This window comes from Xanthomonas sp. NCPPB 1067, assembly GCF_020783795.1.
GTDB lineage: Bacteria > Pseudomonadota > Gammaproteobacteria > Xanthomonadales > Xanthomonadaceae > Xanthomonas > Xanthomonas melonis.
Map to the genome: position 1 here is coordinate 1 of NZ_JAJGQG010000023.1, position 81,018 is coordinate 81,018.

At 66.2% G+C, this 81,018-nt stretch carries 57 protein-coding genes; 44 read left to right on the top strand and 13 right to left on the bottom strand.

Annotated features, from left to right (window positions below):
* From LL962_RS15690 to fliP, 6 genes are all read left to right on the top strand, one after another.
* On the top strand, positions 1–712 hold a 712-nt coding region (locus LL962_RS15690), incomplete at its 5' end, for a flagellar hook-length control protein FliK (RefSeq protein WP_228317567.1).
* A 166-nt stretch (positions 713–878) separates the two neighbouring features.
* Entirely contained in the window at positions 879–1,421 is a 543-nt protein-coding gene (locus LL962_RS15695) for a flagellar basal body-associated FliL family protein (protein WP_208621487.1), read from the top strand.
* Between the two features lie 10 nt (positions 1,422–1,431).
* Positions 1,432–2,445, top strand: coding sequence for a flagellar motor switch protein FliM (fliM, locus tag LL962_RS15700; RefSeq protein ID WP_104588622.1), 1,014 nt, complete (start codon positions 1,432–1,434; stop codon positions 2,443–2,445).
* The gene (gene fliN, locus LL962_RS15705; protein ID WP_228317568.1) at positions 2,442–2,780 is read left to right on the top strand and encodes a flagellar motor switch protein FliN; all 339 of its coding nucleotides are present in this window, start codon (positions 2,442–2,444) and stop codon (positions 2,778–2,780) included. The genes fliM and fliN overlap by 4 nt, the downstream gene beginning before the upstream one ends.
* Positions 2,777–3,184 carry a flagellar biosynthetic protein FliO gene (gene fliO / locus LL962_RS15710; protein ID WP_104588620.1) on the top strand — a complete coding sequence of 136 codons (408 nt, stop codon included), beginning with the start codon at positions 2,777–2,779 and terminating at the stop codon, positions 3,182–3,184. Before fliN ends, fliO begins: the two co-directional genes overlap by 4 nt.
* Before the next feature lies 1 nt (position 3,185).
* A complete protein-coding gene (fliP, locus tag LL962_RS15715) occupies positions 3,186–4,043 on the top strand; it encodes a flagellar type III secretion system pore protein FliP (protein WP_104588619.1) in 858 nt (285 codons plus the stop codon).
* A gap of 307 nt (positions 4,044–4,350) precedes the next feature.
* Here the strand turns inward: fliP and LL962_RS15720 are convergent, their stop codons facing one another.
* Positions 4,351–4,791 (bottom strand): hypothetical protein, encoded by a 441-nt coding sequence (locus LL962_RS15720; RefSeq protein ID WP_228317569.1) that lies wholly within the window; start codon positions 4,789–4,791, stop codon positions 4,351–4,353.
* Between the two features lie 74 nt (positions 4,792–4,865).
* Here LL962_RS15720 and LL962_RS15725 point away from each other — a divergent pair, with 74 nt between their 5' ends.
* From LL962_RS15725 to LL962_RS15785, 13 genes are all read left to right on the top strand, one after another.
* Entirely contained in the window at positions 4,866–5,135 is a 270-nt protein-coding gene (locus tag LL962_RS15725; protein ID WP_005917968.1) for a flagellar biosynthetic protein FliQ, read from the top strand.
* A gap of 13 nt (positions 5,136–5,148) precedes the next feature.
* Positions 5,149–5,940 carry a flagellar biosynthetic protein FliR gene (fliR, locus tag LL962_RS15730; protein ID WP_228317570.1) on the top strand — a complete coding sequence of 264 codons (792 nt, stop codon included), beginning with the start codon at positions 5,149–5,151 and terminating at the stop codon, positions 5,938–5,940.
* 92 nt (positions 5,941–6,032) lie between these two features.
* Positions 6,033–8,996 carry a diguanylate cyclase gene (locus tag LL962_RS15735; protein ID WP_255626362.1) on the top strand — a complete coding sequence of 988 codons (2,964 nt, stop codon included), beginning with the start codon at positions 6,033–6,035 and terminating at the stop codon, positions 8,994–8,996.
* 334 nt (positions 8,997–9,330) lie between these two features.
* Positions 9,331–12,252, top strand: a complete 2,922-nt coding sequence (locus LL962_RS15740; protein ID WP_228317571.1) for a diguanylate cyclase domain-containing protein — start codon at positions 9,331–9,333, stop codon at positions 12,250–12,252.
* A gap of 97 nt (positions 12,253–12,349) precedes the next feature.
* Complete coding sequence (locus tag LL962_RS15745; protein WP_228317572.1) at positions 12,350–14,437, top strand: putative bifunctional diguanylate cyclase/phosphodiesterase; 2,088 nt, start codon at positions 12,350–12,352, stop codon at positions 14,435–14,437.
* Between the two features lie 170 nt (positions 14,438–14,607).
* Complete coding sequence (gene flhB / locus LL962_RS15750) at positions 14,608–15,738, top strand: flagellar biosynthesis protein FlhB (protein ID WP_228317573.1); 1,131 nt, start codon at positions 14,608–14,610, stop codon at positions 15,736–15,738.
* 17 nt (positions 15,739–15,755) lie between these two features.
* Positions 15,756–17,828, top strand: coding sequence for a flagellar biosynthesis protein FlhA (gene flhA, locus LL962_RS15755; protein WP_228317599.1), 2,073 nt, complete (start codon positions 15,756–15,758; stop codon positions 17,826–17,828).
* A 729-nt stretch (positions 17,829–18,557) separates the two neighbouring features.
* Positions 18,558–20,216: a flagellar biosynthesis protein FlhF gene (gene flhF / locus LL962_RS15760; protein WP_228317574.1), complete on the top strand. Its 1,659-nt coding sequence runs from the start codon at positions 18,558–18,560 to the stop codon at positions 20,214–20,216.
* Positions 20,203–21,087, top strand: coding sequence for a MinD/ParA family protein (locus LL962_RS15765; protein WP_005918202.1), 885 nt, complete (start codon positions 20,203–20,205; stop codon positions 21,085–21,087). Before flhF ends, LL962_RS15765 begins: the two co-directional genes overlap by 14 nt.
* Complete coding sequence (locus LL962_RS15770; RefSeq protein ID WP_104588611.1) at positions 21,084–21,851, top strand: RNA polymerase sigma factor FliA; 768 nt, start codon at positions 21,084–21,086, stop codon at positions 21,849–21,851. Before LL962_RS15765 ends, LL962_RS15770 begins: the two co-directional genes overlap by 4 nt.
* A 24-nt stretch (positions 21,852–21,875) precedes the next feature.
* A complete protein-coding gene (cheY, locus tag LL962_RS15775; RefSeq protein ID WP_014507662.1) occupies positions 21,876–22,268 on the top strand; it encodes a chemotaxis response regulator CheY in 393 nt (130 codons plus the stop codon).
* On the top strand, positions 22,268–22,894 hold the full coding sequence (locus LL962_RS15780) for a protein phosphatase CheZ (RefSeq protein WP_104588610.1): 627 nt from the start codon (positions 22,268–22,270) through the stop codon (positions 22,892–22,894). Before cheY ends, LL962_RS15780 begins: the two co-directional genes overlap by 1 nt.
* A 2-nt stretch (positions 22,895–22,896) precedes the next feature.
* Positions 22,897–24,546: a chemotaxis protein CheA gene (locus LL962_RS15785; RefSeq protein WP_228317575.1), complete on the top strand. Its 1,650-nt coding sequence runs from the start codon at positions 22,897–22,899 to the stop codon at positions 24,544–24,546.
* Between the two features lie 263 nt (positions 24,547–24,809).
* Here LL962_RS15785 and LL962_RS15790 read toward each other — a convergent pair whose 3' ends face one another.
* From LL962_RS15790 to LL962_RS15820, 7 genes are all read right to left on the bottom strand, one after another.
* The gene (locus tag LL962_RS15790; RefSeq protein ID WP_228317576.1) at positions 24,810–26,288 is read right to left on the bottom strand and encodes an XVIPCD domain-containing protein; all 1,479 of its coding nucleotides are present in this window, start codon (positions 26,286–26,288) and stop codon (positions 24,810–24,812) included.
* A 15-nt stretch (positions 26,289–26,303) separates the two neighbouring features.
* Positions 26,304–26,921 carry a hypothetical protein gene (locus LL962_RS15795; protein ID WP_228317577.1) on the bottom strand — a complete coding sequence of 206 codons (618 nt, stop codon included), beginning with the start codon at positions 26,919–26,921 and terminating at the stop codon, positions 26,304–26,306.
* A gap of 86 nt (positions 26,922–27,007) precedes the next feature.
* Complete coding sequence (locus tag LL962_RS15800; RefSeq protein WP_228317578.1) at positions 27,008–27,424, bottom strand: SymE family type I addiction module toxin; 417 nt, start codon at positions 27,422–27,424, stop codon at positions 27,008–27,010.
* A gap of 655 nt (positions 27,425–28,079) precedes the next feature.
* Positions 28,080–28,508: a hypothetical protein gene (locus LL962_RS15805; RefSeq protein ID WP_218559963.1), complete on the bottom strand. Its 429-nt coding sequence runs from the start codon at positions 28,506–28,508 to the stop codon at positions 28,080–28,082.
* The gene (locus LL962_RS15810) at positions 28,505–29,260 is read right to left on the bottom strand and encodes a hypothetical protein (RefSeq protein ID WP_228317579.1); all 756 of its coding nucleotides are present in this window, start codon (positions 29,258–29,260) and stop codon (positions 28,505–28,507) included. The genes LL962_RS15805 and LL962_RS15810 overlap by 4 nt, the downstream gene beginning before the upstream one ends.
* Entirely contained in the window at positions 29,260–30,264 is a 1,005-nt protein-coding gene (locus tag LL962_RS15815; RefSeq protein WP_228317580.1) for a transglutaminase family protein, read from the bottom strand. The genes LL962_RS15810 and LL962_RS15815 overlap by 1 nt, the downstream gene beginning before the upstream one ends.
* A gap of 326 nt (positions 30,265–30,590) precedes the next feature.
* Entirely contained in the window at positions 30,591–33,743 is a 3,153-nt protein-coding gene (locus LL962_RS15820; protein ID WP_228317600.1) for a TonB-dependent receptor, read from the bottom strand.
* Positions 33,744–34,608: 865 nt separating this feature from the next.
* On the opposite strand from LL962_RS15820, the gene LL962_RS15825 reads away from it, so the two are divergent.
* The 23 genes from LL962_RS15825 to LL962_RS15940 all read left to right on the top strand — a co-directional run bounded on the left by LL962_RS15825 (position 34,609) and on the right by LL962_RS15940 (position 70,885).
* Positions 34,609–35,349: a flagellar motor protein gene (locus LL962_RS15825; RefSeq protein ID WP_104588603.1), complete on the top strand. Its 741-nt coding sequence runs from the start codon at positions 34,609–34,611 to the stop codon at positions 35,347–35,349.
* Between the two features lie 8 nt (positions 35,350–35,357).
* Positions 35,358–36,332: a flagellar motor protein MotD gene (motD, locus tag LL962_RS15830; protein ID WP_104588602.1), complete on the top strand. Its 975-nt coding sequence runs from the start codon at positions 35,358–35,360 to the stop codon at positions 36,330–36,332.
* Position 36,333: 1 nt separating this feature from the next.
* Positions 36,334–37,116, top strand: a complete 783-nt coding sequence (locus LL962_RS15835; RefSeq protein WP_228317581.1) for a ParA family protein — start codon at positions 36,334–36,336, stop codon at positions 37,114–37,116.
* The gene (locus tag LL962_RS15840) at positions 37,113–38,351 is read left to right on the top strand and encodes a chemotaxis protein CheW (RefSeq protein WP_228317582.1); all 1,239 of its coding nucleotides are present in this window, start codon (positions 37,113–37,115) and stop codon (positions 38,349–38,351) included. Before LL962_RS15835 ends, LL962_RS15840 begins: the two co-directional genes overlap by 4 nt.
* Before the next feature lie 240 nt (positions 38,352–38,591).
* Complete coding sequence (locus LL962_RS15845) at positions 38,592–38,900, top strand: STAS domain-containing protein (protein ID WP_104588599.1); 309 nt, start codon at positions 38,592–38,594, stop codon at positions 38,898–38,900.
* Positions 38,897–39,262, top strand: a complete 366-nt coding sequence (locus tag LL962_RS15850; RefSeq protein WP_002806565.1) for a response regulator — start codon at positions 38,897–38,899, stop codon at positions 39,260–39,262. The genes LL962_RS15845 and LL962_RS15850 overlap by 4 nt, the downstream gene beginning before the upstream one ends.
* 33 nt (positions 39,263–39,295) lie before the next feature.
* On the top strand, positions 39,296–41,308 hold the full coding sequence (locus LL962_RS15855; protein WP_104588598.1) for a chemotaxis protein CheA: 2,013 nt from the start codon (positions 39,296–39,298) through the stop codon (positions 41,306–41,308).
* Positions 41,309–41,549: 241 nt separating this feature from the next.
* Complete coding sequence (locus tag LL962_RS15865) at positions 41,550–43,826, top strand: methyl-accepting chemotaxis protein (RefSeq protein ID WP_304956916.1); 2,277 nt, start codon at positions 41,550–41,552, stop codon at positions 43,824–43,826.
* A gap of 367 nt (positions 43,827–44,193) precedes the next feature.
* The gene (locus tag LL962_RS15870) at positions 44,194–44,727 is read left to right on the top strand and encodes a hypothetical protein (RefSeq protein WP_228317583.1); all 534 of its coding nucleotides are present in this window, start codon (positions 44,194–44,196) and stop codon (positions 44,725–44,727) included.
* A gap of 183 nt (positions 44,728–44,910) precedes the next feature.
* The gene (locus tag LL962_RS15875; RefSeq protein ID WP_228317584.1) at positions 44,911–47,094 is read left to right on the top strand and encodes a methyl-accepting chemotaxis protein; all 2,184 of its coding nucleotides are present in this window, start codon (positions 44,911–44,913) and stop codon (positions 47,092–47,094) included.
* 367 nt (positions 47,095–47,461) lie between these two features.
* The gene (locus LL962_RS15880; protein WP_228317585.1) at positions 47,462–49,711 is read left to right on the top strand and encodes a methyl-accepting chemotaxis protein; all 2,250 of its coding nucleotides are present in this window, start codon (positions 47,462–47,464) and stop codon (positions 49,709–49,711) included.
* A gap of 354 nt (positions 49,712–50,065) precedes the next feature.
* Positions 50,066–52,315: a methyl-accepting chemotaxis protein gene (locus LL962_RS15885; RefSeq protein ID WP_228317586.1), complete on the top strand. Its 2,250-nt coding sequence runs from the start codon at positions 50,066–50,068 to the stop codon at positions 52,313–52,315.
* Between the two features lie 107 nt (positions 52,316–52,422).
* The gene (locus LL962_RS15890) at positions 52,423–54,891 is read left to right on the top strand and encodes a methyl-accepting chemotaxis protein (protein ID WP_104588593.1); all 2,469 of its coding nucleotides are present in this window, start codon (positions 52,423–52,425) and stop codon (positions 54,889–54,891) included.
* Positions 54,892–55,521: 630 nt separating this feature from the next.
* Complete coding sequence (locus LL962_RS15895) at positions 55,522–57,747, top strand: methyl-accepting chemotaxis protein (protein ID WP_228317587.1); 2,226 nt, start codon at positions 55,522–55,524, stop codon at positions 57,745–57,747.
* A 558-nt stretch (positions 57,748–58,305) separates the two neighbouring features.
* A complete protein-coding gene (locus LL962_RS15900; protein WP_228317588.1) occupies positions 58,306–60,978 on the top strand; it encodes a methyl-accepting chemotaxis protein in 2,673 nt (890 codons plus the stop codon).
* A 291-nt stretch (positions 60,979–61,269) separates the two neighbouring features.
* Positions 61,270–62,061, top strand: a complete 792-nt coding sequence (locus tag LL962_RS15905; RefSeq protein ID WP_228317589.1) for a flagellar brake protein — start codon at positions 61,270–61,272, stop codon at positions 62,059–62,061.
* A 122-nt stretch (positions 62,062–62,183) separates the two neighbouring features.
* The gene (locus tag LL962_RS15910; protein WP_104588589.1) at positions 62,184–62,666 is read left to right on the top strand and encodes a chemotaxis protein CheW; all 483 of its coding nucleotides are present in this window, start codon (positions 62,184–62,186) and stop codon (positions 62,664–62,666) included.
* A 299-nt stretch (positions 62,667–62,965) separates the two neighbouring features.
* Complete coding sequence (locus tag LL962_RS15915) at positions 62,966–63,349, top strand: hypothetical protein (RefSeq protein ID WP_228317590.1); 384 nt, start codon at positions 62,966–62,968, stop codon at positions 63,347–63,349.
* Between the two features lie 82 nt (positions 63,350–63,431).
* Positions 63,432–65,810 (top strand): methyl-accepting chemotaxis protein, encoded by a 2,379-nt coding sequence (locus LL962_RS15920; protein WP_228317591.1) that lies wholly within the window; start codon positions 63,432–63,434, stop codon positions 65,808–65,810.
* A gap of 211 nt (positions 65,811–66,021) precedes the next feature.
* Positions 66,022–66,888, top strand: coding sequence for a CheR family methyltransferase (locus LL962_RS15925; RefSeq protein WP_228317592.1), 867 nt, complete (start codon positions 66,022–66,024; stop codon positions 66,886–66,888).
* Complete coding sequence (gene cheD, locus LL962_RS15930) at positions 66,885–67,481, top strand: chemoreceptor glutamine deamidase CheD (RefSeq protein ID WP_104588586.1); 597 nt, start codon at positions 66,885–66,887, stop codon at positions 67,479–67,481. The genes LL962_RS15925 and cheD overlap by 4 nt, the downstream gene beginning before the upstream one ends.
* On the top strand, positions 67,478–68,554 hold the full coding sequence (locus LL962_RS15935) for a protein-glutamate methylesterase/protein-glutamine glutaminase (RefSeq protein ID WP_104588585.1): 1,077 nt from the start codon (positions 67,478–67,480) through the stop codon (positions 68,552–68,554). Before cheD ends, LL962_RS15935 begins: the two co-directional genes overlap by 4 nt.
* Positions 68,555–68,560: 6 nt before the next feature.
* Positions 68,561–70,885, top strand: a complete 2,325-nt coding sequence (locus tag LL962_RS15940) for a sensor domain-containing protein (RefSeq protein WP_441004878.1) — start codon at positions 68,561–68,563, stop codon at positions 70,883–70,885.
* Between the two features lie 241 nt (positions 70,886–71,126).
* On the opposite strand, the gene LL962_RS15945 is transcribed toward LL962_RS15940, so the two are convergent.
* The 4 genes from LL962_RS15945 to LL962_RS15960 form a co-directional block, all read right to left on the bottom strand.
* The gene (locus LL962_RS15945; RefSeq protein WP_228317593.1) at positions 71,127–71,972 is read right to left on the bottom strand and encodes an alpha/beta fold hydrolase; all 846 of its coding nucleotides are present in this window, start codon (positions 71,970–71,972) and stop codon (positions 71,127–71,129) included.
* A gap of 194 nt (positions 71,973–72,166) precedes the next feature.
* Positions 72,167–74,770: a bifunctional aconitate hydratase 2/2-methylisocitrate dehydratase gene (gene acnB, locus LL962_RS15950; RefSeq protein WP_228317594.1), complete on the bottom strand. Its 2,604-nt coding sequence runs from the start codon at positions 74,768–74,770 to the stop codon at positions 72,167–72,169.
* 65 nt (positions 74,771–74,835) lie between these two features.
* Positions 74,836–75,246, bottom strand: a complete 411-nt coding sequence (locus LL962_RS15955; protein ID WP_104588582.1) for a type II toxin-antitoxin system VapC family toxin — start codon at positions 75,244–75,246, stop codon at positions 74,836–74,838.
* Positions 75,243–75,491 carry an AbrB/MazE/SpoVT family DNA-binding domain-containing protein gene (locus LL962_RS15960; RefSeq protein WP_005930012.1) on the bottom strand — a complete coding sequence of 83 codons (249 nt, stop codon included), beginning with the start codon at positions 75,489–75,491 and terminating at the stop codon, positions 75,243–75,245. Before LL962_RS15960 ends, LL962_RS15955 begins: the two co-directional genes overlap by 4 nt.
* Positions 75,492–75,638: 147 nt before the next feature.
* Between LL962_RS15960 and acnA the strand changes: the two genes are divergently transcribed.
* Positions 75,639–78,407, top strand: a complete 2,769-nt coding sequence (gene acnA / locus LL962_RS15965) for an aconitate hydratase AcnA (RefSeq protein ID WP_228317595.1) — start codon at positions 75,639–75,641, stop codon at positions 78,405–78,407.
* Positions 78,408–78,617: 210 nt separating this feature from the next.
* Here the strand turns inward: acnA and LL962_RS15970 are convergent, their stop codons facing one another.
* On the bottom strand, positions 78,618–79,064 hold the full coding sequence (locus LL962_RS15970) for a nuclear transport factor 2 family protein (RefSeq protein WP_228317596.1): 447 nt from the start codon (positions 79,062–79,064) through the stop codon (positions 78,618–78,620).
* Positions 79,065–79,161: 97 nt separating this feature from the next.
* On the opposite strand from LL962_RS15970, the gene LL962_RS15975 reads away from it, so the two are divergent.
* A complete protein-coding gene (locus tag LL962_RS15975; protein WP_228317597.1) occupies positions 79,162–80,844 on the top strand; it encodes a long-chain fatty acid--CoA ligase in 1,683 nt (560 codons plus the stop codon).
* Positions 80,845–81,018: the final 174 nt, after the last annotated feature.

The window sequence follows — 81,018 nt, forward strand, 5'->3', positions numbered from 1 at the left end:
GCCGACCGACGCGGCTGCTGCGCCCGCTACCGCAGCCGTCACCACCACCGCCCTGCCCTCACTGGGTGCACTGGCGCCGGCGGCGGCCACGACGGCCAAGCCCACCTCCAGCACCGCCGTCAGCGGCGATGCGCAGACCGTCGCGCTGATGAGCATGGCCGCCAAGGCCCTGGCGCCGGCCGACGACGACGGCGCCAGCCCGGCAGGCCCGGATGCCCCGGCCTTCGTGCTGCCCACCGCCGCCGCACCCACGCCGACCCGCGTGCAGGACCCGGCACCGATCTTCAGCGCCTCGCCCACCCCGACCCCGGAGATGGGCAGCGACACCTTCGACGACGCCATCGGCGCCCGCCTGAGCTGGCTGGCCGACCAGAAGATCGGCCACGCCCACATCAAGCTGAGCCCGAGCGAGATGGGCCCGGTCGAGGTACGCCTGCACCTGGAAGGCGACAAGGTCAACGCCAGCTTCACCGCCACCAATGCCGACACCCGCCAGGCGCTGGAACAGAGCCTGCCACGGCTGCGCGACATGCTCGGGCAGAACGGCTTCCAGCTCGGCCAGGCCGATGTGAGCCAGCAACAGCAGGGCCAGTCCGGCAACCGCAATGGCGGCGGCAGCGAGGGCAACGGGCTCACCCTGGACGACAGCCCGGCCGTCGGAATTCCGTCGGTGGTGTTACGCCAGCGTGGATTGCTGGACGCCTACGCCTGATCCAACGCCCCGCAGTCGCCCGCGGCGCCGCTGTTGCGCCCGCCTGCCGGACCATCGCGGCTGATCCCTTTCCCCTGCAGCGCAAGGCTTGCGGGGGTGTTTCACGTCATGGCACGCCCGTGCCAGGAATCCGACGCAGTTTTGGCACGGGCATTGCATCCAATGGGTGAGCATTCCCCTGGAGCAGACCGTGGCAGCCGCAAAGAAACCCGAGAAGACCGAAGAGAAGGACGAGAAGAAGAAGGGTGGCAAGAAGCCCATCCTGCTGATCGCCATCGGTGTGGTCGTACTGGCGGCCGCCGGCGGTGGCGCCTGGTTCTTCCTTGGCCACAAGGGCGACGAAAAAGGCGGCAAGCACGACGCCCCCAAGGTTGCCGAAGTGCCAAAGCCGGCACAGTACTTCCCGATGGACCCGGCAATTGTGGTCAACTTGGCCGATCCCGGCGACGGCCCGCAGTATCTTCAGGTCGAAGTGCAGCTGGTCACCCGCGACCCGGAAGAACTCAAACTCATCACCGAGAACGCCCCCGCCATCCGTGCGCACCTGCTGATGCTGCTGTCGCAGGTCAAGGCCACCGACGTGGCCGACCTGGCCGGCAAGCAGAAGCTGCAGAAATCCGCACTGGCCGAAGCGCAGAAGGTCATGACCAGCGAGACCGGCAAAAAATGCATCGAAGAATTGCTGTTCACCAGTTTCGTGACCCAGTAAGGCCTGCCCGATGAGCGTGAGCGATCTGCTATCCCAGGACGAAATCGATGCCCTGCTGCATGGCGTGGATTCGGGCGCGGTCAATACCGAGCCCGAGCCCTTGCCCGGCGAGGCGCGCCAGTACGACCTGTCCAGCCAGGACCGCATCATCCGCGGGCGCATGCCGACCCTGGAAATGGTCAACGAGCGCTTCGCGCGGCTGTGGCGCATCGGCCTGTTCAACCTGATCCGGCGCTCGGCCGACCTGTCGGTGCGCGGCATCGACCTGGTCAAGTTCAACGAGTACATGCACTCGCTGTATGTGCCCACCAACCTCAACCTGATCCGCTTCAAACCGCTGCGCGGCACCGGCCTGATCGTGTTCGAACCCACCCTGGTGTTCACCGTGGTGGACAATTTCTTCGGCGGCGACGGCCGTTTCCACACCCGCATCGAAGGCCGCGAATTCACCGCCACCGAGATGCGCGTGATCCAGCTGATGCTCAAGCAGACCTTCGCCGACCTGAAGGAAGCCTGGGCGCCGGTGATGGATGTGGACTTCGAATACATCAACTCGGAGATCAACCCGCACTTCGCCAACATCGTGACCCCGCGCGAGTACGTGGTGGTGTGCCGCTTCCACGTGGAGCTGGAAGGCGGTGGTGGCGAGATCCACGTCACCCTGCCGTATTCCATGCTGGAGCCGATCCGCGAACTGCTCGATGCCGGCATCCAGAGCGACCGCAACGACCGCGACGACTCGTGGAACGTGATGCTGCGCGAGCAGCTGGATACCGCCGAGGTCACCCTGTCCAGTGTGCTGGCCAGCAAGCGCATGAGTCTGCGCCAGCTCACCGGCCTGAAGATCGGCGACATCCTGCCGATCGAGCTGCCCGCCCAGGTACCGCTGTGCGTGGAAGACATTCCGTTGTTCACCGGCGAATTCGGCGTCTCCAACGGCAACAACGCCGTGAAGATCACCGCCGTGCGCCCGCCTGGCGTGCAAGCCCCGCGTGCCGTTCCCTCCCAGGACCCCAATCCATGATCAACTCCGACATCCTCGACGCTGCGCCAGCCACCTTCGACAGCCTGCAGGCCGAGCACGACCAGAACGCCGCCGACCTCAACCTGGACGTGATCCTGGACGTGCCGGTGACGCTGTCGCTGGAAGTGGGCCGCGCGCGCATTCCGATCCGCAACCTGCTGCAGCTCAACCAGGGCTCGGTGGTGGAACTGGAACGCGGTGCCGGCGAACCATTGGACGTGTACGTCAACGGCACCCTGATCGCGCACGGCGAGGTGGTGGTCATCAACGACCGTTTCGGCATCCGCCTGACCGACGTGGTCAGCCCCAGCGAGCGGATCCGGAGGCTGCGTTGATCGGTCTGCTGGCGGCTGCCGCGCCCGCCGCGGCCAAGGCCACCCAGGTGGGCGCGCAGGCGCCGGCCACGCCCAGCATGTTTGGCGCGGTCTTTGCATTGTTGCTGGTGCTCGCGCTGATCGTCGGCCTGGGCTGGTTGCTCAAGCGCATGCCCGGCAGCGGATTCCGCAGCAGCGAGGGCCTGCGCCTGGTCACCAGCCTGGCAGTCGGTGCCAAGGAGCGCGTGGTGGTGGTGGAGGTCAACGGCCAGCAACTCCTGCTGGGCGTCACCCCCGGCGGCATCACCACCTTGCATACCTTGCCCGAACCGCTGCCGCCCACGCCGCCGCCCACCCTGCCCAACCTCAAGCAACTGCCCAATTTCGCCCAGCTGCTCGCCCAGAAGCTGCGCAAGGACCCGTGACATGTTCAGTAGCTGGAATCGCTGGGGGCGTAGCCTCCGCCTGGTGTTGATCCTGCTGGCGCTGAGCTGCCCGCTGCTGGCGGCCGCCACCCCGGCCGCCCTGCCGTCGATGGCGCAGGCGGCTGCACCGGCCGCTGCTCCTGCCGCCGCGCCGGCGGCGGTGCCGCCCGGCTCCAACCAGCTGCCGAACCTGCCGAACGTCAGCGTGGGCCGCATCGGCGACCAGCCGGTGAGCCTGCCGCTGCAGACCCTGCTGCTGATGACGGCGATCACCCTGCTGCCGTCGATGCTGCTGGTGCTGACTGCCTTCACCCGCATCACCATCGTGCTGGCCCTGCTGCGCCAGGCGCTGGGCACCGGTCAGACCCCGTCTAATCAGGTGTTGCTGGGCCTGGCGATGTTCCTGACCGCACTGGTGATGATGCCGGTGTGGCAGAAGATGTGGGGGGCCGGCCTGCAGCCGTATTTCAACAATCAGATCGACTTCTCCACCGCCTGGACCCTGACCACCCAGCCGTTGCGCGCCTTCATGCTGGCGCAGATCCGCGAGACCGACCTGATGACCTTCGCGGGCATGGCCGGCGACGGCAAGTACGCAGGCCCGGACGCGGTCCCGTTCCCGGTGCTGGTGGCCTCGTTCGTGACCAGCGAGCTGAAGACCGCCTTCGAGATCGGCTTTCTGATCTTCATCCCGTTCGTGATCATCGATCTGGTGGTGGCCAGCGTGCTGATGTCGATGGGCATGATGATGCTGTCGCCGATGCTGATCTCGGCACCGTTCAAGATCCTGTTGTTCATCCTGGTGGATGGGTGGGTATTGGTGGTGGGCACGCTGGCGGCGAGCTTCAACGCGTCATAGGGGTGGCTGGCGCGTTTGCGTCTGCTCTTGGGTTTGCTTTTGCTTTTGCTCTGAGCTCTTGGCTCGTCCGGGCCCCCATACCGCAGCGGCAAGCCGGGTAGATACAACCCGGAGGGCGGCGCGCATGGATGCGCGACGTTTTTGTAAGGGACATGGATGTCCCTTACAAAAATTTCTACCCGGATTGCGAACCTGGAGCGCGCAGCGCGGAAGGCGCGAGGACGGGGTGTGTTTCTTTGGTTACTTTCTTTGCACAAGCAAAGAAAGTGACTCGTTCCCCGAAGGGGAGCGAAAGCCTTGCACTTGCTTATGCATTGCTCTCATCCATTTGATAAAGATACCAATGCAGATCAACGGCTTTCACGCCCTTCGGGCGCGAGTCACTTTTCTTTGCTTGTGCAAAGAAAAGTAACCAAAAGAAAGCACACCCCGTCCTCGCGCCCTGCGCGCCTGCGGCGCTCCGGGTGCGCAAGTCCGGCAGAAATTTTTGTAGGGGACATCCCTGTCCCCTACAAAAACGTCGCGCATCCATGCGCGCCGCCCTACGGGTTGTATCTGCCGGCCTTGCCGCTGCGGTATGGGGGCCCGGAAAAGCCAAGAGCAAGCAAAGCAAAAAGCACAGCGACAGCGACAGCGACAGCGACAGCGACAGCGACAGCGACAGCGACAGCGACAGCGACAGCGACAGCGACAGCGTTACGCTAGCGCCAATGTCACTGGCAAGATGAAACCGCCCCCATCCACCCACTCGCCACCAGCAACTTACGAATACCGAATCCCCAATCCCCGCCCCCCTGGCACCCGACTTGCATCACCACTTCCATGAGCCCTGAAATCGCCCTGACTGAATTGCGTGGTGGCCTGGTCACCGTCCTGTGGATCGCCGGACCGATGCTGCTGGCCGTGCTGGTGGTGGGTGTGGTGATCGGCGTGGTCCAGGCCGCGACCCAGTTGAACGAACCCACCATCGCCTTCGTCGCCAAGGCGGTGGCGCTGACCGCCACCCTGTTCGCCACCGGCAGCATGCTGCTCGGGCATCTGGTGGAGTTCACCATCGCGCTGTTCCAGCGCATCCCGCATCTGATCGGCTAGCGGGCCGGACCGGATGGATGCCGCCACCCAGATGGTGATCGACGGCCAGCGCGCGTTCGCGATGGTTGGCGCGATCATGTGGACCATGCTGCGCACCGGCGCCTTGCTGACCGCCATGCCGATGATCGGCAGCCGCGCGGTGCCGGCACGGGTACGGGTGATGCTGGCCGGGACCCTGTCGCTGGCGCTGGCGCCGATCTTGCCGCCGGTGCCGGAGTGGGACGGCTTCACCGCCACCGCGGTGCTCAGCATCGCGCGCGAACTGGCGGTCGGGGCCAGCATGGGCTTCATGCTCAAGTTGATCTTCGAGGCCGGCGCCCTTGCCGGCGAGCTGGTGTCCCAGTCCACCGGCCTGTCGTTCGCGCAGATGTCCGACCCGATGCGCGGGGTGACCTCGGGCGTGATCGCGCAGTGGTTCTACATCGGCTTCGGCCTGTTGTTCTTCGCCGCCAACGGGCATCTGGCAGTGATCGCGCTGCTGGTGGACAGCTACAAGGCCTTGCCGATCGGCACCGCCATCCCCGATGCCAGTGCGTTTGCCGAAGTGGCGCCCACGCTGTTCCTGCAGATCCTGCGCGGCGGGCTGACCCTGGCGCTGCCGATGATGGTGGCGATGCTGGCGGTGAACCTGGCCTTCGGTGCGCTGTCCAAGGCGGCGCCGGCATTGAACCCGATGCAACTGGGCCTGCCGCTGACGGTGTTGCTGGGGCTGTTCCTGCTGTCCAGCTTCGCCAGCGAGTTCGCCCCGCCAGTGCAGCGCCTGTTCGACACCGCCTTCGATGCCGCCAGGGACCTGACCGGCTGAGTGCAGCACGGCTCAAGTTTCGAGGACGATCGCCGTCAACGCTGGTGGCGATTGAGTGACTCAATCGGCATTTCTTCCCCGCCCGGACTCCGATGCCCAACCTGCCTGCGCTGTTCGCCTCATCGGATTCGGGTGGCCAGCCGTGGGGCCGTCGGATCGCGTTATGCCTGCTCGGCTGGTGCCTGGCCGCGAGCGTCGGCGCGCAGACCTACAGCATTCGCGATTACGCCCAGGCCGACGGCTTGCAGGGCATGACCGTCAACAGCCTGCTCGAAGACCGTCAGGGCGTGGTCTGGGTCGGCACCGAACTGGGGCTGCACCGCTTCGAACGCGAACGCTTCATTCCGGTCGGCCGGGAGAGCGGCCTGGATGCGCGGTTCATCCGGGCATTGACGCTGGACCGTCGCGGCCGCCTGTGGGTCGCCAGCGTCAACGGCGTGTTCGTGCGCAACGGCACCACCTTCACGCCGGTTCTGCAGGACGGCAACCCGATTCGCGCCGAGAACGGCAATGTGATCGCGCCCTATGCAGATGGCGTGGTCGTGGTCAGCGAGAACCAGTTGCTCCAGGTGTCGCCGGCGCAGCCGGGCGGCTGGAGCGTGCGGCCGCTACCGCTACGCCTGGACGATGGCACCACGCTGCCCGCCGGCAAGGCCTTGCTGGCCGATGGGCAGGTGCTGTGGGCCAGCTGCGGCAAGCAGGTGTGCCGCATCGATGACGCCGGCCGGATCGTTCTGCTGGGGGATGCCGACGGCGTACCGGAACGACAGTGGCGCGCGATTTTCCGCGACCACCGGGGCACGCTGTGGCTACGCGGTGGCGGCCTGGTGCTGTCGCGTGCGCCGGGCCAGCACCTGTTCCGCGATCATCCGGCGCCGGCCGGCACCCGTTTCGACACCTTGTCCGCCGCGACCACCTTGTCCGAGGATGCGCAGGGTCGCCTGATCACTCGCTCCGATCGCGGCATGGTGCGCTGGGAAGGCGATCGCTGGCGCTATTTCGGGCACGACCAGGGCTCGGGCGTCAGCCCGATGGTCGGACCGTTGCTGATGCAAAGCACCGGCCAGCTGTGGATCGGCACGCGCGGGCTGGGCGTACAACGTTGGCTGGGCTACGGCACCATCGAGCACTGGGACGAAAGCCAGGGGCTGGCCGAGGCACCGACCTGGTCGATCCAGCGGTTGCCCAGCGGAGAACTGCTGGTAGGCGGCGATGCCGGCTCCAACCTGTTCGATCCCCGGACCGGGCGCGTGCAGCCGTGGACGCTCGCCAATGGCGAGCCACTGTTGCAGGCGGTGTCCATCGCGCTGTCGCCGGCCGATGGCGCGGCCTGGGTGGGGCGCTCGTCCGGCGCGCTGGCGCGACGCGATCCGGGCACCGGCAAGACCATCGACGTCCTGCAGCTTGGCTTGCCCATCAGCAAGTTGCTGTTCGACCCTGCCGGCGTGCTGTGGATCAGCACGCCACACGGCCTGTATTCGATCCAGCCCGGGACGCCGCCGCACCCCGCGCGGGAACTCTCGGTGCCGGCGGTCTACGTGGCCGACCTCGACCTGGATCACCAGGGGCGCCTGTGGGCCGGTACGCGCGAGGGACTGTATCGCCGGGAGGCGGATGGCCGTTGGGTCCGCGTGCAGGTGCACGGCGACCTGCCCACTCAGCAATTCTTCCTGCTCGATTTCTCTACCGATGGCCAGCTCTGGGTGTCGTTGCGCGACACCGGACTTTGGCACGGCAAGGTGCAGGACGCTGCACAGATCACCCTATCGGCGGTTGCCGACCCGCTGGTGTCGCGCGTCATGCCCTTCATCCTTCGTCACGACAGCAAGGGACGCCTGTGGCTGGGCAGTAGCCAGGGGCTGGATCTGCTGGACAGGGGGCGTTGGTCGCGCGCGACGCGCAGCGAGGGCCTGCTATGGGACGACGTGTCCGCCAATGCCTTGTTCGAGGATGGCGATGGCAGCATCTGGCTGGGCAGCAGTCGCGGGCTGAGCCACCTGATCGATCCATCGCGCGTCTTCGCCGCACCGCCGTTGCGGGTGGAGGTACTGCGCGTGCGCCGTGGCGAGCAGACCATCGCGCCCGGCGCGCGGGTGCCGTGGTCGCAGGTGCCGCTCGACGTGGATATCGGCACTCCTGGCGTCGAAGGCGGCCCTGACCGCATCAGCTTCCGCTACCGGGCCAAGGGCCATCAGGCCGGCTGGACCACGACCTCGCTGAGCCACCTGAGCTATCCGCTGCTGCCGCCGGGACGCTACTCGCTGGAGATCCAGGCGGTGGATGCCAGCCAGCGCAGCATCAGCCCCATCACGCGTTTCGACTTCGTGCTGACGCCGCCGTGGTGGCGTGCTCCTGCCGCCCTGATCGCTTATGGGCTGCTGGCCGTTGCCGGCGTGGTCGCCTTGCTGCGCTGGCGAACCGCCAAGTTGCTGCGGCGCAAGCGCGAACTGGAACACCTGGTCGCCGAACGCACGGCCGAGCTGGAACAGGACAAACGCGAGCTGGAAGCGGCACGCGCCGAGCTGACGCTCAAGGCCAGCCACGACGAACTCACCGGGCTGCTCAATCGCGCCGGCATCCTGGCCGCGCTGCGCTGCCTGCTGCAGCGCGCCGATCCGCCGACACGCCCGCTGGCGGTGGTATTGATCGACCTGGACCATTTCAAGCAGGTCAACGATCAGCACGGGCACCTGGCCGGCGATGCGGTACTGGCCGGTGTCGGGCGCCGGCTGGACGCGCTGGTGCGCGGCGACGACCGCGTGGGTCGCTACGGCGGCGAAGAACTGCTGGCGCTGTTGCCGGGCCTGCAGTGCGGCGCCACCCATCGCCTGGAGGATCTGCACCGCGGCATCTGCGGCGATTACCGCATCGATGGCGCGAGCCTGCACATCACCTGCTCGGCCGGAGTGGCCTGGCTGCAGCCCGGCGAGACCCTGGAACACCTGCTCGCGAGGGCAGATGCGGCGCTGTACCGCGCCAAGCGCGACGGCCGCAACCGCATCGCCTATGCCGACCAGACGCCCCTGACCGGTGCACCCGCCAGCGACGACCGCTGAGCGTGCGGGCGCGGCGAAGCAGGCACCGCGCCCGGGTTTCCGAGCGCTGCCATCGCGGGCACCTGCTGGTACAGGCCTGCATCGAGCACCGCGGCGGGCTGGCTGCGCGCGCCCTTCCCGGCCGATCGCGCATCCCGTCGCTCCAGCCCGCCGTGCGCTGGCCACTCCCGCTCCTGCCCTGCACTCGCGCTGCACACGCCGCGATTAAAGTATTCCGCAACGACAGCCGCTAGTCGCTTTATCGCAGCCCGCGACAGGCTGCCAGTGGACGCGTGAGACACCCCGCGCAAGGGGCGCGGAGCGCACGCACGATGCGTGGGAGACTGCAACGCCTGTGGGGTCCTTGCACCACCAAAGCAGGTTGTCGGGCCGGCATGCACCGTCTGTGGCGGTGTGGTTGCTGGCCCTGTTCGCATGGGCCGATCTGGCCGGCGCGCAAAGCCTCAGCATCCGCCGCTACGCGCACGATCAAGGCCTGCTCGGCCTGGCCGGCACCTGCCTGCTGCAGACCCGCGCCACGCTGCTGTGGGTCTGCACCGAGAGCGGGCTGTATCGCTACAACGGGCGCGTCTTCAAGCAGGTGGAACTGGACGGCCTGCGCAACGAACCGATCAGCGCAATGAGCGAGTCGGCCGACGGCCAGTTGTGGGTCGCCGGCTTCCAGGCCCTGTTCGTCGGCACCGAGAACGGCTTTCGCAGGCTGGCCCCCGACGAGGCCGAACACCTGCAGGAAGGCATGCTGCTCGCCAGCCCGGCATGGGGCACGGTGCTGGCCAACGGCGGAACGCTGGAACACCTGAGCCCGCGCGCCAACGGCCGCTGGCACAGCGAGCCGCTGCTGGACACCGCCACGCGGGTGCGCGTGCCGGAACTGTCCAGGGTGATGAGCCTGTCGGTGGACGGCGACACGCTGTGGGCCGGCTGCGCGCGCAAGCTGTGCGCCATCGATGCGCAGCGCAGGGTGCAGGTCTACGGGCCCGAACAAGGCGTTCCGGAAGACCTCTGGTCCAGCGTGCTGCGCGATCGCGAGGGTGGGCTGTGGGTGCGCGGCGCCGGGACGCTGCTCTACCGCGCTCCCGGCGCGCAACGCTTCAGCGTGCGCCCAGCGCCGCTGCTGGATGGCAGCACCGTCGGGCAACAGGCGCCGCTGGTGATGGATCGCCAGGGGCGCGTGCTGATGCGCCGCAACGATGGACTGGTGCGCTGGGAAGGCGGTCACTGGCGCAGTTTCGGCATCGCCAACGGCCTGCCGCCCGGCAGCAGCGACGCGATCGTGGTGGATCGCGACGGCGATGTCTGGATGACCGTGGACGGCGAAGGCCTGGTGCGCTGGGCTGGCTACGAATGGATCGAGAACTGGGACACCTCGCAGGGGATGCCGGCCGCCCCGACCTGGGCGATCGTGCGCGATGCGCACGGTGCGCTGGTGGTGGGAAACGAACATGGCAGCGGCCGCCAGGCGCATCCGGATAGCCGATTCGCCCCAGCCCTGCCGGATGCAGGTATCCAGGTCGTCGGCTTGGCGCGCAGCACCGATGGCAGTGTGTGGACGCTCAATTCGGCAGGTCACCTGCGCCGGCACTGGCCGGACGGCCGCAGTGCCGAGATCGGCAAGCTTCCGCGCACCGGGCGACGCCTGCATCTCGATCGCCAGGGCCGGCTGTGGGTGCTGAGCGTCGGCGGCCTGTTCGTGATCGAACACCCCGAGCGTGGCGGCGCGCTGCAGCCGGTGTCCGAGCTGCCCAGCATCGCCTACACCGACATCCAGCACACCGCCGACGGCACGCTGTGGGTCTCCAGCGCCAACGGCCTGTTCCGGCTGCAGGGCGAGCGCTGGTCCAGGGTGCCGGTGCAGGTCAACGGCGGCGCGGCGGACCCATGGATCGGCAAATTCCATATCAGCGACAGCGGCGAGGTGTGGCTGGCGTTCTATCGACCCGGCGTGTGGCACGGCGTGCTGAGCGACGGGCGACTGGATCTGCAGGCGATCAGCGATGAGGCCCTGGGCGATGTCGGCGTCTACCTGCTGCGCGGCGACAGCGTGGGCCGGGTCTGGGTCGGCCACGCGCGCGGCGTGGAGGTCTATAACGGGCAGCGCTGGGCGCATCTGTCGCAATCGCAGGGCCTGCTCTGGGACGACGTTTCCGAAGCCGCGTTCGCCGAAGACCCCGACGGCTCGATCTGGATCGGCACCGCCCGCGGCGTCAGTCATGTGCAGGATCCCGGGCGCCTGTTCGACCAGCGCCCGCCCAGCCTGCGCATCGACAGCGTCAGCCGCGGCGGCGTGCCGGTGCAGCGCGGCCAGTTGCTGGGCTGGAGCGACAAGCCGCTGCATATCGAACTGTCGACGATGGAGGTCTACGACGACCCCAGCCGGTTGTCGGTGCGCTACCGCCTGCTCGGCCTGCACGAGGAATGGATCCAGGGCACCGATCTGTCGATCGACCAGCCGCCACTGCCGTCCGGGCATTTCCGCCTGCAGGTGCAGCTGTTCGACCGTTACCGGCGCACCGTCTCGCCAGTGGTCGACCTGCCGTTCGCGGTGGCGCCGCTGTGGTGGCGCAGCCCACCGGCGGTTGTGCTGTACGTGCTGATCGGTGGCGGCCTGTTGATCGGCCTGTGGCGGTGGCGGCACCGTCATCTGGTGGCGCGCGAGCGCATGCTGGCCGAGTTGGTGGCCGAGCGCACCTACCAGCTGGAACGCGAAAAGCGCGATCTGGAGAATGCCCGCGCCGCGCTGGCGCTGAAGGCCAGCCACGACGCGCTGACCGGCCTGCTCAACCGTTCCGGCATCCTCGAGGCGATGGCCGACGCATTGCAGGCCTGCGCGGAGGCCGGTCAGCCGCTGGCGGTGGTGTTGATCGACCTGGATCACTTCAAGCAGATCAACGACGAGCACGGACACCTGGTCGGCGATGCGGTGCTGGCCAAGGTCGGCGCACGGCTCACCGCGTGCCTGCGCGATTCGGACAAGGTGGGCCGCTACGGTGGCGAAGAACTGCTGCTGCTGTTGCCTGGCATGAACCGCCAGAGCCAGCACCGCCTGCGCGCCATCCACGACGCGATCAGCCTGCCGCCCTACGACGTCGGTGCCGCGCGACCGCTGCAGGTGACCTGCTCGGTCGGCGTAGCGTGGTTTCGCATCGGCGACACCGCTGCCTCGTTGCTGGCGCGTGCGGACGAAGCCTTGTATCGGGCCAAGGGCAACGGCCGCAACCGCATCGAACCGGAAGAACCCGAAAGTTCGGTGGCCTGATTGATCCCCAGCGTTGCGCGCTTGCAGGCTCAAGAACGCGCACGCCGGGTCGCTAGCTCCTTGAGCAAGCGCGTCTGTCGACGTCGGAACTGGATGGGTGGTCGCAACCTATAACCTTGGCATGGTGCTGTTGTCGCTGGTGGTGGCCGTGCTGGCCTCCTACACCGCGCTGCATCTGGCCGCCCGCATGACCGTCAGCCGTGGCGGCATCGCCGCCGCATGGCTGGTGGGCGGCGCCATCTCGATGGGGATCGGCATCTGGTCGATGCACTTTGTCGGCATGCTGGCGTTCCGGCTGCCGATTCCGCTGGGTTACGACGTGGCGCTGACCGCCTACTCGATGCTGGCGGCCATCCTGGCCTCGGCGCTGGCGCTGTGGCTGACCTCGCAACCGCAACTGCCCTGGCCGCGGCTGGGCCTGGGCGCGGTGCTGATGGGGCTGTGCATCGCGCTGATGCACTACATCGGCATGGGCGCGATGCGCATGGTGCCCGCCATCAGCTACGACCCGCTGCTGTTCGGCCTTTCCATCGCGATCGCCATCGGCGCCTGTGCCGCCGCGCTGTGGATCGCGTTCCGGCTGCGCCACGATGGCCGCCGACACAGCCTGCGCCTGATCGCGGCGGTGGTGATGGGGGTCGCGATCGTCGGCATGCATTACACCGGCATGGCTGCGGCGCGCTTCGCGCCCGGCAGCATTTGCGGCGCGGCATCGGAGATGCACCTGCCGCTCTCGTGGCTAACCGCGGTGGTGGTGCTGGTCACGCTGGCCTTGCTGATGCTGGCACTGGTGATTTCGATGCTGTCGCGGCGCTTCCAGCAACGCACCGACGTGCTGGCGCAATCGCTGGCGCGCGCCAATGCCGATCTGGCCCTGGCCGCCCTGCACGATCCGCTCACCCGCCTGCCCAACCGCGTCTTGCTGCACGAGCATGTGCTGCAGAACATCGAACGCGCGCAGCGCGATGGGCAGCGGTTTGCGGTGATGCTGATCAACCTGGACGGCTTCAAGGTGGTCAACGACGGCTACGGCCATCAGTTCGGCGACCGCTTGCTGGTGGCGGTGGCCGGGCGTCTGGCCACGTTCCGCGACGCGCATGCCAGCCTGGCGCGGCTGGGCGCGGATGAATTCGTACTGGTGGCCGACATCGCCGACCCGGAAGACGCTGCTGCCATTGCCGCACAGTTGCTGCAGGCGCTGGCAGCGCCCTTCCTGGTCGGCGAGCGCGAGCTGCGTCTGAGCAGCAGTATCGGGATCGCGCTGTACCCGGAGGATGCGGGCAGCGAACACCAGCTGATGAGCCACGCCGATGCCGCGATGGGTCACGCCAAACAGGCTGGCCGCAACCGCTACAGCTTCTTCGAACGCTCCATGACCGGCACCACCGGCGAGCGCCTGCAATTACTGCAGGAGCTGCCACGCGCGCTGGAGTCGGGCCAGTTCGTCCTGCATTACCAACCCAAGTACTGCGCCGAGGACGGCCGCCCGCTCGGTGCCGAGGCGCTGGTTCGCTGGCAGCACCCCGAACGCGGCCTGGTGCCACCGGACAGCTTCATTCCGCTGGCCGAACGCAGCGGCATGATCGGTGCGCTGGGCAGTTGGGTCCTGCAACAGGCCTGCCGGCAGATGCGGGAGTGGCGCGACGCCGGCCATGGCGACTGGCGCGTGGCGGTGAACCTGTCGGCCACCCAGCTCGCCTCGCCCAGCCTGCTGGACGAAGTGGCGACCACGCTGGGCAGCCATGCCATCGCCCCTGGCCAGCTCACCCTGGAAATCACCGAGACCATGGCCATGCGCGATGCCGAGGCCTGCCTGCACACCCTGGGCCAGCTCAACGCGTTGGGCGTGCGCATCGCCATCGACGACTTCGGCACCGGCTATTCCAACCTGCTGTACCTGCGCCGGCTGCCCGCGCACGAGCTGAAGATCGACCGCAGCTTCGTGCAGGCCATGGACAACGGCGCCGAGGACATCGCCATCGTTGCCGCAGTGGTGGCGCTGGCCCACACCATGCGCCTGCAGGTGGTGGCCGAGGGCGTGGAAACCCCGGCCCAGCGCAACACCCTCGAACGCCTGGGCTGCGACCAGCTGCAGGGCTATCTGCTGGGCCGGCCGATGCCCGCCGAACAGTTCATCGCCCTGGTCCTCGCCCAACGCGACGGCCCAACACGCCTGGCCAGCTGAGCCAGGCCCCAAGGCGCCACGCCCCGAGCACGACGCGGCATCATCCATTCGGCCCGTCAGCCGCATCCCGATCAGCCCGCAGCCCACCGCTCTTACAAATCCCGACTCCCGAATCCCGCCTCTGGAACACCGCTTGCATCAGCCCAGGCTGATCCCCCACCGGCACTTCCATGTCCGAGTCCGAAGACGGCGGCGAGCGTACAGAGCTTCCCACCGAAAAACGCCTTCGCGAGGCCCGCGAGCAAGGCAACATCCCGCAATCGCGGGAGTTGTCCACTGCGGCGGTGTTCGGCGCCGGCGTGTTCGGCCTGATGGCCCTGGCCGGCGGCATCGGCGATGGCGCGGCGGTGTGGATGAAGACCGCGCTCAGCCCCGACCCGAGGATGCGCGAGAACCCGATGGCGCTGTTCGGCCACTTCGGCGACCTGCTGATGCAGTTGCTGTGGGTGATGGTGCCGCTGATCGGCATCTGCCTGCTGGCCGGGCTGGCCGGCCCGCTGCTGATGAGCGGCCTGCATTTTTCCGGTAAGGCGCTGATGCCCGACCTCAACAAGCTCAACCCGATGAACGGGGTCAAGCGCATGTGGGGCAGCCACAGCCTGGCCGAGCTGGTCAAGTCGGTGCTGCGCCTGCTGTTCGTCGGCCTGGCGGCGTGGCTGTGCATCTCCAGGAGCCTGCACGGCCTGCGCGCACTGGTGAACCAGCCGCTGGAGCAGGCGGTGGGCAACGGCCTGGACTTCACCAAGAGCCTGCTGTTCTACACCGCCGGCGCACTGGTGCTGCTGGCCGCGATCGATGCGCCGTACCAGAAGTGGAACTGGATGCGGAAGCTCAAGATGACGCGCGAGGAGATCAAGCGCGAGATGAAGGAAAGCGAGGGCAGCCCGGAAGTGAAGGGCCGCATTCGCCAGATGCAGATGCAGATGTCGCAGCGCCAGATGATGGAAGCGGTGCCCAAGGCGGACGTGGTGCTGATGAACCCGACCCACTACGCGGTGGCGCTGAAGTACGAGGGCGGCAAGATGCGTGCGCCGATCGTGGTGGCCAAGGGCGTGGACGAAATGGCCTTCCGCATCCGCGAAACCGGCGAACAGCACCGGGTGGCCATCGTCACCGCCCCGCCTTTGGCACGCGCCTTGTATAGGGAAGCCCAAATCGGCAAGGAAATTCCCGTGAGACTCTATTCGGTCGTGGCCCAGGTGCTTTCCTACGTCTACCAGCTGCGCGGGTGGAACGGCGGCCCGATGCCGGAATTGCCGTCGCTGGAGGTGGATGAGTTCGGCAAGGGAGCGACCCCATGAGCGCCCAGCCCGTCCCGATGAACGCCCGCCGCATCATGGAGTTGCTGCGCAACGGCCTGGGTGCGCCGCTGGCCCTGATGGCCATGCTGGCCATGCTGATGGTGCCGCTGGCGGCCCCGGTGCTGGATGCGCTGTTCACCTTCAACATCGCCATCTCGCTGATGGTGCTGCTGGCGGTGGTGTACGTGCAGCGTCCGCTGGAATTCACCATTTTCCCCATCGTGCTGCTGATGACCACGATGCTGCGGCTGGCGCTGAATGTCGCTTCCAGCCGCGTGATCCTGATCAACGGCCAGGACGGCCACGCCGCCGCCGGCAAGGTGATCGAGGCGTTCGGCCAGTTCGTGATCGGCGGCAACTACGCCGTGGGTATCGTGGTGTTCGCGATCCTGACCATCATCAACTTCGTGGTCATCACCAAGGGTGCCGGGCGCGTGTCGGAAGTGACCGCCCGCTTCATCCTGGACGCCATGCCCGGCAAGCAGATGGCCATCGACGCCGACCTCAACGCCGGTTTGCTGACGCGCGAGGAAGCCAAGGCCCGCCGCGAGGAAGTGCGCGAGGAAGCCGACTTCTACGGCGCGATGGACGGTGCCAACAAGTTCATCCGCGGCGACGCCATCGCCGCCATCCTGATCCTGTTCATCAACCTGGTCGGCGGCATGGCCGTGGGCATGTTGCAGCACGGCATGTCGTTCGTGGATGCGGCTTCGACCTACACCCTGCTGTCGATCGGCGACGGCCTGGTGGCGCAGCTGCCTGCGTTGCTGGTTTCGTCCTCGGTCGCCTTGCTGGTGACCCGCGCCTCGCGGGCGCAGGACATGCGCGGGGCGATGATCGGCCAGGTGTTCGGCCAGCATCGCGCCCTGGCCGTGGCTGCGGCCATCCTGGGCCTGGTCGGCCTGGTGCCGGGCATGCCCAACGTCGCGTTTTTGACGCTGGGCCTGATCCTGGGTGTGATCGCCTGGAAACTGTACAAGCGCAGCCTGGTCGCGCCCGCCGCCGGCGATGCGGCCAGCGACCCGCAGGCGGCAGCCACTGCCGCCACCGCCCAGGCCAGCGCCGAGCTGAGCTGGGACGAACTGCGCCCGATCGACCCACTGGGCCTGGAAGTGGGCTACCGGCTGATCCCGCTGGTGGACAAGCACCAGGGCGGCGAATTGATGGCACGCATCAAGGGCGTGCGCCGCAAGCTCACCCAGGACATCGGCTTCCTGGTCCCGCCCGTGCATATCCGCGACAACCTGGAGCTGTCGGCCAATGCCTACCGGCTGCTGGTGCACGGCGTCCCGGTCGCCACCGCCGAAATCCATCCCGACCGCGAGCTGGCGCTGGACCCGGGCGGCGCGCTCGGCCAGCTGGACGGCATTCCCGGCAAGGACCCGGCGTTCGGCCTGGACGCCACCTGGATCCAGCCGCATCAGCGTGCCTATGCCGAATCCATGGGCTATACGGTGGTGGATCCGGCGACCGTGGTCGCCACCCACCTGTCGCACCTGATCCGCGAGCACGCCCCGGAACTGCTCGGCCACGAGGAAGTCCAGCAGCTGCTGGCCACCCTGGGCAAGACCGCGCCGAAGATGGTCGAAGACCTCACCCCCAAGGCATTGCCGCTGTCGGTGGTGGTGCGGGTGCTGCAGAACCTGCTGATCGAGCGCATTCCGGTACGCCAGCTGCGCAAGATCGTCGAAGCGCTGGTCGAGCACGCCCCGCACAGCCAGGACCCGGCCACCCTCACCGCCGCGGTGCGTACCTCGCTGGGCCGCTTCATCGTGCAGGAAATCGCCGGCATGTCGGCCGAGCTGCCGGTGTTCACCCTTGCCCCGCAGCTGGAGCGCGTGCTGCAGGAATCCACCCATGGCAACGGCGTGGCGCTGGAACCCGGCCTGGCCGAGCGCCTGCACCAGAGCCTGGCCGATTGCGTGGGCAAACAGGAAGCCCGCAACGAACCGGCGGTGGTCCTGGTGCCCGGCCAGGTCCGCGCCGCCCTCGCCCGCCTGGTCCGCCACAGCGTCCCGTCCCTGTCGGTGCTGGCGTACAGCGAAGTGCCCGAAGACAAGCGTCTGAAGCTGGTCGGCACGATCAGCTAAGGCCAACGCCCCTCATCCGGCGCTATGCGCCACCTTCTCCCGCCCGCGGGGGAAGGTGCCCGAAGGGCGGATGGGGGCAGCAGTCGGGCGATGTGCCAGCAGGTAGGAGTCACACCGCACCGCCCCCCTCATCCGGCGCTGCGCGCCACCTTCTCCCGACTGCGGGAGAAGGCAACGGATTGCCAGCGCTGCAGCGGCGTTGCGCCAATGCAGCAGCAGCGCCGAGCCAACGCCTCCCTTCCCCCGCCCGCGGGGGAAGGTGCCCGAAGGGCGGATGGGGGGCAGCAGTCTCGCCACACTCCCGCAGGCGAGACTCGCACCGCACCAACGCCCCTCATCCGGCGCTGCGCGCCACCTTCTCCCGCCCGCGGGAGAAGGCAACGGATTGCCAGCGCTGCAGCGGCGTTGCGCCAATGCACTAGCAGCGCCGGGCCAACGCCTCCCTTCCCCCGCCCGCGGGGGAAGGTGCCCAAAGGGCGGATGGGGGGCAGCAGGGGCAGCCGCCGCACGCGCAACCCTCCTGATCGAGCGCCAGAAATCCAGCACTGCGGTTTTGGCACACCGCATGCATTAGCTCTGCCGAGACCGCAGCCAGCACCACCGCTGCGGGGCGGATGGCAGGACTTGGAACTACGAACGGGACAGGCAACTCATGACGCTGGCGACACACCCACATTCATCGCGCACCCGTCCGGCGTCCGGCGGGTCCCGTTCCTGGAGGCAGGTGGCATGAAAATCAAACGCTTTGTCGCCCCGGATATGCGCACCGCATTCCGCATGGTGCGCGAGGAACATGGCCCGGATGCCGTGATCCTGTCCAACCGTCGCACCGCCGAAGGCATCGAGATCGTTGCCGCCAGCAATTACGACGAAGAGCTGGTGCAGCGTGCCCTGGAAACCGCCCGCGAAACGCCGGCGGCCAGCAGCGCCCCCACGCAGCACGCTGCGGCGCCGGTCGCCGCCCGCCCCGCTGCGCCGGTGCACGCCCCGCTCAAGCCGGCTGCCGATACCGCCGGCATGAGCCACCGCCAGCGCGTGGCCAGCGCCGCCGAAGACATGATCGCCGCCATGGCCCTGCGTCAGCCGGCCAGCGTGCCGCGCCAGGCGCCGGTGGCCGCGCCGATCCGCAGCGCTGCCCCGGTGCAGACCGTGCAGGAGGCCGCTGCGCCGATCGTGCAGCGTCAGGAACACGCGCTGTCGGCGGTGCCGGAACAGCTGTTCGCCGACTTTTTGACCACCGCCCCGGTGCCGCGCCCGGCGGTGCAGGCCACCCCGATGCAGGCGCCCGCTCCGGTCGCCGCCCCCGCCGTTGCCGCAGCGGCACAGGACGAGGACGCCTTCGCCGACGAAGCCGACTTCGACCTGGACGACGCCCTGCCGCAGATCCTGCCGCCAGCCGCGCTGCCGCCGATCGAAGTCGCTCCGCCCGCCCCTGTCGCGCTGGCCGCGGTGCCCGCCGCCGCCATGCCGGCGCCGCAGAACGACGAAGAACTCAAGCAGCTGCGCGGCGAGCTGGCACTGATGCGGCAGATGATCGAGCGCGAAATGAACCGCCTCACCGATGAGCGCCTGCGTGGCTCGCCGGTGCGTGCGCAGGCGCTGGAGCTGATGGACGACTACGGCTTCGACGCCGGCCTGACCCGCGACATCGCCCTGCAGATCCCGGCCGATACCGAATTGCACCGCGGCCGCGGCCTGATGCTGGGCCTGCTGTCCAAGCGCCTGCCGGTGGCCCCGGTCGACCCGCTGGAACGCGGCGGCGTGATCGCCCTGGTCGGCCCGACCGGTGCCGGCAAGACCACCACCATCGCCAAGCTGGCGCAGCGCTTCGCCGCCCAGCACGCCCCGCGCGACGTGGCCCTGGTCACCACCGACACCCTGCGCGTCGGCGGCCGCGAGCAGCTGCACAGCTACGGCCGCCAGCTCGGCATCGCAGTGCACGAGGCCGACAGCGCCGAAAGCCTGCTCGAACTGCTGGACCGCCTGCGCGACTACAAGCTGGTGCTGATCGACACCGCCGGCATGGGCCAGCGCGATCGCGCCCTGGCCGCCCAGCTGAACTGGCTGCGCGCCGCCCAGCAGGTCACCTCGCTGCTGGTGCTGCCCGCCAACTCCCATTTCGCCGACCTCGACGAGGTCGTGCGCCGCTTCGCCCACGCCAAACCCCAAGGCGTGGTGCTGACCAAACTCGACGAGACCGGCCGCTTCGGCAGCGCCTTGTCGGTGGTGGTCGATCACCAGATGCCCATCACCTGGGTGACTGACGGACAGCGGGTCCCCGACGACCTGCACCGCGCCAATGCCGCCAGTCTCGTTCTTCGCCTTGAAGATTTGCGGCGCGCTGCCGATAAGCCCTGTACTCCGGAGCACAACCATGCAGTCGCGTGAATACGCCAAGCTGACCAACGCCTTCCCCCTGTCGGCGACCCGTCCCGAGCCTCTGGGCCCGGTGCGCACCATTGCCGTGACCGGCGGCAAGGGCGGCGTGGGCAAGACCAACATCTCCGCCAACCTGGCCGTGGCGCTTGCCGACATGGGCAAACGCACGCTGCTGCTGGACGCCGACCTGGGCCTGGCCAACCTGGACGTGGTCCTGGGCCTGGCGCCCAAGTACACCCTGGCCGACCTGATCGCCGGCCGCTGCACGCTCGATGAAGTGATCATCGAAGGCCCCGGCGGCGTGCTGGTGGTGCCGGCCGCGTCCGGCCGCCGCCACATGGCCGAACTGGCCCCGGCCCAGCACATCGGCCTGGTCAACGTGTTCTCCGAACTGGAACGCGACCTGGACGTGATGGTCATCGACACCGCCGCCGGCATCACCGACAGCGTGCTGACCTTCTGCCAGGCCGCCCAGGACACCGTGGTGGTGGTCTGCGACGAGCCGGCTTCGATCACCGACGCCTACGCACTGATCAAGGTGCTCTCGCGCGAACGCGGCGTGGACCGCCTGCAGATCATCGCCAACATGGTGCGCGACCCCAACGAGGGCCGCCTGCTGTACGACAAGCTCTCCCGCGTCTGCGAGAAGTTCCTCGGCGACGTGTCGTTGAACTACCTCGGCCACGTGCCGCAGGACGACTGGCTGCGCCTGTCGGTGCAGCGTCAGCAACCCGTCATCAAGGCCTACCCCGCCAGTCCGTCGGCACAGGCCATCGCAGAAATCGCGCGCCGTACCTCGCGCTGGCAGGCTCCCACCGTGCCGCGCGGCAACGTCGAGTTCTTTGTCGAACGCATCATTCAACGGGGAGTGGCCGCATGAGCACCGCCACCGCAACGACCGCCACTGCGCAGTACCGTGCCGTCCAACGCAACAACGCCAACGACGTGGTGACCCAGCACGCCGACCTGGTGCGCCGCATCGCCCACCACCTGGCCGCCCGCCTTCCGGCGAGCGTGGAAGTGGACGACCTGATCCAGGCCGGCATGATCGGTCTGATCGAAGCCTCGCGCAGCTACGACTCCGACCAGGGCGCCTCGTTCGAAACCTATGCCTCGATCCGCATCCGCGGCTCGATGATCGACGAGATCCGCCGTGGCGACTGGGTGCCGCGTTCGGTGCACCGCCGCGCCCGCGACGCCGCCGCCGCAGTGCGCAAGATCGAGCAGAGCACCGGCCGCGCCGCCGCCGCCACCGAAGTGGCCGCCGCGATGGAAATGCCGCTGCCCGACTACCTGCGCCTGATGGAAGACGCCGCACGCGGCCAGGTGCTGAGCCTGGAATCACGCATCGAAGATCACGGCGAACTGGACACCACCGCCAAGGGTGGGCCCAATCCGCAGCAGATGATGGAGCGTGGCGAATTCGGCCGCGAGCTGGGCAAGGCCATCGGCCAGTTGCCCGAGCGCGAGCAGTTGGTGCTGTCGCTGTACTACGAACAGGAATTGAACCTGAAGGAAATCGGCGCCGTGCTCGGCGTCAGCGAATCGCGCGTCTGCCAGATCCACGGCCAGGCCGTGGTGCGCCTGCGCGGCCGCCTCAAGGTATTCGAACTGGCCGATGCCGGTGTCGAAAATGACGATTGATTTTTTTCGTGTTAGGAGCTTGATGTGAACAAGAACATGCGGATCCTGATCGTGGACGACTTCTCGACGATGCGCCGTATCGTCAAGAATCTGTTGGCGGATCTTGGCTTCACCAATACCGCAGAGGCCGAAGACGGCAACAGCGCGCTGGCCGCGCTGCGTGCGGGCCCGTTCGATTTCGTGGTGACGGACTGGAACATGCCCGGCATGACCGGCATCGACCTGCTGCGCAACATCCGCGCCGACGCCAAGCTCAAGCACCTGCCGGTGATGATGGTGACCGCCGAAGCCAAGCGCGAGCAGATCATCGAAGCCGCGCAGTGCGGCGTGAACGGCTACATCATCAAGCCGTTCACCGCGCAGACGCTGGAAGAGAAGCTGGGCAAGGTGTTCGAACGTCTGGCGGCGACCGCCTGATGAACGCCACCGTGGAAGCCGATGCCGAACGTGCCGCGTTGATCGAGCGCCTGCAGAGCGCGCTCGATGCATTGGAAAGCGGTGATCAGGTCACCTGGCGTCGCGAGGTCGACCACCTCGCCGCGCTACGCACGCGACCGATGATGCAGAGCCTGAGCCGGCTCGCCCGCGAACTCGGACAGGCCCTGGGCGAGTTGCCCACGGTGCCCGAAGAGGCCGGCGAACTGGACGATGCCTGCTCGCGCCTGGACCATGTGGTGGAGATGACCGAAAAGGCCAGCCACCGCACCCTGGACCTGGTCGAGGAATGCCGCGTGCTGGCCAACCAGCTGCGCGATGGCGGGCTCAATGAGGACCAGGGCGCACTGCTGGAAAAGATGCGCCACAACCTCACCGAGCTGTCGCTGGCGCAGAGCTATCAGGACCTCAGCGGCCAGATCATCCGTCGCGTGGCCGGCATCGTGCGCCGTGTGCACGAAGGCTTCGGCGCCTTGGGCCTGCCGCCCAAGAACAGCGAACCGAAGAAAGACGACGGCGGTCTTGCCGGTCCTGCGATCAAGGGCCTGGACCGTCACGCGGTGTCGCAGGACGACGCCGACGACCTGCTGTCCGGATTGGGGCTGTAATCATGAGTGCTGTTCCAGACGATATTGCTGCCGATTTCATCGTCGAGGCCCAGGAGATCCTGGATCGCCTCGGCGAACAGCTGGTGTCGCTGGAACAGGCACCAGACGAAGCGGACCAGCTCAACGCGGTGTTCCGCGGCTTCCACACGCTCAAGGGCGGCGCCGGCTTCCTGGCCATCAAGCCGATGGTGGAGCTGTGCCACGCCGCCGAAGAAACCCTCGGCATGGCGCGCTCGGGCCAGGCAGTGCTGCAGGCGCATCACTTCGATGCCGCGCAGCAGTCGCTGGACTATCTGCAGGCCATGCTGGACGCGATGGGCTCGGGCGAAGCGGTACCCCACGCGCCGGCCACGCTGATCGCGCAGTTCGATGCCAAGAGCGCGCCACCAGCGGTCAAGGCCGCCCCCAAGGCTGCCGCCGCGCCGGCGCAACACGACGACGCGCATGCTCCCGTCGCAGGCGCCAAAGGCCCCAAGGCCGCCGCCAAGGCCGGTGCTGAAGCCGAACAGACCGTGCGCGTGGACACCAAGCGCCTGGACGCCATCGTCAACCTGATCGGCGAACTGGTGCTCTCGCGCAACCGCCTGAAGACCTTGCGCACCCGCTTGCGCGACGAAGAACTCGACCGCGCGGTCAGCACGCTGGATATCGCCACCGCACGTCTGCAGACCGCGGTCATGCGCACCCGCATGCAGCCGGTCAGCAAGGTGTTCGCACGCTTCCCCAAGGTGGCCCGCGATGTCGCGCGCACCCTGTCGAAGGAAGTGGAGCTGGAACTGATCGGCGCCGAAACCGAGCTCGATCGCAATCTGGTCGAAGCCCTGGCCGACCCGCTGGTGCACCTGGTGCGCAACGCCATCGACCACGGCATCGAATCGCCGGCCCTGCGCGAAGCCACCGGCAAGCCGCGCAGCGGCCATGTGCGCCTGTCCGCGCAGCAGGAAGGCGATTACGTCAGTATCGAAATCCAGGACGACGGCGCCGGCATCGACCCCGAACGCCTGCGCGAGATCGCCCGCGGCAAGGGCCTGATCGACGCCGAAGCCGCCGCGCGCCTGAGCACCGACGAGTGTCTGCATTTGATCTTCATGCCGGGCTTTTCGACCAAGGCCGAGGTCACCGACATCTCCGGCCGCGGCGTTGGCATGGACGTGGTGCAATCGCGCATCCGCGAACTCAGCGGGCAGATCCAGATCCAGTCCGAACTGGGCCGCGGCAGCCGCTTCATGATCCGCGTGCCGCTGACCCTGGCGATTCTGCCGACCCTGCTGGTGCAGGCCGGCGAAGCGGTCTACGCATTGCCGCTGGCACGCGTGGTCGAAGTGCTGCACGCCCCGCAGACCTCGCTGGGCTGGTTCGACGGCCGCGCCGTACTCGACCGCCGCTCGCATACCCTGCCGCTGATCGACCTGCGTCGCTGGCTGGGCGTGCCCGCCGAACAGCCGCCGCTGCTGACGGTGGTGCTGCTGCAGGCCGGCGAAACCCGCTTCGGCCTGGTGGTGGACCAGGTGCGCGGCCGCGAGGAGGTGGTGATCAAACCCCTGCCCCGCGCCCTGCGCGGCCTGCCCGGCTACGCCGGCGCCACCCTGATCGGTGACGGCCGCATGGCGCTGATCCTGGACGTGGATGGATTGCGCTCCAGCGATCAGTGAGTTTCGGGATTCGGGATTCGGGATTCGGGATTCGGGAATCGGGAATCGGGAATCGGGAATCGGGAATCGTCAAGACGATCCTGGCTGCCTGATCTAACGATAGCGGCGGCGTACTGCGGCCGTTGTCGTGTCACTGACAGCATCGCTGCCGATCTATGTCGCTACGCGCGCAGGCATGGGCGCGATGGTTTGGTGACGGTCAAGCTGCCGTGCAAGTGAACCTGGAACCGTTATTTGAACCTCGTTATCTCGTTGCGAAACACTCAGCGCGTCATCGACGGACCAGCCTGGCTGACGGCTTGCTGGGACTGCTCCAGCGCCTGCTGCTGTTCGCGCGCCTGAGCCTGAGTCTGGTTGATTGCCTGCAGGCGATCGAACGACTGGGTCTCTGGTGTCTGCACGGCGTCCATGGTCGACATATGGGCACGCTGGTGAGCCGGGTCGTTGAGGGCGCCCTGAACGACGAAGACCTTCTCGCCGCCCGCAAGCTGAGCCGTTGGGTTGTTGAGCACCACATGATCCACCCGCGACAACCCTTCCTCTTTTGCCAGCGCAAGCAGGCTAGCTGTCATGCGCTCGCTCGATGCATCCCACTGCCTACCATGTGCGCTATCGAGCTTTTGCACCCCGTCTTTGATCTGCTGGTACAGCGGGTGATCAGCATGGCCTGGATCTGACGGAAGAAGGTGAAGTGACGTCCCTTGCGATGGGGATTCACGTGCACGGAGCTCCTGCTCCAGCTCTTGTGCAGAGATCGGCGAGACATGCAGATGAGTGTTTTTGCTGTGCTGGAACAAGCCCGGCGTCGGGGGCTGGGTGCTGCTATCTAGGTAAGGCATCGGGCGCGTATTGCTGCCCAGGTCAATACCATTGCGTTCTAGTGCATCCTCTTTGAGACCAAGCCGCTGCAGGTTAAAGATCATCGGTTGCTCAGGCGTGCCCTGCTGCGCCTTATTGTAGTGACGCTCAAAGATGGCTGCAGTGCCGATGACCCAAGGCCCGTAGTGGTTGTGATAGTCAGACAGGCCGCCATAGCCAATCTGCGTATCCTGTGCTGGTTTATCGAAATAGTTGACACCCATGGCCTCGACATTTGCCGGCGTGGCTGACATGGTCAAGTCTTGGTTCAAGGAAAGATTGGGCTTTAAGGTATAGACGAGACCTTGGCTTCCCGCAGCGGTATCGATGAAGTCACGCATCCTTCCGGGGGCCGCGCGATAAATGTCTTCCAAGGTCGGCTGAGGCGTACCGCCTTTGACCCTACTGAGGGTGGCGTTCCAACCCGCGATCTCTGCACGTGATTCATCCTCACGGTTGCTAGCAATGACCTTTTCAGCGGCTGACGTGTAGTCGTGTGTGGTGCGCGCAATCGTACGAGCTTCAGTCATAAACTGCTGCCTTGCGGCCTCCGCGTCCGGGCTGAAGGTGCTGTGTTGCAACTCGTGCCCAAGGACAAAAGTCAGATCCCCGGCAGATGGGGGAGCAACTCCATTGGGGCCCACCAGCTTTGTCAGTGGCAACTGGATTGAGTGGCCAACAGGATCAAACGAGCCTCCAGCATGCGGATCGGTGAGAGGCTTGAAACTAGTCACCAGCTTTTGATCAATTGCCACATTCAGCTGGCGCGTAAGTTCCGGCGAATCGGTTAGAAGCTGCCTCAGTTGATCGACGTGAGGTTTGGTAACTCCAGGCTCATTGCCGAAATCATTCAAAACTTTCAAAGCATCAGGACTGAGTGACATGTCCGCTCCTTGGACTTAACGGATGTAGACCCATTCGACGCATTTGTGCGCTACAAACTCTTGCGGTTCCGCAGCCTCACCTCGCGGAAAGACCTCTACTCGCATTCCTGGGCGCGTAAAGAAATCACTCATCCAGCGCCCGTCTTCGACGATGTTGCGCTCACGCGCAAATCCCATCTGCTCAAGCTGCTGGGTAAAACGATCAAAGTCCAGGCGACAAATTTCGGTCATCGCAGGCGATGCACCGGCCACATTGCGATCGAAGCGGAATTCGAACCATCTGCCATCAAGCTTGGTTTCATCGACTCCAAATCCATAACTCCAATCCTTAGTGAGCGGGCCGAAGGCCCGATATCGGCGTTCGTCGCCTCTCACGAACTGAACCGCCTGCCCCATCGTGGAATTCAGACGCTCGGGAGTGAAGTCGGAGATATTCTGGCTGCCCTTGATCAACACAAGCAGCTGACCAAGCAAGCCTTCCGCAGTGGGCTTGTTAGGCGGCACAGTGGTAGGACTGGATGAATTCATGGCAGATGTCTCCGTGACGGTTGCCGGGGCTGGGGTGGCCGCCGTGTGGGCGCATGCGCCCAGAGCGAGGGTGGCGAGCAAGGCGTAGAGGGGGCGCGCGATCATGAAGCGTCCGTTGTGCGCTGGTGTGGCTGCGACGCTAGTGGCATCCGGCACCGAGGTCAATCGCAAGGGGTCTGGCAGCCGTAGTATCATCGCCGCACGCCGTGCGCCTTCGCCGGCACCTCCACCGGCGGCAACACCTCCATCAACAACTGCCCCGCGCTGGCGGTGATGCGCAGCTTGGTGCCGATGGCAAAGCCCAGTTGTTCCAGCCATAGGCCGCTGAGGCGGACATGGGGTACGTGCTGATCACCGCCGTGTTCGTGGGCACCGGGGTAATGGGTGTAGCTGACGGTGCATTGGCGCGGGCGGCGGGCGCGGCGGGGTGCGCGTAGCGTGCCGGGGCCTTGCGGGGAGGCGTCCGGGTCGGGCGGCAGCATCAGTGGCAGCTTGGTGCGGTCGGGTTCCACAACGACCCACTGCACCCGCTTGGGCGGCGTTGAGCGCGTATGTGTGCCGGTGGGCCGTGCGCTGGCAGATGCCATGGGTGGGCGGTGGCGTGTCATGGCGCCTCCGGGTGATAGTTGGTGGATGCGGCGACGCGCTGCTGCAGCGCCACGGCCCTGCGTGCGAACCGACGGCGCGAGGTGTGCGGTAACACACCGAGCTGGCGACTCAGCGGATGCGCGGGATGGGTGCTCGCCTGCTCAACAGCTGCGCCTGAGGCGAGCCTGCGCAGCACCTCGCCCACATCCCACCGCAGGCGGTGAGCGGAAGCTGGCAACAGATCAACCGGCACAGATGCCGGTATGGATAGTGCGGTAGACATGGCAACGCCCTCCTGGAACAACCCAAGAACCGCCGCCAACGGCGACGGGATGTCGGGAGGTTCGAAACCGCAGACAGCCGGCGGGCGTATTCCCCTCGCGGGTGTTGTATTAGCCGCCCTCCCGACGCAGGCATTGCGTCGGCTTGTACCTGCAGGATGCAGGCACAAAAAACCCACCGGTTTGACGGAGGTGGGTACCGCTGTCTGAGGAGTTTCGACGCTCCTTGGGCCTAGATTGCAAGTACACGGTCTGGCGTGTCAATACACGCTGGCAAGTCTCGCGCGGCTGTGTGTGCCGCTTGCGCAGTTCCATACGGGCCATGCAAGCCGAGCGCCGTCGCCTGATAAGTGCACCTGACCCCACACGGTGTGGGGAGCCTTGTTGTGCCAACTCACTTACTACAGATGTACGGATGAGCCTCAAAAAATAGCGTACGCACTGAATCCTTGGCGATGGCCTCCTCGTCGCCAAACGCTGAATAAGGCAGGATCCCGTGAACCGATTGACTTGGCACCACACGCACTTCACCACACCCGTCAGGGCAATATGTGCTCCCGGTGGGCAGTAACTCCTTGGTGCCGGCGGACGTCACGAGTGCCGCACCATCAAAACCCAGCGGCAGGCCGGCTTCATCTGGCCAAGCTTCCTTAGATAGGCATAGCGGTTCAGTTGCCTTAGATGTCAGCGTGAGGTCGAAACGTTTCCGTGCGGGATTGTCGACGATGACCATGGAAAAGTCGGTCGGGCGCGCCCAACGAATGGACGACGACACGCATGCAGCGAGCGTCGCCAGTACAAGCAATGCGTAGCCGCGCTTCACCGCGCCTGATCCATCAAGTGATCAGGGTTGATCAAGCGTTGCTGACCAGGCAATGTCCTGAAGATTTCCTGTTGCTGCGGCGTACCAAACTTGTAAGCAGGAATGCCATTCATCCTCTGGTCTTTATAGCCAAGCACAGCATGACCGGTCTCGTGCCCAGCGCCCCAAGCCAGCGTAGAAGGACTGTTGAAGCCGGGGTGAGAAATATTCACGAGGACTTGTTTCGGTCCACTTGTTGGCACACCAGCCAAAGTGTCAGCACCCACGCTCGGATACGCAGCTGCCAGGGCCTGACCAGTCATAGCGTTAGCAGGAATGGCGCCTAAGCCGGTGTCTCGCAACGCTGCGGCCATCGCCCCCATGTCGGCTGCAGCCTTGACCATGTTCTCAGGTGTGGCGGTACCTGCACCGAAGTTGCGTTCAAATGCCTTCTCGGCACGCTGTAGTGAATTACCTCCCTCAGCCATCGCGTTAGTAATCTTGCCCGCAGCTTTCTCTAGACTACCGGCCGCACTCTGCTGTGCGCGATCGAACTGATTCCACTGTTTGTCAGTCCAGCCGGTGCCACGCGATAGGCGACCATCGGGATCGGTAAACCGATATGGATTGTTGTTCCCATACCAGTAACGATTGAAGTTCTGCCCCGCATTCGGATCGGCCTGAACAGGGTCGACCGAAACGAAACGCGCCGATGCATCGAACACGAGCGTTAATAGCGCCGCGGCAACTAGCCCTGGAACGGTCTTGTGCATCACTGTCCCCTTCGCGCCCTTTCGCGCTGGATGGATTGTATGTAACTGGCCTCCTGCTCGGGCGACTTCTGCACCCAGCCCAATTGCTCTGCCTTGGCAAACCAGGCCAAGTTCTCGCGAGTCAGATACCGATACTCGTCGTGCAGCTCAGGCGGCACGTCCGCGGCATTCGGATATTTGGAGGCGATGCGCTGCTGGATCTGGAGATAGTAGGCATTCGCCTTCCAGATCATCGCTACCGGGTCCTTCGGGTTGGCGGACAGCGCCAGGTCCGCCACGATCATAAGTGCGTCGGCATCCTTCTTCACCCCGTAGTGCTCCATCAGCGTGCCAGCGATGGCACCGGCGCCCTCGTGCGGCAACAGCGGGCGCAGGTAGAGTCCATTGTCCAATGCGGCCTCGGTGATCCCCGTTTCGCGCTGGTAGCTGCTGTCGTACTTGAAGCCGCCCGCCGTGGCTTCCACGTTCAACCACATCTGCTGCTCGTCGTCGGCGAACTTCACCAGCAGGTGATTGGGTGCCGTGGCAAGCGTAACAGTCAGCCCCAACCGCTGGCCCAAGATGACAAAAAGGATGGGCATTGAGACGCAGTTGCCCTCGCGCGTGGCCAAGTAGGTGGCTAGCTGCTTGTTCTTCGGATTTCTGCCCAGCGGGTCTGACAAGTCGTAGGTAAATGGCCTACCTTGGTTCCACTCCCCCGGCACATAAAGCGTCTTGAGCAAAGCGTCGAGAACCTGGCGCGCTGTCGGGTTGGCAGGCACGTTGCCGCGTACAGCGCGTTCCCATTGATCGACTTGCCGACGTACCGCCGCAGTGTCAGTGGACGGATCAATGATGCTATCAACTACCAGCTTGGCGGCGACATAGTCGACACTATCGTCAGGCAGTTGGAACTGGGCACGCAACGGCGAAAGATCAGTAGCGGCCAAGGCAAGCGGGGCGAGAGCGAATAAACACGCGCCCCAAGCCCATTCGATCCATCGGCGGCTTGCCTGTCTCCCCATTACAATCCTTTCCCTCACTTTTGATGATCCTAGGCCCTGTCAACTGCTACCGTCCAGTCGCTCCGCTCGACCTATAGGCAGGTGCCCGACCAGGCATCCGCGATGTTGTCCCGCTCTTCAACGATCACGCTCTGGCCGCCCGACACGAAGCGCCGGAAGCCGGTGTACCCGCCGGACTCGTTCTTGGCGTTGACTCGGCAATAACGGTTCCGGCGATAAGGGTTCGGCGATAACGGTTCCTGGTTCACTTCCACTGCAGCCCGGCCATCGCCAAACCATCGCGCCCATCCCGCCACGCGGCAGGCATGGGCGCAACACGCTGGGACCTAGAACTTGTAGGTCAGCCCCAGGTACGCCAACCGGCCTGCATAGCCGCCGGTGTAGAAGCGGGCGCGGGTGTCCTCGCCCAGGTGCGAGCGGGATTCCTGCTTGGTCAGGTTCAGCACCGAGGCGGTGAGGCTGAGCGCCGGGGTGATGTTGTATGCCGCGTTTACATCGATCTGGTAGTACGGCTCTTCAAAGACGTTCAGGCCATTGACCAGGCCTTGTACCAGCTCGCCGCGACGGTTGTACGAGGCGCGCAGCAGCAGGCTGTCGATCTCGTAGAACACGGTGAGGTTGGTCTGGTTCCTGGCGCTGCCCGGCATGGAGGTCTTGCCGGCCTCGGTGCCGTCCTCCAGCCGCACCGCCGCCTTGCTGGCATCGTTGTAGGTGTAGTTGAACTGCACCCCGAGGCCGAACGGCAGCGTGTGCTGCGCGTAGAGCTCCACACCCTGCGAGACCGCGTCCTGGCCGCCGGCCTGGGTGCTGTAGTTCTGCACGGTGACCGCTTGCCCGTCGATCATCATGTTGACGTCGCTGATCACGTCGACCGCAAAGTTCTCCACGTTCTTGCGGAACAGTCCCACACCTGCCACCGAGCCCGGCTGGAAATACCATTCCAGCCCCAGGTCGAACTGGTTGGCCTTGTACGGCTCCAGGTTCTTGTTGCTGCCCGAGCCGTACCAGCCCTGCTCGCTGGCACCGCCGGTCAGGCGCCGGTCGGCCACATACTCGGGGCTGTAGAACTCCAGGCTGCCGGGCGCTGCGATGTCGTTGTAGCTGGGCCGCGCGATCACCTTCGACGCCGCCGCGCGCAGCAGCAGGTTCTCGGTCAGGTCGTAGGCCAGGTTGAAACTCGGCAGCACGTCGGTGTAGTTGCGGTCCAGCCCGCTGACCACGAACGACTCGGTGCGTTGCACGCTGTCGGACAAACGCCAGTAGCCTTCGGTCCCGCAATAGGTGTCGGCCGGGGCGCCGCCGGGCATGGCCGCACCCTGCTGGCAGGCCAGCGGATTGCCGTCGGCGCCGTCGAAGAAATAGTCGTTGTAGGCGGTCACCTTGTCGGTGGACGCGGCACGCTGGCCGGTGCGCGCCACCCGCACGCCGACGTTGCCACGCAGTCGCTCGGTATGGAAGTTGAGCTGCAGGTAGCTGGAATAGATCTCTTCGTCGACGTTGTAGACGAAGTTGTCTTCGTTGCGGGTCTGCATCGCGCCGTAGGTTTGGTTCAAGTAGCCGATGTAGCCCGGGAAGTTGATCGCCGGGAACGCGCTGGCGTTGACGCCACCGGCCAGGTTGTCCTGCGCGAACAGCAGGCCCGGCGAGAACTGGGTGGCGATGGCATTGCAGCGCCCGTTCCAGTAGCGGTTGTCGTAGTCGCCCGGGTCGGTGCCCGGGCACACCCAGTAGTTGTTGCCGGTACTGCGGTGGATGCCGCCGTCGCGACGCTTGAGGCCGAACTGCAGCGAGTCGAAGACCTCGCCATCGAAATGCCAGGTGGTATCGATCTGCGCATACTGCTGCTGATTGGTGTTGCGGGTCCAGGACGAGCCGGTCGAGCCCAGATCGACCTGCAGGATGCCGTCGCGCAGGTTCTGCATCAGCTCCGGCGAGAAGGTCATGGACGGTGTGCCAGTCAGGTCCCAGGCGCTGGCGAAGTTGCCGTTGGTCCAGCTGCCGTCGGCGTTCTGCAGGCGCGGCTTGATCGGCAGGGAGAACTGCAGCTCCGGCCCGCCCTTGGCCCAGGTGCGGCCGGCCTTGAACGCCACGTCCACCTGCTCGCCACGCCATTCGCCGCCCAGGTCCACCGTCTGCGATTGCGATTTCTCGATGTTGTAGCTGCCGGTGATCTGCGGCGTCGGCACCGTGCAGTCATCCGAGCCCCAGCCGCCCGGCGGCAGGCCGGCCGCGGCGGCCTGCGCCTCGCTGCAATAGTAGGTCTTGCCCGGGCGCAGGCTGTAGGCGGCGCCAGTGACGATGGTGCCGCTGGGATCGAACTGCAGCCCGTCGAGCAGACGGCCGCCGCGCCAGTTGCCATCGCCGTTATAGCGGGCAATGTTCCACTCGGGAATCTTGATGGTATTGGTCTGCGAGTCCTGCGACAGGTCGAAGCGGAAGTAGTTCGCGGTCAGGGTCAGGTCGTCGGTCGGCTTGAACTGGAGGGTCAGCTGGCCGCCCTTGCGCTCGCGATCCTCCTGCTTGGCGTTCAGGCTGACCGCGGTCGGCATCATGAAACCGGTGTAATAGTTGCTGTCCTGGTCCCAGAAGCCGGTGCCGCCCCACCAGTTGGCGTTGAAGTCCGACCGATTTCCGTTCACGTCGACCGCCGGGCCGCCTTCGTCGCGGCCGTACCACTGCCAGCTCTCGGTACTGGCATCGAGCGTGCGAGCGGTGCGCTTTTGCTGCGTGTAGCCCACGAAGACACCGAAGCGGTTGTCCTTGTCGTGCCAGGAGTACGAGCCCGAGAACTGGCCGTCGGTCTTCCTGCTGGTATCGGACCAGGTGCCCTCGGCGGAGACGAAGCCGGAATGGGGTTCCAGTTCCAGCGGGCGCCGCGTCTGCAGGATCACCGTGCCGCCGATGCCGCCTTCGTCGATGCGCGCCTCAGGGGTCTTGTACAGCTCCGCGCTGCCCAGCAGGTTCGACGGCAGCAGCGTGTAGTTGAACGAGCGCGTCGGGTCGCCGTTGGACTCGGCGGTGGCGATGTAGTTGCCGTTCAATTGGGTCAGTACCAGCTCCGAGGACAGGCCGCGCACACTGACGTTCTTGCCCTCGCCGCCGTCGCGGCTGATGACCACGCCGGGCACGCGTTGCAGCGCATCGGCCACGTTCTTGTCGGGGAACTTGCCCACGTCCTCGGCGGTGATCACGTCGACCACGGCGTTGGCGTTGCGCTTCTGCTCCAGGCTTTTTTCGATCGCGTAGCGGTAGCCGGTCACCGTCACCGCGTCCAGGTCCGTGGCCTGCACCTCGGCCTGGCCGGTGGGCGCCGGCGTGCCGTCGGCCTGCTGGGCGGCGGCGGTGGAGGCGGCGCTCGCGAACAAGGCGATGGCGATACCGGCGGACAGCGTGCTGCGGTGGCGTGCGAATGGCATGCAGTTCATTTCGATCATGCTCTCCCAATGGTGATCGGCTTCGGCGGACGTCTGTCGATCCAGCGATCGGACAACAACGCCGCGCGAAGTGACGCAAAAATATCCGGCGCCGCTGCGGCAACCCGGTTCCTCCGCTTCCCTCCCCCCCTTCTGCGCAGATGCAATTAGATCGTTCTAATGCAGTTGAAAACTAAGTATCACAGCCCCTGCGGCAGCGCATTCTGCTGCGCAACAGGCCCGCGGCGTGGTGAGACATCACGATGACCGGCCGGGCTCGCTACGCCTGCACGCGGCACGGCACAGCCTGCCGCGACGCCGGCTAACGCGGCTCGCTCGCGGCCAGCACAACACCCTCGCTCGCATCCGCGCGCAAGCGGTCTGCCGAAGCGCCCGCACCCTCCCGATCATTTGCAACCGGGCTCAGCCAGAGGCCGGGTCGCCATGCGTGTTGGCACTCTCCAGGACATGGCCAACCGCCCACCGCTAAGCGGCCATCGCCATGGCAGGGATGTGCCGCGACGGCGACTCGGGCAGGATGTCCGCCGCGCCGAAGAGCCGATGCCCGGCCGCGTTGGCGCCCTCACCGACGCCAACAACCGGCAGTCCGCGTCTGGACGTACCCTCACCCCAACCCCTCTCCCGGCGGGAGAGGGGCTTTAGTACCGCGCTGGACTCAGGACTCCTCGAAATCACATCAGTCACGTGCCGGGGCAGCAGCGTGGCCAGATCGGCGGAGGCCGGCACGGGAATGTGCTGCAACGGCGAGTCAGACAGGATGTCTTTCGAGCCGGGGGACCGGTCCCCGCCCGCGCCATTGCCTGCAACGATGCCGGCAGTTCGCAGACCCATTCCCCAAAACGACAACTTTCTGGCGCTCTCAACCATCTGCTCCTATCAAGTCCGCCGCACTTGGGCCGATACCGCCTGCATGGACAGATTGAGCATCATCGGACTGGTGCTGGCGCTCGTGGCGATCGTCGGCGGCAGCGTATTGAAGGGCGCCGGCATTTCGTCGCTGTGGTCGCCGGCTGCCTTCGTGATCGTCATCGTCGGTACGGTGGCAGCGATCCTGCTGCATACCTCGCCGGCGGTTTTCCGGCGCGCCTTCAAGATCCTGCGCTGGGTGATCCGGCCGCCGGCCAGCGACCGGCCGCAGCTGGTCGCCCGCATCGTGGAATGGAGCAATACCGCGCGTCGCCAGGGCCTGCTGGGCCTGGAGGACCAGTTGCCGCGCCTGGACGATGCGTTCCTGCGCAAGGGCCTGCAGATGCTGGTCGACGGCGTGGAGCCGGAGGCCATGCGCCATATGCTGGAAATCGAGGTGGACAACCAGGAGCGCCAGGATCTGGCCGCGGCCAAGGTCTTCGAGGGGATGGGAATCTACGCGCCCACCCTGGGCATCATCGGCGCGGTGCTGGGCCTGATGGCGGTGATGAAGAACCTGGCCGACCCGGCCATGCTGGGCCACGGGATCGCGGCGGCGTTCACCGCCACGATCTACGGCATCGCCTCGGCCAACCTGCTGTTCCTGCCGGTGGCCGCCAAGCTCAAGAGCGTGATCCATTGCAGCACCAACGAGCGCGAAATGGCGATCGAAGGGCTGATCGCGATCGCCCAGGGCGAGAACCCGCGCAATATCGAATCGAAATTGGCAGGCTACTTGCATTAGAGCGTGCCATGGCCCGTCGTCGCAAACATCACGAAGAACATGGCAACCACGAAGCGTGGGCGATTCCGTACGCCGACCTGATGACGCTGCTGCTGGCGTTCTTCGTGGTGATGTATGCCATCTCGTCGCTCAACGAGGGCAAGTACAAGGTGATGGCGCAGGCGCTGACCAGCGCCTTCGGCGGCTCGTCGAACACCGCCAGCCCAGTGCAGATCGGCAAGACCCAGACCCTGGGCGCGGACTACGACCGCCCGTCGGTGATCAAGGCCGGCGCACCGATGGCCGCCACCACCGGGCCGACCGACGCCACCCTGCTGCCGTCGATGGCCGCGCAGATGCGCATGCCGGTGTCGTTGCGCAACCAGGCGCAGCTGGCCCGCGCGCAGCGCCAGATGGATGCGGTGGCCGCGCAGCTGAGCAAGACGCTGTCGCCGCTGATCGAGAAACAACTGATCACCATCCGCCGCAACGATCTGTGGATCGAGGTGGAAATCAACAGCGACATCCTGTTCGGCACCGGCTCGGCCACCCTGGCCGGCGCTGCGCGCGACACCCTGTCCACGCTGGCGTCGGTGCTGCGCGATGCGCCCAACGGGGTGCGCGTGGAGGGCTACACCGACAACCAGCCAATCGCCACCGCGCAGTTCCCCTCCAATTGGGAGCTGTCGGCGGCGCGTGCGGCCAGCGTGGTGCACCTGTTCGCCGACGACGGCATCGCGCCGCAACGATTGGCGATGGTGGGCTATGGAGAATTCCGCGCACGTGCCGATAACAGCACTGAGGCGGGACGGAATGCGAACCGGCGTGTGGTGTTGATCATCCTCGCTGACTCGGCTGGCTCACTCGCACCCGATCCGCCATCGCAGTTGCATGCGACCGCCGCCGGGGCGCCGAAGCTTCCCAAGTCTGACGGCGGCCAAACGGCCGTCACCACCGAAAGCGGCACAAGTTCCGTTCCCGCCGTAATTGAAGGAGTGCACTGAGATGCGTATCTGGGCAATCGCCAACCAAAAGGGCGGCGTCGGCAAGACCACCACGACGCTGGCGCTGGGTCGCGGTCTGGCCGCGCTCGGCCACCGGGTGTTGTTGATCGACCTCGATCCGCACTCCTCGCTCACCCGCGCGTTCGGCGTGGCGGTCGACCCGCCGCCGCGCGGGGTGCTGGACCTGTTCGGCACCCCGCCGAGCGACCTGGCCAGCCTGGCCCATGAAAGCGCCATCCCCGGCCTGTCCTATGTGTGCGCACAAGCCGCACTGGCCACGCTGGAACGCCGCAGCGCCAACCAGCCCGGCCTGGGCCTGGCGCTGCAGAACGCGATGACCCGCCATGCCGGACAGCACGACTACATCCTGCTCGACTGCCCGCCCACCCTGGGCTTGCTGATGATCAACGCGCTGGCCGCCTGCGACCGCGTGGTGGTGCCGACCCAGGCCGAACCGCTCGCCCTGCATGGCCTGGCCAGCATGGTGCGCACCGCCGACATGGTGCAGCGTTCGCGCCGTCGCGAGCTGCCGGTGTCGATCCTGCCGACCCTGTTCGACCGCCGCACCCGCGCCGGCAACGAAACGCTCAAAGAGATGCAGACCACCTACGGCCCGTTGGTGTGGGAAGACGCCGTTCCGATGGATACCCGAATCTGCAATGCCGCCGCCCTGACCGTGCCCGCCGTTGGCGGCGACTATCCGGGCCGCGGCCTGTCCGCCTATCGCCGTGCGCTGGAATGGGTGCTGGCCGACGACGCGATGCGCATGGAGCAAGCCGCATGAGTCACCACACCGCCAACGGTGAGCTGGACGATTACCTGGAAGGCCTGCTGCACGATGCCGGCGCGCAAACACCGGTCGCAACGCCCGTGGTTGCGGAACCGCCTGCTGCGCTCGCCACGATCGACCAGGCCGAGCTTGCAGTGGCCGAACCGCACGTCGCCATCGCCTCGCCCGACGTCATCGCCGCCGACCTGCTGGCAGAGATGCATGCGGATCCGGCCTTCGGCGCTCCGGTTGCCGCAGCGCCCACGCCCGAACAGATCGCTGCCAGCCTGCTGGCCGAGATGGACGCCGATCCGGCCTTCGGCGCTCCCGTCGCCGTGGCCGCGATGCCCACGCCCGAACAGATCGCTGCCGACCTGTTGGCCGAAATGGATGCCGATCCGGCCTTCGGCGCTCCCGTCGCCGTGGCCGCGACGCCCACGCCCGAACAGATCGCTGCCGACCTGCTGGCCGAAATGGATGCCGATCCCGCCTTCGGCGCTCCCGTCGCGGTAGCCGCGACGCCCACGCCCGAACAGATCGCTGCCAGCCTGTTGGCCGAAATGGATGCCGATCCGGCCTTCGGCGCCGGAGAAGCGGGCGCCGAGATGATCGCCGCGGACCTGCTGGCCGAGATGGATGCCGACCCGGCCTTCGCGCAACCTGCCGCTGCCCCCACACCGCCCGCGCCCACACCCGTGCCGGCGGCGGCACCGCGTGCAGCGCCGACACCGGCACGTGCCGCACCCGGCCCGGTGTATCCGCCTGCGCTGCAGGCCTTGCTGCATCCCGCGCAGGCCGACACCGTGCAGACCGAACGTCGTGCCAGCGAGCGCAGCAGCCGCTGGCTGCGGCTGCGCTGCGGCGAACAGACCTATGCGCTGGAACTGCTCAAGGTGCAGGAGGTGGTACTTCCGGTGCCGCTGCTGCCGTTGCGCGGCACACCCAGCGCGATGCTCGGCATCATGAACCTGCGTGGCCAGGTGGTACCGGTGATCGACCTGGGTATCCATCTGGGATCCTCGCCGGTGGACATGGACCTGCAGACGCGGGTGGTGGTGCTGGAAGAAAACGGCGAAACCATGGGCCTGCGCGTCTCGGCGGTGGAAGACGTCACCAGCCTGACCGACCAGCAGATCGAGCCGCCGGACAACGCGCGGCTGTGCCGCATCTCCAACAACCTGTTCCGCGGCGTCGCACGCCTGAGCCACCAGCCGATGATCCTGCTCGACGCCACGCAGCTGCTGCACTGAGCGCGACCCAACGCATCACGCACACGGTCGCCGCGTGACCGCAGGGCGCGAGGCGTGCGCACTGTCATGCCGTTGCCAAGCCGACCGCGCTGCCGCAGGGCGCGCCGCAGGCTTGCGTGCTCCCTGGCACGCACCGCCGCTGACGCAGGGCTTGCACACTTTGGCGTATCACCGATTCACCGTTAAAGCTTTTCCACCTGCCGCCGTTAGTACGCATAGAACCATCCGTTCGGAGCAACAATGAGCACAGTGACATTGGGTGAGGATCTCGGCATCGAGACCAGCGCCGACCTCAAGCAGAAGCTTGCCGGATTCCTCACCCAGGACGGCGACCTGGTGCTTGATGCAGGCGAAGTCCGGCGTATCCACACCGCCAGCGTGCAGTTGCTCTGCGCCTTCGTGCAGAGCCGCCGCCAGGCGGGCCTGCACACCGAATTCGATGGCTGTAACGACACTTTTAGAGATGCGGCTCGTCTGCTGGGCGTCACCGACGCACTCGGACTTCCCGTATCCAATGACAACCTGAAATCTGTGGAGAACGCCGCATGAGCGCACGTATCTTGGTGGTGGACGATTCGGCGTCGATGCGCCAGATGGTCTCTTTCGCCCTCACCTCTGCCGGCTTTGCCGTCGAAGAAGCCGAAGATGGCGCCGTCGCGCTGGGCCGCGCGAAGGGCCAGCGCTTCAATGCGGTGGTCACCGACGTGAACATGCCCAACATGGACGGCATCTCGCTGATCCGCGAGCTGCGCCAGCTGCCGGACTACAAGTTCACCCCGATGCTGATGCTCACCACCGAGTCGGCGGCCGACAAGAAATCCGAAGGCAAGGCGGCCGGCGCCACCGGCTGGCTGGTCAAGCCGTTCAATCCCGAACAACTGATCGCCACCGTCCAGAAAGTTCTGGGTTAACCCTTACTCGCTCCAGCATCGGATGTCACGCCCATGAGCATGGACCTGCAACGTTTCCACGCCACCTTTTTCGAGGAAAGCCGCGAAGGGCTCGACGCGATGGAGGCCGGGCTGTTGTCCCTCGAAGAAGGCAACCGCGACCCGGAAATCATCAACTCGGTCTTCCGTGCCGCGCACTCCATCAAGGGCGGTGCCGCGACGTTCGGATTCGAGGCCGTCGCCGGCCTGACCCATGTGCTGGAGACGCTGCTGGACGAACTGCGTTCCAACAAGCGCCAGCTCGAGCCCAATGCGGTCGACGCCATGCTCGGCTCGGTCGACGTGCTGCGCGCCCTGCTGCGCGAAGCCGAACACGGCACCCCGGCCGACCCGGCCGCGGTTAAGGCCGTACACACCCGTTTGAATGCCGTGCTGGCCGGCGAAGCGCCCACCGCCGCGGCGGCAGCCAAACCGAAGGAAGAAGAACCCGAAGCCTGGCACATCGGCTTCACTCCGGCGCCTTCGCTGTTCATGAGCGGCAACGACCCGCTGCGCATCATCCGCGAGCTCGAACACCTGGGCCCGCTGCAGATCGCCGCACGCCTGGAGCGCATGCCGGGCTTCGAGAACATCGACCCGCTGGAAGCCTACCTGGCATGGGATCTGGGCCTGATCGGCAAGATCCCGCGCAGCAAGATCGAAGACACCTTCGCCTGGGTGGTGGACGACTGCGAACTGGACATCCGTCCGATGCCGGTGCCCGCGCCGCCGCCGAGCCTGGCCGTGGAAGCGGCCGCTCCGGCACCGGTGGCCGCAACGGCGCCGTCCGCGCCTGCAGCCGCCGCCGAACCCGCCGCTGCCACCGCCTCCCCGGCCAAGGCCGCCGCGGCCGAAGCCGAAAGCTCCATCCGCGTCAGCGTCGACAAGGTCGATGCGCTGATCAACCTGGTCGGCGAGCTGGTGATCACCCAGGCCATGCTCAAGCAGGTCTCCACCGGCCTGGATCCGGCGCATGCCGAACGTCTGTTCGCCGGCCTGGATCTGCTCGAACGCAATACCCGCGATCTGCAGGAAGCGGTCATCGGCGTGCGCATGCTGCCGGTGGATGCGGTGTTCCGGCGCTTCCCGCGACTGGTGCGCGACCTGTCCAGCCGGCTCGGCAAGCAAGTGCGCCTGCGCACGATCGGCGAAGGCACCGAGCTGGACAAGGGCCTGATCGAAAAGATCGCCGATCCGCTGGTCCACCTGGTGCGCAACTCGATCGACCACGGCCTGGAAATGCCCGATGCGCGTCGCGCCGCGGGCAAGGACGAGACCGGCACCATCACCCTGGCGGCCTCGCACCAGGGCGGCCATATCGTGATCGAAGTCAGCGACGACGGCCGCGGCCTGAATCGCGCCAAGATCCTGGAAAAGGCAGCCGAACGCGGCATCGCCGTGCCGGACAACCCGACCGATGCGCAGGTGTGGGATCTGATCTTCGCGCCGGGCTTCTCCACCGCCGATGCCGTCACCGACCTGTCCGGTCGTGGCGTGGGCATGGACGTGGTCCGCCGCAACATCCAGGGCCTGGGCGGCGAAGTGCAGCTGGAAAGCAATGCCGGCAGCGGTACCCGCGTGCTGATCCGCCTGCCGCTGACCCTGGCCATTCTCGACGGCATGACCGTCTCGGTGGCCGGCGAAACCCTGATCCTGCCGCTGGCCTACGTGCTCGAGGCACTGCAGCCGGCCGCCGAGGACATCCGCTCGATGGCCGGCGACGGCCGGGTGCTGCGGGTCCGCGGCGAGTATCTGCCGATCCTCTCGCTCACCAATTACTACGGCTTCGGCGGGCAGCAGTCCTCGCAGGAACAGCTGGTCGTGGTGGTCGAGGGCGACGGACAGAAGATCGCGCTGGAAGTGGACGAACTGCTTGGCCAGCAACAGGTCGTGGTCAAGAACATCGAGAACAACTACCGCCGCATTCCCGGCGTTTCCGGCGCCACCATCCTCGGCGACGGGCGGGTGTCGCTGATCGTGGACATCGGCGGGCTGGTCCGCTCGTTGAAGGTGCCGCAGGCAGCGTAAGACAGCAGACCGCGGCAGCGATGCCGCGGTGCAGGGCTCCACGCCATCGGCAAGCGATCGGCGTCGGAGCGATCGCCGGCAGTAAGGGGGACTGCCGGCAGCAGCAATACCCGCCCGGCCCGACACGCCCGGCGGAAGATTCTGGCCCTTTGTCCGGATCTTGCGACTCAGCCGTCGTCCATCGCCCGCCTCCGGCGGGTGCCCGCGAGGTCAGTCGTTTCTGCATCACGAGAAGACCACTATGAACTGGTTCCGTAACCTTGCCGTCGCACGCAAGTTGGCCGTGGCGTTTTCCTTTACCGCGCTGATCACCCTGAGCCTGGGCGTGTTCGCACTCACGCGCATGCAGTCCAGCGCGCACCTGTTGCGCGAAATCGGCAATGTGTGGGCACCCGCCGTGCAGCAGTTGAGCGAAATGCGCGCCCTGCTGGGCGAATTCCGCACCTACGAACTCGCCCAGCTGGCGCACGCCGACGATCCGAAGGCGGTACAGAACTACTTCGAACGCATGGACAAGGCGCGCGCCGAAGTGGATGCCGCGCAGAGCGCCTACGCCAAGACCACCACGGCAGGCAAAGAGACCGAGTTGTACAACGCGGTCAAGCTGAAACTGGCCGACTACTACAAGGCCAACGCCGCGCTCAGCGCAGCCGTGCGTGCCGGCGACCTGGTCACCGCCAACGCCGTGTCCGACGAGCAATCGCGGCCGGCGCGGCGCGACCTGTTCGCCAAGCTGGTGGAACTGACCAAGTTCAACACCGCGCACATGAACAGCGAGATCGCCCAGGCCGAAGCGACCTATCGACGCTCGGTCCAGGTGATGCTCGCGGCAATGGCGCTGGCAGTGCTGCTGGCCGCCTTCGCTGGCTGGTTCATCGCACGCAGCATCGCCGGCCCGCTCGGCCGCGCCACCCGCGTGGCCGGCGCGATTGCGCAGGGCAAGCTGGACAATGCCATCCAGGTCGACAGCCGCGACGAAGCCGGTCAGTTGCTGCACAGCATGCAGGGCATGCAGGATCAGTTGCAGGCAGTGCTGGCCGCGCAGTCGCAGATGGCGCAGCGCCATGATGCCGGACAGATCAGCTACCGCATGGACGCGCAGGCATTCCCGGGCGATTTCGGCACGATGGTCCACGACACCAATACCCTGGTGGGTGCGCATGTCACCCTGCAGAGCAAGCTGGCCCAGATCATGTCGCGCTATGCGATCGGCGACCTGAGCCAGGACATGGAACGCCTGCCCGGCGAGAAAGCCGTGCTCAGCGACACCATGGACACCGTCAAGCGCAACCTGTCGGCGATGAACAGCGAGATCAGGACGCTGGCGCAGGCCGCGGCCAACGGCGACTTCAGCGTGCGCGGCGATGCGCAGCGCTTCCAGTACGATTTCCACGCCATGGTGGACAGCCTCAACCAGCTGATGGCCACCGCCGATGCCAATCTGGCCGCGCTGTCCAAGGTGCTGCAGGCCATCGCCGCCGGCGACCTCACCGAGCGCATGCACGGCCAGTTCCACGGCGTGTTCGCGCGGATGCGCGATGACGCCAATGCCACCACCGAACAGCTGTCGGGCATCGTCGGGCGCATCCAGCACGCGACCGCCTCGATCAATACCGCCGCCAGCGAGATCGCCGCCGGCAACCAGGACCTGTCGCAGCGCACCGAGCAGCAGGCGGCCAACCTGGAAGAAACCGCCGCATCGATGGAAGAACTCACCTCCACCGTCAAGCAGAATGCCGAGAGCGCACGCCAGGCCAATCAGCTGGCGATCGGTGCCGCGTCGGTCGCCTCCCAGGGCGGCAGTGTGGTGGCGCAGGTGGTCACCACCATGTCCGGCATCGAGACCTCCTCCAAGAAGATCGCCGAGATCATCTCCGTCATCGACGGCATCGCGTTCCAGACCAACATCCTGGCCTTGAACGCCGCGGTGGAAGCGGCACGCGCCGGCGAACAGGGCCGCGGCTTCGCGGTGGTGGCCTCGGAAGTGCGTACGCTCGCCCAACGCTCGGCCGGCGCCGCCAAGGAGATCAAGCACCTGATCGACGATTCGGTGGGCAAGGTGGCCGAGGGCTCCTTGCTGGTGGACCAGGCCGGCAAGACCATGGCCGATATCGTCGCAAGCGTGCAGCGGGTCACCGACATCATGGGCGAGATCTCCGCCGCCTCGCAGGAACAATCGGCCGGTATCGAACAGGTCAACCTCACCGTCACGCAGATGGACGAGGCCACCCAGCAGAACGCCGCGCTGGTGGAGGAAGCCACCGCTGCGGCCCGTGCGATGGAGGATCAGGCCGGCCAGCTGTCCGATGCGGTGGCGATCTTCAAGCTGCACGGCGCTGCTGCAGCATCGAGCCCGGCGCCGGCGCGCCCTGCCCCGGCTCCGGCTCCGCGCGCATCGGCCAAGACGTCGGCCAAGACACCGCCCAAGCGGGCAGCGCCCGCCGCCAAGGCGCCGGCGGCAGCGCGTCCGGCGCTGGCGGCAGTGTCCGGTGGCGAGACGAGCTGGCACGAGTTCTGACGCCACCGCTTCCGCAGCGAACGCACAGGCCCCGGCAGCAATGCCGGGGCCTGTGCGTTCGTGCTGTCCTCACGCGATTGCTGCAACGCCGACTTCGAATGCGCTGGCAGCCGATAGCGGCGCCGCAACGGCTGTCCATCCGCGTGCCGATGCACGCGACCGATCCTGCCGCGTGGTGCCGCAGTGTCGCTGCCGCAGGCGCAGGCGCCCGGCGCCAGCGCGTGGCAGCCGTGACCACAGCCCCCTGCCGGCCATCGGTTCACCGACGTGACGACCGTTGGTCGAATGGTGATCAAGCACACGCTTGCCCAGCCGATAGACAAGGCACTGAGGGCTGCACGCCCGCGTCAAGTCGAAGGAAGTCCGCATGCATATCGCCAATTCCGTCCGCTCTGCCCGCCCGTTGCTGGCTGCCGTGTTTGCCGTCGCCTTGCTGGCCGCCGGCACCTCCCTGCCACCGTCGTTCGCCGCACCGGCCGCGCCGGTGTCCGTGCTGCTGGACAGCGTTCCGGTGACGGCGCTGCAGTCGCTGGCTGTGGATCTGGTGCAGCTGCGCGAGCAACAGCGTGCGCAGCTCGCCGTCTCGCACGACGCCGAGCGCGTGCAAGCCTACGACGAGCGTCTGGGTAGCCTGCACCATCGCATCGCCAGGCACGCCGGCTATTTTCAGGCCACCGCCCCACACGGGGAGCAGGCGCAGCAATTCGCACGGGTGCAGCAGCAGTTGGGCCGCTATCTGGCGCAGCACCGCCAGGCCAACCGCGATCTGCACGCGGGCGACCTGCATGCGGCGCAGGCCCTGTCGCTGGGGCACGCGGGCGATACCCGCCAGCTGCTGTGGACCGAACTGCACAACCTGCAGGCATCGGTGTCCGGCGACGGTCGGCCGCAACGCCGCTGAATCTACCGCGTCGGCCTGCGCATCGCGGCCGGCACGCTTGGCACCGCATCGCGTGCGCGGCGCGCAGGTGCAGCAGATGCAGCAGATGCTGTTCCGTTACACGACCGCCAGCCACTCAACCTTTCGCTGTCGCAGTCGCTATTTGCCATATCCCGGTCATATTCCTTTCGCTGGATACCCGCCATGACATTCAAGAGTTCGCTCGCGAAGACGCTCGCCAATGTTCCGCTGAAACGCAAATTCCTGATCCAGACCGCCCTGGTGGCGCTGGGCATCATCGCGTTGGCGGTAGTGGCCGCGCGCATGCAGTACGTGGATCTCACCGACACCCGCCGCGATGGCCTCAAGAGCCAGATCGAGATGGCGATCGCAGTGGTCAACGGCTACGCCGAGCGCGCCGAGAAAGGCGAGATGGATGTAGACGCCGCCAAGAAGGCAGCGCTGACGACGCTGTCCAGCATGCGTGCACGCGGTGGCGTGGACTACATCTACGTGACCGACCAGGCGCCGGTGATGCTGATGCATCCCACCCGTCCGGATCTGAACGGCAAGCCGCTCAACGACGTGCTCAGCCCCGACGGCAAGCGCATCTTCCCGGCCTTCGTGACCGCCGCGCAGGCCGGTGGCGGCTATGTCGACTACACCTGGGCCAAGCCGGGCAAGAAGGACCCGGTGCAGAAGACCTCCTACGCGGCGTTGTACAAGCCGTGGGGCTGGGTGATCGGCACCGGCGTGTACCTGGACGATACCCAGTCGCAGGCCATGGCCTTCACCGCCATCGTGGCGGTGGCCGGCGGTCTGCTGGTGCTGCTCAATCTGCTGGTGGGCTGGATGATCGGCAACTCGGTCCTGGAACCGGTGGCGCGCGCCCTGGCCGCGATCAAGGGCGTGTCACGCGGCGACCTGAGCGTGCGCACGGCCGACCATGGCACCGATGAGATCGGCCAGATGCTCAAGGCCACCGACGAGATGGTGCAGACCCTGGAGCGCTTCTCCGCGCAGACCAAGGTGATGGTGCACATGCACGCCGGCGAGGACGTCACCCACCGCATGCCGACCGATTTCCCCGGTGTCTACGGCGAGCTGGCCGGCGGCATCAACACGATGATCTTCGAGCACCTGGACGCCATCGTCGATGCCATCGGCATTCTCAACGAATACGCCCAGGGCGACCTGTCGCGCGATGCGGCGCGCCTGCCCGGCACCCGTGCCGTGCTGCACGAGGCCATGGACGCGGCCAAGGCCAGCCTGCTGGCGATCAACAACGAGATCAAGCGCCTGGCGCAGGCCGCCGCCAACGGCGACTTCAGCCAGCGCGGCGACGCGGCGCGCTTCAAGCACGATTCGGCGCGCATGATCAACGACCTCAACGCGATGATGGACGTCAGCGACCGCAATCTGGGCAAGCTTTCCGAGCTGTTGGCGGCGCTGGCAGAAGGCGACCTCACCGCGCGCATGGATGGCCAGTTCCACGGCGTGTTCGCCCGCATGCGCGACGATGCCAATACCACGGCCACCCAGTTGGCCGGCATCGTCGGGCGCATCCAGCAGGCGGCCGCGTCCATCACTGGCTCGGCCAGTGAAATCGCCGCGGGCAACAACGATCTGTCGCAGCGCACCGAGCAACAGGCGGCCAATCTGGAAGAAACCGCCGCCTCAATGGAAGAACTCACCTCCACCGTCAAGCAGAACGCAGAAAGCGCCCGTCAGGCCAACCAGCTGGCGATCGGTGCGGCCAGCGTCGCGTCGCAGGGCGGCCAGGTGGTCAGCCAGGTGGTCGATACGATGAGTGGCATCGAGGCCTCTTCCAAGAAGATCGCCGAGATCATCTCCGTCATCGACGGTATCGCGTTCCAGACCAATATTCTGGCCTTGAATGCAGCGGTGGAAGCCGCGCGTGCCGGCGAACAGGGGCGCGGTTTCGCGGTGGTGGCTTCCGAGGTCCGCACCCTCGCACAGCGCTCTGCCGGCGCGGCCAAGGAGATCAAGCACCTGATCGACGACTCGGTCGGCAAGGTGACGCAGGGTTCGGCGCTGGTGGATCAGGCCGGCAAGACCATGGCCGAGATCGTCTCTTCGGTGCAGCGGGTGACCGACATCATGAGCGAGATCTCCGCCGCCTCGCAGGAACAGTCGGCCGGCATCGAGCAGGTCAATCTCACCGTCACCCAGATGGACGAGAGCACCCAGCAGAACGCCGCGCTGGTGGAAGAAGCCACCGCTGCGGCCAACGCCATGCAGCAACAGGCGCAGCAGCTCGACGATGCGGTGGCGATCTTCCGCCTGTCCGCCGGCGGATCCGCTCAGCATGGGCACGCGGCAGCACATCCGCCAGCACGCCCACGCGTGGCGCTGGTCGCTCACTGATCGCATCGACCCCCGCTCCGGCGGGGGTTTTGCGTTCTGCGCCATGACGCGCCGCGTTGCATAGGAGCATCGGTCGTCGCGCCACGCGGGATCGTGTCATCCATCGACGCATGCATCGCCATCGCGGCCCGCCAGGGCGGGCTCGGCGAACCGGCATCAACGGTGCCCCACTGCCCGATGAACGGAGCAGCTCGGAAAACGCAGGGATCCGGTTCGTCGAACGCCATGCCAGCCAATGCTCTTGCGAAACACCGCCAACTCAGGGGCGCCTGCGGCAACGGCGTTCAGACGCTTGAAAAGTAAAGAAACACCGCTGCTGGCCGTTAGCGTGCAGGACGTTGCCATGCGACACCCCGGAGTAAAAAAGATGAACAAATTCAACGACTGGCCCATCCGCCGCAAACTGATGTTTGCGTTCTGCCTGAGTGCGGTCCTCACTGCCCTGCTCGGCGGGTTGGGCTTCTCGCGCATGAAGCAGATGCAGCAGCAGACGGTGCTGATCAACGAAGACATCGTGCCGGTGTTGAGCCGTCTGTCGGAACTGCGCGCGTTCGGTGGCGAATTCCGCATCTATGAGTCCGGACAATTCGTCAATCTCGAAAATCCCGAGCGCTACGATTACTTCCTGACCCGCATGGACGAGATCCAGGGCAAGTACGCGCAGACGCAGAAGGCCCTGGAAGCCAAGATCGGCGCCGGCTCTCCCCTGAAGGCCGGCTACGACAAGCTCGCGCAGCAAAGCGCCAGCTACTTCGAGGCCAACAAGACCCTGCGCGCGCTCTACAAGGACCCCGACTACGCGGCCGCCGTGCGTGCGAACAAGCAGTCCGGCGACATCCGCAAGGTGTTGTTCGAAACCATCGACAAGATGTACGCCGAACAGTCCGCCGCGTTGGCCAGCATGGTGGCCGCCAGCAGCGCCTCGTTCAAGGCCACCAGCGCCGTGCTGCTGATCGGCACCTTGCTGATGGCCGCCCTGGCGGTGACCTTCGGCTGGCTGATCGCACGCAGCATCACCACGCCGTTGTCCAGGGCGCTGGCCGCCATCCAGGCCGTGTCGCGCGGCGACCTCGGCGTGCAGATCGGCACCACCAGCAAGGACGAGATCGGCCAGATGCTCGACGCCACCGGCGGCATGACCCGCATGCTGCGGCGCTTCTCCGACGAGACCGCGCGCATGTCGCATCTGCATGCGGCCGAGGACATCACGCACCGCATGCCCGAGGACTTCCCTGGCGTGTACGGCACGCTGGCCAGCGGCATCAATACGATGATCTTCGAACATCTGGATGCCATCGTCGATTCGGTCAACGTCCTCAACCAGTACGCCCAGGGCGACCTGAGCCATGATGCGCGCCGCCTGCCCGGTAGCCGCGCCGTGCTCCACGAAGCCATGGACGCGGCCAAGGCCAGCCTGCTGGCGATCAATACCGAGATCAAGCAACTGGCGCAGGCCGCAGCGGCAGGCGACTTCAGCGCCCGCGGCGATGCGGCGCGCTTCAAGTACGACTTCGCGGTGATGGTGGCCGATCTGAATTCGATGATGGACGTCAGCGACCGCAACCTGGGCAAGCTGTCGCAGTTGCTCGCGGCGGTGGCCGATGGCGACCTCACCGCGCGCATGGACGGGCAGTTCCACGGCGTGTTCGCGCGCCTGCGCGACGATGCCAATGCCACCGTGCAACGCCTGACCGACATCGTCGGTCGCATCAAGCACTCCACGCTGGCCATCAACACCGCCGCTGGCGAAATCGCCGCCGGCAATCAGGATCTGTCGCAGCGTACCGAACAGCAGGCGGCCAACCTGGAAGAAACCGCTGCCTCGATGGAAGAACTCACCTCCACCGTCAAGCAGAACGCCGAGCATGCGCGGCAGGCCAACCAGTTGGCGATCGGCGCCGCCGGCGTGGCCTCGCACGGCGGCGAAGTGGTCGGCCAGGTGGTCACCACCATGTCCGGTATCGAGACCTCGTCGAAGAAGATCGCCGAGATCATCTCCGTCATCGACGGCATCGCCTTCCAGACCAATATCCTGGCCTTGAATGCGGCCGTGGAAGCGGCGCGTGCCGGCGAACAGGGCCGCGGCTTCGCGGTGGTGGCCTCGGAAGTGCGCACGCTCGCACAGCGCTCGGCGGGTGCTGCCAAGGAGATCAAGGGCCTGATCGACGACTCGGTGAGCAAGGTGGCCGAAGGCTCGGCGCTGGTGAACCAGGCCGGCAGCACCATGAGCGAGATCGTCTCCTCGGTGCAGCGCGTGACCGACATCATGAGCGAGATCTCCGCCGCATCGCAGGAACAGTCTGCAGGTATCGAGCAGGTCAACCAGACCGTCACCCACATGGACGAAGCCACCCAGCAGAATGCGGCATTGGTGGAAGAAGCCACGGCCGCGGCGCGCTCGATGGAAGAACAGGCCCAGCAACTCACTGAAGCGGTGGCGCTGTTCCGGCTGTCGGCCGAGCTGGAAGCGGTCACCCGCGCCACCCCGGTGGTACGTCGGACAGCCACCGCAACCGCGACGCCCGCCAGCGCAGCCGCACGGCCTGCCGCGCGGCCGGCGCCGCGCGCGGCTGTGGCCACGGCAACCTCCAATGAGTCGGACTGGGCGGAATTCTGATCCGGCGCAGTTGATTGCCTTCCAGGCCGCGTCTCTCCGGAGCGCGGCCTTTTCATTTCAGCAATCGGATGGAACGGACTCTGCAATAAACCCTCATGCCAAATCGATCATGGCGCCGCCTTCAAAATACATAAACGGCAGAGTTCGTCAATAAACCATTAACGCTCGCGAATCGAGTTTCATCCGCAGTATTTCCTTGTATTTTCCTATTGCATCGCATCCAGCTATGCAATTTTCATATAGAGGTATCAAGTAATTCCATCGGGCCGCCGCTATCCGCATCAGCAACGCGTTGCGGCAGCCATACATCGGCATGACCGCGACATCACCTTCACTGTCTCATCGAGGCCTGTCATGACCGCATTCCTGCAACGCTACAACGTCGGCCCGCGCCTGGCGGCAGCATTCGCCTTGCTGATCCTGCTGTCCGGCCTGATCGCCTTCATCGGTTATCGCGGCCTGACCTCGGCACGGGCCTTGGTCGACGACATCGTGCACCAGAATATGGTCAAGATCCGCCTGTCCAACGACATGATCAATGCCAACTTCATCATTGGCACCCAGCTGCGCAATGTGGTGTTGCCCACCACTGACGAACAGAATCGCGAGTTCATTGCGCATATCCAGGCCGCGCGCGCCGATTACAACAAGGCACGCGAAGCGCTGTATGCAATGCCTGCATCTGAGAAAGGCAAGGTGCTGCGCGCGGAGATCGATGCGCGCCGAGCCGAAGTGAAGGTGTTGAACGACAAGGTCATCGATCTGGTGATGACCGGCCACAGCGATGAAGCATTGCCGCTCATGTTGAACAAGGCCGCACCGGCCACCCAGGTCTGGCAGGACAAGATCGCCGAGAACATCGATCTGCAGGACGAGATGGCCGCGGCCGCCTCGGCCGTGGCGTTGAAGTCGATGGCCGACTCGCGCCAGTTGCTGATCGGTGGAACGCTGCTGGTGGTGCTGTTGAGCAGCGTCCTGGGCCTGCTGATCACCCGCAGCCTCACCCTGCCCTTGAACCGCGCCACCCGCGCAGCCGAATCGATTGCGGGCGGCAGGCTGGACAACGACGTCGAAACCCAGTTCAACGACGAAACCGGCCGCCTGCTCAAGGCCATGCACAAGATGCAGTCGCAGCTGCGCAATCTGCTGGCCGCGCAGACCGACATGGCCCGCCGCCACGACGAAGGCCAGATCAGCTTCCGTATCGACGCCGGGGCGTTCCCTGGCGAGTATGGCCGCATGGCCAGCGACACCAACAACCTGGTGGCCTCGCATATCGCAGTGAAGATGAAGCTGGCGCAGATCATGGGACGCTATGCGATCGGCGATCTCAGCGAAGACATGGACAAGCTGCCGGGCGAAAAGGCCGTGCTGACCGAGACCATGGCACAGGTCAAATCCAACCTGTCGGCGATGAACACCGAAATCAAGCACCTGGCGCAGTCCGCCGCCAACGGCGACTTCAGCGCCCGCGGCGATGCCGACCGTTTCCAGTACGACTTCAAGGTGATGGTCGATAGCCTGAACACCTTGATGGCCACCGCCGATGGCAACCTGCAGTCGTTGTCGGGCCTGTTGCAGGCGATCGCCGCAGGCGACCTCACCGCCCGCATGAGCGGCGAGTTCCGCGGTGTGTTCGCACAGATGCGCGACGACGCCAACGCCACCGCCGCCCAGCTGGCGCAGATCGTCGATGGCATCAAACAGTCGGCCGTGTCGATCAAGGGCGCCGCCAGCGAGATCGCCGCCGGCAACCAGGACCTGTCGCAGCGCACCGAACAACAGGCAGCGAATCTGGAAGAAACCGCCGCCTCGATGGAAGAACTCACCTCCACCGTCAAGCAGAACGCCGAGAGCGCGCGTCAGGCCAACCAGCTGGCGATCGGCGCGGCCAGTGTCGCCTCGCAGGGCGGCGAGATCGTCAGCAAGGTCGTGCAGACCATGAGTGGCATCGAAGCATCGTCCAGGAAGATCGCCGACATCATCTCGGTCATCGACGGCATCGCCTTCCAGACCAACATCCTGGCCTTGAATGCCGCCGTGGAAGCGGCGCGCGCCGGTGAACAGGGCCGTGGCTTCGCGGTCGTCGCCAGCGAGGTGCGGACCCTGGCGCAGCGGTCTTCCGGTGCCGCCAAGGAGATCAAGGGCCTGATCGACGACTCAGTGCAACGCGTGGCCGACGGCTCGGTGCTGGTGCACGACGCCGGCAAGACCATGGGCGAGATCGTGGCCAGCGTGCAACGCGTCACCGACATCATGGGCGAGATCTCCGCTGCCTCGCAGGAGCAGTCGGCCGGCATCGAACAGGTCAACCAGACCGTGACCCAGATGGACGAGACCACCCAGCAGAACGCCGCCTTGGTGGAAGAAGCCACCGCCGCCGCACGGGCGCTGGAAGAACAGGCCACCGGGCTGACCGACGCGGTGGCGGTGTTCAAGACCGACGCAGGTCACGCACAGCCGGTCGTGCGTGCCGCCTCGGTGCAACCGGCAGTGACCCCGGCACTCAGGGCGCAGCTGGCGGCGGCAGGTCGCACCACCGCCTCCAGGCCGCGTCCGGCGGTCGCCGCATCCGGCAGCGACGCCAGCTGGCAGGAGTTCTAGGCAAGCGGACGCGACTTGCTGAACGGTACCGGTCGGCAGCGATGCCGGCCGGCTCAAGGCATAACAGCTATCGGCCGATAGCCTGCGTACGCCCAAGAGACGCCTTCATGACCAACGTACCCACGTCATCGCCGCAGCCGGTTCCCACACACCGCTGGATCCGCCGTTGGGACGATCTGGCCATTGCCGCAAAACTTGGCGCGATCGGGGTGCTGGCCCTGCTCGGCCTGGTCGTTCCGGTCGTGCTCTACAGCGGCAAGCTCAACGAAAGCGTCGCCATCAGCAGCAACGAGCTGCGCAGCTACGCGCCGCTCGAGCAGATGCTGGGCCTGATCACCGATCTGCACGTGGCCCATGTGGACACGGGCAGCGCTGCCAGCGCAGCGGCGCAGCGGGCCGAACGCGATCTGCAGCGCCTGCTCGCCGCCACCGCCGCCCTGCCCGGCTTCGAACGCAGCCGGGAACAATTGCTCGCCTTGCAGCAGCGCCACGTCGCGGATGCGGCCGCCAGGGACTATGCCGGAGTGAGCGAACAAGCGTTCGCCGCGCTGGATGCGTTACGCGACGACAGCCAGCTGGTCTATACGCCGTACATCGAAAGCTATCACCTGGTGGTGGCCACGCTGATCTACAGCCCCGATGCCACCGAGTCGCTGACCCGCCTGGATGCCGCCAGCGATCCCTCGCAGGCCGGCGACAGCCGCGCCATGCTGCGCGAGCAGCTCAATCAACTGCGGCGTGGTCACGCACGCTTCCGGCACGAACTCGACAAGGCGATGAGCCTGCTGGAACAACCGGATCCCGCACTGGCCGCAGCTGCCGGCGCCGAAACCACGCGCGCGACCACTGCCCTGGCCGCACTCGGCGCTGCGCTGGAAGGCAGCGACGCGCAAGCCGACGCACAGTGGAACGATGCACTCGACACGCTCGGCCAGGCCATGCAGGACCTAAGCCGCATCTCGCTGCAGGCCTTGCAGCGGCAATCCGAGCGGCATCTGGAGCAGGCACGCGATGCGATGTGGCAGGCGATCGCCGGGCTGTCGCTGCTGGCCGCGTTGATCGTGGCCTTGGGCTGGTACACCTTGGCGCGGCTGACCCGCAATGTGCGTCGCGCTGCGGCGGTGGCGGCGAACATCGCCCACGGCGAGCTCGCCGACCAGGTGGTCGCACCTTGCCGCGATGAAACCGGGCAACTGCTGGACAACATGCGCCAGATGCAGCTGCAGCTGCAGCGCGTGCTGGCAGCGCAGAGCGAGATGGCGCAGCGGCACGACGCCGGCCAGATCAGCTATCGCATGCAGGCCGACAGCTTCCCCGGCGCCTACGCCACCATGGTGAACGACACCAACGCCCTGGTCGCTTCGCATATCGCGGTGAAGATGCAGCTGGCGCAGATCATGTCGCGCTACGCGGTCGGCGACCTGAGCCAGGACATGCCGCGCCTGCCCGGCGAAAAGGCCGTCCTCACCGACACCATGGACACGGTCAAGGCCAACCTGTCGGCGATGAACAGCCAGATCAAGCTGCTCGTGCAGGCCGCAGCCAACGGCGACTTCGGTGTACGCGGCGATACGCAGCGGTTCGAATACGATTTCCGTGCGATGGTCGAAGGCCTCAACCAGCTGATGGCCACCGCCGATGCCAACCTGGGCGCGCTGTCCACGGTGTTGCAGGCGATCGCCGCCGGCGATCTGAACGTGCGCATGCACGGAGACTTCCATGGCGTGTTCGCGCGGATGCGCGACGATGCCAATGCCACGGTCACGCAGCTGGCCGACATCGTCGGACGTATCCAGCGCTCCACCGACGCCATCAACGATGCCGCCAGCGAAATCGCCGCCGGCAACCAGGATCTGTCGCAGCGCACCGAACAGCAGGCCGCCAACCTGGAGGAAACCGCCGCCTCGATGGAGGAACTCACTTCCACCGTGCGCAACAATGCCGAGCATGCGCGGCGCGCCAACCAGCTGGTGGTCGATGCGGCTACGGTGGCCGCGCAGGGCGGCGAAATGGTGGGCCAGGTGGTCGGCACGATGGCCGGCATCCAGGCCGCCTCGCGCAAGATCGCCGACATCATCGGCGTCATCGATGGCATCGCTTTCCAGACCAATATCCTGGCCTTGAATGCGGCGGTGGAAGCGGCGCGCGCCGGCGAACAGGGCCGCGGCTTCGCGGTGGTGGCATCGGAAGTGCGTACGCTGGCGCAGCGCTCTGCCGGCGCGGCAAAGGAGATCAAGCAACTGATCGACGATTCGGTGAACCGGGTCGAACACGGCAACCAGTTGGTAGGCCAGACCGGGCGCACCATGCAGCAGATCGTCGACTCGGTGCAGAGCGTCACCACGATCATGCACGAGATCAGCGACGCATCGCAGCAGCAGTCGCAAGGCATCGAGCAGGTCGGCCAGACCATCACCCAGATGGACCAGACCACCCAGCAGAATGCAGCGCTGGTGGAAGAAGCCACCGCCGCTGCCCGCGCGATGGAAGAACAGGCGCAGCAACTGCGCGATGCGGTTGCGGTCTTCCAACTGCACGGCGCCGGGACCGCGTCCCGCGCTCGCCTGGCTGCCTGAGCCGGACTCGACGCGGGGCCGCCTGTCGCGCCCCGCCTGCGCCGCCGCATCATCGATGTAGGCAATGGGCTCCGCCGCCTGCGGCGTAGCCGCGTGACCGGCACTGCACACATCGTCCCGCCTTGCCGGCACGCCGGTCCAGGCAACGCGCCACGTAGCGCTTGCCATCCGACCACAGCGTGGCGCGGTGATCCCAGTCCTTCGGCCAGACACCGCACATCGCGCTGTGCCCAGGCGCCTGCACGATCGCCAGCGCTTCTCGCCGGCGCTCTGTCTTGTCATCGTCTCGACCAGGCATCCGCCCGATCGCTCGCACGCCGCCGCCCGTGAATGGCGCATGAAATCGCCGGCACCTGCCACCAGGGCGATCGCCGCTGCGAGGGTGTTTGCGTGGCGCTTATGCACACCAACGTCACCTCGGTGACGGCCGCCCGTACGCAGCCGGCCAAGCGGGTTCAGCCGCGTGCCGACAACGCCGCTACCCAATCACGCAGGCAGCCCCCGTCCTGCAGTCCGGCCCAGCGGCCAATGCTGCTGCGTCGATGGAGCGACGGGGATCTGCCTGCCATGGCTGCGCACCTGCACACGCCAACGCAATCCCTTCCCGTCCTTCGCTTTCGAGATCTCCACATGATCGCTTTTCTACAACGGTACAACGTCGGCAAGCGCCTGACCTTCGCCTTCGGCACGCTGATCCTGCTGTCCTGCGGGCTGGTGGTCGCCGGCCTGTACACCGTGGCCCAGGCGCGCGAACGCATCGACACCGTGGTCAATCGCAATATCGCGATCATGCAGCACCTGGAGGACATGACCAACGCCAGCGCCGCCATTGCCGTGCAGTTGCGCAACATCGTGCTGCCCACCTCGCAGCAAGACAACCTGCGCTTTGCCGGCATCATCAAGGACAAGCTCGCCGCCTACGAGGACACTCGGCGCACGCTGTACGTGTTTTCCGCATCGCCGGAAGCGGCCGCGCTGCGGCAGAAGATCGACCAGGCCAGCCAAGCCGCCGCCAGGCTCAACGCGCAGGTCGCCGATCTCGAGCTGAACTCCAGGCCCGACGAAGCGCTGACGCTGCTGTTGCAGCAGGCCGCACCGGCGACCGAACGCTGGCAGGCCGCCCTGGCCGAGTATTCGGCGCTGCAGCGCCGACGCGCCACCGAAGCCTATGAGGGCGCGACCGCGGCCATGGCGCGCGGCCGCGCGATGTTGATCGGCGGAGGTCTGGCGGTGGTGCTGATCAGCAGCCTGCTGGCATGGCTGATCACCCGCAGCCTGGTGCTGCCGTTGACGCGCGCCACCCGCGCTGCCGAAGCGATTGCCCAGGGCAAGCTGGACAACGACGTCAGCACCCACTGCAACGACGAAACCGGCCGCCTGTTGCAGGCCATGGACCGCATGCAGGAACAGGTGCGCAACCTGATCGCTGCGCAGCTGGACATGGCCAGGCGCCATGACGAGGGCCAGATCAGCTTCCGCATGGACGCCAGCGCATTTCCCGGCGATTTCGGCCGCATGGCGCGCGACACCAACGAACTGGTGGCCGCTCACATCAAGCTCGAGATGCAGACCATCCACCTGGTGGAGCGTTATGCCATCGGCGACCTGAGCGAGGACATGCAGCAGCTGCCCGGCGAAAAAGCCGCCATCACTGCGGCGATGGATCAGGTCAAGCGCAACCTGTCGAGCATGAACGCCGAGATCAAGCACCTGGCGCAGGCCGCGGCCAGCGGCGATTTCAGCGCTCGCGGCAATGCCGAACAGTTCCAGTTCGATTTCCGCATCATGGTCGAAAGCCTCAACCACCTGATGGCGACGGCAGACGGCAATCTCGCTTCGCTCTCCAGCCTGCTGCAGTCGATCGCCGCAGGTGATCTCACCGCGCGCATGAGCGGTCAGTATCAGGGTGTGTTCGCGCAGATGCGCGACGATGCCAATGCCACTGCCGAACAACTGGCCGGTATCGTCGGCCGCATCCAGCAGGCCGCGGAGGCGATCGGCATGGCGTCGAGCGAAATCGCCACCGGCAACCAGGATCTGTCGCAGCGCACCGAGCAACAGGCCGCCAGCCTGGAAGAGACCGCCGCCTCGATGGAAGAACTCACCTCCACGGTCAGGCAGAACGCCGAACACGCCAGCCAGGCCAACCAGCTCGCCGTCGGCGCCGCCGCGGTGGCAGCGCAGGGCGGCACGGTCGTGGCCGATGTGGTCGCCACCATGTCCGACATCCAGACCTCTTCGAAGAAGATCGCCGAAATCATCGGCGTCATCGACGGCATCGCCTTCCAGACCAATATCCTGGCCTTGAATGCGGCCGTGGAAGCGGCGCGTGCCGGCGAACAGGGCCGTGGGTTTGCCGTGGTGGCCTCGGAAGTCCGTACGCTGGCGCAGCGGTCGGCCGGCGCCGCCAAGGAGATCAAGCATCTCATCGACGATTCGGTGGAAAAAGTGGCGCAAGGCGCAACGCTGGTCGATCAGGCCGGCACCACCATGGCCGAGATCGTCGCCAGCGTGCAGCGCGTGACCAACATCATGGGCGAGATCTCTTCCGCATCGCAGGAACAGTACGCCGGCATCGAGCAGGTCAACCAGACGGTCACCCAGATGGATGAAACCACCCAGCAGAACGCCGCCCTGGTGGAAGAAGCCACGGCCGCCGCCCGCGCGATGGAAGAGCAGGCACAACAACTCACCCAGGCGGTGGCCGTGTTCAAGGTGGCTGCGCGGGGTGGGCCGCGCCTGGCCACTGCCGCCCGCCCGGTCACGCGCACCCTCGCCGCGCCACGCCACGGCGGCGCCGCGATCCCGCTGCCGGCATCGACCGCCGTCGCAGCCGGGGACTGGCAGGAGTTCTGAGCGGCAGTTGCAGGCTGCGACGCTGCGCCGGCGACATGCCGGCGCAGTCGCTACATCTGCCCCACCTGGCAGCAATACCTGATTGCAGGGCGACGACGTGGATCGTCGATCGCCCGGAACGGACGCAGCGCAGGAGGTTGCCGCGGCCTGGCACCGGCGACATCCCCCTATCCTCCATGCGCTGAGCGCCAACCCTCGCTGGCCGCGCAGGCGCGAGCCGGTCTCGCAAGCCATGTCGAGTCCGCTTCTCCGTCGGATGCGTGCCACGGCGCGGAATGTCCGATCGCCGGCAGTGCGCAGTGCATGCGATGACACGACGAATGCCAGCGCTTTGGCTGCCGCATGCACGGCGATCAATCCCTCAGCGGACTGCAGCAATGGTCCATGCACGCTGGATGCGCTCTCAACAGTAGAGCGATAGCCGGAACTGGAAGCGCTTCCAATGAACGAAGCTCTCAGATTTGTGCAGGTTTCGATAGAAAAGATCAATTTCGCGCATAACCGGCCGTTATCGCTCTCACGCATTCGTAACGCCCACCCCAGGGCAAGGTCGACCCCATGCATTTCTTCAACCGACTTTCCGTTGGTACCCGGCTCTCCGTCCTGCTCACCCTGGTCATCGCGGTGTCGCTAGGCCTGCTGGCCATGACCATCTACCGGCAATCGGCGCGCGACATCGAATCGCAGGTCAAGGCCGAATTGCGCTCCAGCACCCGGCTGATGCAGCAATCGGTGGCGATGTACGACGTGACCCTGACCGAAGGCACCCAGCGCCTTGGCAGCGTCTTCGACGACATGCTGCCGCGCGGCGCGCGCGAACTGGATCCTGCCAGCACCGTCACCATCGGCGCGCAGGACACCCCCTCGTTGCGTGCCGGCACCCAGGCGCTGAATCTCAACTTCGACGCGGTGGATCGCTTCGCGCAGGCCACCGGCGGCGTTGCGACCATTTTCGCGCGCACCGGCGGCGACTTCGTCCGCATCACCACTTCGCTGCGCAACCCGCAGAACGAGCGTGTGATCGGCACCCTGCTCGATCGCAAGGGCAAGGCGTACGCTGCGCTCTCGCGCGGCGAAGCCTTCACCGGCCAGGCGCAGTTGTTCGGCGAGCAGTACATGACCCACTATGCGCCGCTGCGCAATGCGGGCGGCGAGGTGATCGGCGCGTTGTTCGTCGGTCGCAACTACACCCAGGGCCTGGCCGCGCTCAAGGCGCAGGTCAGCGAGACCAAGCTGGGCCAGGACGGTTACTTCATCATCGTCGACATGGCGCCGGGCGACCACCATGGCCAGGTCATCGCCGCACCGCCCGGCACCCCGGCCACCCTGTCGGCGCTGGTCGCCGCCGATCAGCAGCCCGCGCTGCAATCGGTGCTGGACGGCAAGCAACCCAGCGCCAACCTGCAGTTGCGCGATGCCAAGGGCAATGGCCAGGCCTTCGAGGTCACCGCCCAGCGCTATGCGCCGTGGCAGTGGGCGGTGATCGGCACGCAGCCGCGCAGCGCCATCGACGACCCGCTGGACGCGTTGATGGGCAGCATGCTGGTGTTCTCGCTGGTGGTGCTGGCGCTGTGCGTCGCGGTGGTGTTCATCGCCGCACGCAAGATGGTCACCCGTCCGCTGCTGGCAGTGGAGCGCGTGTTGGGCGATGTCGCTGCCGGGCGCCTGGACAACCCCATCGAGATCGACCGCCACGACGAACTCGGCCGCCTGCTGCTCAATGCCCGCACCATGCGCGACGACCTGCGCGCGCGCCTGGAGCGCGATCACCTGATCGCCAGCGAAGCCCTGCGCGTGCGAACCGCACTGGACGATGTCAGCACCAACGTGATGATCGCCGATGCCGAGCGCCGCATCATCTACGTCAACCGCCCGCTGCAGCGCATGCTCAAGAGCGTGCAGGACGAGCTGCGCCGCGACCTGCCGCACTTCGATGCCGACGCCCTGATCAATGCCAGCATCGACCAGTTCCATCGCAACCCCGAGCATCAGGCGCGCATGCTGGACCAGCTCACCGGCACCCATATCGCGCAGATCCATGTCGGTGGCCGCACCATGCGGCTGGTGGTCAGCCCGGTGCTGGGCGCCGATGGCGAGCGCCTGGGCTTCGTGGTCGAATGGGCCGACCGTACCCAGGAAGTCCAGGTGGAGCAGGAAGTGGCACGCATCGTACAGGCGGCCGCTGCCGGCGACCTGAGCGGACGCGTCGGTACCGACGGCAAGCAGGGCTTCCTGCTGCAACTGTCCCAGCAGCTCAACGTGTTGCTGGACAACAACGCCGATGGTCTGTCGCGCGTGTCGGCACTGCTGTCGTCGCTGGCGCAAGGCGATCTGACCGCGCGCATGGACGGCGACCTGCAGGGCGTGTTCGCCACCATCCGTGACGACGCCAATGCCACCGCCGACCAGCTGGCCGGCATCGTGCGCCGGATCAAGGACTCTTCGCTGGCGATCAATTCGGCCGCCACCGAGATCGCCACCGGCAATGGCGATCTGTCGCGTCGCACCGAACAGCAGGCCGCAGCGCTGGAAGAAACCGCCGCCTCGATGGAAGAGCTGACCGCCACCGTCAAGCAGAACGCCGACAACGCCGACCAGGCCAACCGCCTGGTGCTGGATGCGGCCGACGTCGCGGCCAAGGGCGGCGATGTGGTCGGCCGCGTGGTCACCACCATGGCCGACATCGATCACGCATCCAAGAAGATTGCCGAGATCATCTCCGTCATCGACGGCATCGCCTTCCAGACCAACATCCTGGCCTTGAATGCGGCGGTGGAAGCGGCACGTGCGGGCGAACAGGGCCGCGGCTTCGCCGTGGTCGCCTCCGAGGTGCGCACGCTGGCCCAGCGCTCGGCCGGCGCAGCCAAGGAGATCAAGCACCTGATCGAGGACTCGGTGGCCCGCATCGGCAACGGCGCGGCGCTGGCGGCCGAAGCCGGCACCACCATGCAGCAGGTGGTCGGCTCTGTGCAGCGCGTCACCGACATCATGGGCGAGATCACCAGCGCCTCGCGCGAGCAGGCTGCCGGCATCACCCAGGTCAACCAGACCGTCACCCAGATGGACGAGACCACCCAGCAGAACGCCGCCCTGGTGGAAGAAGCCACCGCCGCCGCCCGCGCGATGGAAGACCAGGCCACCCAGCTGGTGGATGCGGTGGCGGTGTTCCGCCTCGAACAGGAGGACCGCCTGAGCGCGCTGCTGGCCGACGCGCGCCACGCCTATCGGTAAAGCGCTCGGCTGCCGGCGCGCCCGCTGCGCGTCGGCAGCGAAACGGTGCCAACCTGTTGCGGCGTCGCCCGGCCCGGATCGGGCGACACCCGCAGGGCCGTCTGGTGCCATGGCGCACGCCTGCATTGGCGACCAACATCCGGCAGCGCAGCCTATCGCGTACGTGCAACGCCCGCCGCGACCACCCCAGGGCAGTCGCAGACCTTAAAGATTCGCTGCGGCAGCCGATATCAAGGCGACGCCAGCGCATGCCCGGCGGCGTCATCCCGTTTTCCATCAGTGCTCGTGCTCATGTCCCAAGGCGATACCTCAGAGTCACAGCTGGACCACGATGCCGATCACCTGCCCGAAGGTGACGAGCGTTATCTGCTGCGCAACAAGCGGCAGATCCGCGGCCTGCTGCGCCAACTGCGGGACCAGCGCGCCGTGGTGACCATGCATGTCGCCGGCCGCGACATGGCCGTGCCCACCGCCGTCCTGGACGTGGACGAAGACGACGACTGCCTGATCCTGGACGGCAGCCACAACGAGACCTCCAATCGCGCCATCGAGGACGCCAAGTACCTGCTGTGCTATGCCCAGCTGGAACGGGTCAATGTCCGCTTTCGCCTGGAGAAGGCCGTGCGTATCGAACGCGACGTCCATGTCGCCTTCCACGCCGAGCTGCCCGAGGCGATGTACCACATGCAACGGCGCGAGTCGTATCGGCTGGAAACGCCGATCACCGATTCGCCGGTCTGCACCATCCGCCAGGACGAAGCGCAGGGCGGCAACCTCAATCTGCAGCTGCGCGTGATCGACATCAGCAGCGGTGGCCTGGCGGTCTCGTTGACCGCCGGCATGCCATTGCTGGAACCGCAACGCACCTACCGCGATTGCACGCTGCAACTGCCAGACGCCGCCCCCATCGCGCTGCCGCTCACCGTCTGCAGCCAGCACAAGCAGACCCTGCCCAACGGCAGCGAGGGATTCCGGGTGGGCATGCAGTTCAGCGATCTGCCGCGCGGGGCCGACGAAAGCATCCAGCGCTACATCTTCCGCGTCGACCGCCAGCGCAATGCGCGTAAGAGCGGCGTGTTCTGAATCCGCCCGCACCACGGGCGGCGCCTGCCTAAAGTTGCCGGGCGGCGCGCCGATGTTGCTAGGGCAACCTCATTCACTCTTCTGCCGCTACCTGTCACTCAGCCGCAACGCCCGGAGTTTCCATGAACGACAAAAGCACGACCACCGGCACCGGTGGTGAATTCCTCAGCTTCGCCCTGGGCGAAGAGCATTACGGCGTGGACATCCTGAAAGTGCAGGAAATCCGTGGCTACGATTCGGTGACCCGCCTGCCCGACGCACCCGATTACATCAAGGGTGTGATCAACCTGCGTGGCACCATCGTGCCGGTGATCGACCTGCGCCTGAAGCTGCGCCTGAAGGAAGCGCGCTACGACGCCTTCACCGTGATGATCGTGCTCAACGTGGAAGACCGCGTCGTCGGCATCGTGGTGGACAGCGTGTCCGACGTGATTCCGCTCAACGACGACCAGATCCGCCCGACGCCCGAGTTCGGCGCGTCGGTGGACACCCGCTTCATCTCCGGCATCGGCACCCAGGACGATCGCATGCTGATTCTGCTGGATATCGAGACCCTGCTCGACAGCACCGAACTGGGCCAGCAGCTGACCGAGGAAGCTGCCTGATCCAGCTCGGCGGCGGAGTCACGGCCGCCGCCGGTTAGTGGCAGGACGTAAGGCGAGATGCATCGGCATTTCGCCGCGCCCAATGCAGGCCGCCATCTGGCGGCCGCTGCGTTTATGGCGATCGTCACCCGCGACCATCCGCTGTCGGGAAGCTCCCGACACTTGATGAACCACTGATTCGAAGTGAGATGAGAATCACTTTTTCTGGATTCAAGTTGAACGCCAGGTAGCCGATAGCTGAATGGAAGCCCGTGTGCATAAACGGGTCACCGTTCGACTTTCGATTCTGGAGAATCCCAATGAAGTTCCTGCTCTCGTTCCTCCCCGTCGCTGCCCTGGTCGTCGTTGCCCCCACCCTGTCGGCTCAGTCGCAGGAAATGATTCCGCCGGAGATGGCAACCCGTTTCGTCGGCAAGGACGGCATGGTCTGCGGCAAGGTCGAAAAGGCCAAGTACGCGCAGAGCTCGGAGGGCGAACCAACCTTCCTGTACATGGGCGGCATGTTCCCGCGTCACACCTTCTCGGCCCGCATCGACGGCGCCAACCGCGGCAAGTTCAGCTTTGCCCCGGAAACCCTGGAAGGCAAGGACGTCTGCGTTCTCGGCAAGATCCAGCGCGACAGCTCGCGTGCCGAAATCGAAGTCAGCTCCCCGGCCAGCCTGAAGCTCGCCACCATCAAGTAATCCCATCACACATCGCCACGCCCCTGCGTGGCGATGTGCTGTCTGGATTATGCGGACTGACTTCTACGGGGGAATCGTGTCAATGCAATGGATCAACAATCTGAAACTGATGCCGCGGCTGATGCTGGCGTTCGGCATCGTGCTGCTGATGATGCTCGTGCAGGGAATCATCGCGTATTCGGGCCTGGCATCGCTCAACAACGTCACCAGCGACCTGGCCGGCAACACCATGTCCAGCGTGCGCGAAGCAGGCGACCTGCGCGGCATGCTCGGCGAGTACCGCAATGCGGCCTACCAGAACCTGGTACGCGCCAGCGATGCGGTCAAGCAGGAAGCCAAGGCACGCGCCACCAAACTCAATGGCGAAATCGACGCCACGATCAAGGGCTACCCCCGCCTGATCGAGACCCCGCAGCAGAAGAAACTGTTCGACGTGTTCGTGGCGGACTGGAAGAAGGCCTCGGCCTCCTATGCCAGCGTCGACGAGATGATCGAGCTCAATCTCCCCGACGACGCCGTCGACACCTTCGTCGGCGAAACCCGCACGCTGCACAACAAGGCCAAGGATTCGCTGGCCGCGCTGATCGCCGAGGACAATCTGCTCGCGCAGGCCGCCAAGACCAAGGCCGAGAAGGTCCATGCCACCTCCGTTTCGCTGACGGTGATGGTGCTGCTGATCGGCATCGCCGGCGGCCTGGGCCTGGCCTTCCTGTTCGCACGCTCCATCGTGCGCAACATGCGCGGCGCGGTGAGCACCGCCACCGAGATCGCTGGCGGCAAGCTGGACGGCCAGATCAATGTGCAGGGCCAGGACGAAGTGGGCGAACTGATGCGTTCCATGCAACGCATGCAGCGCGACCTGAAGGAACGCATCGAACGCGATCGCACCATCGCCGATGAAAACCTGCGCATCCGCACCGCGCTGGACAAGTCCTCCACCGGCACCTTCATCACCGATCCCGAGCGCGTGATCATCTACGCCAACGACGCGTTCATGAAGATCGTCGCGCAGTACGAAAGCAGCATCCGCCTGGCATCGCCCGAGTTCGATGCGAGCAAGGTCATCGGCCAGCACATCGGCTACCTGGGCCTGTCCGAGACCACGGTGCGCAAGGCCATTGCCGCACTCGAACGCGACGGCGTGACCAGCTTCGAAGAACGCTTCGGCGAGGTCGTGCTGGCACAGACGGTCACCGGCATCAAGAACGAGCATGGCGAGACCACCGGCGAAGTCTGCGAATGGCGCGACCGCACCATCGAAGTGCAGGTCGAAGAAGAAGTGGCCCGCATCGTGCGCGCCGCCGCCAGCGGCGACATGAGCGGCCGCGTGGAAACCGACGGCAAGCAGGGCTTCTTCCTGCAGCTGGCGCAGCAGCTCAACGGTTTGCTGGATGCCAATGCCGCCAGCATCGAGCAGATCTCCAGCCTGTTGTCGGCGCTGTCGCGTGGCGATCTGACCGTGCGCATGCACGGCCAGTTCAGCGGCGTGTTCGCGCAGATGCGCGACGACGCCAACGCCACCGCCGCGCAGCTGGCCGACATCGTCGGGCGCATCAAGTCCTCGTCCACCGCGATCAATGCGGCGGCAGGCGAGATCGCCTCCGGCAACACCGATCTGTCGCATCGCACCGAACAGCAGGCCGCCAACCTGGAAGAAACCGCTGCCTCGATGGAGGAACTCACCTCCACCGTCAAGCAGAACGCCGAGAGCGCCCGTCAGGCCAATCAGCTGGCCATCGGCGCGACCGGTGTGGCCTCGCAAGGCGGCGAAGTGGTGTCGCAGGTGGTCACCACCATGTCCGGCATCGAAGCCTCGTCCAAGAAGATCGCCGACATCATTTCGGTGATCGACGGCATCGCCTTCCAGACCAACATCCTGGCCTTGAACGCGGCGGTGGAAGCAGCGCGTGCCGGCGAACAGGGCCGCGGTTTCGCGGTGGTGGCCTCGGAAGTCCGTACGCTGGCGCAACGCTCGGCAGGCGCGGCCAAGGAGATCAAGGGCCTGATCGACGATTCCGTGCACAAGGTGGCCGAAGGCTCGGCGCTGGTACGCAAGGCCGGCGCCACCATGGCCGACATCGTCGCCAGCGTGCAGCGCGTGACCGACATCATGGGTGAGATCTCCGCCGCCTCGCAGGAGCAGTCGGCCGGTATCGAGCAGGTCAACCAGACCATTGCCCAGATGGACGAAACCACCCAGCAGAACGCCGCGCTGGTGGAGGAAGCAACCGCCGCTGCCCGCTCGATGGAAGAACAGGCCGGCCATCTGGCCGAGGCGGTCTCGGTGTTCAAACTGGAAGAAGCCGCTGCGGCCCCCGCGTCCGCACAGTTGCGACCGGTGGGGTCGCGTCCGGTGGCGGTCAAGACCGCTGCCAAGCCGGCGGCACGCACGGCGGCGGCGCCCTCGCGGCCGGCCAAGCCGCAGGCCGCCCTGGCCGACGGAAACTGGCAGGAGTTCTGAGTCACCGCTGTCGTCCACGACGCCCCGGCACTGCCGGGGCGTTGTGCATTTGGGCATCGCCTGCCCCGCAGTCTCCATGGCAGCCGCCGAGGCCTTCTTGCGCCACAGCGACGCCCGTCCGGCCGCGTGACGCGAGCCGCACCGTCGCCACGCATTGGCGCTTCAGTTGCATGGCCACATGGCCGATATCCAGTGATAGCTAACGACGCGTATGGATATGACGACTACCACTCCCGCTTCAGACACACGCGAATTCGAGTTCGGCGACCGCGATTTCAAGCGCGTTTGCGATCTCATCTACCAGCGCGTCGGTATCGCCCTGGCGCCGGCCAAGCGCGACATGGTGTATGGCCGCTTGTCGCGCCGCCTGCGCGTCCTCGGCCTGCGCTCGTTCCGCGATTACCTGGACCAGTTGGAAGCCGGTAACGATGCCGAGGAATGGCAGGCGTTCACCAACGCACTGACCACCAACCTGACCTCGTTCTTCCGCGAACCGCACCACTTCGACAAGCTGCGCGAAGAACTGCAAAAGCGCGCGGCGCAGGCGCCATTGAAGATCTGGTCATGCGCCGCCTCCACCGGCGAGGAGCCCTACTCCATCGCCATCACCGCCTGCGAGGCCTTCGGCACGCTGACCCCGCCGGTGAGCATCGTCGCCACCGATGTCGATACCCAGGTGCTGGAAACCGCCTCGCGCGGGGTCTACGCCATCGACCGCGTCGCCTCGCTGGATGCGGCGATCAAGCGCAAGTATTTCCAGCGCGGCTCCGGCCCCAACGAAGGCAAATGCCGGGTGATCCCGGCACTGCGCCAGCTCATCGAATACCGCCCGCTGAACCTGCTGGCGCCGCGCTACGATGTCGGCGGACCCTATGCGGCGCTGTTCTGCCGCAATGTGATGATCTATTTCGACAAGCCCACCCAACGCGGCATCCTGTCGCGTCTGGTCACCCACATGGGCGACGACGGCCTGCTCTACACCGGGCACTCGGAGAACTACCTGCACGCGGCCGATCTGATCCAGCCGTGCGGCCGCACGCTGTATCGGCGCGCCCCGCGCGCAGGAGCGTCCGCATGAGCACCGCCGTGCAAGTCGACGACGTGATGCGCTACCGCGATTCGCGCTTCCAGACCATCACCGCCAAGCTGTTGCCCACCCAGTATCTGGTGGTGGACGACGACACCGCGTTGACGACCACCTTGGGATCGTGCGTTGCAGCCTGCTTGCGCGATCCGGTGCTCAAGATCGGCGGCATGAATCATTTCCTGTTGCCAGAAGGCCAGGTCGGCGATGGTGCGCCCGCGCGCTACGGCAGCTATGCGATGGAGGTGCTGATCAACGACATGCTCAAGCGCGGCGCGCATCGCAAGCGCATCGAAGCCAAGGTGTTCGGCGGCGCCAACGTCCTCAAGGGCTTTACCAGCAATCCGGTGGGCACCCGCAACGCCGAGTTCGTGCGGCAGTACCTGCAGGCCGAGCACATTCCCATCATTGCCGAAGATCTGTGCGGCATCCATCCGCGCAAGGTGTGGTTCTTCCCGACGACCGGCCGCGTGGTCGTGCAGCGTTTGCCGCACGCACACGAAGCCGAAGTCGCCGCTGCCGAATCGGCCGTGCGCGCCCGTCTATCCAAAGCACCGGTCACCGGTGGAGTGGAGTTGTTCGAATGACGCTGGAAACTCCCGTACGTGTGTTGATCGTCGACGATTCGGCGGTCGTGCGTCAGATGCTCACCGAGATCCTCTCGCGCGATGCCGGCATCGAAGTGGTCGGCTCTGCCGCCGACCCGCTGCTGGCGCGCGAGAAGATCAAGCGCCTCAATCCGGACGTGATCACGCTGGATGTGGAAATGCCGCGCATGGATGGCCTGGTGTTCCTGGAAAACCTGATGCGCCTGCGCCCCACCCCGGTAGTGATGATCTCCTCGCTCACCGAGCGCGGCGCCGATACCACCTTGCAGGCCCTGTCGCTGGGCGCGGTGGACTTCGTCTCCAAGCCCAAGATCGACGTCGCACGCGGCCTGGAAGGCTATGCCGAAGAGATCGTGAGCAAGGTCAAGATGGCCGCCAAGGCCAAGGTCAGCGCGCTCAATCGACCCGCCGCGCCCAAGGTCACCCTGGACGCGCACTCGGCACCGGTACCCGGCAGCGCGCTGCGCTTTCGCACCACCGACCGCCTGATCGCCATCGGCGCCTCCGCCGGCGGCACCGAGGCGCTGCGCGTGGTGCTCGAACACATGCCTGCCGATGCGCCGGCGGTGGTGATGACCCAACATCTTCCCGCCAGCTTCAGCACCGCATTCGCCGAGCGCCTCAACCGGCATTCGGCGATGTCCGTGCGCGAAGCCAGCGATGGCGAAGCCATCCTGCCCGGCCATGCCTACCTGCCACCGGGCGGCCAGCACCTGCGCATCATCCGCGATGGCGCACGCTGGCGCTGCCGCATCGACGACGGTCCGCCGGTCAACCGTCACAAGCCGGCAGTGGACGTGCTGTTCCGCTCGGTCGCCGCGAACGCGGGGCCGAACGCAGTGGGCGCCATCCTCACCGGCATGGGCGACGACGGCGCCCGCGGCCTGCTGGAAATGCTGCAGGCCGGCGCTCCCACGCTGGTGCAGGACGAGGCCAGCAGCGTGGTCTGGGGCATGCCCGGCGCAGCCTACAAACTCGGCGCCGCACAGGAAGTGGTGCCGCTGGATCGCGTGGCCGAGCGTCTGATCGCGTTGTCGGCACAGGCGCGCTGATCGTCCATGCCCGCACTCCCCCCGCATCCGGACAACATGGCGGAGGCGTCCGGCGCCGCCGATGCCGCGTCGGGCGGCGTCGTGGAGGGCATGCACGCCGGCGCTGTCGACGCTGCCCCCACCCCCGGCCCTGTCACCGCCGGCATGATCATGCGTGGCGAGAGCCCGCAGGACAGGCGCGCGCGCCTGTTGGCCGAAGCGCTGGATGGCAGCAGCAGCGCCATCCTGATCTGCGACCTGCAGTCGCGCCTGCTGTATGCCAACGACGGCTTCCAGCGCATGTTCGGCTACACCGAGGCCGAACTGGTGGGCCAGCGGCCCTCGGACGTGCTGACCCGCGCGCACAGCGACCAGAACGAGGTCGCGCGGATCCGCGATCGCGCCGACGCCTTGCAACAGACCCGTGCCGATCTGCTGGTCTATCGCAAGGACGGCTCGCCGCTGTGGATCTCGCTCAACTTCAATCCGATCTACGACGCCAGGCACAACCCCTCGCATTACGTGGCGGTGCTGACCGACATCACCGACACCAAGATGCACGAGGTGCTGCAGCACCGGGTGCTCGAGGCGCTGGTGCAGGAGCGCCCGCTGATCGAGGTGATGACCCTGATCTGCACCGAGGTCGAACGCATCGCCCCGGACGTGATGGCCACGGTGATGAGCGCGGACAACCAGGGCTGCCTGCATTCGCTGGCCGCTCCCAGCCTGCCGCCCGAGTATGCCGACGCGGTCAACGGCCTGAAGATCGCGCCCGGCGCAGGTGCCTGCGGCACTGCCGCCTGGCGCGGACGTGCGGTGATGGTGGAAGACATCGCCACCGATCCACTGTTCGCACAGTACCGCGAGCGCGTGCTGCCGATGGGCCTGCGCGCCTGCTGGAGCGTACCGATCCGATCCAACAGCGCGCGGGTGCTGGGCACCTTCGCGCTCTACTACCGCAAGCCACAGCGCGCCGACGCCTGGCACGTCCGGCTGACCGAACTGTGCCAGCAGCTGTGCACGCTGGCGCTGGAACGCGAGCAGATCCGCCAGCGCGTGCATCAACTGGCGTTCTACGATGCACTCACCGGCCTGCCCAACCGCATCATGTTCAGCGCCCGCGCCGAGCAGGCGCTGGCCCAGGCCGACTATGCCGGCGAACCGGCCGCGTTGATGTTCATCAACATCGACCGTTTCAAGCTGATCAACGATAGCCAGGGGCATGCCGCCGGCGACGGCCTGTTGCGCGACGTCGCGCTGCGGATCGCCGAACAGCTTGCCGCCACCGCCATGCTCGCGCGCGTGGCCGGCGACGAATTCGCATTGGCGCTGCCCCAATGCAGCGCCGAACAGGCCAGCGCGGCGGCCGAGCGCGTCCTGGGCACCATTGCAGGGCCGCTGACGGTGGGCCATATGACGGTGCATCCGTCGGCCAGCATCGGCGTAGCCATGTTTCCCGAAGACGGGCGCGACATCACCATTCTGTTGCGCCACGCGGATCTGGCGATGAACCGCGCCAAGAAGGAGGGTGGCGGACGCTTCCGTTTCTTCAGCTCGGATATGAACCGCATGGCGCAGGAACGCGTGGCGCTGGAGGCGGAACTGCGCCAGGCGATCGACCGCGATCAACTGCAACTGCACTACCAACCGCAGGTGCACAGCGCCGCGCCGCAGACGCTGTACGGCGTGGAAGCGCTGCTACGCTGGAATCACCCGCAGCTGGGCGCGCTGTCGCCAGCGCGTTTTCTGCCGGTGGCCGAAGAACAAGGCATGATGCCGCAGCTCAACGCATGGGTGCTGCGTCGCGCCTGCGAACAGGTCGCCGACTGGCGCCGGCGCGGCGTGCCGGTGGCGCGCGTGTCGGTGAACCTGTCGGCCAGCGGTTTCGAAAGCCCGCGCATGCTGCCCGACCTGCTCCAGCTGATCGCCGAGCTGGGCGTGCAGCCGGCCGACCTGACCCTGGAGTTGACTGAAAGCGTGATGCTCTCCGGTCAGCCGGGCGTCCTGGAAAACCTGCACGCCATCCGCGAGGCCGGCATTTCGTTGTCGCTGGACGACTTCGGCACCGGCTATTCCAGCCTCAGCCATCTGCATCGCCTGCCGATCAACGAGCTCAAACTGGACATGAGCTTCGTGCGCGACATCGAACACAGCGAGGATGCGCGCGCGCTCACCACCTCGGTGCTGCGCATCGGCGAGCACCTGCGCAAGCATGTGATCGCCGAAGGCGTGGAGAACGAAGCCCAGCGCCTGTTTCTGGCCGACCTGGGCTGCGAAGTGCTGCAGGGCTATCTGTTCTCGCGTCCGTTGCCGGCCCCGGCACTGGAAGCCTGGCTGGGCGCGCAGCGGTAACGACGTAGAACGTCCGCATCGCGCCGGTGCCGTGCCCTCATCCGCCCTGCGGGCACCTTCTCCCCACGGGAGAAGGAAGCGGGGAGCACCTTATCCCGACGGGAGAAGAATGCCGGGGCAACTGCGCTCGACGGAAGCAGGAAGCATCGTCCTCAACTGCAGCGCTTCGAGCCCCTCTCCCTGCGGGAGAGGGGTTGGGGTGAGGTACGGCCAAGCATGCATTGTGCATACCCACCTACCCTCAGCCCGCACGCATCAACTTGACCGCGCTTTCGCCCAGCGTCCGCTTCAACCAGCCCAGCAGTTGCGCGTTGACGAACGCCGGGTTCTCCAGCGACGCGCTATGTCCGGCGTTGGGAATCAGCTCGTAATCGCAACAGATCGCTTCGGCCATCATCCACAGCTCCTCCGGTGGGCGCTGAACGTCTTCGGCGCCACCGAGCAGGAAGGTGTGGGCAGGATCCAATGCGGACAGAGCGTCCAGCCGATCGGCCCGCCCGAACATCATCCGGCCCAGCGGCACGATGGACGCGCGCAACTGCTCGGCCGACATCGCCGCCAGACGCTGCGCGAACGCCCTCGGCAGTGCCGAGGCCGGATCGGTGCCTGGACGGAAGAAGATCGGCACGATCGCCTCGATCAACGCGGGCGTCACCTGCCCCGCCGCCTCGATCGCATCGAGCAGGCCGAAATAGCGCGTCCGCGTCGCCTCCGGCTCGGCGCCCAGGAAGGTGTCCATCAGTACCAGGCTGCGCACGCGTTCCGGCGCCAGCAGCGCCAGCTCCGCACCCCACATGCCACCGACCGACAGGCCGATCACCGCGCACTGCGGCAACTCCAGCGCGTCCAGCAGCGCCAGCATCTGCCTGGCGAGATCGCCGATCTGCAGCGTACCCTGCGGCAACGGACCCGACTGCCCATGCCCCCACAGTTCGGGAACGATGACCTGGTAATGCGGTGCCAGCGCCTGGATCTGCGGTTCCCACATGGCCGCGTCCCAGAGATAACTGTGGCCAAGCAACACCGGAAAACCTTGACCGTATTGTGCGTAATGCAGCGTTTGACCAGCGATCGTGCAAGTAGGCATTGGAGATCATGAGAGCGATGGGAGCGGCGCCACTCTAGAGCTGTCGACTTCAGATTTTTGTTGCAATGCGACAGACGAGTTAACTGCGATTGCCCTAATGTCCGGCATTGCGCGGCTAAAACGAAGTCATCGCCCGAATAACGAAAACGCCCGGCATCGCCGGGCGTTTTCGAACAGGTGAGCAACCAGCTGGATCAGGCAGCGACGGTCTCTGCCACGTCCTGGTACTCCTGGATCTGGTCGAAGTTCATGTAGCGATAGATCTGCTCGCCGCTGGTCTTGATCACGCCCACGTCGGCCATGTACTCCTCCTTGGTCGGGATGCGGCCCAGACGCGAGCAGATCGCCGCCAGTTCGGCCGATCCCAGGTAAACGTTGGTGTTGCGGCCCAGGCGGTTGGGGAAGTTACGCGTGGAGGTGGAGAACACCGTGGCGCCCTCGCGTGCCTGCGCCTGATTGCCCATGCACAGCGAGCAGCCCGGCATTTCCATGCGTGCGCCGGCCGCGCCGAAGGTGCCGTAATGGCCTTCCTTGGTCAGCTCGGAGGCGTCCATCTTGGTCGGCGGTGCCACCCACAGGCGGGTCGGAATGTCGCGCTTGCCTTCCAGCAGCTTGGCCGCGGCACGGAAGTGACCGATGTTGGTCATGCACGAACCGATGAACACTTCGTCGATCGCCGCGCCGGCCACATCGGACAGCGTCTTGACGTCGTCCGGGTCGTTCGGGCACGCCACGATCGGCTCGTGGATGTCGGCCAGGTCGATCTCGATGACTGCCGCGTATTCGGCATCGGCATCGGGCTCCAGCAACTGCGGGTCGGCCAGCCACTCTTCCATCTTCTTGATGCGGCGGCCCAGGGTGCGCGCGTCGGCATAGCCTTCGGCGATCATCCAGCGCAGCAGGGTGATGTTGCTGGTCAGGTATTCGATGATCGGCGCCTTGTCCAGGCGCACCGTGCAGCCGGCCGCCGACCGCTCGGCCGAGGCATCGGACAGTTCGAACGCCTGCTCCACCTTCAGATGCGGCAGGCCCTCGATTTCCAGGATGCGGCCGGAGAAGATGTTCTTCTTGCCCTGCTTGGCCACGGTCAGCAGACCGTCCTTGATCGCGTACAGCGGGATTGCATTGACCAGGTCGCGCAGGGTCACGCCCGGCTGCATCTCACCCTTGAAGCGCACCAGCACGCTCTCGGGCATGTCCAGCGGCATCACCCCGGTGGCGGCGGCGAAGGCCACCAGGCCGGAACCGGCCGGGAACGAAATGCCGATCGGGAAACGGGTGTGCGAGTCGCCGCCGGTGCCCACGGTGTCGGGCAGCAGCATGCGGTTGAGCCAGCTGTGGATCACGCCGTCGCCCGGACGCAGCGAGACGCCACCGCGGGTGGAGATGAACTCCGGCAAGGTGTGGTGGGTCTTGACGTCCACCGGCTTCGGGTAGGCGGCGGTGTGGCAGAACGACTGCATCACCAGGTCGGACGAGAAGCCCAGGCAGGCCAGGTCCTTCAGCTCGTCGCGGGTCATCGGGCCGGTGGTGTCCTGCGAGCCCACCGAGGTCATCTTCGGTTCGCAGTAGGTGCCCGGGCGCATGCCTGGCTGCACGCCATCAACGACGGGCAGACCGCAGGCGCGGCCGACCATCTTCTGCGCCAGCGAGAACCCCTTGCCGGTGTCCGGCGGATCCATCGGCAAACGGAACAGGTCCGAGGCCGGCAGGCCGAGGAATTCGCGTGCCTTGGCGGTCAGGCCACGGCCGACGATCAACGGAATGCGGCCACCGGCGCGCACTTCGTCGAACAGTACATCCGACTTCATCGCGAACTCGGCGATCACCTGCCCGTTCTTCAGCGCCTTGCCGTCATACGGACGCAGCTCGACCACATCGCCGTGCTCCATCTGCGACACGTCCAGCTCGATCGGCAACGCGCCGGCGTCTTCCATCGTGTTGTAGAAGATCGGGGCGATCTTCGAACCCAGGCACACGCCGCCGAAGCGCTTGTTGGGAATGTACGGGATGTCTTCGCCGGTCCACCACAGCACCGAGTTGGTGGCCGACTTGCGCGAGGAACCGGTGCCGACCACGTCGCCGACATAGGCCACCAGATGGCCCTTGTCCTTGAGGTCGGCAATGGCCTGGATCGGGCCGCGCTTGCCGTCTTCTTCCGGCTCGAACGCCGCGCCGTCGCGCTTGTTCTTCAGCATCGCCAGCGCGTGCAGCGGGATGTCCGGGCGGGTGGTCGCATCCGGCGCCGGCGACAGGTCGTCGGTATTGGTCTCGCCCGGCACCTTGAACACGGTGACGGTCAGGCTCTGCGGCACTTCCGGCTTGCTGGTGAACCACTCGGCATCGGCCCAGCTCTGCAGCACGGCCTTGGCGTGCGCGTTGCCGGCCTCGGCCTTTTCCTGCACGTCATGGAATGCATCGAACACCAGCAAGGTGTGCTTGAGCGCATCGGCGGCCGTGGCGCCCAGCTCGGCATTGTCCAGCAGGTCGATCAGCGGCTGGATGTTGTAGCCGCCCAGCATGGTGCCCAGCAGCTCGGTGGCGCGCGTGGGGCTGATCAGCGCGGTGGTCTCGGTGCCGAACGCCACCGCGGCCAGGTACGAGGCCTTGACCTTGGCGGCATCGTCCACGCCGGCCGGCACGCGCTGGCTCAGCAGCTCGACCAGGAACTCCTCTTCGCCGGCCGGCGGAGCCTTCAACAGCTCGATGACCTCGGCGGTCTGCTGCGCGGTCAGCGGCAGCGGCGGGATACCGAGCGCGGCGCGCTCTGCAACGTGGTGGCGGTAGGCTTCCAACATGCGGGTTCTCCAAAAAGACAGCGGTGAATGTGTAAGAACGTCAGACGTGATGCAGAAGACGTGGATCAGGCAACGGGCTTGGGCACGGTGATCTTCAAACCCTTGAAGTAGTCGCGGAAAAAGCCCTCGTCGCGGGTGATCAGGCCATCGCACTGGAGCATCGCGTGGGCACCGATCAGGAAATCGGCGACCACCCGTTCGCGCTTGCCGCCGCGCGCGCGGAAGCGCTTGTTCATATGGCCGGCGCGCACCGCAGCCGCTTCCTCGGTGGCTTCGTAACGCACCCCGATCGAGGCCAGCGTTTCCATCAGGTCGACCTGGGTATCCAGCATGGCCAGGACTTCGGCCACCACCGCATCGCAGACCACCACCTCGTCGCGTGCCAGCGCATCGCCGATGCAGATCTCCGACACCTCGCCGTAGACCGGGTCGCCGATGAGGATGTCGAGCAGTACCGAAGAGTCCAGGGCGATCATGGGTCGAACGGATCCCCGGGCGCGCGACCACGGATGACACGCATGGCCTGGTCGGTGCTGGTCAGGCCATCGACCAGCTTGAACTTGCCGCGCACCTTGCGCAGCGCCTCGCTGACATCCTTGCGCAGGATGATGCGGCCACCATCGAGCTCGATCTTGAGGGTGGTGCCCTTGGTCAGGCCCAGGGCATCGCGCACGGCCTTGGGCAGGGTGATCTGTCCGCGTTCGGCAACGGTGGCTTCCATGAGCATGCTCCAGAAAGTATGCACACATGATACGTACTCACGTCGCCGTACTCAAGCTGACTGAGCGCTTCCGACACACCCTATGTACACACTGAATCGCTCAGACTGGGCGCCTACCTAAAGCCTACGACGCCATAGGAGTGACGCATGAGCGATTCCTTTTCCACCCGCACCTCGCTTGAGGTCCACGGCAAACGCTACGACTACTACAGCCTGCCGAAGCTGGGCGAACGTTTCGATATCGGCCACCTGCCCTACTCGATGAAGATCCTGCTGGAGAACCTGCTCCGGCACGAAGACGGCGGTGTCACCGTCGGCAGGGACCACATCGAAGCGGTCGCCAAGTGGGACCCGGCGGCCGAACCCGAGACCGAAATCGCCTTCATGCCCGCGCGCGTGGTGCTGCAGGACTTCACCGGCGTGCCCTGCGTGGTCGACCTGGCCGCGATGCGCGATGCAGTGGTCAAGCTGGGCGGCCAGGCCGACCAGATCAATCCGCAGATTCCGTCCGAACTGGTCATCGACCACTCGGTGCAGGTGGACGTGTTCGGCAAACCCGACGCGCTCGACCTCAACGGCAAGATCGAATTTCAGCGCAACCAGGAACGCTACGGGTTCCTTCGCTGGGGCCAGAAGGCGTTCGAGAACTTCAAGGTGGTGCCACCCAATACCGGCATCGTCCACCAGGTGAACCTGGAGAACCTGGCGCGCGTGGTGATGAGCGCCGACAAGGACGGCGCCCTGCTCGCCTATCCCGACACCGTGTTCGGCACCGACAGCCATACCACCATGATCAACGGCATCGGTGTGCTGGGCTGGGGCGTGGGCGGCATCGAGGCCGAGGCCGCGATGCTGGGCCAGCCCTCGTCGATGCTGATTCCGCAGGTGGTCGGCTTCAAGCTCACCGGCAAGCTGCCCGAAGGCGCCACCGCCACCGATCTGGTGCTCACCGTCACCCAGATGCTGCGCAAGCTGGGCGTGGTGGGCAAGTTCGTCGAATTCTATGGCGAAGGCCTGCAGCACCTGCCACTGGCCGACCGCGCCACCATCGGCAACATGGCCCCGGAATACGGCGCCACCTGCGGCATCTTCCCGGTCGATGAGGAATCGCTGACCTATCTGCGCCTGTCCGGCCGCAGCGAGGAACAGATCGCGCTGGTGGAAGCCTATGCAAAGGCGCAGGGGCTGTGGCACGACGCCAATACCCCGCACGCGCAGTACAGCGCCACGCTGGAGCTGGACATGGGCCAGGTCAAGCCGTCGCTGGCCGGCCCCAAGCGTCCGCAGGACCGCGTGCTGCTGGAAGACATGCAGGCCAACTACCGCGAAAGCCTCAAGCCGTTCGCCGAGGCGCGCAGCAAGAAGCTGGCCGATCTCAAGCAGGAAGACCGCCTGAAGAACGAGGGAGGTGGCGGCACCGCCGTGGGCGCCAAGGCCGCGCAGGCCGAAGGCGCTGCCGACAGCGGTGCCGGCTGGCAGCTGCGCGACGGCTCGGTGGTGATCGCTGCGATCACCTCGTGCACCAACACCTCCAACCCTGCGGTGATGCTGGGCGCCGGCCTGCTCGCACGCAACGCGGCGGCCAGGGGCCTGAAGGCGCAGCCGTGGGTGAAGACCTCGCTCGGGCCGGGCTCGCGCGTGGTCACCGACTATCTCGACAAGGCCGGCGTGCTCGCCGACCTCGAGAAGCTCGGGTTCTACGTGGTCGGCTACGGCTGCACCACCTGCATCGGCAACTCCGGGCCACTGCCCGAAGACGTTTCCGCAGCGATCGCCAAGGACGATCTGGTGGTCACCTCGGTATTGTCGGGCAACCGCAACTTCGAAGGCCGCGTGCATCCCGAGGTCAAGATGAACTACCTCGCCTCGCCGCCGCTGGTGGTGGCCTACGCCATCGCCGGCACCACCGACATCGACCTCACCACCGAGCCGCTGGGCACCGGCAGCGACGGGCAGCCGGTGTACCTGCGCGACATCTGGCCGAGCAACAAGGAAATCGGCGACACCATCGCCGCCACCGTCGGCCCGGAGATGTTCAAGCAGAACTACGCCGACGTGTTCAAGGGCGATACGCGCTGGAACACCATCGCCTCGCCCGATGGCGCGCTGTATGCGTGGGATGCGGATTCGACCTACATCAAGAACCCGCCCTACTTCGACGGCATGACCATGCAGGTGGGCAGCGTTGACGACGTGCACGGCGCGCGTGTGATGGGGCTGTTCGGCGACTCGATCACCACCGACCACATCTCCCCGGCCGGCAACATCAAGAAGGACTCGCCGGCAGGCCGTTTCCTGCAGGAACGCGGCGTGCAGCCGGCCGACTTCAACAGCTACGGCAGCCGTCGCGGCAACGACGATGTGATGGTGCGCGGGACCTTCGCCAACATCCGCATCAAGAACCTGATGTTCGGCGGCGAAGAAGGTGGCAATACGCTGTACTACCCGGCCGACGGCGGCCAGCCGCAAAAGCTGGCGATCTACGACGCTGCGATGAAGTACAAGGCCGATGGCGTACCGCTGGTGGTGCTGGCCGGCAAGGAATACGGCACCGGCTCCTCGCGCGACTGGGCAGCCAAGGGCACCAACCTGCTCGGGGTCAAGGCGGTGATCGCCGAAAGCTTCGAGCGCATCCATCGCTCCAACCTGGTCGGCATGGGCGTGCTGCCGCTGCAATTCCTGGACAACGAAAACGCGCAGACGCTCGGCCTGGACGGCTCGGAAGTGCTGGACATCACCGGCCTGCAGGACGGCGCCAGCCGGCGCGCCACCGTGGATGCGAAAAAACCCGACGGCAGCGTCAAGCAGTTCCAGGTCAAGGTGCTGCTGCTGACGCCCAAGGAAGTGGAGTACTTCAAGCACGGGGGCCTGCTGCAGTACGTGCTGCGCCAACTGGCTGGCCGCAAGGCCGCGTAACCGCAGCAGCGGGTGTTGCTGCCGACATTCCCGCCAACTGGCGGGAATGTCGTTTCCGGAACAGGCAAGCTCAGCGGCTCCCCGGCCGGCAGGCAGTGCCGCGCGCGGCACCGACGTGCCAGCGCCATCCCCGGTGCGGCACTCGCGTCATGCGCAATCCGACGCTACGCAAGCGCCCCCTGCCCGCCGCCATGTTTCGGCCGGCTCTCCTCACTGGCCCATGGGCGCCCACTGCGCGTGATACAGCTGCCAGTCGCCGTCGTGCAGCCGCCATGCGGTGATCAGTTGGTAGGTCTGTGCCTGTTCCGGCAGCCAGCGACCGTCGCCGCCGGTGGCCAGCGCGGTGAACCTGGCCGTGGCGGTCGCGCCGTGCAGTTGCACCTCCATCGGCCCCAGGGTGATCCCAAGCCGGCGATTGCCCAATCGCTGCAACTGCAGCAAACGGCGCAGGCCGTTGGCGTCCAGGCCTTGTTCGCCCACGAAATCGGCAGCCACCGGCTGCATCGCCGCGCCCACATCGCGCGCCTCGATCGCCGCCTGCATCTGCGCAACCGTCTGCCGCAGGCGCTGCTCCGGCGCCGGACGCCCGCAGGCGACAAGCAGCGCCATCCACAGCCACACGAATCCCTGCCACCGCCAACGAATATTGCGCTGCATCACGCTTCGCCTTTTCCATTCAGGACGGTATGCTGCCAGCTGTTTGAGTGCCGTGGAACACTCCGCGTCACGTACCGATTACCCTGGAGGGGGGCAGATGAATCAGGCACGTCCTTGGTTGCAAAGCTATCCGGCCCGCGTGGCCGCCGAGATCGATCTGGAGCAGTTTCGTACCGTTGCCGAGGTCTTCGCCACCTCGGTCAAACGCTTCGCCGATCGTCCCGCATATCACAGCTTCGGCAAGACCATCACCTATCGCGAGGTGGACCGGCTGGTCGATCAGTTCGCCGGCTATCTGCTGGGCGAGCTGCAGTTGAAAAAAGGCGATCGCGTCGCCCTGATGATGCCCAACTGCCTGCAGTATCCGATCGCCACGTTCGGCATCCTGCGCGCCGGCCTGACCGTGGTCAACGTCAACCCGCTGTACACCCCGCGCGAACTCAAGCACCAGCTGATCGATTCCGGTGCCAGCGTGCTGGTGGTCATCGACAATTTCGGCACCACCGTGCAACAGGTCATCGCCGACACCCCGGTCAGGCAGGTCGTCACCACCGGGCTGGGCGACATGCTCGGTTTCCCCAAGGGGCCGCTGATCAACTTCGTGGTCAAGTACATCAAGAAGTTGGTACCCGACTATCGCATCAATGGCGCGATCCGTTTCCGCGAAGCGCTGGCGCTCGGCAGCAAGCACACCCTGCCCCCGGTACAGGTGGAATCGGACGACATCGCCTTCCTGCAATACACCGGCGGCACCACCGGCGTGGCCAAGGGCGCGATGCTGACCCACCGCAACCTGGTCGCCAACATGCAGCAGGCGCACCAGTGGCTGGCCGGCACCGGCGAGCTGGAGGAAGGCGCCGAGGTGGTGATCACCGCGCTGCCGCTGTATCACATCTTCGCACTCACGGCCAACGGCTTGGTCTTCATGAAGATCGGCGGCTGCAATCACCTGATCAGCAATCCGCGCGACATGCCCGGCTTCGTCAAGGAGCTGAAGAAGACCCGCTTCACCGCGTTCACCGGCGTCAACACGCTCTTCAACGGCCTGCTCAACACGCCCGGCTTCGACCAGATCGATTTCTCCTCGCTCAAGATGACCCTGGGCGGCGGCATGGCCGTGCAGCGTTCGGTGGCCGAGCGCTGGAAGAAGGTCACCGGGCGGACCCTGGTCGAGGCCTACGGCCTGACCGAAACCTCGCCGGCCGCCTGCATCAACCCGATGGACCTGAAGGACTACAACGGGTCGATCGGTCTGCCGATTCCGTCCACCGATGCCTGCATCAAGGACGACGCCGGCACCGCCCTGCCGATCGGCGAGATCGGCGAGCTGTGCATCAAGGGGCCGCAGGTCATGAAGGGCTACTGGAAGAAGCCCGACGAAACCGAGAAGGTGATGGATGCCGATGGCTGGCTGCACACCGGCGACATCGCGCGGATGGACGAGCAGGGTTTCGTCTACATCGTCGATCGCAAGAAGGACATGATCCTGGTCTCGGGCTTCAACGTGTATCCGAACGAGATCGAAGACGTGGTCGCCACCATGCCTGGCGTACTGGAAGTGGCGGCGGTCGGCGTGCCGGACGAAAAGTCCGGCGAGATCGTCAAGGTGGTGATCGTCAAGAAGGACCCGGCCCTGACCGCCGACGACGTCAAGGCGCACTGCCGTGCCAACCTGACCGGCTACAAGCAGCCGCGCCTGGTCGAATTCCGCAAGGAGCTTCCCAAGACCAACGTCGGCAAGATCCTGCGCCGCGAACTGCGCGACGCGCCCAAGGGGTAATCCACCAGCGCCACCAGATCGCCAGCCTCCCGGCTGTCATCCGACGCCCGCACTGCCGCCAGGCCTTGCGGGCGTTCTTATTTCGCGACGCGAACTCAGAGGGTGTTTACATAATCAAGTTACTAACCGGCGAAGCAGCAACCTCGCTTCGGTCAACCAGACCCACGCTTCGGC

Bases quoted from the DNA above. Each gene is read 5' to 3' on its own strand.
- fliM (WP_104588622.1), top strand. From the start codon at position 1,432: ATGAGCGTGAGCGATCTGCTATCCCAGGACGAAATCGATGCCCTGCTG.
- fliN (WP_228317568.1), top strand. From the start codon at position 2,442: ATGATCAACTCCGACATCCTCGACGCTGCGCCAGCCACCTTCGACAGC.
- fliP (WP_104588619.1), top strand. From the start codon at position 3,186: ATGTTCAGTAGCTGGAATCGCTGGGGGCGTAGCCTCCGCCTGGTGTTG.
- LL962_RS15725 (WP_005917968.1), top strand. From the start codon at position 4,866: ATGAGCCCTGAAATCGCCCTGACTGAATTGCGTGGTGGCCTGGTCACC.
- fliR (WP_228317570.1), top strand. From the start codon at position 5,149: ATGGATGCCGCCACCCAGATGGTGATCGACGGCCAGCGCGCGTTCGCG.
- LL962_RS15735 (WP_255626362.1), top strand. From the start codon at position 6,033: ATGCCCAACCTGCCTGCGCTGTTCGCCTCATCGGATTCGGGTGGCCAG.
- flhB (WP_228317573.1), top strand. From the start codon at position 14,608: ATGTCCGAGTCCGAAGACGGCGGCGAGCGTACAGAGCTTCCCACCGAA.
- flhA (WP_228317599.1), top strand. From the start codon at position 15,756: ATGAACGCCCGCCGCATCATGGAGTTGCTGCGCAACGGCCTGGGTGCG.
- flhF (WP_228317574.1), top strand. From the start codon at position 18,558: ATGAAAATCAAACGCTTTGTCGCCCCGGATATGCGCACCGCATTCCGC.
- LL962_RS15765 (WP_005918202.1), top strand. From the start codon at position 20,203: ATGCAGTCGCGTGAATACGCCAAGCTGACCAACGCCTTCCCCCTGTCG.
- LL962_RS15770 (WP_104588611.1), top strand. From the start codon at position 21,084: ATGAGCACCGCCACCGCAACGACCGCCACTGCGCAGTACCGTGCCGTC.
- LL962_RS15780 (WP_104588610.1), top strand. From the start codon at position 22,268: ATGAACGCCACCGTGGAAGCCGATGCCGAACGTGCCGCGTTGATCGAG.
- LL962_RS15785 (WP_228317575.1), top strand. From the start codon at position 22,897: ATGAGTGCTGTTCCAGACGATATTGCTGCCGATTTCATCGTCGAGGCC.
- LL962_RS15790 (WP_228317576.1), bottom strand. From the start codon at position 26,288: ATGTCACTCAGTCCTGATGCTTTGAAAGTTTTGAATGATTTCGGCAAT.
- LL962_RS15795 (WP_228317577.1), bottom strand. From the start codon at position 26,921: ATGATCGCGCGCCCCCTCTACGCCTTGCTCGCCACCCTCGCTCTGGGC.
- LL962_RS15800 (WP_228317578.1), bottom strand. From the start codon at position 27,424: ATGACACGCCACCGCCCACCCATGGCATCTGCCAGCGCACGGCCCACC.
- LL962_RS15810 (WP_228317579.1), bottom strand. From the start codon at position 29,260: ATGCACAAGACCGTTCCAGGGCTAGTTGCCGCGGCGCTATTAACGCTC.
- LL962_RS15815 (WP_228317580.1), bottom strand. From the start codon at position 30,264: ATGGGGAGACAGGCAAGCCGCCGATGGATCGAATGGGCTTGGGGCGCG.
- LL962_RS15825 (WP_104588603.1), top strand. From the start codon at position 34,609: ATGGACAGATTGAGCATCATCGGACTGGTGCTGGCGCTCGTGGCGATC.
- motD (WP_104588602.1), top strand. From the start codon at position 35,358: ATGGCCCGTCGTCGCAAACATCACGAAGAACATGGCAACCACGAAGCG.
- LL962_RS15835 (WP_228317581.1), top strand. From the start codon at position 36,334: ATGCGTATCTGGGCAATCGCCAACCAAAAGGGCGGCGTCGGCAAGACC.
- LL962_RS15840 (WP_228317582.1), top strand. From the start codon at position 37,113: ATGAGTCACCACACCGCCAACGGTGAGCTGGACGATTACCTGGAAGGC.
- LL962_RS15845 (WP_104588599.1), top strand. From the start codon at position 38,592: ATGAGCACAGTGACATTGGGTGAGGATCTCGGCATCGAGACCAGCGCC.
- LL962_RS15850 (WP_002806565.1), top strand. From the start codon at position 38,897: ATGAGCGCACGTATCTTGGTGGTGGACGATTCGGCGTCGATGCGCCAG.
- LL962_RS15855 (WP_104588598.1), top strand. From the start codon at position 39,296: ATGAGCATGGACCTGCAACGTTTCCACGCCACCTTTTTCGAGGAAAGC.
- LL962_RS15865 (WP_304956916.1), top strand. From the start codon at position 41,550: ATGAACTGGTTCCGTAACCTTGCCGTCGCACGCAAGTTGGCCGTGGCG.
- LL962_RS15870 (WP_228317583.1), top strand. From the start codon at position 44,194: ATGCATATCGCCAATTCCGTCCGCTCTGCCCGCCCGTTGCTGGCTGCC.
- LL962_RS15875 (WP_228317584.1), top strand. From the start codon at position 44,911: ATGACATTCAAGAGTTCGCTCGCGAAGACGCTCGCCAATGTTCCGCTG.
- LL962_RS15880 (WP_228317585.1), top strand. From the start codon at position 47,462: ATGAACAAATTCAACGACTGGCCCATCCGCCGCAAACTGATGTTTGCG.
- LL962_RS15885 (WP_228317586.1), top strand. From the start codon at position 50,066: ATGACCGCATTCCTGCAACGCTACAACGTCGGCCCGCGCCTGGCGGCA.
- LL962_RS15890 (WP_104588593.1), top strand. From the start codon at position 52,423: ATGACCAACGTACCCACGTCATCGCCGCAGCCGGTTCCCACACACCGC.
- LL962_RS15895 (WP_228317587.1), top strand. From the start codon at position 55,522: ATGATCGCTTTTCTACAACGGTACAACGTCGGCAAGCGCCTGACCTTC.
- LL962_RS15900 (WP_228317588.1), top strand. From the start codon at position 58,306: ATGCATTTCTTCAACCGACTTTCCGTTGGTACCCGGCTCTCCGTCCTG.
- LL962_RS15905 (WP_228317589.1), top strand. From the start codon at position 61,270: ATGTCCCAAGGCGATACCTCAGAGTCACAGCTGGACCACGATGCCGAT.
- LL962_RS15910 (WP_104588589.1), top strand. From the start codon at position 62,184: ATGAACGACAAAAGCACGACCACCGGCACCGGTGGTGAATTCCTCAGC.
- LL962_RS15915 (WP_228317590.1), top strand. From the start codon at position 62,966: ATGAAGTTCCTGCTCTCGTTCCTCCCCGTCGCTGCCCTGGTCGTCGTT.
- LL962_RS15920 (WP_228317591.1), top strand. From the start codon at position 63,432: ATGCAATGGATCAACAATCTGAAACTGATGCCGCGGCTGATGCTGGCG.
- LL962_RS15925 (WP_228317592.1), top strand. From the start codon at position 66,022: ATGGATATGACGACTACCACTCCCGCTTCAGACACACGCGAATTCGAG.
- cheD (WP_104588586.1), top strand. From the start codon at position 66,885: ATGAGCACCGCCGTGCAAGTCGACGACGTGATGCGCTACCGCGATTCG.
- LL962_RS15935 (WP_104588585.1), top strand. From the start codon at position 67,478: ATGACGCTGGAAACTCCCGTACGTGTGTTGATCGTCGACGATTCGGCG.
- LL962_RS15940 (WP_441004878.1), top strand. From the start codon at position 68,561: ATGCCCGCACTCCCCCCGCATCCGGACAACATGGCGGAGGCGTCCGGC.
- LL962_RS15945 (WP_228317593.1), bottom strand. From the start codon at position 71,972: ATGCCTACTTGCACGATCGCTGGTCAAACGCTGCATTACGCACAATAC.
- acnB (WP_228317594.1), bottom strand. From the start codon at position 74,770: ATGTTGGAAGCCTACCGCCACCACGTTGCAGAGCGCGCCGCGCTCGGT.
- LL962_RS15955 (WP_104588582.1), bottom strand. From the start codon at position 75,246: ATGATCGCCCTGGACTCTTCGGTACTGCTCGACATCCTCATCGGCGAC.
- LL962_RS15960 (WP_005930012.1), bottom strand. From the start codon at position 75,491: ATGGAAGCCACCGTTGCCGAACGCGGACAGATCACCCTGCCCAAGGCC.
- acnA (WP_228317595.1), top strand. From the start codon at position 75,639: ATGAGCGATTCCTTTTCCACCCGCACCTCGCTTGAGGTCCACGGCAAA.
- LL962_RS15970 (WP_228317596.1), bottom strand. From the start codon at position 79,064: ATGCAGCGCAATATTCGTTGGCGGTGGCAGGGATTCGTGTGGCTGTGG.
- LL962_RS15975 (WP_228317597.1), top strand. From the start codon at position 79,162: ATGAATCAGGCACGTCCTTGGTTGCAAAGCTATCCGGCCCGCGTGGCC.